Annotated in this window: 98 protein-coding genes, 6 tRNA genes, 1 other RNA gene and 1 riboswitch (1 of these 106 cut by a window edge); of the genes, 67 read left to right on the forward strand and 38 right to left on the reverse strand. The window is 64.5% G+C overall.

The window, feature by feature from the left end; translation table 11 throughout:
- Positions 1-388: 388 nt before the first annotated feature.
- Entirely contained in the window at positions 389-2,245 is a 1,857-nt protein-coding gene (locus BLW02_RS07205; RefSeq protein WP_092697691.1) for a glutamine--tRNA ligase/YqeY domain fusion protein, read from the reverse strand.
- Between the two features lie 173 nt (positions 2,246-2,418).
- On the opposite strand from BLW02_RS07205, the gene BLW02_RS07210 reads away from it, so the two are divergent.
- The 6 genes from BLW02_RS07210 to BLW02_RS07235 all read left to right on the forward strand — a co-directional run bounded on the left by BLW02_RS07210 (position 2,419) and on the right by BLW02_RS07235 (position 6,325).
- A complete protein-coding gene (locus BLW02_RS07210) occupies positions 2,419-2,784 on the forward strand; it encodes a hypothetical protein (RefSeq protein ID WP_092697692.1) in 366 nt (121 codons plus the stop codon).
- A gap of 104 nt (positions 2,785-2,888) precedes the next feature.
- Positions 2,889-3,338 carry a type II 3-dehydroquinate dehydratase gene (gene aroQ / locus BLW02_RS07215; RefSeq protein WP_092697693.1) on the forward strand — a complete coding sequence of 150 codons (450 nt, stop codon included), beginning with the start codon at positions 2,889-2,891 and terminating at the stop codon, positions 3,336-3,338.
- Between the two features lie 17 nt (positions 3,339-3,355).
- Positions 3,356-4,210: an alpha/beta fold hydrolase gene (locus BLW02_RS07220; RefSeq protein ID WP_092697694.1), complete on the forward strand. Its 855-nt coding sequence runs from the start codon at positions 3,356-3,358 to the stop codon at positions 4,208-4,210.
- 28 nt (positions 4,211-4,238) lie between these two features.
- A complete protein-coding gene (gene arfB, locus BLW02_RS07225; protein WP_092697780.1) occupies positions 4,239-4,646 on the forward strand; it encodes an alternative ribosome rescue aminoacyl-tRNA hydrolase ArfB in 408 nt (135 codons plus the stop codon).
- A gap of 119 nt (positions 4,647-4,765) precedes the next feature.
- A complete protein-coding gene (locus BLW02_RS07230) occupies positions 4,766-5,602 on the forward strand; it encodes a DODA-type extradiol aromatic ring-opening family dioxygenase (RefSeq protein WP_092697695.1) in 837 nt (278 codons plus the stop codon).
- A gap of 51 nt (positions 5,603-5,653) precedes the next feature.
- Positions 5,654-6,325, forward strand: coding sequence for an alpha/beta hydrolase (locus BLW02_RS07235; protein ID WP_092697781.1), 672 nt, complete (start codon positions 5,654-5,656; stop codon positions 6,323-6,325).
- Positions 6,326-6,417: 92 nt separating this feature from the next.
- On the opposite strand, the gene BLW02_RS07240 is transcribed toward BLW02_RS07235, so the two are convergent.
- The 5 genes from BLW02_RS07240 to BLW02_RS07260 all read right to left on the reverse strand — a co-directional run bounded on the left by BLW02_RS07240 (position 6,418) and on the right by BLW02_RS07260 (position 9,932).
- The gene (locus BLW02_RS07240) at positions 6,418-7,251 is read right to left on the reverse strand and encodes a M90 family metallopeptidase (protein WP_092697696.1); all 834 of its coding nucleotides are present in this window, start codon (positions 7,249-7,251) and stop codon (positions 6,418-6,420) included.
- A 42-nt stretch (positions 7,252-7,293) separates the two neighbouring features.
- Positions 7,294-8,079 (reverse strand): UDP-2,3-diacylglucosamine diphosphatase, encoded by a 786-nt coding sequence (locus BLW02_RS07245; protein ID WP_092697697.1) that lies wholly within the window; start codon positions 8,077-8,079, stop codon positions 7,294-7,296.
- Positions 8,080-8,094: 15 nt separating this feature from the next.
- Positions 8,095-8,622 carry a peptidylprolyl isomerase gene (locus BLW02_RS07250; protein WP_092697698.1) on the reverse strand — a complete coding sequence of 176 codons (528 nt, stop codon included), beginning with the start codon at positions 8,620-8,622 and terminating at the stop codon, positions 8,095-8,097.
- Between the two features lie 22 nt (positions 8,623-8,644).
- On the reverse strand, positions 8,645-9,229 hold the full coding sequence (locus BLW02_RS07255) for a peptidylprolyl isomerase (protein ID WP_092697699.1): 585 nt from the start codon (positions 9,227-9,229) through the stop codon (positions 8,645-8,647).
- Positions 9,230-9,368: 139 nt separating this feature from the next.
- A complete protein-coding gene (locus tag BLW02_RS07260; RefSeq protein WP_092697700.1) occupies positions 9,369-9,932 on the reverse strand; it encodes a tetratricopeptide repeat protein in 564 nt (187 codons plus the stop codon).
- Positions 9,933-10,147: 215 nt separating this feature from the next.
- Here BLW02_RS07260 and cysS point away from each other — a divergent pair, with 215 nt between their 5' ends.
- The 6 genes from cysS to BLW02_RS07290 all read left to right on the forward strand — a co-directional run bounded on the left by cysS (position 10,148) and on the right by BLW02_RS07290 (position 15,863).
- Positions 10,148-11,524, forward strand: a complete 1,377-nt coding sequence (gene cysS, locus BLW02_RS07265) for a cysteine--tRNA ligase (protein WP_092697701.1) — start codon at positions 10,148-10,150, stop codon at positions 11,522-11,524.
- A gap of 18 nt (positions 11,525-11,542) precedes the next feature.
- Positions 11,543-12,244, forward strand: coding sequence for a DNA-3-methyladenine glycosylase family protein (locus BLW02_RS07270; protein ID WP_369794845.1), 702 nt, complete (start codon positions 11,543-11,545; stop codon positions 12,242-12,244).
- 82 nt (positions 12,245-12,326) lie between these two features.
- A complete protein-coding gene (locus tag BLW02_RS07275; protein ID WP_092697702.1) occupies positions 12,327-13,304 on the forward strand; it encodes an acetyl-CoA carboxylase carboxyltransferase subunit alpha in 978 nt (325 codons plus the stop codon).
- A 135-nt stretch (positions 13,305-13,439) separates the two neighbouring features.
- Positions 13,440-14,378, forward strand: a complete 939-nt coding sequence (tilS, locus tag BLW02_RS07280) for a tRNA lysidine(34) synthetase TilS (protein WP_139285338.1) — start codon at positions 13,440-13,442, stop codon at positions 14,376-14,378.
- Between the two features lie 80 nt (positions 14,379-14,458).
- Positions 14,459-15,727, forward strand: coding sequence for an aspartate kinase (locus BLW02_RS07285; RefSeq protein WP_026435967.1), 1,269 nt, complete (start codon positions 14,459-14,461; stop codon positions 15,725-15,727).
- 43 nt (positions 15,728-15,770) lie between these two features.
- Positions 15,771-15,863 (forward strand) — tRNA-Ser (locus tag BLW02_RS07290).
- Between the two features lie 98 nt (positions 15,864-15,961).
- Here BLW02_RS07290 and BLW02_RS07295 read toward each other — a convergent pair.
- From BLW02_RS07295 to BLW02_RS07305, 3 genes are read right to left on the reverse strand one after another with little or no spacing between them, the layout of a single operon-like run.
- Positions 15,962-16,381 (reverse strand): RNA-binding S4 domain-containing protein, encoded by a 420-nt coding sequence (locus BLW02_RS07295; protein ID WP_092697704.1) that lies wholly within the window; start codon positions 16,379-16,381, stop codon positions 15,962-15,964.
- Positions 16,378-17,820, reverse strand: coding sequence for a sensor histidine kinase (locus BLW02_RS07300; RefSeq protein ID WP_092697705.1), 1,443 nt, complete (start codon positions 17,818-17,820; stop codon positions 16,378-16,380). The genes BLW02_RS07295 and BLW02_RS07300 overlap by 4 nt, the downstream gene beginning before the upstream one ends.
- A 14-nt stretch (positions 17,821-17,834) precedes the next feature.
- The gene (locus BLW02_RS07305; protein WP_092697782.1) at positions 17,835-18,512 is read right to left on the reverse strand and encodes a response regulator transcription factor; all 678 of its coding nucleotides are present in this window, start codon (positions 18,510-18,512) and stop codon (positions 17,835-17,837) included.
- A gap of 126 nt (positions 18,513-18,638) precedes the next feature.
- Between BLW02_RS07305 and BLW02_RS07310 the strand changes: the two genes are divergently transcribed.
- The 12 genes from BLW02_RS07310 to BLW02_RS07365 all read left to right on the forward strand — a co-directional run bounded on the left by BLW02_RS07310 (position 18,639) and on the right by BLW02_RS07365 (position 32,146).
- Complete coding sequence (locus BLW02_RS07310; RefSeq protein ID WP_092697706.1) at positions 18,639-19,598, forward strand: Bug family tripartite tricarboxylate transporter substrate binding protein; 960 nt, start codon at positions 18,639-18,641, stop codon at positions 19,596-19,598.
- 128 nt (positions 19,599-19,726) lie between these two features.
- Positions 19,727-20,290 (forward strand): tripartite tricarboxylate transporter TctB family protein, encoded by a 564-nt coding sequence (locus BLW02_RS07315; RefSeq protein ID WP_092697707.1) that lies wholly within the window; start codon positions 19,727-19,729, stop codon positions 20,288-20,290.
- On the forward strand, positions 20,290-21,810 hold the full coding sequence (locus BLW02_RS07320) for a tripartite tricarboxylate transporter permease (protein WP_092697708.1): 1,521 nt from the start codon (positions 20,290-20,292) through the stop codon (positions 21,808-21,810). Before BLW02_RS07315 ends, BLW02_RS07320 begins: the two co-directional genes overlap by 1 nt.
- 155 nt (positions 21,811-21,965) lie before the next feature.
- Positions 21,966-23,468 (forward strand): sigma-54 interaction domain-containing protein, encoded by a 1,503-nt coding sequence (locus BLW02_RS07325; protein ID WP_026435955.1) that lies wholly within the window; start codon positions 21,966-21,968, stop codon positions 23,466-23,468.
- A gap of 151 nt (positions 23,469-23,619) precedes the next feature.
- On the forward strand, positions 23,620-24,804 hold the full coding sequence (locus BLW02_RS07330) for a substrate-binding domain-containing protein (protein ID WP_092697709.1): 1,185 nt from the start codon (positions 23,620-23,622) through the stop codon (positions 24,802-24,804).
- Positions 24,805-24,923: 119 nt separating this feature from the next.
- A complete protein-coding gene (locus BLW02_RS07335) occupies positions 24,924-25,700 on the forward strand; it encodes an ABC transporter ATP-binding protein (RefSeq protein WP_092697710.1) in 777 nt (258 codons plus the stop codon).
- Positions 25,697-26,506: an ABC transporter ATP-binding protein gene (locus BLW02_RS07340; RefSeq protein ID WP_244273641.1), complete on the forward strand. Its 810-nt coding sequence runs from the start codon at positions 25,697-25,699 to the stop codon at positions 26,504-26,506. Before BLW02_RS07335 ends, BLW02_RS07340 begins: the two co-directional genes overlap by 4 nt.
- Positions 26,507-26,597: 91 nt before the next feature.
- The gene (locus BLW02_RS07345; protein WP_092697711.1) at positions 26,598-27,578 is read left to right on the forward strand and encodes a branched-chain amino acid ABC transporter permease; all 981 of its coding nucleotides are present in this window, start codon (positions 26,598-26,600) and stop codon (positions 27,576-27,578) included.
- Positions 27,579-27,593: 15 nt separating this feature from the next.
- Positions 27,594-28,661, forward strand: a complete 1,068-nt coding sequence (locus BLW02_RS07350; RefSeq protein ID WP_092697712.1) for a branched-chain amino acid ABC transporter permease — start codon at positions 27,594-27,596, stop codon at positions 28,659-28,661.
- 35 nt (positions 28,662-28,696) lie between these two features.
- Positions 28,697-30,886, forward strand: a complete 2,190-nt coding sequence (locus BLW02_RS07355) for a 3-hydroxybutyrate oligomer hydrolase family protein (protein ID WP_244273642.1) — start codon at positions 28,697-28,699, stop codon at positions 30,884-30,886.
- A 125-nt stretch (positions 30,887-31,011) separates the two neighbouring features.
- Entirely contained in the window at positions 31,012-31,245 is a 234-nt protein-coding gene (locus tag BLW02_RS07360; RefSeq protein ID WP_244273643.1) for a hypothetical protein, read from the forward strand.
- A gap of 37 nt (positions 31,246-31,282) precedes the next feature.
- Positions 31,283-32,146 (forward strand): alpha/beta fold hydrolase, encoded by an 864-nt coding sequence (locus tag BLW02_RS07365; protein WP_092697713.1) that lies wholly within the window; start codon positions 31,283-31,285, stop codon positions 32,144-32,146.
- 99 nt (positions 32,147-32,245) lie between these two features.
- Here the strand turns inward: BLW02_RS07365 and BLW02_RS07370 are convergent, their stop codons facing one another.
- From BLW02_RS07370 to BLW02_RS07380, 3 genes are all read right to left on the reverse strand, one after another.
- Entirely contained in the window at positions 32,246-34,711 is a 2,466-nt protein-coding gene (locus BLW02_RS07370; protein WP_092697714.1) for a Lon protease family protein, read from the reverse strand.
- An 86-nt stretch (positions 34,712-34,797) separates the two neighbouring features.
- Entirely contained in the window at positions 34,798-35,907 is a 1,110-nt protein-coding gene (gene hemH, locus BLW02_RS07375) for a ferrochelatase (RefSeq protein WP_092697715.1), read from the reverse strand.
- Between the two features lie 82 nt (positions 35,908-35,989).
- Positions 35,990-36,361, reverse strand: coding sequence for a TraR/DksA family transcriptional regulator (locus tag BLW02_RS07380; protein WP_092697716.1), 372 nt, complete (start codon positions 36,359-36,361; stop codon positions 35,990-35,992).
- A gap of 156 nt (positions 36,362-36,517) precedes the next feature.
- Between BLW02_RS07380 and BLW02_RS07385 the strand changes: the two genes are divergently transcribed.
- From BLW02_RS07385 to BLW02_RS07395, 3 genes are read left to right on the forward strand one after another with little or no spacing between them, the layout of a single operon-like run.
- Positions 36,518-37,273 (forward strand): HAD family hydrolase, encoded by a 756-nt coding sequence (locus BLW02_RS07385; RefSeq protein WP_092697717.1) that lies wholly within the window; start codon positions 36,518-36,520, stop codon positions 37,271-37,273.
- A 22-nt stretch (positions 37,274-37,295) separates the two neighbouring features.
- Positions 37,296-38,138 (forward strand): DUF2189 domain-containing protein, encoded by an 843-nt coding sequence (locus BLW02_RS07390; RefSeq protein WP_092697718.1) that lies wholly within the window; start codon positions 37,296-37,298, stop codon positions 38,136-38,138.
- Entirely contained in the window at positions 38,135-38,347 is a 213-nt protein-coding gene (locus tag BLW02_RS07395) for a DUF2788 domain-containing protein (protein WP_092697719.1), read from the forward strand. The genes BLW02_RS07390 and BLW02_RS07395 overlap by 4 nt, the downstream gene beginning before the upstream one ends.
- Positions 38,348-38,551: 204 nt before the next feature.
- Here the strand turns inward: BLW02_RS07395 and BLW02_RS07400 are convergent, their stop codons facing one another.
- The 5 genes from BLW02_RS07400 to hpnC form a co-directional block, all read right to left on the reverse strand.
- Positions 38,552-39,559 carry a Bug family tripartite tricarboxylate transporter substrate binding protein gene (locus BLW02_RS07400; RefSeq protein ID WP_092697720.1) on the reverse strand — a complete coding sequence of 336 codons (1,008 nt, stop codon included), beginning with the start codon at positions 39,557-39,559 and terminating at the stop codon, positions 38,552-38,554.
- Between the two features lie 140 nt (positions 39,560-39,699).
- Positions 39,700-41,025, reverse strand: a complete 1,326-nt coding sequence (gene hpnE, locus BLW02_RS07405; protein ID WP_092697721.1) for a hydroxysqualene dehydroxylase HpnE — start codon at positions 41,023-41,025, stop codon at positions 39,700-39,702.
- Positions 41,025-41,867 (reverse strand): presqualene diphosphate synthase HpnD, encoded by an 843-nt coding sequence (gene hpnD, locus BLW02_RS07410; RefSeq protein ID WP_092697722.1) that lies wholly within the window; start codon positions 41,865-41,867, stop codon positions 41,025-41,027. Before hpnD ends, hpnE begins: the two co-directional genes overlap by 1 nt.
- Before the next feature lie 128 nt (positions 41,868-41,995).
- On the reverse strand, positions 41,996-43,420 hold the full coding sequence (locus BLW02_RS07415) for an L-serine ammonia-lyase (RefSeq protein WP_092697723.1): 1,425 nt from the start codon (positions 43,418-43,420) through the stop codon (positions 41,996-41,998).
- Between the two features lie 217 nt (positions 43,421-43,637).
- Entirely contained in the window at positions 43,638-44,540 is a 903-nt protein-coding gene (gene hpnC / locus BLW02_RS07420; RefSeq protein WP_092697724.1) for a squalene synthase HpnC, read from the reverse strand.
- Between the two features lie 177 nt (positions 44,541-44,717).
- Here hpnC and BLW02_RS07425 point away from each other — a divergent pair, with 177 nt between their 5' ends.
- From BLW02_RS07425 to BLW02_RS07485, 13 genes are all read left to right on the forward strand, one after another.
- Positions 44,718-45,914, forward strand: a complete 1,197-nt coding sequence (locus tag BLW02_RS07425) for an efflux RND transporter periplasmic adaptor subunit (RefSeq protein WP_092697725.1) — start codon at positions 44,718-44,720, stop codon at positions 45,912-45,914.
- Positions 45,915-45,922: 8 nt separating this feature from the next.
- Entirely contained in the window at positions 45,923-49,096 is a 3,174-nt protein-coding gene (locus BLW02_RS07430) for an efflux RND transporter permease subunit (protein WP_092697726.1), read from the forward strand.
- Positions 49,097-49,197: 101 nt separating this feature from the next.
- Positions 49,198-49,284 (forward strand) — tRNA-Leu (locus BLW02_RS07435).
- A gap of 75 nt (positions 49,285-49,359) precedes the next feature.
- A complete protein-coding gene (gene tig, locus BLW02_RS07440) occupies positions 49,360-50,670 on the forward strand; it encodes a trigger factor (protein ID WP_092697727.1) in 1,311 nt (436 codons plus the stop codon).
- Positions 50,671-50,795: 125 nt separating this feature from the next.
- Positions 50,796-51,404 carry an ATP-dependent Clp endopeptidase proteolytic subunit ClpP gene (gene clpP, locus BLW02_RS07445; RefSeq protein ID WP_026435932.1) on the forward strand — a complete coding sequence of 203 codons (609 nt, stop codon included), beginning with the start codon at positions 50,796-50,798 and terminating at the stop codon, positions 51,402-51,404.
- Positions 51,405-51,503: 99 nt separating this feature from the next.
- Positions 51,504-52,769: an ATP-dependent Clp protease ATP-binding subunit ClpX gene (clpX, locus tag BLW02_RS07450; RefSeq protein WP_092697728.1), complete on the forward strand. Its 1,266-nt coding sequence runs from the start codon at positions 51,504-51,506 to the stop codon at positions 52,767-52,769.
- Between the two features lie 125 nt (positions 52,770-52,894).
- Positions 52,895-55,327 (forward strand): endopeptidase La, encoded by a 2,433-nt coding sequence (gene lon / locus BLW02_RS07455; protein ID WP_092697729.1) that lies wholly within the window; start codon positions 52,895-52,897, stop codon positions 55,325-55,327.
- An 87-nt stretch (positions 55,328-55,414) separates the two neighbouring features.
- Positions 55,415-55,490: transfer RNA gene (locus BLW02_RS07460), tRNA-Gly, on the forward strand.
- 58 nt (positions 55,491-55,548) lie between these two features.
- Positions 55,549-55,622 (forward strand) — tRNA-Cys (locus BLW02_RS07465).
- Between the two features lie 179 nt (positions 55,623-55,801).
- Positions 55,802-55,877 (forward strand) — tRNA-Gly (locus BLW02_RS07470).
- Positions 55,878-56,028: 151 nt separating this feature from the next.
- Positions 56,029-56,121: transfer RNA gene (locus tag BLW02_RS07475), tRNA-Leu, on the forward strand.
- A gap of 13 nt (positions 56,122-56,134) precedes the next feature.
- Entirely contained in the window at positions 56,135-56,770 is a 636-nt protein-coding gene (locus BLW02_RS07480) for a DUF6806 family protein (protein WP_092697730.1), read from the forward strand.
- 78 nt (positions 56,771-56,848) lie between these two features.
- Positions 56,849-57,367, forward strand: a complete 519-nt coding sequence (locus tag BLW02_RS07485) for a M48 family metallopeptidase (protein WP_092697731.1) — start codon at positions 56,849-56,851, stop codon at positions 57,365-57,367.
- Between the two features lie 62 nt (positions 57,368-57,429).
- Here BLW02_RS07485 and murI read toward each other — a convergent pair whose 3' ends face one another.
- Positions 57,430-58,290: a glutamate racemase gene (gene murI / locus BLW02_RS07490; protein WP_092697732.1), complete on the reverse strand. Its 861-nt coding sequence runs from the start codon at positions 58,288-58,290 to the stop codon at positions 57,430-57,432.
- 98 nt (positions 58,291-58,388) lie between these two features.
- Positions 58,389-59,957, reverse strand: coding sequence for a fumarate hydratase (locus tag BLW02_RS07495; protein WP_026435711.1), 1,569 nt, complete (start codon positions 59,955-59,957; stop codon positions 58,389-58,391).
- A 204-nt stretch (positions 59,958-60,161) separates the two neighbouring features.
- Between BLW02_RS07495 and fumC the strand changes: the two genes are divergently transcribed.
- A complete protein-coding gene (gene fumC / locus BLW02_RS07500) occupies positions 60,162-61,568 on the forward strand; it encodes a class II fumarate hydratase (protein ID WP_092697733.1) in 1,407 nt (468 codons plus the stop codon).
- 110 nt (positions 61,569-61,678) lie between these two features.
- On the opposite strand, the gene proX is transcribed toward fumC, so the two are convergent.
- The 4 genes from proX to BLW02_RS07520 form a co-directional block, all read right to left on the reverse strand.
- Positions 61,679-62,692: a glycine betaine/L-proline ABC transporter substrate-binding protein ProX gene (proX, locus tag BLW02_RS07505; protein WP_092697734.1), complete on the reverse strand. Its 1,014-nt coding sequence runs from the start codon at positions 62,690-62,692 to the stop codon at positions 61,679-61,681.
- 71 nt (positions 62,693-62,763) lie between these two features.
- Positions 62,764-64,035 carry a glycine betaine/L-proline ABC transporter permease ProW gene (gene proW, locus BLW02_RS07510; RefSeq protein WP_092697735.1) on the reverse strand — a complete coding sequence of 424 codons (1,272 nt, stop codon included), beginning with the start codon at positions 64,033-64,035 and terminating at the stop codon, positions 62,764-62,766.
- Entirely contained in the window at positions 64,032-65,288 is a 1,257-nt protein-coding gene (gene proV / locus BLW02_RS07515; RefSeq protein ID WP_092697736.1) for a glycine betaine/L-proline ABC transporter ATP-binding protein ProV, read from the reverse strand. The genes proW and proV overlap by 4 nt, the downstream gene beginning before the upstream one ends.
- Positions 65,289-65,871: 583 nt before the next feature.
- Positions 65,872-66,471, reverse strand: coding sequence for a TIGR00645 family protein (locus tag BLW02_RS07520; RefSeq protein WP_092697737.1), 600 nt, complete (start codon positions 66,469-66,471; stop codon positions 65,872-65,874).
- A gap of 142 nt (positions 66,472-66,613) precedes the next feature.
- Here BLW02_RS07520 and acs point away from each other — a divergent pair, with 142 nt between their 5' ends.
- Both acs and BLW02_RS07530 read left to right on the forward strand, forming a co-directional pair.
- Positions 66,614-68,608 carry an acetate--CoA ligase gene (gene acs, locus BLW02_RS07525; RefSeq protein ID WP_092697738.1) on the forward strand — a complete coding sequence of 665 codons (1,995 nt, stop codon included), beginning with the start codon at positions 66,614-66,616 and terminating at the stop codon, positions 68,606-68,608.
- 309 nt (positions 68,609-68,917) lie between these two features.
- Positions 68,918-69,385, forward strand: coding sequence for a Signal transduction histidine kinase (locus BLW02_RS07530; RefSeq protein WP_092697739.1), 468 nt, complete (start codon positions 68,918-68,920; stop codon positions 69,383-69,385).
- 140 nt (positions 69,386-69,525) lie between these two features.
- On the opposite strand, the gene BLW02_RS07535 is transcribed toward BLW02_RS07530, so the two are convergent.
- Positions 69,526-69,831, reverse strand: a complete 306-nt coding sequence (locus tag BLW02_RS07535; protein ID WP_092697740.1) for a c-type cytochrome — start codon at positions 69,829-69,831, stop codon at positions 69,526-69,528.
- A gap of 116 nt (positions 69,832-69,947) precedes the next feature.
- Between BLW02_RS07535 and BLW02_RS07540 the strand changes: the two genes are divergently transcribed.
- Entirely contained in the window at positions 69,948-70,190 is a 243-nt protein-coding gene (locus BLW02_RS07540) for a TIGR04438 family Trp-rich protein (protein ID WP_026435704.1), read from the forward strand.
- 76 nt (positions 70,191-70,266) lie between these two features.
- Here the strand turns inward: BLW02_RS07540 and BLW02_RS07545 are convergent, their stop codons facing one another.
- The 6 genes from BLW02_RS07545 to ilvD (BLW02_RS07570) all read right to left on the reverse strand — a co-directional run bounded on the left by BLW02_RS07545 (position 70,267) and on the right by ilvD (BLW02_RS07570) (position 80,122).
- On the reverse strand, positions 70,267-71,709 hold the full coding sequence (locus BLW02_RS07545) for an efflux transporter outer membrane subunit (protein WP_092697785.1): 1,443 nt from the start codon (positions 71,707-71,709) through the stop codon (positions 70,267-70,269).
- Positions 71,696-74,887 carry an efflux RND transporter permease subunit gene (locus BLW02_RS07550; RefSeq protein ID WP_092697741.1) on the reverse strand — a complete coding sequence of 1,064 codons (3,192 nt, stop codon included), beginning with the start codon at positions 74,885-74,887 and terminating at the stop codon, positions 71,696-71,698. The genes BLW02_RS07545 and BLW02_RS07550 overlap by 14 nt, the downstream gene beginning before the upstream one ends.
- Before the next feature lie 27 nt (positions 74,888-74,914).
- On the reverse strand, positions 74,915-76,147 hold the full coding sequence (locus tag BLW02_RS07555; RefSeq protein ID WP_092697742.1) for an efflux RND transporter periplasmic adaptor subunit: 1,233 nt from the start codon (positions 76,145-76,147) through the stop codon (positions 74,915-74,917).
- Positions 76,148-76,289: 142 nt separating this feature from the next.
- Positions 76,290-77,732 (reverse strand): sensor histidine kinase, encoded by a 1,443-nt coding sequence (locus tag BLW02_RS07560; RefSeq protein WP_139285336.1) that lies wholly within the window; start codon positions 77,730-77,732, stop codon positions 76,290-76,292.
- Positions 77,729-78,394, reverse strand: coding sequence for a response regulator transcription factor (locus BLW02_RS07565; RefSeq protein ID WP_092697744.1), 666 nt, complete (start codon positions 78,392-78,394; stop codon positions 77,729-77,731). Before BLW02_RS07565 ends, BLW02_RS07560 begins: the two co-directional genes overlap by 4 nt.
- A 21-nt stretch (positions 78,395-78,415) precedes the next feature.
- On the reverse strand, positions 78,416-80,122 hold the full coding sequence (ilvD, locus tag BLW02_RS07570; RefSeq protein WP_092697745.1) for a dihydroxy-acid dehydratase: 1,707 nt from the start codon (positions 80,120-80,122) through the stop codon (positions 78,416-78,418).
- 160 nt (positions 80,123-80,282) lie between these two features.
- Between ilvD (BLW02_RS07570) and ilvD (BLW02_RS07575) the strand changes: the two genes are divergently transcribed.
- The gene (gene ilvD, locus BLW02_RS07575; RefSeq protein WP_092697746.1) at positions 80,283-82,142 is read left to right on the forward strand and encodes a dihydroxy-acid dehydratase; all 1,860 of its coding nucleotides are present in this window, start codon (positions 80,283-80,285) and stop codon (positions 82,140-82,142) included.
- Between the two features lie 192 nt (positions 82,143-82,334).
- Here ilvD (BLW02_RS07575) and BLW02_RS07580 read toward each other — a convergent pair whose 3' ends face one another.
- Positions 82,335-82,772 carry a helix-turn-helix domain-containing protein gene (locus BLW02_RS07580; protein ID WP_092697747.1) on the reverse strand — a complete coding sequence of 146 codons (438 nt, stop codon included), beginning with the start codon at positions 82,770-82,772 and terminating at the stop codon, positions 82,335-82,337.
- A gap of 119 nt (positions 82,773-82,891) precedes the next feature.
- Here BLW02_RS07580 and BLW02_RS07585 point away from each other — a divergent pair, with 119 nt between their 5' ends.
- The 3 genes from BLW02_RS07585 to lgt all read left to right on the forward strand — a co-directional run bounded on the left by BLW02_RS07585 (position 82,892) and on the right by lgt (position 88,949).
- A complete protein-coding gene (locus BLW02_RS07585) occupies positions 82,892-85,027 on the forward strand; it encodes a site-specific DNA-methyltransferase (RefSeq protein ID WP_092697748.1) in 2,136 nt (711 codons plus the stop codon).
- Positions 85,024-87,981 (forward strand): DEAD/DEAH box helicase family protein, encoded by a 2,958-nt coding sequence (locus BLW02_RS07590; RefSeq protein ID WP_092697749.1) that lies wholly within the window; start codon positions 85,024-85,026, stop codon positions 87,979-87,981. Before BLW02_RS07585 ends, BLW02_RS07590 begins: the two co-directional genes overlap by 4 nt.
- A gap of 146 nt (positions 87,982-88,127) precedes the next feature.
- On the forward strand, positions 88,128-88,949 hold the full coding sequence (gene lgt, locus BLW02_RS07595) for a prolipoprotein diacylglyceryl transferase (RefSeq protein ID WP_092697750.1): 822 nt from the start codon (positions 88,128-88,130) through the stop codon (positions 88,947-88,949).
- A gap of 58 nt (positions 88,950-89,007) precedes the next feature.
- Here lgt and BLW02_RS07600 read toward each other — a convergent pair whose 3' ends face one another.
- Positions 89,008-89,805: a plasmid replication/partition related protein gene (locus BLW02_RS07600; protein ID WP_092697751.1), complete on the reverse strand. Its 798-nt coding sequence runs from the start codon at positions 89,803-89,805 to the stop codon at positions 89,008-89,010.
- A gap of 317 nt (positions 89,806-90,122) precedes the next feature.
- Here BLW02_RS07600 and BLW02_RS07605 point away from each other — a divergent pair, with 317 nt between their 5' ends.
- From BLW02_RS07605 to BLW02_RS07625, 5 genes are all read left to right on the forward strand, one after another.
- Positions 90,123-90,791: a GntR family transcriptional regulator gene (locus tag BLW02_RS07605; protein ID WP_092697786.1), complete on the forward strand. Its 669-nt coding sequence runs from the start codon at positions 90,123-90,125 to the stop codon at positions 90,789-90,791.
- Complete coding sequence (locus tag BLW02_RS07610; RefSeq protein ID WP_092697752.1) at positions 90,788-92,269, forward strand: malonyl-CoA decarboxylase; 1,482 nt, start codon at positions 90,788-90,790, stop codon at positions 92,267-92,269. The genes BLW02_RS07605 and BLW02_RS07610 overlap by 4 nt, the downstream gene beginning before the upstream one ends.
- 52 nt (positions 92,270-92,321) lie before the next feature.
- Positions 92,322-93,311, forward strand: a complete 990-nt coding sequence (locus BLW02_RS07615) for a Bug family tripartite tricarboxylate transporter substrate binding protein (protein WP_092697753.1) — start codon at positions 92,322-92,324, stop codon at positions 93,309-93,311.
- Positions 93,312-93,389: 78 nt separating this feature from the next.
- Positions 93,390-94,193, forward strand: coding sequence for an enoyl-CoA hydratase/isomerase family protein (locus BLW02_RS07620; protein ID WP_092697754.1), 804 nt, complete (start codon positions 93,390-93,392; stop codon positions 94,191-94,193).
- Positions 94,194-94,199: 6 nt separating this feature from the next.
- The gene (locus BLW02_RS07625) at positions 94,200-95,765 is read left to right on the forward strand and encodes a malonate--CoA ligase (RefSeq protein WP_092697755.1); all 1,566 of its coding nucleotides are present in this window, start codon (positions 94,200-94,202) and stop codon (positions 95,763-95,765) included.
- Positions 95,766-95,871: 106 nt separating this feature from the next.
- On the opposite strand, the gene BLW02_RS07630 is transcribed toward BLW02_RS07625, so the two are convergent.
- A complete protein-coding gene (locus BLW02_RS07630) occupies positions 95,872-96,315 on the reverse strand; it encodes a universal stress protein (RefSeq protein ID WP_092697756.1) in 444 nt (147 codons plus the stop codon).
- Between the two features lie 104 nt (positions 96,316-96,419).
- Here BLW02_RS07630 and BLW02_RS07635 point away from each other — a divergent pair, with 104 nt between their 5' ends.
- The 9 genes from BLW02_RS07635 (at position 96,420) to BLW02_RS07675 (ending at position 104,456) form a co-directional block, all read left to right on the forward strand.
- On the forward strand, positions 96,420-98,861 hold the full coding sequence (locus BLW02_RS07635; RefSeq protein ID WP_244273644.1) for a heavy metal translocating P-type ATPase: 2,442 nt from the start codon (positions 96,420-96,422) through the stop codon (positions 98,859-98,861).
- Entirely contained in the window at positions 98,861-98,998 is a 138-nt protein-coding gene (gene ccoS, locus BLW02_RS07640; RefSeq protein WP_026435694.1) for a cbb3-type cytochrome oxidase assembly protein CcoS, read from the forward strand. Before BLW02_RS07635 ends, ccoS begins: the two co-directional genes overlap by 1 nt.
- 64 nt (positions 98,999-99,062) lie before the next feature.
- Positions 99,063-100,502: a cytochrome-c oxidase, cbb3-type subunit I gene (gene ccoN / locus BLW02_RS07645; RefSeq protein WP_026435693.1), complete on the forward strand. Its 1,440-nt coding sequence runs from the start codon at positions 99,063-99,065 to the stop codon at positions 100,500-100,502.
- 18 nt (positions 100,503-100,520) lie between these two features.
- Positions 100,521-101,153, forward strand: coding sequence for a cytochrome-c oxidase, cbb3-type subunit II (ccoO, locus tag BLW02_RS07650; protein WP_092697758.1), 633 nt, complete (start codon positions 100,521-100,523; stop codon positions 101,151-101,153).
- Positions 101,154-101,165: 12 nt separating this feature from the next.
- Complete coding sequence (locus BLW02_RS07655; protein WP_026435691.1) at positions 101,166-101,303, forward strand: cbb3-type cytochrome oxidase subunit 3; 138 nt, start codon at positions 101,166-101,168, stop codon at positions 101,301-101,303.
- Positions 101,304-101,327: 24 nt separating this feature from the next.
- Positions 101,328-102,242: a cytochrome-c oxidase, cbb3-type subunit III gene (gene ccoP / locus BLW02_RS07660; RefSeq protein ID WP_092697759.1), complete on the forward strand. Its 915-nt coding sequence runs from the start codon at positions 101,328-101,330 to the stop codon at positions 102,240-102,242.
- Positions 102,243-102,312: 70 nt separating this feature from the next.
- Entirely contained in the window at positions 102,313-103,758 is a 1,446-nt protein-coding gene (ccoG, locus tag BLW02_RS07665) for a cytochrome c oxidase accessory protein CcoG (protein WP_092697760.1), read from the forward strand.
- A 74-nt stretch (positions 103,759-103,832) separates the two neighbouring features.
- Complete coding sequence (locus BLW02_RS07670) at positions 103,833-104,105, forward strand: FixH family protein (protein ID WP_092697761.1); 273 nt, start codon at positions 103,833-103,835, stop codon at positions 104,103-104,105.
- Positions 104,106-104,162: 57 nt separating this feature from the next.
- A complete protein-coding gene (locus BLW02_RS07675) occupies positions 104,163-104,456 on the forward strand; it encodes a hypothetical protein (RefSeq protein ID WP_092697762.1) in 294 nt (97 codons plus the stop codon).
- A 22-nt stretch (positions 104,457-104,478) separates the two neighbouring features.
- Here the strand turns inward: BLW02_RS07675 and fnr are convergent, their stop codons facing one another.
- Positions 104,479-105,201 (reverse strand): fumarate/nitrate reduction transcriptional regulator Fnr, encoded by a 723-nt coding sequence (gene fnr, locus BLW02_RS07680; protein ID WP_092697763.1) that lies wholly within the window; start codon positions 105,199-105,201, stop codon positions 104,479-104,481.
- 190 nt (positions 105,202-105,391) lie between these two features.
- Here fnr and hemN point away from each other — a divergent pair, with 190 nt between their 5' ends.
- The 4 genes from hemN to BLW02_RS07700 all read left to right on the forward strand — a co-directional run bounded on the left by hemN (position 105,392) and on the right by BLW02_RS07700 (position 110,360).
- Positions 105,392-106,768, forward strand: a complete 1,377-nt coding sequence (hemN, locus tag BLW02_RS07685; protein ID WP_092697764.1) for an oxygen-independent coproporphyrinogen III oxidase — start codon at positions 105,392-105,394, stop codon at positions 106,766-106,768.
- A 31-nt stretch (positions 106,769-106,799) separates the two neighbouring features.
- Entirely contained in the window at positions 106,800-107,528 is a 729-nt protein-coding gene (locus tag BLW02_RS07690) for a sulfite exporter TauE/SafE family protein (RefSeq protein ID WP_092697765.1), read from the forward strand.
- 160 nt (positions 107,529-107,688) lie between these two features.
- Entirely contained in the window at positions 107,689-107,931 is a 243-nt protein-coding gene (locus BLW02_RS20410) for a hypothetical protein (RefSeq protein ID WP_425285653.1), read from the forward strand.
- Positions 107,928-110,360 (forward strand): sensor domain-containing protein, encoded by a 2,433-nt coding sequence (locus BLW02_RS07700; protein ID WP_092697767.1) that lies wholly within the window; start codon positions 107,928-107,930, stop codon positions 110,358-110,360. Before BLW02_RS20410 ends, BLW02_RS07700 begins: the two co-directional genes overlap by 4 nt.
- 68 nt (positions 110,361-110,428) lie before the next feature.
- On the opposite strand, the gene BLW02_RS07705 is transcribed toward BLW02_RS07700, so the two are convergent.
- From BLW02_RS07705 to BLW02_RS07715, 4 genes are all read right to left on the reverse strand, one after another.
- The gene (locus BLW02_RS07705; protein ID WP_092697787.1) at positions 110,429-111,244 is read right to left on the reverse strand and encodes a sulfite exporter TauE/SafE family protein; all 816 of its coding nucleotides are present in this window, start codon (positions 111,242-111,244) and stop codon (positions 110,429-110,431) included.
- A gap of 74 nt (positions 111,245-111,318) precedes the next feature.
- Positions 111,319-111,498, reverse strand: a non-coding RNA gene (ssrS, locus tag BLW02_RS20415) — 6S RNA.
- 82 nt (positions 111,499-111,580) lie between these two features.
- Positions 111,581-111,940, reverse strand: a complete 360-nt coding sequence (locus tag BLW02_RS07710; RefSeq protein ID WP_092697768.1) for a cell division protein ZapA — start codon at positions 111,938-111,940, stop codon at positions 111,581-111,583.
- Positions 111,937-112,158, reverse strand: a complete 222-nt coding sequence (locus BLW02_RS07715; protein ID WP_092697769.1) for a cell division protein ZapB — start codon at positions 112,156-112,158, stop codon at positions 111,937-111,939. The genes BLW02_RS07710 and BLW02_RS07715 overlap by 4 nt, the downstream gene beginning before the upstream one ends.
- A gap of 35 nt (positions 112,159-112,193) precedes the next feature.
- Positions 112,194-112,430, forward strand: a riboswitch (cobalamin riboswitch).
- A gap of 75 nt (positions 112,431-112,505) precedes the next feature.
- On the opposite strand from BLW02_RS07715, the gene BLW02_RS07720 reads away from it, so the two are divergent.
- Positions 112,506-113,455, forward strand: partial view of a TonB-dependent receptor domain-containing protein gene (locus BLW02_RS07720; protein WP_139285337.1) — the 5' portion only. 859 nt of this gene lie beyond the right edge of the window; the window shows 950 of its 1,809 coding nt (coding positions 1-950); its start codon is at positions 112,506-112,508; its stop codon lies off the right edge, out of view.

Consider the following 113,455-nt stretch of genomic DNA (forward strand, 5'->3'; position numbering starts at 1 on the left):
TCAGATCAAGGCTGCTTTGCTTCATGGCTTGGGAGGATGCCATGACTGGGCCGCTTCTATCCGACTGACTGCCAGGTTTTGCAGGATTTCCCTAGCTTTGTGGCACGTGTGCTGTATGAAAAAGCATTACTAAATTCAGCCATGAAACCCGCCGCCCTTCCTGTGTTGCGCGCCACACGGTTGCTGGATTAGGTCCGTGAGCAAATTCGTTCCGAACACTATAGCTTTGCGCACGGGGCTGGGCCACGCCATGGCGCCGTACATCGTCAGACGACGGCTTTGTGGCTATGCACTGACCGACTGCTCTGGGTCGCAAGCCGTCAACAGCCCAAAAGAAAAGGCCAGCAAACCTAGAGGTTTGCTGGCCTTTTCTCCATTCAGGGGTTAATCATTTCCCCCAAGAGTCCTTCAGCCCTACCGCCAGGTTAAACACCGGCTTCCCCGCCGCGTGGTCCACCCGGTCCGCCACGAAGTACCCATGCCGCTCAAACTGGAACTTGTCATCCGGTTTCGCATTGGCCAGTGACGGCTCCACGATGGCGGTCACTACCTTCAGGCTGTTCGGGTTCAGGCTTTCGATGAAGTCCTTGCCGCCCGCGTCGGGCTGGGCGTCGAGGAACAGGCGGTCATACATGCGCACTTCGGCGTTCACGCCGTCGGCCACGCCCACCCAGGTGATGGCGGCTTTGACCTTCACGCTGTCGGCGCCGGGGGTGCCGCTCTTGGTGCCCTCCACCACGGTGGCCAGCACTTCGGTGATGTTGCCTGCGGCATCCTTCGTGCAGCCGGTGCATTCGATGACGTAGCCGCCCTTCAGGCGCACAGTGTTGCCGGGCAGCATTTGACCGTCCGCCCCTGGCCGGGGCGGATAAAGGCGCTTGTAGCCCTTGGGGGGCACTTCTTCAAAGTCTTCGCGCTCAATCCACACTTCCTTGCCGATGGTGAAGTGGCGCACGGGGCTTTCTACGCCCTCGGGCGGGTGGGGCAGGGCGGGCAGGTTGCAAGGCTCCAGGTGGCCGGCGCCCATCACCTCGTCCCAGTTGGTCAGCACCAGCTTGACGGGGTTGAGCACGGCCATGCCACGGTGGGCCTTCAGCTCCAGGTCTTCGCGCAGGCAGCCTTCGAGGGTGCCGTAGTCGATCCAGCTGTCGGATTTGGTCACGCCGATGCGTTCGGCAAAGGTTTGCAGGGCGGCGGGCGTGTAGCCACGGCGGCGCAGGCCGACGATGGTGGGCATGCGGGGGTCGTCCCAGCCGCTGACCTTGTGGTCGTACACCAGCTGGGCCAGCTTGCGCTTGCTGGTGATGACGTAGGTGAGGTTCAGGCGCGCAAATTCGTACTGGCGGGGGGGCGGGGCGGTGAGCAGGCCACCTTCGGTTAAACGCTCCAGCAGCCAGTCGTAGAACGGGCGCTGGTCTTCAAACTCCAGCGTGCACAGGCTGTGGGTGATCTGCTCCAGCGCGTCCTCGATGGGGTGCGCGTAGGTGTACATGGGGTAGATGCACCAGGTGTCGCCCGTGTTGTGGTGCGTGGCCCGGCGGATGCGGTAGATGGCCGGGTCGCGCATGTTGATGTTGGGGCTGGCCATGTCGATCCTGGCGCGCAGCACCATGGAGCCATCCTCGTGCTTGCCGTCGCGCATCTCGCGAAAGATGCGCAGATTTTCCGCAGGGGTGCGGCTGCGGAAGGGGCTGTCCACGCCGGGTTTGCCGAAGTCGCCGCGGTTCACGCGCATCTGCTCGGCGGTCTGTTCGTCCACATAGGCGTGGCCAGCTTCGATCAGGGTTTCGGCCGCGCGGTACATGAAGTCGAAGTAGTCGCTGGCCTGGTAGGGCTTGTCGTTGCCGGGCTGGCTCCAGTCAAAACCCAGCCATTTCACGGCGTCGATGATGCTGTTGACGTATTCGGTGTCTTCTTTTTCGGGGTTGGTGTCGTCAAAGCGCAGATGGCACACACCGCCGTAGTCGCGTGCCAGGCCAAAGTTGATGCAGATGCTCTTGGCGTGGCCCACGTGCAGGTAGCCGTTGGGCTCGGGCGGGAACCGGGTGCGGATCTTGGCGGGGTCGGGCTGGCCGGCCGCGTGGTGGGCGGCATCGCCGGGGCTGCCGGCCCAGCGGCGGGTGGCGTAGATGCCTTTGTCGAGGTCGCTCTCGATGATCTGGCGCAAAAAGTTGCTGGGGCGGGCGGCTTCGGTGGCGGCGGTGCTGGTTGCGGGCGTGGTGTTGGCAGGGGTGGGGGTGCTCATGCGGCCATTTTAGGGGGCGGCTTGTGGCTGCGATGCGCGGGCGCAGATGGGGGGTGTACGTCCAGAAACAATATCGGGCGCGTTTCATGACATCCTTTGGGGGGTGTGGTGCGTTGTGTACCTGTGAGGCCTGTCCAATGGGTTGGTGGCCTCTGCTTCCCAAGGAGATTTCCATGACGAAAACCCGTTCTATCTATGCCATGGCCGCTGCTGCCGGTGTGGCGCTGGCCCTGCTTGCGGGCGCCGGCACCGCCCAGGCGCGCGACGTGTATTGGTCGGTGGGCGTGAATTCGCCAGGCGTGGCGTTGGGCGTCAGCAATGGCGGCTATCCCGTTTACGTGGCCCCCGCGCCGGTGTATGTGGCGCCGCAGCCCATTTATTACCAGCCACCGCCTCCGGTCTATTACGCACCGCCGCGGCCCGTGTATTACGCTCCCTCGACCTACTATGCACAGCCACCGGGCTTTTACTACCGTGATCGCGGACACCGCCATGGGCACCGCGGCCGTGGTGATTGGGGCGACCGCTGGGATCGATGATGCGGCTTCGGCGGTGCGGTCACTGCTGACGGTGACCACCTGGTCGGGCACCGCATAATCCGGCGTCTGGCCTGCCGGTTTGGCAGGCGGACCGCCCGGAGTGCATGCCTGTGAAAACCGTTTTTGTCCTGAATGGCCCCAACCTGAACTTGCTGGGCACGCGCGAACCTGCCGTGTATGGCGCCCAGACGCTGGCCGATGTAGAGCAACTGTGCGCCGCCGCCTGCGCCCGCCACGGGTTTGCGCTGCGCTTTCACCAAAGCAACCACGAGGGCGCGCTGGTGGACTGGATCCACGAGGCGGGCCGCCTGCACGCCGCGGGCGAACTGGCGGGCGTGGTGCTCAATGCTGGCGCCTACACCCACACCAGCGTGGCGCTGCTCGATGCCATCAAGGGCACGGGCGTTGCACTGATCGAGCTGCACATCAGCAACGTGCACGCCCGCGAGAGCTTCCGCCACCACTCCTATATTGCCGCTGCCGCCAAGGCGGTGATGTGCGGCTTTGGCGTCAAGGGCTATGGCCTGGCCATTGACGGCCTGGCCGGGCTGTGAGGGAGCAGGTTTTTCGCATGACCGATTTGTATCTTCCCTCCGAGGTGCAGCGCCTGGCTGCGCAAGCCGAGCGCCACACCACACCCTGCGGCGAGGGCGACATTCTCTGGCATGTCTGGGGCGAAGCCCGCCCGAATGCGCGCCCGCTGGTGCTGCTGCATGGCGGCAGCGGCAGCTGGACGCATTGGGTGCGCAACATCGATGCCCTGGTGGCCGCCGGGCGCCAGCTATGGGTACCCGATCTGCCCGGTTTCGGTGAATCCGCCGCGCCGCTGTCGGGTGGCGATGCCGATGCGCTGGTGGCGCCGTTGCGCGCGGGGCTGCACGCTTTGCTGGGCAACGCACCCTGTGATCTGGTGGGGTTCTCGTTTGGCGGTTTGACGGCTGGCCTGCTGCTGGCGGCCCACCCCGAACTGGCCGAACGGCTGGTGCTGGTGGGGGCGCCGGCCATGGGCGTGGTGCCCCACCGGCAGTTCGAGCTGAAGGCCTGGCGCCACCTGACCGAACTGGACGAACAGCTGGCCATCCACCGCTACAACCTGGCCGCGCTGATGCTGCATGACACGCGCCTCATCGACGGCCTGGCCCTGCAGACCCATGTGGCCAACGTGCTGCGCGACCGCATGCCCCGCCGCCGCCTGGCGCACACCGACATCCTGGCGCGCTCGCTGCCCCAGGTGGCTTGCCCGGTGCATGCCATTTATGGCGAGTACGATGCGCTGTACAAAAGCTGGATTCACCAGCTTGAAGACGCCTTTGCCGCGGCTGCCCCCGATTTTCGGGGCATGCACCTGGTGCCCAATGCCGGCCACTGGGTTCAGTTCGAGCAGCCTGAGGCGTTTGATGCGGCGCTGCTGGCGGCGCTGGCCTGAAAGCCTGCGCGATGCCGCAGGGTGTTCCATGAGCGCCGCCCTGCTGCAGGTGGCCGAAGCCGAGGTGGAATTCTCGGCCATGCGCGCCCAGGGCGCCGGCGGCCAGAACGTCAACAAGGTTTCGAGCGCAGTGCACCTGCGCTTTGCCGTGGGCGCGTCCTCGCTGCCGGTAGGCGTGAAAGAGCGCCTGCTGGCCCTGCGCGATAGCCGCATCACGCAGGACGGTGTGGTCGTCATCAAGGCCCAGCAATACCGTAGCCAGGAGCAAAACCGGGCCGACGCGCTGGCGCGGTTGAACGCGCTGGTGCAATCGGTGGCGCAACCACCCCGCACGCGCCGCGCCACCAAGCCCACCTATGGCTCCAGGCAGCGGCGCCTGGAATCCAAAACCCAGCGTGGTGAGACCAAGGCATTGCGCGGGAAGGTGCGGGACTGAGAGCCTGAACAGTGTGGCCGTGCTATTGGTAAGGTTTTTGGAACGATATGTCTGATGGCAGAGGAATTGAATCGCTGCTTATTAGCTACTACATTCTGGGTATTCACTGAAAGACTGCCATGTCCACTTCTGCCCCTGTCTCCAGCCACGTTCACAACCCCGCCCTCGTTCCGTCTCTCTATGTTTCGCATGGCGCGCCCCTGTTTGCGCTGGATGCGGGCGAAACCGGCCCTGCGCTCACCCGCTGGGGGCAGGAGTTGCGTGCGCAGTTTCCGGCCTTGCGCGGGGTGGTCGTCATGTCGCCGCACTGGATGGCCCGCACCCCGCAGGTCATGACGGGCCCGCAGCCCGCCACCTGGCACGACTTTGGCGGCTTTCCGCCCGCGCTGTACCAGTTGCAATACCCCGCGCCCGGTGCACCCGCGCTGGCGCAAGAGGTGCTGGCCCTGCTGCAGGCGGCCGGTGTGCCTGCCCAGGGCGATGCACAGCGCCCGTTTGACCACGGTGCCTGGGTGCCGCTGATGCACCTGTTTCCCGAGGCCGACCTGCCGGTGGTGCAGGTGGCGCTGCCCGTTGGCGCAGGCCCTGCCGAGGTCTATGCCATGGGCGCGGCACTGCGCGGCCTGCGCAGCCAGGGCGTGCTGGTGCTGGGTTCGGGCAGCATGACGCACAACCTGGGCGAATTTTTTGGTGGGGCGCGCGAGCCTGCGCCTTATGTGATCGAGTTCAGCCGCTGGGTCGAATCGGCCCTGGAGCGGGGCGATCTCAAGGCCTTGCTCAACTACCGCAGCCTGGCGCCGCACGCCGAGCGCGCCCATCCCACGGATGACCATTTCTTGCCGCTGTTCTTTGCACTGGGTGCCGCAGGCGACGATTTGCACGCAAACTACCTCAGCCGCGAGGTGATGTACAGCATGCTGGCGATGGATGCCTTTGCGCTGCAGCCCGCGGTATGACCGTGCCCATCCACCCCGTTTTTTAACCAAAATCACCTCTGGCAATTGACCATGCTTGATCTACCGCTCACTTTTTTGCAGCGTCCTGCCGCTGCGGGCATTCCCAAACCCTGGCTGCTGGTGCTGATGCATGGCGTGGGCAGCAACGAGCAGGATCTTTTCAGCCTGGCTTCGCAGCTTCCCGAGCGCTTTCATGTGCTGAGCCTGCGCGCACCCCACCGCATGGGGCCGGGCTCGCACGCCTGGTTTGATTTCTCGGTGGAGCCCAGTGGCGCCCGCAGCATCAACGAGGCGCAGGAGGCCCACAGCCGTGCCCTGGTGGCGCAGACCATCGAGGCGGCCTCGGCCCAGCTGGGTATTGCACCTGAGCGCGTGGTGGTGGGGGGCTTCAGCCAGGGCGGCATCATGGCCTTGTCGCTGCTGCTGACACGGCCCGAACTGCTGCATGCCGCCATGGTCTGGCACAGCCGCCTGCTGGCCGAGGTGGTGCCGCTGCAGGCCTCGCACGAGGCATTGCACGGCAAGAAGCTGTGGCTGAGCCACGGCACGCACGACAACGTGATTCCGCTCGCCAATGCCCAGGCCATTGCGCACCACATGGCAACGCTGCCCGTGTCGGTGACCTACCGCGAGTTTCCGGGTACGCACGAGATCCGCCCGTCCGAGCTGGCCGCCACGGTGGCGTGGCTGGAGTCACTCTCGACCACGCCCGTGCCCTATTGAGGTATTCGGGTTGCTATCTAACTGATAGCTATTGGCGCTTGCTGGCAAGGCAATGGATCGTTATTTCTTGTGAATCACCAGGTCGGGCCGGGCTATTCCGGCAATGACAGCCCCGGCCGGAAGAACGCATCGAGCACTGGCATCAGCACCGGGAATTCCTGCGCAAACTGCGCCCGGTTCACAAAATACGCCTCGCACGCCACAGCAAAAAACTCGGCCGGTGCCGTGGCGCCATAGGCATCGAGCCAGGGTTGGGTGGCGCCAAAGCGCTCGGCCATGATCACGCGCTCGCGAAAATCCGCATAGACTGGCTCCCATGCTGCCCACCAGGCCTCGTGGGCAGCACGGCCCGTGCGGGTGCCCATGAAGCCTGCCGGCAGGGGTGGGCAGCCGTTGGGGGTACCGCTGCGCATGTCGAGCTTGTGCACGAACTCGTGCACCACCACGTTGGTGCCGCGCGCGGTGTTGTGGCTGGCATCGGCCACATGCTGCCAGCTGAGCATGATGGGGCCGCGCTCCATGGCCTCGCCCAGCAGCACCTCGGTGTGCTCGTGCACTACGCCGGCTTCGTCCATCGTCTGGCGGCGCGCCACGGCTTCGCCCGGGTGCACCACAATGCCCACGAAGTCGTCGTACCAGCCCAGGGCTGCGGCGGCATCGCCCCAGTGCAGCAGTGGCAGGCAGGCCTGCGCGGCGATGTCGATGGCCATGGCATCGGTCACCACCAGACCATGGGCGCCATGGAACTGCTTGTGGTGCAAAAAGAGGGCGCTGAGCGCGCGCAACTTGGCCTGGTCGTGCAGCGGCAGGGCCGCCAGAAACGGGTAGCGCAGCAGGGTTTGCAGCCACAGCGCGGCCGAGATGTCAGGCACGGGCGCCACGGTGGCGCGAACGCGGCTCCAGAGCCGGTCAAGAAAGGGGGGCATGGTGATCGGGCGGCAGGAGGTCGAGTCCCGCGCAATTCAGGATCACTCGCACCTGGGGGCCAAAGCCACGCGTTCCAGGCCCGCGTTAGACAAACGCAGTGTTTCCAGGCGCGGGGGTTGTGCGGCGGCGTCCCAGTCGCTCAGCACCACCCGCTGCAGGCCCGGTGCCAGGGCGTGGTTCGCCGGCTTGTGGGTGTGGCCGTGGATCAGGGTGTGCGCCTGGGCGGCTGTGAGCCAGTCGATGGCGGCGGGGCCGTCCACATCGGCGTAGATGGCGCCCGATCGCTTGTGCGCCTCGCTCTCCTGGCGGATGCTGCGTGCCTGCGCCCGGCGCGTGGCCAGGGGCTGGGTCAGAAATTGCGCTTGCCACTGGGCACTGCGCGCCTGCACGCGAAAGCGCTGGTAATCCACATCGTCCAGGCACAGCAGGTCGCCATGGCTGAGCACGAAGCGCTGGTTGTCGAAAACCAGCACGGTGGGATCAGCCAGGCCGGTGATGCCGCAATGCGCAAGAAACGCCGGCCCCGCCAGAAAGTCGCGGTTGCCGTGCATGAAGTACACGGGCAGGCGCTGCGCTGCGGCCTGCAGGGCCGCGCAGCCCTGGGCCTCGAAGCTGCCGGGCTCCAGGATGGCATCGTCGCCCACCCACACCTCGAACAGGTCGCCCAGGATGAAGAGGGCGTCGGCTGGCGTGGTCTGCAGGTAGTGCCGCCAGGCGGCCACCGTGGCGGGCTCGCTGGCCTGCAGGTGCAGGTCGGAAATGAAATCGACCGTGCGCCAGTGCGAGGGAGCGGCAAGCTCCTCGAACCGGGGCACGGTCGGGGTCACGGGCAGGGCCTGGGCTTAAAGCGCAACCGCCTTGTCGATCACCACAGCGTCAAAAGGCACGTCGTCGTGGAAGCCCTTGCGCGTGGTGCGGACGGCCTTGATGGCGTCCACGACGTCCTGGCCCTTCACGACCTTGCCGAACACGGCGTAGCCCCAGCCCTGGGGGGTAGGAGAGCTGTGGTTCAGGAAGGCGTTGTCCACCGTATTGATGAAGAACTGTGCCGTGGCCGAGTGCGGGTCGCCCGTGCGCGCCATGGCCACGGTGTACTTGTCGTTCTTCAGGCCGTTCTTGGCTTCGTTCTCGATCGGGGCCTGGGTTTCCTTTTGCTTCATGTCGGCCGTCATGCCGCCGCCCTGGACCATGAAGTTCTTGATCACGCGGTGGAACACGGTGCCGTTGTAGAAGCCGCTGTTGACGTAGTTCAGGAAGTTCTCGGCCGACTTGGGGGCCTTCGCGGCGTCCAGTTCGATGGTGATCACGCCTTGGGTGGCGGTTTCGGCCACGTTGATGGTGACGTGGAGTTCAACTTGTGGATTGCTCATTGCAGTGCTTTCTTCAAAAAAATCACTTCACCACGGTGGCGGAGTGGATGGTGACGGGGGTGATGGGCACGTTCTGGTGGCCGCCCTTGTTGCCGGTGGCCACGGCCTTGATCTTGTCCACCACGGCCGTGCCTTCGACCACCTTGCCGAACACGGCATAGCCGTGGCCGTCAGGCTGGGGGGCGTTGAGCATGGCGTTGGCCTTCACGTTGATGAAGAACTGCGCGGTGGCCGAGTTGGGGTTGGCCGTGCGGGCCATGGCGATGGTATAGGTGTCGTTCTTGAGACCATTGGCCGCTTCGAGCGGGATGGGAGCCTTGGTGGGCTTTTGCACCATGTCGGCCGTGAAGCCGCCGCCCTGGATCATGAAGCCGTCGATGACGCGGTGGAATACCGTGCCGTCGTAGTGCTTGTCGTTCACATACGCCAGGAAGTTCTCGACCGTCTTGGGCGCTTTGGCGGGATCGAGCTGCAGCACGATGTCGCCCATGGAGGTGGCCAGTTTGACCTTGGGAGCGTCTTGTGCCTGCACCGGGCTTGCTATTGAAAACACAGCCGATAACGCAATGCCAGTGAGCGCAATGGTCGTTTTTCTTTTGGAAATCATGCAGAACTCCTTGAGTGAATCAGAACCGCAGAGCATTGGGACCTGGTCGCTGCAGCGATGAAAATATGGCGCTGAAGCTACCACCGGCCCGCCAGCGGGGCCGGCCGCATGGCTACAAACCCCTGCCCGCGAACGGTTGTCAGGGGCGTGAAGCCGCGGGCTTGGCCGCAGCGCGGGCAGCGGCGGGCTGGAACAGCTCGCGCAGCTGGGCCTGCTTCAATTTGACGGTGGGGTTGTTGGCCTCCATCTGCTGCGCCTTGGCATAGGCCTGGTAGGCCAGCCGGGCGTAGATGTCGCCCAGGTTCTCGTGCGCCGCCGCGTAGGAGGGGTTGTTGCGCACCGCCATCTCCAGCGCCGTGCGGGCCTTGTCCAGCTGGTTCTGGCTGGCGTAGATCACCGCCAGGTTGTTGTAGGGCTCGGGCAGCTCGGGGTATTCCTGAATGAGCTGGGTGAAGGTGGTGATGGCCGCATCGGTCTGGCCGAGGTCGGTCTGCGCCACGCCGCGCAGAAAGCGCAGCTGCGGATCGCGCGGGGCGGCCGTCAGGCGCTGGTCTGCCTTGCCCAGGGCTTCGGCGGCCTTGCCGCTCTTGAGCAACTGGGTGATCTCGGCGTAGTCGCTGGCATGGGCCATGCCAGCGCCCAGCCATGCGGTCAGGGCCAGCAGGCGCAAAAGTCGGGAAAGGGTGCTGCGGACTTGCTTCATGGAGGGAGGGAGGAGATGGGCACCGTCCGGTGCCGGGCGGGGCTTATACTTCGGCGGATTGTAGCTGAGGGGGTTGCCAGGGCGGTACGCTGTTGCCGCTGGTGATTTTGCCGGGCGCCCAGGGCTGGGCGCATCCCCTTGCGGGGCCCGTACCTTTCGCTACCGGGTGAACCGGCTTCACCCGTCTTCCATCCAGTTCCCGTTACAGAAACCCCATGAGCTTGCGCATCTACAACACGCTGTCGCGTGCATTGGAGGATTTTTCCCCGCTCGAACCCGGCCATGTGCGCATGTATGTGTGCGGCATGACCATCTACGACCTGTGCCATATCGGCCACGCCCGCATGATGATGGCGTTCGATGTGGTGCAGCGCTGGCTGAAAAGCAGCGGCTACCGCGTCACCTACGTACGCAACATCACCGACATCGACGACAAGATCATCCGGCGCGCGCTGGAGCGGGGCATCACCATCCGCCAGCTCACCGACGAGATGATCGTCGCCATGCACCAGGACATCGGCGCTCTGGGCATCGAGCCGCCGGCGCTGGAGCCGCGCGCCACCGAATATGTGCCCCAGATGCTGTCGCTGATCGGCCAGCTCGAAGGCAAGGGCCTGGCCTACCGTGCCACCAATGGCGACGTGAACTACGCGGTGCGCAAGTTTGCGGGCTACGGCAAGCTCTCGGGCAAGTCGCTCGACGAATTGCGTGCGGGCGAGCGCGTGGCCGTGCCGGATGGCAAGGAAGATCCGCTCGATTTCGTGCTCTGGAAATCCGCCAAGGAGGGCGAACCGCCCGAGGCCAAGTGGGACAGCTCCTTCGGCACGGGCCGCCCTGGCTGGCACATCGAATGCTCGGCCATGAGCTGCGCCACGCTGGGCGAGACTTTCGACATCCATGGTGGCGGGGCCGACCTGCAGTTCCCGCACCATGAGAACGAAATCGCCCAGAGCGAAGGCGCCACCGGCAAGCCGCTGGCCAGGTTCTGGGTGCACAACGGCTTCGTGCGCGTGGACAACGAGAAGATGAGTAAGTCGCTGGGCAACTTCTTCACCATCCGCGATGTGCTCCAGAGCTACGACGCCGAAACGGTGCGCTTTTTCATCGTGCGTGCCCACTACCGCAGTGCGCTCAACTACAGCGACGCCCACCTCGACGACGCGCGCCAGTCCCTCAAGCGGCTGTACACGGCGCTGAGCCTGGTAGCCCCGGCCCAGGTTTCCATCGACTGGAACGAGCCCCATGCCGCACGTTTCAAGGCGGCCATGGACGAAGACTTCGGCACACCCGAGGCGATTGCCGTATTGTTCGACCTGGCCAGCGAGGTCAACAAGACCCGTTCGCCCGAACTGGCAGGATTGCTCAAGGCGCTGGCAGGCTGCCTGGGGTTGCTGCAAGGCGATCCGCAGGCCTTCCTGCAGGCTGGGGCGGGCTATGACGAGGCCGCCATCCAGGCGCAGATCGCCGCCCGTGCTGCCGCCAAGGCGGGCAAGGATTTTGCGGAGGCTGATCGCATCCGCAACGCCCTGCTGGCCCAGGGCATCGTGCTCAAGGATTCGGCCGCTGGAACGACCTGGGAAGCCGCACAGTGATTTTTTTGAATATGAAATATGCCCCCAGGGCATACGGGGCGAGCAGTGGTAGCTTCTAAAAATGTAGCGACCGAGGTGCTCGCTTCGTCTGGCCCGGCGTTGGCCACGCCCGATTACTGGGCCGAGGCCTGCAAGCACCTGATGAAGAAGGACCGGGTGATGAAGCGCCTGATCCCCCAGTTTGGCGACGCGGCCCTGCAGACACGGGGTGATGCGTTCACCACGCTGGCGCGTTCTATCGTGGGGCAACAGATTTCGGTGAAGGCGGCGCAAACCGTGTGGGAGCGTTTTGCCGCACTGCCGCGCAGCATGAAGCCCGGCCATGTGCTCAAGCTCAAGATCGACGACATGCGGGCCGCCGGCCTGTCGGCCCGCAAGGTCGACTATCTGGTGGACCTGGCCCTGCACTTCGAGGGCGGCAAGCTGCATGTCAAGGACTGGGCGGCCATGGACGACGAGGCCATCATCGCCGAGCTGGTGGCCATCCGTGGCATCGGCCGCTGGACGGCCGAGATGTTTCTGATCTTTTATCTGATGCGGCCCAATGTTCTGCCATTGGACGACGTGGGCTTGATCAACGGCATCAGCCAGAACTATTTTTCGGGTGATCCCGTCAGCCGCAGCGATGCCCGCGAGGTGGCCGAGGCCTGGAAGCCATGGTGCAGCGTGGCGACTTGGTATATTTGGCGATCGCTCGACCCGTTGCCCGTGGCCTACTGAGGCCCGTTTCATCAGTCATGAACCGGTTGCAACATGGGCCTCGCACCAGAGGCACCCAGGGCGCGACCCAAGGAGAAATACGTTGGCGAAAAAGACCTTTCTGGATTTCGAGCAACCGATTGCCGAACTCGAATCCAAAATCGAAGAACTGCGCTACGTGCAGACGGAAAGCGCGGTCGATATCTCGGAAGAAATTGACCAGCTCAGCAAGAAGAGCCAGCAGCTCACCAAGGACATCTACAGCGAGCTGAGCCCCTGGCAGATCACCAAGATCGCCCGCCACCCCGAGCGCCCCTACACGCTCGATTACGTGCGCGACATCTTCACCGACTTCGTCGAGCTGCACGGTGACCGCCACTACGCGGACGACCTGTCCATCGTGGGCGGCCTGGCGCGCTTCAATGGCCACGCCTGCATGGTGCTGGGCCACCAGAAAGGGCGCGACACCAAGGAGCGCGCCATGCGCAACTTCGGCATGAGCAAGCCCGAGGGCTACCGCAAGGCCCTGCGCCTCATGAAGACGGCCGAGAAGTTCAAGCTGCCCGTGTTCACGTTTGTCGACACGCCCGGCGCCTACCCCGGCATCGATGCCGAGGAGCGCGGCCAGTCCGAGGCCATCGGCCGCAACATCTTCGAGATGGCGCAGCTTGAAGTGCCCATCATCACCACCATCATCGGCGAAGGCGGCTCCGGCGGCGCGCTCGCCATCAGCGTGGCTGACCAGGTGGTGATGCTGCAATACGCTATCTATTCCGTGATCAGTCCCGAGGGCTGCGCGTCCATCCTCTGGAAGACCAGCGAGAAGGCCCAGGAAGCGGCCGACGCCCTGGGCATCACCGCGCACCGCCTCAAGGCGCTGGGCCTGGTGGACAAGATCGTGAGCGAGCCCGTGGGCGGCGCCCACCGCGATCCCAAGCAGATGGCGGCTTTCCTCAAGCGTGCGCTGGGCGATGCCTTCCGCCAGGTGGCCGATCTCAAGACCAAGGATCTGCTCGACCGCCGTTATGACCGGCTGCAAAGCTATGGCCGTTTCACCGACACCAAGGCCGACAGCCGCTGACCCCGTGGTGGTGACGGCGACCGCCTTCACCTTGCACCCGTGCCATGGCCCCGCAAGGGGCCTTTGCATTGATGCGGACGCTTTTGCGTCACGGGCGCAGAAGGGCGCGCAGTGACGCTGCCATTTGACACCGCCATGGCGGCCTTTTCGCCCGCATTGCCATTGGCCGTGGGGCTGAGTGGTGGCGCCGATTCGACGGCGCTGCTGCTCGCCTGTGCGCAGAAATGGCCGGGGCAGGTGCAGGCCATTCATGTGCACCACGGCCTGCAGGCCGCGGCCGATGATTTCGAACAGCATTGCCGCGCATTGTGCAGGCGCCTGCAGGTTCCGCTGACCGTGCAGCGCATCGACGCACGCCACGCATCGGGCGAAAGCCCCGAAGATGCTGCGCGCCGGGCAAGATACAAGGCTTTTGAGGCTGTGGCGCTCGCCAGTAATGCGCAAAATGCCATTCATTCAATAGCATTGGCCCAGCATGCGGATGACCAGGTCGAGACGCTGCTGCTGGCTTTGTCGCGCGGCGCCGGCGTGGCGGGGCTGGCCGCCATGCCCGCTGACTGGGAGCGGGGCGGCGTTCGCTGGCACCGGCCCCTGCTGCGCGTGGCGGGGGTGCAGGTGCGTGACTGGTTGCGTGCGCAGGGGCAGGATTGGGTGGAAGACCCCACCAACACCGACGAGCGCTTCACGCGCAACCGCATCCGGGCGCAGCTGCTGCCCGCTCTGGATGCGGCTTTTCCGGCCTTTCGCGACACGTTTGCGCGCTCTGCGTCCCATGCCGCCCAGGCCGCCGAGTTGCTGGACGAGCTGGCGCAGCAGGACCTGGCCCTCACGGGATCGCCCCCGGAGATTCGGCTATTGCAGGGGCTCAGCCGTGCGCGCCAGGCCAATGTCCTGCGCCACTGGCTGCGCGTGGCGCATGCCACCACCCCCTCCGCCGCGCAGCTGGGGGAGCTGCTGGACCAGCTGGCGGCCTGCACCACGCGCGGCCACCGCATTCACATCAAGGTGGGGCGGGGGTTCGTGGTGCGCTCGGGGCCACGCCTCGATTGGTACAATCCCGAGGTTTTGGTCTAACAACGGCACGAAAAACGGCGGCGCACCAAAACAGTGTTTAACCCGCGCTGCGGCTCCAGTTTCGTCACCCCCAATATCCCATGGCATTGATCGTTCACAAATACGGCGGCACCTCGATGGGCTCCCCGGAGCGCATTCGCAACGTTGCCAAGCGCGTGGCCAAATGGGCGCGGGCCGGCCACCAGATGGTGGTGGTTCCCAGCGCCATGAGCGGCGAAACCAACCGCCTGCTCGCCCTGGCCAAAGAGCTGGCTCCCCCACGCGCCACCCCTGCGTACCACCGCGAACTCGACATGCTGGCGGCCACCGGCGAGCAGGCTTCGTCTGCATTGCTGGCCATTGCGCTGCAGGCCGAAGGCATGGGCTCGGTCAGCTATGCCGGATGGCAAGTCCCCATCCGCACCGACAGCAGCTACACCAAGGCGCGCATCGAATCCATTGACGACCAGCGCGTGCGCGCCGATCTGAACAATGGCAAGGTCGTCATCGTGACCGGTTTCCAGGGCATCGACGACGAAGGCAACATCACCACGCTGGGCCGTGGCGGCTCGGACACCTCGGCGGTGGCCGTGGCGGCCGCCATGAAGGCCGACGAGTGCCTGATCTACACCGATGTGGACGGCGTCTACACCACCGACCCGCGCGTGGTACCCGAGGCACGCCGCCTGCAAACGGTGAGCTTCGAGGAAATGCTGGAAATGGCCAGCCTGGGCTCCAAGGTGCTGCAAATCCGCTCGGTCGAATTCGCGGGCAAATACAAGGTGCCCATGCGCGTGCTCTCCAGCTTCACGCCCTGGGACATCGACATCAACGAAGAAGCCAAGTCCGGCACGCTGATCACTTTTGAGGAAGACGAAAAAATGGAACAAGCCGTCGTATCCGGCATCGCTTTCAACCGCGATGAAGCCAAGATTTCGGTGCTGGGCGTGCCCGACAAGCCAGGCATTGCCTACCAGATCCTGGGCGCCGTGGCTGACGCCAATATCGAAGTGGACGTGATCATCCAGAACGTCAGCAAGGACGGCAAGACCGACTTCAGCTTCACCGTCAACCGCAACGACTACGCCCGCACGGTCGAACTGCTCAAGGAAAAAGTGCTACCCGAACTCGGCGCACAGGAAGTGGTCGGCGACACCAAGATCTGCAAGGTGAGCATTGTCGGTATCGGCATGCGCAGCCACGTAGGTGTGGCCAGCAAGATGTTCCGCACCCTGAGCGAAGAGGGCATCAACATCCAGATGATTTCCACCTCCGAGATCAAGACCTCGGTGGTCATCGATGAGAAATACATGGAACTGGCCGTGCGCACCCTGCACAAGGCCTTCGAACTCGACCAGCCAGCCGCCTGAAACCGCCAGAAATGCCTCGGAAATGAGGCATAATAGCGGGATTGGAAACGTGACCGAGTGGCCGAAGGTGCTCCCCTGCTAAGGGAGTATGGGGTGTAGAGCCTCATCGAGGGTTCGAATCCCTCCGTTTCCGCCAAGCAACAAAGCCCTGCATGTCAGGGCTTTTTTTTTCATCCGGTGTGTGAGGTGGTCATCGGCCCACGCGGCGCTTGCAGAGGCAGCGCTCAGGTGGCGTCATTCATCGATGGATGCGCTCCAGCGGTCGCCCCAGTCCTGGGCGCGGTCAATGTTGCGCCGGTCCCTTTTGGTCGGGCGGCCTTCCTGCAGTGTTGCGGCGGGTTCGGGGGCCAGCCGGCGCTGTTCGGCGGCTTTTTCACGGGCGGCGATGCTGTCGGCGGTTTCCTCATACAGGCGTTGTGCGATGGGGGCGGGGCCGCGTGCGCCACTCAAGCCTCGTACGAGCACCGTGCGTGCGACCGGGCCCTGGCGCAAGGCCACGGTGTCGCCGCAGCGCAGGTCGCGGGCGGCCTTGGCGGGCTGGCCGTTTACGGTGACGCGGCCTTTGCCGATTTCTTCGGTGGCCAGGCTGCGGGTTTTGTAGAACCGCGCACACCACAGCCATTTGTCCAGTCGCATCGTTTCGGGGGCATTCATGGAGAGGATTGTGACGCGGTGGTTGTCGGTAAGGTAGCGGCGGGCGGGGGCAGCGGCAGGTGCACGACGGCATCCAGCCCCGCCACAAGACCCGATTCCATGCGGTTGGTCAGCGCAATGCTGCCGCCCAGCGCCTGCACGATCTCGTGGCAGATGGCCAGACCCAGGCCGCTGCCGGTGCGCACGTCGCCCGCCGAGAAGGGCTGGAAAAGGCGGGCGGCCAGTTCATCGTCGATGCCGCTGCCATGGTCGCTTATGCAGAGCACCGCCTGGTGATCGGTGCAGCGCAGTTCCACCGCCAGCTCGCTGCCTTGCGGGGCATGGCGAATGGCGTTGTGCAGCAGATTGCGGGCCAGCTCGCGCAGCATCCATTCGTGGGCAAATACCGTTGCCGGCTCGGTATGGATGCCAAAGTCGAGGTCGCGCTGCGCGATCAGGGGTGACAGATCCAGCGCCACCGCGCGCAGGAGGTCATCGAACCGGGTCGGCGGTGGTGTGCTTTGCTGGCGCAACTGTTCGACCTTGGCGAGGGCGAGCATCTGGTTGGCCAGTTGCGTGGCGCGGTCCACGGTGTCGCTGATTTCCCGCAGGGCCTGGTGCGGGGGTACATCGCCGTGCAGTGCGGACTGCACCTGTGTCTTGAGCACGGCCAGCGGTGTGCGCAGCTGGTGCGAGGTGTCGCGCACAAACCGTTTCTGGTGGCGCAGCAGATGCTGCAGCCGTTGCATGACCTGGTTGGTGCTGTCGATCAGGGGTTGCAGTTCTCGGGGTGCCGAGCTGGCTGCAATCGGACTGAGGTCGCCATCGGGCCGCGCTTGCAATTGCTGGCTGAGCTGGCGCACCGGGCGGGTGGCCCGCTGCACGACGATGACCACGGTGAGCGCGATCACGGCAATCAGCAGCGCTTGCCGGGCCAGCGTGTTCCACAGGATCTGCAGCGCCAGGGTTTCGCGCACTTCCAGTGTCTCTGCCACCTGGATGACCGCCATCCCGCGGCCGCTGGCACTGGCCACGGGTTGCAGCAGCACGGCCACGCGCACGCGGTCGCCGCGGAATTGGTCGTCATAAAAGTCCACCAGCGCCGCATACGGAGGGCGATCCGGAATGCGCCCCTGCCATGCTGGAAGTTCGGCAAACCCCGAGACCATTGCTCCCTGCAGGGTGGAGATGCGGTAGAACATGTGGCTTTGGTTGTCGGCCTCGAAGGCCTCCAGGGCCGCATAGGGCACGATGGCGCGCAATTGCGCCGCGTCGTCGTAGCCCGACACATCCAGCTGTTCGCTGATGGTCTTGGCCGATGCCAGCAAGGTGCGGTCGTAGGCCGTGTTCAGGGATGTCAGTGTCTGCCGGTACAGGCTGAGCGTGTTGAAGCCGATGAACGCCACCACGGGCAGCAGGATGCCCAGCAGCAACCGCCTGCGCAGCGACGGCGCACGCAAGGCAGCCGTCCTTGTCACGTATCGGCCCTGAGCAGATAGCCCAGCCCGCGCAGCGTCATGAGGGTCAGGCCCGTGTCGGCCAGTTTCTTGCGCAGTCGGTACACCACTACCTCGATGGCCTCGTACTGCACGTCCAGCTGCCCGGGGAACACCAGTTCATAAAGGCGTTCCTTGGTGACGGCATGGCCCGGCTGTGCCAGCAGGGCATGCATCAGCGCCAGTTCGCGGGGTGTGAGCTCCATGACGGAGCCGTTGCGGTACAGCGCGCCGCTGTCCTTGTCGTAGCGTATGGCACCGATCTGCACGAAATGGCCCGCAGAAGGCGCGGCGTCCGTGCTGCGCCGCAGCAGGGCGCGCAGCCTGGCCTCCAGCTCGTCCAGATCGAAGGGTTTGGGCAGGTAGTCGTCGGCGCCGGCGTTCAGGCCCAGCACCCGGTCACCCACGGTGCCGCGTGCGGTCAGGATCAGCACCGGCGTGCGCAGCCCGCGCGCGCGGGCCTGCTGCAGCACCTGCAGGCCATCCAGGCCGGGCAGGGTGAGATCGAGTACCACCGCATCGGGTGGCCGTGCCACCCACTGGTTGAGTGCCGCAGCGCCGTCGCCCGCGGCAGTGACCTCCATGCCCCGGCGTGTCAATGCGCGCTGCAGCGTGATCTGCATGGTGGGGTCGTCTTCAACGAGAAGCAATTGCATGCGCGGCACCATAGCACCGACCACACGCGGTTGCGGCATTGGTGTTTTCCCTGAGTGTGCGGACAGCCGTTTGACAGGCTGCGCGCGCATCATCGGGCGGTTCGCCAACCCTACAAGGAGACATCGATGCGTCGCGACACCTTTCTCAAATCCCTGGCTGCGCTGGCCGCTGCCGGAGCCTTGCCCCTGTCGGCCCATGCCGCCAGCGCCGTCAAGATGATGCTGCCTGCCAACCCGGGCGGTGGCTGGGACTCCACCGGGCGCGCCCTGGGCAAGGCATTGCTGGAATCGGGGGCGGCATCGTCGGTCACCTATGACAACAAGGGCGGCGCCGCAGGCGCCATTGGCCTGGCGCAGTTCGTCAACTCCAGCAAGGGCGACCCGAACGCGCTGATGGTGATGGGCGCCGTGATGCTGGGCGGCATCATCACCGGCAAGCCGCCGGTGAGCCTGTCGCAGGCCACGCCCATTGCGCGCCTGACCAGTGAATACAACGTGTTCGTGTTGCCCGCCAATTCGCCTTACAAGAGCATGGCCGAGGTGATCGCCCAGCTCAAGAAAGACCCCGGCAGTGTGAAGTGGGGTGGCGGCTCGCGCGGTTCCACCGAGCACATCGCTGCCGCGATGATTGCGCGTGAGGTGGGTGTGGACCCGGCCCGGATCAACTACGTGGCCTTCCGGGGGGGCGGCGAGGCAATCGCGGCCATCCTGGGCGGCAACGTGACGATTGGCGGTGGCGGCTACAGCGAAATGGCCGAGTACATCGCCACCAAGAAGATGACGCCCATTGCCGTGACCTCGGGCCAGCGCCTGAAGAACTCGACCGTGCCCACCCTCAAGGAGCAGGGCATCAACGTCGAGATCGGCAACTGGCGCGGCGTGTATGCCGCCCCCGGCATCACGGCCGAACAGCGCAAGGCGCTGACGGAGATGGTGGCCAAGGCCGTCAAGAGCAAGAGCTGGGCCGAATCGCTGGAAAAGAACGATTGGACCCCGGCCTGGATGGCGGGCGATGAGTTCGCGAACTTTGTGGACAACGAGTTCGCCAGTCTGCGCGCCACCATGGTCAAGGCCGGAATGGTCTGAGCACTGCCCCGGTACCGTGCACCGCCGCCGCCGGCGGCGGTGCACGGTTTTTTGCGCGTGCCCATTGCGGTGCGCGCCGTGATGCGCGTACCTTGGACCGGTGTTCGAGGACTTGAGAAAACCCAAGCATGTCTGATCCGACAACTCCCCTTTCTTCTGATCCGGGTGCAATCCCCGGCATTGCCAGCAACCTGCCTGCCGTGCGCATGCAGACCGTGGTCGGCGCCGGCGTGCTGCTGACTGCCCTTGCACTGGCGCTGGGCGCCCTGGATATTCCATCCAACGCGGGCTATGGCGGCGTGGGCCCCAACTTTTTGCCGTGGCTGGTGGCGGCCGTACTGGGGCTGTGCGGCTGCGTCCTGCTGTGGGAGGCCCGCACCGGCGGGTTCCACGCCATGGAGGAGCCTAACGGCGCCGCGCGTGCGGACAAGCCGGCATGGGTGTGGGTTTCGACCGGTCTGCTGCTGAACGCTGCCCTCATCACCACGGTGGGCTTCATTCTGAGCTGCACGCTGTGCTATGTGCTCGCCGTGCAGGGGCTGCGCCGGGCTGCGGGGCAAAACGCAGGCACCGCGCGCACCTGGGCGGTGGACGGGTTGACGGGTGTGCTGATCTCGGCGCCCGTCTATTGGACATTCACGCAGTTCCTGGCCATCAACCTGCCAGGGCTCACGCAAACCGGGTGGTTGTGATGGAAATCTTTGATGCACTGATGGCGGGCTTTGCCACCGCCGCCACGCCCGCCAACCTGCTGTGGGCCCTGGTGGGCTGCGCCTTGGGCACCGCCGTCGGCGTGCTGCCCGGCATCGGCCCCGCGGTGGCGGTGGCGATGCTGCTGCCGATCACGGCCAAGGTCGAGGTCACGGCCTCGATGATCTTCTTTGCCGGCATCTATTACGGCGCGATGTATGGCGGCTCCACCACCTCCATCCTGCTGAACACGCCGGGCGAGACCGCCAGCATGGTCACGGCGATGGAAGGCAACAAGATGGCCAAGAGTGGCCGGGCCGGGGCGGCGCTGGCCACATCGGCCATCGGTTCGTTCGTGGCGGGCACCGTTGCCACCGTGGTCGTGACCCTGTTCGCGCCCTATGTGGCCGACTTCGCCGTCAAGCTGGGTCCGCCCGAATACTTCATGCTCATGGTGCTGGCCTTCACCACCGTGAGCGCGGTGCTGGGCAAGAGCACGGTGCGTGGCATGACGGCGTTGTTCGTCGGGCTGGCGGCTGGCTGCATCGGCATGGACCAGATCTCGGGCGCGGCGCGCTACACCGGTGGCAAGTCCGAACTGCTGGACGGCATCGACATCGTGCTCGTTGCCGTGGGCCTGTTCGCGGTGGCCGAGGTGCTGTATGCAGCGATGTACGAGGGCCGCGTGGTCGAGTCGCGCAACACCATGAGCCGCGTGCACATGACCAGGCGCGACTGGAAACGGTCCATTCCGGCCTGGCTGCGCGGCACGCTGATTGGCACGCCGTTTGGCTGCATCCCGGCCGGCGGCACCGAGATCCCGACCTTTCTGAGCTACGCCACCGAAAAGAAGCTGGCCAAGGGCGGCGACAAGGCCGAGTTCGGCACCGCGGGCGCCATCGAGGGCGTGGCTGGTCCCGAGGCCGCCAACAATGCCACCGTGACGGCGGCCATGATTCCGCTGCTGACGCTGGGCATCCCCACCTCCAACACCACGGCGGTGCTGCTGGGCGCGTTCCAGAACTACGGCATCAACCCTGGCCCGCAGCTGTTCACCACCTCGGCCACGCTGGTGTGGGCGCTGATCGCGTCGCTGTACATCGGCAACGTGATGCTGCTGGTGCTCAACCTGCCCATGGTGGGCCTGTGGGTCAAGCTGCTGAAGATCCCCAAGCCGCAGCTGTATGCCGGCATCCTGATCTTTGCCACGGTGGGAGCCTACGGCATGCGCCAGAGCACCTTCGATCTGTTCCTGCTGTATGGCATCGGCATGCTCGGGGTGCTGATGCGGCGTTTTGACTTCCCTACGGCACCTGTCGTGGTGGGCATGATCCTCGGGCCATTGGCCGAGGCGCAGATGCGCAATGCGGTGTCGATTGGCGAGGGCAGCTGGCTGATCTTCGTGCAGCGTCCGATGTCGCTCACGCTGCTCATCATCGTGCTGGCGGTGCTGGTGCTGCCGCGTCTTTTCAAGCACCTGGCGCAGCGCAAGCTGGCGCGGCTGCGGCAGCTGGACGACTGACCGGCAGTCCATCCCCAGCCACTGAAACGCCTGGCCCTGCCAGGCGTTTTGCCTTGTGCAGAACGCTCGCGAACAAGCGATGCTGCTGGGGAAGGATTCTTTCTGCGGACCACCGATCGATGCATTACCCGTGATGCGCCGGGTACCATTGGCCCATGCCATTGCACTCCGAAGCCTCGCCCCTGCCGCTGGATGCCCAGGGCATTCTGGAACTGGCGGCGCGCTCCATGTTCCAGCTGTTCTCCAGCGTCAGCCAGGGCATGTTCCTGGTGGATTGCAGCGGGCGCATTGTGTGGGTGAATGAGGGTTACCAGCGCTTTCTTCCCGACCTGGGCTTTTCGTCGGTGGACCAGTTCGTGGGCCGCACCGTGGAGGAGGTGATCCCCAACACGCAGATGCGCAGCGTGCTCGAAACCGGCCAGCCGGTGCTGATCGACCTGCTCACCAACAAGGCGGGCACTTTTGTGGTCAGCCGCATTCCCTTGCGCGACGAAGCCGAGCGCGTGATTGGAGCCATCGGCATCGTGCTGTTCGACCACCCCGAGACCACGCTGCAACCCCTGATCGGAAAATTTGCCCTGTTGCAGCGCGATCTCGATGACGCGCGGCGCGAGCTGGCCAGCCAGCGCAGCCGCTCGCTGGCCGTGTCGGGCGACGGTGAGCGGCGCGCCAAATACACCTTTGCCAGTTTCATCGGGTCGAGCCCCGCGGCGGCCGAGGTCAAGCGCCAGGCGCGCCGGGCCGCGCAGTCGTCCAGCCCCGTGCTGCTGCTGGGTGAAACCGGCACTGGCAAGGAACTGCTGGCCCATGCCATCCATGCGGCGTCGAGCCGCGCCAGCGGCCCGTTTGTCAGCGTCAACATCGCCGCCGTGCCCGACACGCTGCTCGAGGCCGAGTTCTTCGGCGTCGCGCCCGGTGCCTACACCGGCGCCGACCGCAAGGGGCGCGATGGCAAGTTCAAGCTGGCCGACGGCGGCACGCTGTTCCTCGATGAAATCGGCGACATGCCCCAGAGCCTGCAGGCCAAGCTGCTGCGTGCGCTGCAGGAGGGCGAGATAGAGCCGCTGGGCTCGAACAAGCTGGTGCCGTTCAATGTGCGCGTGGTGGCTGCCACTTCGCGTGATCTGGGCGCCCTGGTGCGCGACAGCCGTTTTCGCGAAGACCTTTTTTACCGGCTGCATGTGCTGCCGGTGCGCGTGCCACCGCTGCGCGAGCGGCGCGGCGACATCCCCGCGCTGGTGGAGGTGCTGGGCGAAGACCTGGCGCTGCGCAACGGCACGGTGCCGCCCGAGTTGCAGCCCGACGCCATGGCATTGCTGGCGGGCCAGCCCTGGCGCGGCAATATCCGCGAGCTGCGCAATGTGCTGGAGCAGGCCGCCATGCGCAGCGATTCGCAGTCCATCGATGCCTACCAGCTCGAAAGCATCCTGCGCGAAGCAGGGGTGGAACCGGCCGCCCCCGTGCCGGCTGCCGTGGCCGACCCCGGGGCATTGGGCGACGAACATTGCCTGCGCCCGCTGGCCGAACAGGTGGCCGAGCTGGAGCGGCGCGCCATTGCCGCGGCGCTCAAGGCCCATGGCGGCAACAAGCAGGCCACGGCCAGGCAGCTGGGTATTTCGCGGGCCACGCTCTATGCACGTCTGGAAAACCCTGAATAAAAAACAGCCATATGTCTGAATTTCAGGCATGTACTGCGTCTGAAATTCAGACGTTTTCATTGCGTTTGCATCATTTGTTCCTATAAATCAACGCCTTGATGGTTGGCACGAACTGTGCAGTGTGCAGGCAAACCCAAAGGAGACAGTCCCCATGCAACGACGCACCCTGGTCGCGCTGGCCGCCTTGGCCGCCACCCTTTCGGCTCCGGTTTTCAGCCAGTCGGGCGAGATCCGTATCGCCCATGTCTACAGCAAGACGGGCCCGCTCGAAGCCTATGGCAAGCAGACGCAGACCGGCCTGCTGATGGGGCTGAACTACGCCACCGGCGGCAGCATGGCCATCAATGGCAAGAAGATCGTGGTGATCGAGAAGGACGACCAGGGCAAGCCCGACCTGGGCAAGAGCCTGCTGGCATCGGCCTATTCGGATGACAAGGCCGACATCGCCGTGGGGCCCACGTCCTCCGGTGTGGCGCTGGCGCTGCTGCCCGTGGCCGAGGAATACAAGAAAATCCTGCTGGTCGAGCCCGCCGTGGCCGATGCCATCACCGGCGACAAGTGGAACAAGTACATCTTTCGCACCGGCCGCAACAGCAGCCAGGACGCCATCTCGAACGCCGTGGCCATCGACAAGCCGGGCGTGACCATTGCCACGCTGGCGCAGGACTATGCCTTCGGCCGCGACGGTGTGAAAGCCTTCAAGGACGCCATCAAGAATGCCAAGCTGGTGCACGAGGAATACCTGCCCACCAGCACCACCGATTTCACCGCCGGCGCCCAGCGCCTGATCGACAAGCTCAAGGACCAGCCCGGCCGCAAGATCATCTGGATCCTCTGGGCCGGCGCGGGCAACCCATTCAAGATTGCCGACCTGGACTTGAAGCGCTACGGCATCGAGATCGCCACGGGTGGCAACATCCTGCCGGCCATGGCCAGCTTCAAGAACTTCCCCGGCATGGAAGGCGCCACCTACTATTACTTCGGTATCCCCAAGAACCCGGTGAACGAGGCCCTGGTGGCCGCGCACTACAAGGAGTTCAAGACACCGCCAGACTTCTTCACTGCGGGCGGCTTCAGCTCGGCCATGGCACTGGTCACGGCGCTCAAGGTCACAGGTGGTGACACCAACACCAACAAGCTCATCAAGACCATGGAAGGCATGAGTTTTGACACGCCCAAGGGCAAGATGACCTTCCGCAAGGAAGACCACCAGGCGCTGCAGAGCATGTACCACTTCAAGATCAAGGTGGACCCGGTCTTCGCCTGGGGCGTGCCCGAGCTGGTGCGCGAAATCAAGCCCGATGAGATGCAGGTTCCGATCCGGAACAAGCGCTGACGACCAGGGCCCGTCGCGCACCGGCGGGCCTGTTACTCCTGTTTTGATAGCTTGAAGCGCTTTGTCATCAAGCGCCTTGGCTGATTTTTCTTTAAATTTTTGTGGAGTCTCGACCTTCGATGTTGGCGACCCATGACCTGACCATCCGCTTCGGTGGCCATGTGGCGGTGAATGCCGTGACCTGCGCGTTCGAGCCGGGCACGCTCACCGCCATCGTGGGCCCCAACGGGGCAGGCAAGACCACCTACTTCAACCTGATCTCGGGGCAGCTCCGGGCCACCAGCGGCCGGGTGACGCTGGGCGGGCAGGTTCTGTCGGGCCTGTCGCCTTCGGCTCGCACGCGTGCGGGGCTGGGCCGGGCGTTCCAGCTCACCAACCTGTTTCCGGGGCTGAGCGTGCTGGAAAACGTGCGCCTGGCCGTGCAGGCCACGCAGGCCGGCAGCCACCGCCGGGGCCTGAACCTCTGGAGCATCTGGAGCGACCACCGCCAGCTCACCGCGCGGGCTGAAGCCATCCTGCAGTCCGTGGCGATGCTGGAGCGGCGCGACACCCCTGTGGCCAGCCTGCCGCACGGCGACCAGCGCAAGCTCGAAGTGGCGCTGCTGATGGCACTGGAGCCGCAGGTCTACATGTTCGACGAGCCCACGGCCGGCATGGGCCACGACGAGGCGCCCGTGATCCTGAACCTGATCCGCGCGCTGAAAAAAGACAAGACCAAGACCATCCTGCTGGTGGAGCACAAGATGGACGTGGTGCGCGAGCTGGCCGACCGCATCATCGTGCTGACGAACGGCACGCTGGTGGCCGACGGCCCGCCCGCCGAGGTGATTGCCTCGCCGGTGGTGCAGGAGGCGTACCTGGGCGTGGCAAAAGACGCAGACAGGGAGGCCGCATGAGCATGGTTCTGATGACTGCCACCGGGCTGTCCGTTGGGGCCAGTTCCCCCCTGGTGGGGCGTGAAGCACGCGCAGCGGCCAGCGCAGGGGCCTTGCTTGAATTGAAAGGCGTGCATACGCACATTGGGGCTTATCACATCCTGCATGGCGTGGATCTGATCGTGCCCCGGGGCCAGCTCACCATGCTGCTGGGCCGCAATGGTGCGGGCAAGACCACCACGCTGCGCACCATCATGGGCCTGTGGCAGGCCTCGCAGGGCCAGATCGCTTTTGACGGGCGCGACATCACGCGCATGCACACGCCGCAGATCGCGCACCTGAACATCGCCTATGTGCCCGAAAACATGGGCATATTCGCCGACCTCACGGTCAAGGAGAACATGCTGCTGGCCGCGCGCAAGGCCGGCAACGCCGCGCAGATGGACCAGGCGCGCCTGCAGTGGATCTTCCGGCTGTTCCCGGCCGTGGAGAAGTTCTGGAACCACCCGGCAGGCAAGCTCAGCGGCGGACAAAAGCAGATGGTGGCCGTGGCGCGCGCCATGGCCGAGCCGCGCGACCTGCTGATCATCGACGAGCCCAGCAAGGGGCTGGCACCGGCCATCATCCACAACATGATCGAGGCCTTCGATCAGCTCAAGCAAAGCGGCGTGACCCTTTTGCTGGTCGAGCAGAACATCCACTTTGCCCAACGCCTGGGCGACACCGTGGCCGTGATGGACAACGGCCGGGTGGTGCACGCGGGCAGCATGGCCGCGCTGGCCGAGGATGAGGCGCTGCAGCGCAAGCTGCTGGGGTTGTCGCTATGAATTGCATGTCAAAACAACCTGCAGCGCTTGATGGTAAAGCGCTATCAGCCGGCCAAAAAGTAGCATCGGATATGTCCAGGGGAGACCGCGCATGAACAGGCCGCTGGACTGGAAGCCGCTGGTGCTGGTGCCGCTGCTGGCCCTGCTGGTGCTGCCCTTCATCGGCTCGCCCAGCACCTGGCTCACGCTCACCGTGGCGGGGCTGGCCATGGGCATGATCATCTTCATCATTGCCTCGGGCCTCACGCTGGTGTTCGGCCTGATGGACGTGCTGAACTTCGGCCATGGCGTGTTCATTGCGTTGGGCGCCTTCGTGGCCACCGGCGTGCTGGGCGCCATGGGCAACTGGACGGGCTCGGCCGAACTCTGGCGCAACCTCGCGGCGGTGCTGCCGGCCATGCTGGTGGCCATGGCGGTGGCCGGCGCCGTGGGCCTGGCGTTCGAGCGCTTCATCGTGCGGCCGGTGTACGGCCAGCACCTCAAGCAGATCCTCATCACCATGGGCGGCATGATCATTGGTGAAGAGCTGATCAAGGTCATCTGGGGCCCCGCGCAGATCCCGCTGCCGTTGCCCCAGGGCATGCGCGGCAGCTGGCTGCTGGGCGATGCCGCCGTCGAAAAATACCGCGTGGTGGCCGTGCTGGTGGGGCTGATGGTGTTTGCGCTGCTGGCCTGGACGCTGTCGCGCACCAAGGTCGGCCTGCTGATCCGTGCGGGCGTGCAGGACCGCGAGATGGTCGAGGCGCTGGGTTACCGCATCCGCCGCTTGTTCGTGGGCGTGTTCGTGGCGGGCTCGGCGCTGGCCGGCCTGGGCGGTGTGATGTGGGGGCTGTACCAGCAAAGCGTGGTGCCGCAGATGGGTGCGCAGGTCAATGTGCTGATCTTCATCGTGATCATCATCGGCGGCCTGGGCAGCACGGGTGGCGCGCTGATTGGCGCGCTGCTGGTGGGACTCATGGCGAACTACACCGGCTTCCTGGTACCCAAGGTGGCGCTGTTTTCCAACATCGCGCTGATGGTGGTCATCCTGCTGTGGCGCCCACAGGGTGTTTACCCCGTCGCCAACCGTTGAAGAGGAACACCACACATGCTGAACCGACTTCTCTCCGGCGACTACCCGCGCAGCCAGCTGCTCGCGGTCATGCTTGTGGCCATTTTTCTGGGGCTGGCGTTTGCGCCCTTCCTGTTTCCGGGCGTCAAGGCGCTCAATGTCGCCGCCAAGGTGCTGGTCTTCGTGGTGCTGGCGGCCAGCTTCGACCTGCTGCTGGGCTACACCGGCATCGTGAGCTTTGCCCACACCATGTTCTTTGGCATCGGGGCCTACGGCATCGCTGTGGCCAACACGCGTTTGGGGCCCACCTGGACGGCGCTGGGCGTGGGCATGGGCGGCGCGCTGCTGCTGTCGCTGCTGCTGTCCTTGGCCGTGGGGCTCTTTTCGCTGCGCGTGCGGGCCATCTTTTTCGCCATGATCACGCTGGCCGTGGCCGCTGCGTTCCAGACGCTGGCCTCGCAGCTCTCGGACATCACGGGCGGTGAGGACGGGCTCACGTTCAAGGTGCCCGAGATCCTTTCGCCGAGCTTCGAGCCGTTCGAGGAACCCTTCCTGGGAGTCACCATCGACGGGCGCCTGATTTGCTATTACCTGCTTTTCGTGGCCGCCGTGGCCCTGGTGCTGGCGCTGCTGCGCATCGTCAACTCACCCTTCGGCCGCGTGCTGCAGGCCATCCGCGAAAACGAGTTCCGTGCCGAGGCCATCGGCTACCGCGTGGTGGTGTACCGCACCACATCGAGTGTGCTGTCGGCTCTGTTTGCCACCCTGGCCGGTGCCATGCTGGCGCTCTGGCTGCGCTACAACGGGCCCGATACCTCGCTCAGCTTCGAGATCATGATGGATTGCCTGCTCATCGTGGTGATCGGCGGCATGGGCACCATCTACGGCTCGGTCATCGGTGCCGTGCTGTTCGTGGCGGCGCAAAGCTACCTGCAGGACCTGCTGCGCTTGGGGCACGAAGCCACCACCAGCCTGCCGTGGCTGTCTGCCTTGCTCTCGCCCGACCGCTGGCTGCTGTGGCTGGGCGTGCTGTTTGTTTTGTCCGTTTACTACTTCCCCACCGGTGTGGTGGGGCGCCTGCGATCCCTGCGCGCCCAGGCCTGAGCGCGCTTTTCTGTGGCAGTAAAAAAGGAGACAACATGAAAGTGCATCTGCAGGACAAACGCGCCCTGAAAGTGGCCATGACCGCGTTGGCGGGGGCCGTTCTGGCCGCGTGCGGTGGCGGGTCTTCGGCCCCGACCAACCAACTTCCCACCGGCGTGACGCAGGTCAGTGCCACGGTCTATCCAGCGACCACGGTGGGCACGGGCGCCACCGCCGCCACCCAGGACCTGCTGACCGGCGGCATCGGCAAGACCGGCCTGGGCGGGGCCGCACCGGCCTATGCCGATTCCGCCAATCCCACGGCGGCCGAGCTGCGCCGCAACGCGCTGTATTCCAACTATCGCGGCATCCTCGACCCCTCGGTAGGTGGTGGCTACGGCACGCTGTACGGCCCCAACGTCACTGCGGCCGGTGCCGTCACCACCAGTGAAGGCCTGATTCCGGGCCGCGAATACGTGGCTGTGCTCGACGATGGCTCGGGCCGCAAGCGCACGGTGATTGCCGTGCAGGTGCCCGACAGCTTCAACCAGGCCAGCCCCTGCGTGGTGCTGGGCGCATCGTCGGGCTCGCGCGGGGTGTATGGCGCCATTGGAACGGCCGGTGAATGGGGCCTCAAGAAGGGTTGTGCCGTGGCGTTGACCGATGCTGGCAAGGGCGTGGGCCTGTACGACATGATGGATGACACCGTGCACAAGATCGATGGCACGCGCGCCACCCGCACGGCGGCCGGCACCCTCAATTTCTTTGCCGCCAATATCACCGATGCGGCCCGGGCCGCCTACAACGCCCTGTTCCCGAACCGGCTGGCCCTCAAGCAGGTGCACTCGCAGCAGAATCCGGAAAAAGACTGGGGCAACGACACGCTGGCGGCGGGCCGCTATGCGATGTTTGTGCTGAACGATCGCTATGGCACGGTTGCCAACCCGGTGCCGTTCACGCCCGAAAACACGATCGTGATCGCCGGCTCGGCATCCAACGGCGGTGCAGCCTCGCTGGGCGCGGCCGAAAAAGACAGCGGTGGGCTGATCGACGGTGTGGTGGCCTCCGAGCCCGTGACCGAAATGCCCACCGCCAGCGGCTACGGCATCCAGTTCGGCGGTGCGGCCGTCACGGGCTACGGCAAGACGCTGGCCGATTACACGACCTACGGCAACATCTACCAGCCCTGCGCAGCGCTGGCGGCCGGTGCGGCCATGGCTGAAACCTCGATCTTCAATTACATCCAGCTGGTGAGCATGACAGCCCGGGCCACGGCACGCTGCGATGGCCTGGCGGCCAAGGGGCTGGTCAGTGGCGCCGACACGGCGGCCCGTTCGCTGGATGCGCTCAACAAGCTGCGCGCCTTTGGCTGGACGCCCGACAACGACCAGATGCACAACGCCCACTATGCATTGGGCAACGGCCCCATCCTGTCGGCCATGTACCCGGTGAGCTATGGGCGTTTCCCGGTCGAGGCCAATGTCTGCAATACCAGCTTTGCGGCTGTGAATGCCGCTACGGGCGTGCCGGTTGCGGTGGCACCTGCGGCGTTGGCACAGAGCTTTGCCACGGCCAATGGCACCGCCAACGGCACACCGGCCACCGTGGTCTACAACGACTCGGTGGGCGGTGCCAAGGCCTGGCAATTCGCCATTTCGCCCTCGACCGGCGTGGCTGACTTCGGCCTGGATAACGCCCTGTGCCAGCGCGCGCTGGTCACGGGCACCGATCCGGTCAGCGGCACGGCGCTCACGGCCACCACCATGCCCACCAAGGCGCAGAGCGACGCCGTGCGCGCCGGCATCGCCGAGGTGGTGCTCAACGGCAACCTGCGCGGCAAGCCCACCATCATCGTCAGCGGCCGCAGCGACGCCCTGGTGCCGGTCAACAACAACGCGCGTGCCTATGCCGCCTACAACAAGGTGGTGGAAGGTGCCGACAGCAAGCTGCGCTACATCGAGGTGACGAACGGCCAGCATTTCGACGCCTTCCTGCCGTTTTCCGGGTTTGATACGCGCTTCGTGCCGCTGCACCCTTACTTCAACCAGGCCATGGACGCGATGTATGCGCACCTGAAATCGGGCACCGCCTTGCCCGCCAGCCAGGTGGTGCGTACCACGCCACGCGGTGGCAATCCCGGTGCAGCGCCGGCCATCACGGCCAGCAATGTGCCGCCCTTTGTGGCGGCGCCCGTGGTGGCGAATCAGATCGGGTTTGCCGGTACATCGCTGAGCGTGCCCAACTGAGCGCCTGCGAGGCCATCCGCCATGCCCCTGGAGCGTGAACGCATTTTCACGACCCGCTCGGGGCATGGCGGGTTCTTGCCCCTGGCCGAACATGCAACTACTTTCGCAGCGAAATCCGAAGCATCGTGACCCTGATCGCCATCCACAAACCGGCTGCAGCCTTCATCCAGCGCTACCGCGAACAAGGCGGCGGCGCGCAGCTGTACAACAGCTCGGTGGTGGCTCCCACCGAGCTGGTTCAGCGTGCCGGCCAGCAGAATGCGCCGGGCCCGGGCATCCGCCATTCGCCCACCAACCGGGTGGGGTCGCGCTGTGTCGGGGCCACGGTGATCGGCATCCACGGCTGTCTGATGCTGTAGGCGCGGGGCCCCGCTGTTTTTCTCCAGGCTGACCACCATGCTGTTCTCTTCGCGCTACCTGCGTTGTGCCGGTTACGAAATCCACGCCACCGAATGGGGAGCCCCCGATGCACCCGCCGTGATCGCATGGCATGGCCTGGCGCGCACGGGGCGTGACATGGATGAACTGGCGCGGCACCTGGCGCCGCGCTACCGGGTGATCTGCCCCGACACCATCGGCCGGGGTCTGAGCCAGTGGGCGCGCGCGCCGCAGGACGAATACCGCCTGTCGTTCTATGCCCGCATCGCCGCAGACCTGTTCGACCAGCTGGGCATCCGCCAGGCGCACTGGATCGGCACCTCCATGGGCGGCGCCATTGGCACGGTGTGCGCGTCGGGCCTGTTCGAGCCGCAGCTCAAGGGCCGCATCACCCGCCTGCTGCTCAACGACAACGCACCGCGCCTGGCCGATGCGGCGCTGGAGCGCATCAAGGCCTACGCAGGCCAGCCGCCCGCGTTTGACACCGTGATGGAGCTGGAGTCATTTTTCCGGCAGGTGTACCAACCCTATGGCTGGCTCAGCGATGCGCAATGGCGGCGGCTGACCGAAAGCAGCACGCGCCGCCTGCCCGATGGCCGCGTGACGCCGCACTACGACCCGGCCATGGTGCAGCAGTTCACGCACCACGCCAACGACTACCTGATCTGGGAGCACTACGATGCGCTCGACATTCCGGTGTTGTGCCTGCGTGGTGCCGATTCGGACCTGGTGCTTCCCGAGACCACCGCCGAGATGCTCACGCGTGGCCCGGGGGCCAGGGGCCTGGTGCGCGTGGTGGAGGTGCCCGGCTGCGGGCATGCGCCGGCGCTGAACGTGCCGGCGCACTTCGCCCTGGTGGACGGGTTCTTGTCGGGCGCCTGAATTCACGAACCTCAGGGTCTGTGCTGCCGGCAGGCTCCGGCGGGTGGGCGGTTTTGACAGGCAGGCCCTGGCCCGCTCTTGTGCCAGCGCAGCGGTGGCTCAGTGGCCCTGCCCGGGCATGGCGCCGCGCATGACCCGACCCCGCCTGGTATGCCCTGCGCTCTGGCAGGCACGCCGGAAGGCGCGCAGGGTTTGCTCGGCCCGGCTGAGCACCGTGCCCTCGACATCGGCGGCCCGTTCTGGCAATACGCCCGGCACCATGCCCGAAGCCTCGCCTGTCAGCAGCGCAATCCCTTCGCTCACATGGCCCACGGTATGGACATGGAACAGGCCGCGCTCCACCGCCTCCACAATGGCGCGGCTCAGCATCAGGTGGCGCAGGTTGCGGGCGGGGATCAGCACGCCCTGGGTGCCATCGAGCCCGGCCGCTGCGCAGGCGTGGAACCAGCCCTCGATCTTTTCGTTGATGCCGCCCACGGGCAGCACTTCGCCGTGCTGGTTGAGGGCGCCGGTCACGGCAATGCCCTGGCGCAGCGGCAGGCCCGACAGGCTGGACAGCAGCGCATACAGCTCGGCGCACGAGGCCGAGTCGCCCTCTACGCCGCTGTATTCCTGCTCGAAAACGATGGACGCGTTGAGCGCCAGCGGCGCCACATGGCTGAACAGGGCGGTCAGGTAGCTGTGCAGGATCAGCACGCCCTTGTCGTGGATGGGGCCCGACATATCGACTTCGCGTTCGATGTTGAGCAGGCCCTCGTGCCCGGCAAAAGTGCGTGCCGTGATGCGCACGGGGAATCCAAAGCGGTAGTCGCCCAGATCGACCTGCGTCATGGCGTTGACCTGGCCCACCACGGTGCCGTGCAGCGTGATCAGGCGCTCGCCCTCGGCGATGGACTCGTGCAGCTGCTCTTCGGGGTAGTTGTGGCGCAGGGCGTGGGCCTGCAGCGCGGCGTCCACATCGGGCGCCTGCACCAGCGTGCCGCCGCGCGAGCGGCACAGCGCGGCACTCTCGATCACCAGCGCTTCGGTGTTGGCAAACAGCGCGCTCTGGCGGCTCTGGTCGTCGGCCTCGCGGTGGGTCTGTTCCAGCAGGCGCGCCACGGCATCGGGGGCAAAGTGGGGCAGGCCGCGCTTTTGGCAGCTGTGGGCCACAAAGATGGCCGTGGCGTGGCGCGTGGCGGGGCTGGCGGCAAAGCGCTCGGCAAAGTCCACCTTCACGCGAAACCGGCGCGCAGTGTCGGGGTCGGCCTCCTGCAGGGCGTAGTACTCCTCGACCGAGCCGATCAGCACGATCTTCACATCCACGTCCACCGCTTCGGGCTGCAGCGCAATCGGCGCCGTGGGGCCGTGCGCTGCGGCGCTGCCCTCGTCGATCTGCAGGCGGCTGCAGCGCAGAAACCGGCGCAGCCGCGGCCACAGGCCTTCGTCTTCCACCAGGTCGCGCAGGTGCAGCACGATGAAGCCGCCATGGGCCTTGAGCAAGCTGCCAGCGCGAATGCTCGAAAAATCGGCGTGCGGCGGGTCGGTGTCGGTCTGCAGGTCGATGGCGCCAAACAGGCTGCGCATCTGGGGGTTGTCCTCCACGATCACGGGTGCGCCGTCGCGGCCGTCGTTATCGACCGCCAGGTTCACCTGGCAGCGGGCCAGCAGCTCGGCCAGATGTGCCTTGCGCTCGTCCTCGGCATCGTCGTCGGCATCGCCGGCTTCGAACAGTGCCAGCCGCGCCAGCACTTCGCGTGTCACCTGGTCGAGCCACTGGCCCAGCTTGGCGGTGTCCTTGATCTGTTTTTTGAGGCCCTGGCGGATGTCCTGCACCGCATGTTCGAGCAACGGCTCGATGGCCTGGCGGCGCAAGGTGGCCAGGGCCTCGTCGCGGGCGCGTTCCAGCGGGCGCATGGTGTCCAGGAAGCGGGCAATCTCGGCGCGCAAGGCCTGTTCGGCGGCATCGATTTCGGCGCGGCGCTCGCGTGGCAGGGCCAGGGCCTCGTTTTCGGTCAGCGGGTGGCCCTTGTCGCCCGTGAGGGTGAAGACCAGCTGGCCCCCTTCGCGCGACAGCCGGAAGTGGCGGGCCTCGGCGAAAGCGTCAAGCGTGGCAAAGGCGCTGGCTTCTTGCTTTTGCCAGACTTTGTGGATGGTTTCGGCCTCGGCCTTGCAATCGGGGCTGGCCAGGCGCTTGGGGATGTCGGTCTGCAGCATCCTGGCCATCTCCAGCAGGGCCACGCGCAACTGGCGCCCCTGGCCAGCGGGCAGGCGCAGGGCGCGGGGGCGCTCGGGCGCGTCGAAATTGTGCAGGTAGCACAGGTCGGGTGGCACGGCACGCCGGGCTGCCGCGGCCTGCGTGGCCTGGCGCAGCAGCGAAGTGCGCCCGCTGCCCGCCTCACCCAGCACGAACAGGTGATAGTCGGGCTGCTGCAGGCCCAAGCCAAACTGGGTGGCGGCCTGGGCGCGCTCCTGCCCGATCCAGGGCAGGGGCAGGTCCTGCAGCTCGGCGGTGCTGGCAAAGCCCAGCGATTCGGGTGCGATGGTCAGCCGCAGCTGATGGGGTTCAAGGGCAATGGCGGGCATGGGAGATGGCGGTGGCGCCGTGGATATTGGACTCCAATAGTCTCTGGCGCTTGATGGATAGGTGCTGGTAGCTATGAAAATAATAGTCAGTGCGCCACAGGGCAAACCCCCGCAGGTGCACCGCCTGCCAGCGCCTTGGCGCGCGCATCGGCCAGCGCAGCGGCATCGGGCACGCTGGTGGGCCAGCCGGCCAGGTGCTGCTGGGCCACCTGGCTCAGCGCGGTGATCCAGTGGGTGCTGTCGTTCAGGCAGGGGATGTAGTGAAACTCCTGGCCGCCGTGGTGCAAAAAGGCCTCGCGCACTTCCATGTTGATTTCTTCCAGTGTTTCCAGGCAGTCGCTGGTGAAGCCGGGGCACACCACATCCACGCGCCGGGTGCCCGCCTTGCCCAGCGCCTCGACGGTGGGCTGGGTGTAGGGCGTGAGCCACTTGGCCTTGCCAAAGCGCGACTGGAAGGTGATCTGGTAGTGGTCCTTGCGCAGGCCCAGGCGTTCGGCCAGCAGGCGGCCGGTCTTGAGGCTTTCGCAGTGGTAGGGGTCGCCCAGGTGCAGCGTGCGCTCGGGCACGCCATGAAAGCTCATCACCAGCTGGTCGGGCTGGCCGTGGTGTTTCCAGTGGGTTTCGATGGTGCGGGCCAGGGCGTCGATGTAGCCGGGGTGGTCGTGGTAGCGGTTCACAAAGCGCAGCTCGGGCACGCTGCGCGTGCGGGCGGCCCAGCTGTACACGGCGTCGAACACGCTGGCGGTGGTGGTACCCGAGTATTGCGGGTACAGCGGCAGGATCAGGATGCGGGTGGCGCCCTCGGCCTTGAGGGCATCGAGCTGGCTGGCGATGGAGGGGCTGCCGTAGCGCATGGCATGGCGCACCAGCACGCTGTGCCCGGCCTGGCCCAGCCAGCCGCGCAACAGCGTGGCCTGCTTGGCGGTCCATACCGCCAGGGGCGAGCCCTCGGGGGTCCAGATGCTGGCATATTTGGCGGCAGACTTGGCCGGGCGCGTGCGCAGGATGATGCCGTGCAGGATGGGCCACCAGGCCAGCTTGGGGATTTCGACCACGCGCTGGTCACCCAGGAAATCGGCCAGATAGCGCCGCACGGCAGGGGCCGTAGGCTCGTCGGGGGTTCCCAGGTTGCACAGCAGCACGGCGGTGCGTTCGGCCTGGCCGTGGTGAAAGGGTGGTTCGGTTTGAAAAGGCATGCGGCATTTTCACGCAAGGCAGGGCCGGTGCGCCGGCATGGGCTTTGGCCGCAGGCCCGGTTGCGGCCCCGGCGCTGCAGGTTCAGGCGTGCGTCTTGGCGTGGCCCTTGCCCTGTTCCCAGCGCGACTTGCAGGCCACGCAGTGTTGCGTCTGAGGCTCGATCTTGAGGCGCTCGAACGGGATGGCGCAGCCGCATTCGGCGCACAGTCCATAGCTGCCGTCTTCCATGGCCTCCAGGGCGTGGTCGATGCGCTTGACGTCAGCGGCGTCGATGTTGGTGAGCGCCTGGTCCACCTCTCGCACCACATTGCCTTGCTCGATGCCATCCTGGTCGGCGGCGGGCGGCGCGAGGTTCTCGCGGTTTTGCTGCATCTGGGACTCAAGGCTGCGGCGCGCCGCCAGCAGCAGGGCCTTGAGTTCTTCGCGTTGGGCGGCGGTCAGTGTTGTGTTCATGGTTTTCTCCGTTGGGGTTGATCTGTGCGTTCAGGTGCTGGCAGCGGCGCCTGCTTCTATTATGGGCAGAGCGCCAGGGCAAAAAATCTCTTGCACCCTCGCCGGTCCACTCTCGGTGGCTGCGTGGGGTATTCTCTGGCCGGAATTTCCAGGGCAATGCCCGTAACCCCCGCTTTCCCTGCATCGACTGTGCCCGCTTGCTCCCTTGACATCTCCCGCATCCGTGCCGTTACCCTCGACCTGGACGACACCCTGTGGCCCATCTGGCCCACCATCACCCGGGCCGAAGCGGTCTTGCTGCAATGGCTGACCGTGCATGCCCCCGCCACCGCGGCGTTGTATTCCGACACCGCGGCGCTGCGGGCCATCCGCAACCAGATGGGGAGCCTGCGCCCCGACCTGCGGCACGACCTGGGTGCCTTGCGCCGCGAATCCATCCGCCTGGCCCTCACCCAGGCCGGGGATGAAGCGGCACTGGCCGAGCCCGCGTTCGAGGTGTTCTTTGCCGAGCGCCAGCGGGTGGAGCTGTTTGACGATGCACACACCACGCTGGCGTTTCTTGCCGGACGCTACCCGGTGGTGGCCGTGTCCAATGGCAACGCGGATGTGCACCGCGTGGGCATCGGGCATTACTTCCAAGCCAGCATCAGCGCACACGAATTTGGTGTGCCCAAGCCCGACCCGCGCATCTTTCACGCCGCCGCCAGCACCCTGGGAGTCGAACCCCACGAGGTGCTGCATGTGGGGGACGATGCCACGCTCGATGCGCTGGCGGCCATCACCGCCGGCATGCAGGCCGTATGGCTGAACCCGGTGCGCAAGGACTGGCCCCACGACACACCGCCCCATGCCACCGTGGCCAGCCTCACCGAGCTGTGCCGTCTGCTGGACGACCCGGCGACACCCCGTTAAACCGCTTTTGCCGGAAGAACCGATGCGCTTTACCCCGCCCCCCTTGCCCGTCGTCCGTACCATCGGGCTGATGCAACCGCTGGCCTGGCTGGCCCTGGGCTGGCGCGACATGGCGCGTGCCGGCTGGATCAGCTTTGCCCACGGCCTGGCCATCACGCTGCTGGGCGCCGCCATCATGGCCGTGGCCTACAACCGTTTCTGGCTGCTGGCGGGCGCGCTGTCGGGCTTTCTGGTGGTGGCGCCGGTGCTGGCCACCAGCCTGTATGCCCTGAGCCGTGCGCTGGAGCAGCGCGAGAGCGCCAACACCGCCGTGGTGCTGAAAACCTGGCTCAACTGGCAGAACAGCCATGTCAACAAGTGGGGCAATGATTATTGGTGCATGGTGCAGTTCGGCGTGCTGCTGGCGCTGGCCGCCACCGGCTGGGTGGTGACCTCGGCGGCCCTGATCACCCTGCTGGCGCCCGTGCCCATCGAGACGCCGCGAGACTTTCTGCTGCATGTGGTGCTGGCCCGCGAGGGCTGGCTGTTCGAGCTGTGGCTGGCGCTGGGCAGCCTGATGGCCGCGCCCATCTTTTTGTCCAGCGTGGTGGCCATGCCCTTGCTGCTGGACCGGCGCGCCAGCCTTCGCCAGGCCATCCTGACGAGCTGGCAGGCGGTGCTGGCCAACCCGGTGCCGATGGCGCTGTGGGCTGCGCTGATTCTGGGTTTCACGCTGCTGGGGCTGGGTTCGTTGCTGCTGGGGATGGTTGCCGTCATGCCCATGCTGGGCCATGCCAGCTGGCATGCCTACCGCGACCTGGTGGATGCCTCCAGCCTGCCGCCGCGCGATTCGTACAAGGGTCCTGCCCAGGGGGGGCGCTCGTGATTTTTGGATTTACCGAAGCGCAGATTTCGAGCTTCTTCCTCACCTACGGGGTAGGGGCTTTCATCCTGTACATGATTTTCATCATCGGGCAACTGGCCTGGGCTTCCAAGGCCGGCCGGTTTGGCACCTTTGTGCTGTTCCTGGGGCTGGGCGTGGGCTTCCTGGGGTTCCTGGCCAAGGTGGTCATCCAGTGGTGGCTGGAGAAATAACGCGACCCCCCGGCCGGCCAGTGGCCCGGGGCGATCATTAACGCGACTCCCGCAGCAGGCCCAGGCCCGGGCCCCCGCTGCGGGACCTGGTGCGCCCATCATACGGTTTTGAATTCAATCGGATAACTGGGCGGGAAGCCGCAGACAGTGCTGTAGCACGGCAAGGCGAACTAACGACGTTATACGTTTGAAGGCAAAGCCGTATCAGTCGGGCTTGACCTTGGCGCGCAGCAGCACCTTCTTCCAGCGCGCCTGCTCGGCTGCGATGAACTGGGCAAACTGCGCGGGCGTGCCGCCAATGGCTTCGGCCGCATCGGCATTGAGGCGCCTGAGCGATTCCGGTGCCTTGACGGCCTTCATGGTTTCGGCGGCGAGCTTGTCGATGTGCTCCTGCGGGAGGCTGGCGGGGGCCAGCATGCCGTACCACTGCGTCATCTCGAAACCGGGAAAGCCTTGTTCGGCCACGGTGGGCACATCGGGCAGCTGCGGCAGGCGCTGGGCCGAACCGGTGGCGATGCAGCGCACCTTGCCCGACTTGACGAACGGCAGCATGGCGGCGGCGCCCACGGCAGCAGCGTCCAGCCGGCCCGACAGCAGGTCGGTCATCATGGGGCCGGTGCCGCGGTAGGGCACATGCAGCATGAACATGTCGGCCGTCATCTTGAGGTATTCAAACGCCAGGTGCCCCGCGCTGCCGTTGCCCGCCGAGCCGTAGCTGAGCTTGGCCGGGTTCTTCTTGGCATAGGCGATGAATTCCTTGAGGTTCTTCGCCGGCACATCGGGGTGCACCACGTACAGGCTGGGCACCTTGGCCAGCAGGCTCACGGGCTTGAAGTCCTTGTTGGCGTCGTAGGGCAGCTTGTCGAAGATGAAGGGGTTCACCGCCAGCGTGCCGATGTGGCCCAGGATCAGCGTGTGCTGGTCTTCGGCGCGCGCCACTTCCTGCATGGCGATGTTGCCCGCTGCGCCCGGCTTGTTGTCCACGAACACGCTCTGGCCCAGCGTCTTGGAGAGCTCGGCGGCGGTGGAGCGGGCCACGATTTCCGAGCTGCCGCCTGGTGCAAAGGGCACCACGAAGCGCACTGATTTGCTCGGCCAGGGGGTCTGGCTCCACGAAGTCGCGGGCAGCAGACCACCCAGGGCCATCGCGCTGCTGGCGGTCAGCAGCTGGCGGCGGGTGGGGCACAAGGCGGAAGAGGGGTGGGGCGGCATGGTGCAGTCTCCTTGGCAGGAATTACAGTCAAAAATGGGCTGCGGCCATGGTGCACCGCCACGCTGTCGAACGGCTGTCAAACTGCGGTCGGTGGGCTAGGGAGTTTCCCGGGGGCGGTCGCAGAGGCCTTTGCGTTTCCTCAGGCCAGGGCTGCCGCTGCCGTGCCACTCAGCACCGCGCCTTCCAGCGTGGCCGGGTAGGGGCCTTCGATGTAGTCGCCGCAGGCGCACAGGCCGTCCGCCAGTGCCGGCGCGGGCCGCTGCAGGCCGGGCGTGCAGGCAAAGGTGGCGCGTTTTTCAATCACCGTCTGGACGATGCCCAGGCCCTGCAGCCCCAGCTGTTCGCGCGTCTGCTGCAGCACCGCGCGCTCCAGGGTGGCGCGGTCGCCCGCGCTGGCACTGACCACAAAGGCCAGCAAACCCGCCGGGCCGCCCAGCTGGCCCCGGTCGAACACGAACTGCGCGGGCCGGCCCGCGCCAGGGCGCAGCGCCAGCATGGGCCGGCTGAGCAAGTGGCCATGCGATGGCGCCGGCGCCTGGGCGTAGACGGTGGAGATGGCCGTGAAGCGCAGCGCCTGTGCGCTGTCGGCCCAGGCGTGCAGGGCGGCTGCCTCGGGGCCTGGCAACGTGCTTTGTGCCGTCAGCGCCAGGCGGGCCGCCTCGGTGCTGGTGATGGCCAGCACCACGGCTTCAAACGGCAGGCCGTCCACCCGCCAGCCTGCGGCGCCGTGGGGGCCACCCGCAGGGCTGCGTGCCAGGCGCTGCACCCGGTGGCCGGTGTGCAGCGCGCCACCCTGGGCCTGCAGCCAACGCCCGGCCGCTTCAGGAAACAGGGCGCCCAGGTCGGTGCGCGGCAGCAGCAGGTTGGAGCCGCCCCGGCCGCTGAACAGGCTGTCCTGCAGCACGCGCAAAAACACCTGGCCGCTGGCTTCGTGCGACAGGGTGTTGAGGGCCGACACGCACAGCGGATCGATGAACTCGGCCATCAGGCGCGGCGTGAGCCCGGCGCACAGCTGGGCTACCGAAACCTCGGGCGCGCAGCAAAAGCCGCGCCGCTGCCAGTCCGAGGCCGTGCGCAGCAGCGCCAGCTTGTCGCGCCAGCCCCAGCCCCGGGCAGTGGCGATGCCCGCCAGGGCATCCAGCGGCGGCGGCAGATCGGGCAACTGCAGTCCCTGGCCATCGGGGAACTGCAGCGTGAGCGGCAGGCGCAGCAGCGCAGCGTCGGGGTCCACCCCCACCAGCCGCATCAGGCGCAGGCTGGTCGCATAGGCGCCGATCAGGATATGCTGGCCGTTGTCCAGCGTGGCCGCGGTGCCATCGGGCAAGCTGGCGGGCACGGCGCGCGCACGGCCGCCCACGGTGCGCGCCGCTTCAAAAACGGTGACCTGCCGGCCCGCCTGCGTGTGCGCAATGGCGGCGGCCATGCCGGCCCAGCCGGCACCGATCACGGCAACCCGTGCCGCCATCAGGACATGCGCCCGAGCGCCTGCACCTTCCACGCCAGCCAGAACTTGCGCAGCGGCGTCAGACGGATGCGCTGGTGCAGCACCTGAAAGTTCTCGTGTTCGATCTCGCGCAGCAGCGTGCGGTAGATGCTGGCCATCATCAGGCCGGGCTTCTGGGCGCGGCGGTCGGCGTCGGGCAGCAGGGCAAAGGCCTCTTCGTACAGGCGGTGCGCGCGCTCGGCCTGAAAGCGCATCAGGGCGGTGAAGCGGTCGGAATACTGGCGCTTCAAGATCTCGTGCGCCTTCACGTCAAACTGCTGCAGTTCGCTTACCGGCAGGTAGATACGGCCCAGCATGGCGTCCTCGCCCACGTCGCGGATGATGTTGGTGAGCTGAAACGCCAGGCCCAGCCGGTGGGCGTATTCGGTGGTGCGCGGGTCGGTCTGGCCAAAGATGCGCGCCGCCACCTCGCCCACCACGCCCGCCACCAGGTGGCAATAGCCCGAAAGGCCGGCAAAGTCGAGGTAGCGCGTCTGCTCCAGGTCCATCTGGCAGCCGTCGATCACCGCCTGCAGGTGGCGCTGCTCGATGCCGTAGTCCAACGTGTGCGGCATCAGCGCCTGCATCACCGGGTGGGTGGGCTGGCCGGCAAAAGCCTTGGCCACCTCGGCCTGCCACCAGGCCAGCTTGGTGCGGGCCACGCCGGGGTCGGTCACTTCATCGACCACATCGTCCACCTCGCGGCAAAACGCATAAAACGCCGTGATGGCCGCGCGGCGCGGCGCGGGCAGGAAGAGAAAGGCGTAATAAAAGCTGCTGCCCGAGGCCACGGCCTTTTGCTGAACGTACTGCTGCGGTGTCATGGGGCCGGATTGTCCCATGCCGAACAGCGTCTGCCGGGGTGGTGAGGTTTGAAGTATTTTTGGCCGCTGGCGATTGCTGAATAAGCGCTGGCAGCTATTGATTTGAGAGTGACTGGTTTGGTAGCGCTTCAGCACTCCACCACGTTCACCGCCAGCCCGCCGCGCGAGGTTTCCTTGTATTTGACCTTCATGTCGGCGCCGGTCTGCATCATGGTTTTGATGACCTTGTCGAGCGAAACCACATGCTGGCCGTCCCCGCGCAGGGCCATGCGGGCGGCGTTGATGGCCTTGATGGCGCCCATGGCGTTGCGTTCGATGCAGGGGATCTGCACCAGGCCGCCCACGGGGTCGCAGGTCATGCCCAGGTTGTGCTCCATGCCGATCTCGGCGGCGTTCTCGATCTGCTCAGGGCTACCGCCCATCACGGCTGCCAGCGCGCCGGCGGCCATGGAGCAGGCCACGCCCACCTCGCCCTGGCAGCCGACTTCGGCGCCCGAGAGCGAGGCGTTCTCTTTGTAGATGATGCCGATGGCGCCGGCGGTGAGCAAAAAGTTGGCGATGCCGTCTTCGTTGGCCTTGCCGGCGCCCAGCAGAAAGTTGACGTAGTAGTGCAGCACGGCGGGGATGACGCCGGCCGCGCCGTTGGTGGGGGCGGTGACCACGCGGCCGCCGGCGGCGTTTTCCTCGTTGACGGCCATGGCGTACAGGTTGACCCAGTCGAGCATGGCGAGCGGGTCGCGCAGGGCGGCCTCGGGGTGGCTGCTCAGGCTTTTGTGCAGTTCGGCGGCGCGGCGGCGCACATGCAGGGGGCCGGGCAGGTTGCCGGTGCTGCCGCAGCCGCGCTGCACGGCGCTGGCCATGGTCTGCCAGATGGCCAGGAGCTGGCGGCGCACTGCGGCGGCACTGCGCCAGTGCTCTTCGTTGGCGGCCATGAGCTGGGCGGGGGTGAGGCCGGTGGCCTGGCACTGGGCCAGAAGCTCGGCACCGGTGCGGAACGGGTAGGGCAGGCCACGGCCGTGGCCGGCTGTGTCGGCATCGGCGCCGGCGGCAAGGTTGAGCACGCGCTCGCCGGTGGCATCGATCACGAAGCCGCCACCCACCGAGTAGTACTCGCGCACCGCGATCTCTTCGCCCTGCGCGTTGAAGGCGTGAAAGCACATGCCGTTGGGGTGCAGCGGCAGGCTTTTGCGGCGAAACAGCAGGTGCTCTTTTTCGATGAAGGGCACGGTGTGCGTGCCCAGCAGCGCCAGCGTGCCGCTGCTGCGGATCTGCGCAATGGCGGGCGCGATCAGCTCGGGGTCGATGCGGTCGGGTTCGTGCCCGGCCAGGCCCAGCAGCACGGCGCGGTCGGTGCCATGGCCCACGCCGGTGGCCGAGAGCGAGCCGAACAGTTCCACCGCGACGCCGTGCACCGCCGCCAGGCCCACGCTGGCCTGCAGGTGGCAGGCGAATTGCCGCGCGGCAATCATGGGCCCCACGGTGTGCGAGCTCGATGGGCCGATGCCGATCTTGAAGAGGTCGAAAACGCTGACGGAGAGGGGAGAGGTGGTCATGGTGGCGAGGCTAATCGGACGGCAGGGCTGCAGCATGCGCGCAATCCCTGCCCACGATGCGCCGCCCGCGCTGCAACCATGGCGACTGGCAGGTTGATTGCTGCATATTTAATAGCTACTAGCGCTTGTTGGATAAGCCATTGCGGCTGTTTTTGCTTCAATCCTTTTGACCGAGGCCCACCCCGTGTCAGATCGCCTTGCCGCCCATGAATCTTTCTTACATTGCCAGCGCGCGGCCCAGCATCAGGCCCCAGTCCCAGGCGTGGAGCCTGGGGCGCGTGTGCAGGCTGCCGCCTTGCAGGGCATCGACCTTGTCGAGGATGCGCAGGCCGCCTTGCACCACCAGGCGCAGCTCCCAGCCCGCGCGGCCGGGCAGGCGGTGGACCAGGGGGGCGCCGCTTTGCATGCTGGTGCGGGCCCAGCGGGCGCAGTCGGCAATCAGGCGCGCGTTGTCGGGGGTGCTGCGCAGCGCCAGCAGGTCGGCAGGGCCGGCGCCGTGGCGGGCGCAGTCGGCGTGGGGCAGGTAGTGGCGGCCGCGGGGAATGTCCACGCTCAGGTCTTGCCAGAAGTTGATGAGCTGCAGGGCGGTGCAGATGGCGTCGCTTTCTTGGAGGGCCTGTGCGCCGGTCACGCCATACAGGTGCAGCAGCAGGCGGCCGACGGGGTTGGCGGAGCGGCGGCAATAGTCGAGCAGCTCGGCGCGGTCGGCGTAGCCCTGGGCGTCGCGGGTTTTTTCCACGTCCTGGATGAAGGCGCTGAGCAGGTCGTCGAGCAGCGGCACCGGCAGCTGGTGCTGGCGCAACACGGCCTGCAGCGGGCCAAACACGGCGGCCCAGGGCGCCGCAGGGGGCTGGCCTGCGGCCACGCGGGCCAGTTCGGCCCGGTAGGCGGCCAGGTCGGCCAGGCGCTGGGCGGGCGTGGCGTCGCCTTCGTCGGCCATGTCGTCCGCCGTGCGGGCAAAGGCGTAGATGGCGGCAATGGGCTGGCGCAGGTGGGGCGGGCACAGCAGCGAGGCCACCGGGAAGTTCTCGTAGTGCGTGACGGGCGCGGCCACCACCGGCGCGGTCGGCTGTGGTGCTGCGGCAGCATCAGGGTCAGGAGAGTGCGGGCGTTGATTCACAGGCGGGATTGTCGCTTGACATTGCCAGGGCGTCCCTCTAGATTACTAACCGGTCAGTCAGTAAAATTTCGCGGTTTGGTTGCCTTGTCCCGCTGAAAACATGGGAGCACATGGGGCGGCGCTTTGATCGTCGTCACATGGGTGCGGGGCACCTGCCGTTCTTACCCCGGATGTCCCATGCGCACACCCTTCACCCGGCGGCCTTCGCTGCGGTATCTGTTTCTTGTTGTCTCTGCCGCCTCGCTGGCGGCCTGTTCCCGGCCGGCACCGCCCGAGGAGCCCGTGCGCGCGGTCAAGCTGCTCACGGTGGGCGTGGGGGCGCTGCAGTCCAGCCTGGAATATGCGGGCGAAGTGCGCGCGCGCGTGGAATCGCGCCTGGGCTTTCGGGTGGCGGGCAAGATCGTGCAGCGCCAGGCCGAACTGGGCCAGCGGGTGAAAGCCGGGCAGGTGCTGGCGCAACTCGATCCGCGCGATTACCAGTTGGCGGCAGATGCCGCGCGTGCACAACTGGCAGCGGCGACCACGCAGCGTGATCTGGCGGCGGCCGACTTCAGGCGCTACCAGGCCTTGAAGGAACAGAACTTCATCAGCGGCGCCGAGCTGGAGCGCCGCGAGGCCACCCTCAAGGCCGCGCAGGCCACGCTGGACCAGGCGCGCGCGCAGCTGTCTTCGCAAGGCAATCAGACCGGGTACACCACGCTGGTGGCCGATGTGTCGGGCGTGGTCACGGGCATCGAGGCCGAGCCGGGCCAGGTGGTGGCAGCGGGCACGCCCGTGGTGCGCATTGCACAGGACGGCCCGCGCGATGTGGTGTTTGCCGTGCCCGAAGACAAGGTGGCGCACATCGCGCGCGGCCAGGACGTGGCGGTGCGTGGCTGGTCGGGCGGCGCGCCGCTGACGGGCCGCGTGCGCGAGGTGGCGGCCAGCGCCGATGCGGCCACGCGCACCTACCAGGTCAAGGTGGCGCTGGAAGGCGGCGATGTGCCGGCCCTGGGCGCCACGGTGTATGTCACGCCCAAGGCCTTGAGCCACGCGGGCGTTGCGGCCATCAAGCTGCCCACCAGCGCGCTGCGCCAGGAGGGGCAGGCCACGGCGGTGTGGGTGTATGACCCCGCCACCAGCACGGTGCGGTCGCAGGTGGTGCAGATTGCCACGGCCGATGGCAATGACGCCGTGGTGGCGTCGGGCCTTGCGCCGGGCATGCAGGTGGTGGCCACGGGGGTGCATGTGCTCTCGTCGGGGCAGAAGGTCATGGTTTATCGGCCGAAAGTGGTTGTTGCGCCTGTGCCTAAAGCGCAAACAGCTACGCAATCAATAGCGATTCCTCCGGTGCCTGCTGCCTCTGCGGCGGCTGCGGCCTCTTCCGCAAAGTAAGGCAGGCCATGACCCAACGACAACCCAAAGAGGGGTTCAACCTCTCCAAATGGGCGCTCGACCACCCGGCGCTCACCCGCTACCTCATGGTGGTGCTGATGCTGCTGGGCTTTGCAGCCTATTTCCAGCTGGGGCAGGATGAAGACCCGCCCTTTACCTTCCGGGCCATGGTGGTGCGCACCTACTGGCCGGGCGCCACGGCGCAGCAGGTGGCCGAGCAGGTGACCGACAAGATCGAGCGCACGCTGCAGGAGGTGCCCTATGCCGACAAGATCCGCAGCTATTCCAAGCCCGGTGAGTCGCAGATCATCTTTCAGATCAAGGACTCGTCCAAGGCCAGCGAGGTGGCCAACGTCTGGTACACCGTGCGCAAGAAGGTGGGCGACATGCGCTACACCCTGCCGGGGGGCATCCAGGGGCCTTTCTTCAACGATGATTTTGGCGATGTGTATGGCGTGATCTATGCGCTCGAATCCGAAGGCTTCAGCTATGCCGAACTGAAAACCTTTGCCGACGATGCGCGCCAGCAGCTGCTGCGCGTGCCCGATGTGGCCAAGGTCGAGCTGTTTGGCGTGCAGGACGAAAAGCTGTTCATCGAGATCTCGCAAAAGCGCCTGGCCCAACTGGGCCTGGACATGAGCCAGGTGCTGGCCCAGCTGGGGCAGCAAAACGCGGTGGAGAGTGCCGGCGCCTTCCAGACCCCCCAGGACCAGGTGCAGGTGCGGGTGGGCGGGCAGTTCAATGCCATTGAAGACCTGCGCGCCATGCCGATCCGGGGGCCGTCGGGTGCGCAGCTGCGCCTGTCGGACATTGCCGAAGTTCACCGCGGCTATGTGGACCCGGCCACCGTGAAGGTGCGCCACCAGGGGCAGGAGGTGATCGCGCTGGGCGTTTCCATGGCCAAGGGCGGGGACATCATTGCGCTGGGCAAGGCACTGCACGCAGCCACCGACCGCATTGGTGCCAGGCTGCCAGCGGGGGTGAAGCTGGTCAACGTGCAGGACCAGCCCAAGGCGGTGGCCAGCTCCGTGAATGAGTTCGTCAAGGTGCTGATCGAGGCCGTGGTCATCGTGCTGGTGGTGAGCTTCGTCAGTCTGGGGCTGCACAAGCGCCCCGGCAACCAGCCGCTGTGGAAACGCTGGTACATCGACCCGCGCCCCGGCCTGGTGGTGGGCATCACCATCCCCATGGTGCTGGCTGTGACTTTCCTGGCCATGTGGTACTGGAATATCGGCTTGCACAAGATTTCGCTGGGTTCGCTCATCATTGCGCTCGGTCTGCTGGTGGACGACGCCATCATTGCGGTCGAGATGATGGTGCTCAAGCTCGAAGAGGGCTACGACAAGGTGCGCGCCGCCACATTTGCCTATGAGCTCACCGCCATGCCCATGCTCACGGGTACGCTGATCACGGCGGCCGGGTTTTTGCCCATCGGCATCGCCAAATCCATGACCGGCGAATACACGTTTGCCATCTTTGCCGTCACGGTGATTGCGCTGGTGCTCAGCTGGATCGTGTCGGTGTACTTTGTGCCCTACCTGGGCACGCTGCTGCTCAAGGTGCCGCCCCATGTGCTCGCGGCGCAGGCCAGCCAGGGCATTGCCGACGATCCGCACGAGGTGTTCGACAGCCCGTTCTACACCGCCTTCCGTCGGCTGGTGCATTGGTGCGTGGAGCACCGCTGGCTGACCATCGGTGCCACGGTGCTGACCTTTGCGCTGGGCATTGCGGGCATGGGCAAGGTGCAGCAGCAGTTCTTCCCGGATTCGAGCCGCCCCGAGATCCTGGTGGACATCTGGTTCCCCGAAGGCACCTCTTTCGCGGGCAACGAAGAAGTCACCAAGCGCGTGGAGCAGCGCCTGCTCTCCGAGCCGGGCGTCAGCACCGTGAGCGCCTGGGTGGGGTCGGGCGTGCCGCGGTTCTACCTGCCGCTGGACCAGGTGTTCCCGCAGACCAACGTGTCGCAGTTCATCGTGCTGTCGCAGGATCTGAAGGTGCGCGAATCCCTGCGGGTGGCGCTGCCTGAATTGCTGGCGAAAGAATTTCCGGAGGTGCGTGGCCGCGTCAAGCTGCTGCCCAACGGGCCACCGGTGCCATACCCCGTGCAGTTCCGCGTGGTGGGGCCCGATCCGCTGGTCCTGCGCGAGCGGGCGGACGAGGTGAAGGCGCAGCTGCGCCAGAACCCCAACATGCGTGGCGTGAACGACAACTGGAACGAGTCCGTGAAGGTGCTGCGCCTGGAAGTGGACCAGGCCAAGGCGCGTGCACTGGGCGTGACCAGCCAGTCCATCGCCCAGGCGTCTAAGACCATCCTGTCGGGCATGCAGGTGGGCCAGTTCCGCGAGGGCGACAAGCTCATCGACATCGTGCTGCGCCAGCCGCTCGAAGAGCGCAACGCCATCACCGACATCGCCAACGCCTATCTGCCCACGGCCTCGGGCAAGTCGATTCCGCTCACGCAGATCGCCAAGCCCGTGTTCACCTGGGAACCTGGCGTGATGTGGCGCGAGAACCGCGACTACGCCATCACCGTGCAGGGCGATGTGACCGAAGGCCTGCAAGGTGCCACCGTGACGGCGGCGCTGCTGCCGTCCCTCAAGGAGATGGAGGCGAAGTGGCGCACCGCAGGGCAAGCGGGCTATCGCATCGAGGTGGCGGGCGCCGTGGAGGAGAGCTCCAAAGGCTCGGCGTCGATTGCGGCGGGCATTCCTATCATGCTGTTCATCACCTTCACCCTGCTCATGCTGCAGCTGCACAGCTTCAGCCGCGCGATGCTGGTGTTCCTGACCGGGCCGCTGGGGCTGGCGGGCGTGGCGGCAGCGCTGCTGCTGCTCAATCGTCCGTTCGGCTTCGTGGCGCTGCTGGGTGTGATCGCGCTCATGGGCATGATCCAGCGCAACTCGGTGATCCTGATCGACCAGATCGAACAGGACCGCGCCCGGGGCGTGCCCGCCTGGGACGCCATCGTGGAGTCGGCGGTGCGGCGCTTGCGCCCCATCGTGCTCACGGCCGCTGCCGCCGTGCTGGCCATGATTCCGCTGTCGCGCAGCGTGTTCTGGGGGCCGATGGCCGTGGCCATCATGGGCGGGCTCGTCGTTGCCACGGTGCTGACATTGCTGGCCCTGCCAGCCATGTATGCCGCCTGGTTCCGGGTGCGGCGCCCGGTTCCCGAGCTGGCATGAGCGCCGGGATTCAAAGCGCCTGCCGCATCAGGGTAAAATAGAAGGTTGACCGATTTCACACAGGCGGCAGCCCAACTTGCCGCCTGTTTGTTTGTAGAACCGCGCGGGTGGCGAAATTGGTAGACGCACCAGGTTTAGGTCCTGACGCCAGCAATGGTGTGGGGGTTCGAGTCCCCCCCCGCGCACCACCCATGTGAGACTTTGCGGAACACGGCGCCGCTGCGCTGCAGCCAGCACGATCCACATTCATACGAGGAAGAGCGATGTCCGTTACTGTTGAAACCCTTGAGAAGCTCGAGCGCAAGATCACGCTGAGCGTGCCCCTGACCACCATCCAGACCGAAGTCGATTCCCGTCTGAAGCGCTTGGCCCGCACCGTGAAAATGGACGGTTTCCGTCCTGGCAAGGTGCCCATGAACGTCGTCACCCAGCGCTACGGCTACTCGGTGCAGTACGAAGTGCTGAACGACAAGGTGGGCGAGGCCTTTGCCGTGGCCGCCAACGAGGCCAAGCTGCGCGTGGCCGGCCAGCCGCGCATCACCGAAAAGGAAGGCGCCCCCGAAGGCCAGGTCACGTTCGACGCCATCTTCGAAGTGTTCCCCGAAGTCAAGATCGGTGAGCTGGCGGATGCGGAAGTGGAAAAGCTGTCCGCCGAAGTGACCGATGCCGCCATCGACAAGACCATCGACATCCTGCGCAAGCAGCGTCGCAGCTTTGCCCAGCGCGCCATCGACGCTGCGGCACAAGACGGCGACCGCGTGACCGTGGACTTCGAAGGCAAGATCGATGGCGAGCCCTTTGATGGCGGCAAGGCCGAAGACTTCCAGTTCCTGGTGGGTGAAGGCCAGATGCTCAAGGAATTCGAAGACGCCGTGCGTGGCATGAAGTCGGGCGAAAGCAAGACCTTCCCCCTGGCATTCCCCGCCGACTACCACGGCAAGGATGTTGCCGGTAAAACCGCCGACTTCCTGGTCACCATCAAGAAGATCGAAGCCGCCCACCTGCCCGAAGTGAACGATGCCCTGGCCAAGTCGCTGGGCATTGCCGATGGCTCGGTGGAAGGCCTGCGCGCCGACATCAAGAAGAACCTGGAGCGCGAAGTCAAGTTCCGCCTGCTGGCCCGCAACAAGGCAGCCGTGATGGACGCCCTGGTCGCCAAGGCCGAACTCGACCTGCCCAACGCCAGTGTGCAGGCTGAAATCGCCCGTCTGCTGGAAGGTGCCCGTGCCGAGCTCAAGCAGCGCGGCATCAAGGACGCCGATAAGGCGGAAATCCCGGAAGACGTGTTCCGCCCCCAGGCTGAGCGCCGCGTGCGTCTGGGCCTGGTGGTGGCCGAACTGGTGCGCGCCAACGAACTGCACGCCAAGCCCGAGCAGCTCAAGGCCCATATCGACGAGCTGGCTGCCAGCTACGAGAAGCCTGAAGACGTGGTGCGCTGGTACTTTGGCGACCGCCAGCGCCTGGCCGAAGTCGAGGCGGTGGTCATCGAGAACAATGTGACCGATTTCGTTCTGGGCAAGGCCAAGGTCGTTGACAAGGCGGTGTCGTTCGACGAACTGATGGGCCAGGGCTGAGGCCGGGCCATCGGGAGCGCGTTCCTTGCGGATGATCTCGCGGTAGCCACCCATCAGGGGCTTGTGCTTTTGTGCACAAGCCCCAATTCATTTCTGGATACAGTATCTGCTTGACTGGAGAAACAATGAGCGCACTGGAAACACAAGGCTTGGGCATGGTCCCCATGGTTATCGAGCAGTCGGGCCGCGGTGAGCGGTCCTACGACATCTATTCGCGCCTGCTGAAGGAGCGCGTCATTTTCCTGGTGGGCGAGGTCAATGACCAGACGGCCAATCTGGTGGTGGCGCAGTTGCTGTTTCTGGAAAGCGAAAACCCTGAAAAGGATATTTCTTTCTATATCAACTCCCCTGGTGGCAGCGTGACGGCTGGCATGTCGATCTACGACACCATGCAGTTCATCAAGCCGGATGTTTCCACGCTGTGCGTGGGCTTCGCCGCCAGCATGGGCGCATTCCTGCTGGCCGCCGGTGCCAAGGGCAAGCGCTTTTCGCTGCCCAACTCCAAGGTCATGATCCATCAGGTGCTGGGCGGCGCACGCGGCCAGGCTACCGACATCGAGATCCATGCGCGCGACATCCTGCGTACCAAGGACCAGATGAACCGCATCCTGGCCGAGCGCACGGGCCAGTCGCTGGAAAAGGTCAAGGCAGACACCGAGCGCGACTACTTCCTCACGGCCGACGAAGCCAAGGACTACGGCATCATCGACCAGGTGATTCACAAGCGCTCCTGAGTCGGCCCCTGGTGGCCGCGCGGCGTTTTCCCACAGGGAAGACGCCGTTTTTTATTTGGTTATCATCCCGACAACTTTCCGAAACAAGGCATTGCCCCCATGGCCGAGAAAAAAGGCTCTTCCAGCGAAAAAACCCTTTACTGCTCTTTCTGCGGCAAAAGCCAGCATGAAGTGAAGAAGCTGATCGCCGGCCCGTCGGTCTTTATCTGCGACGAGTGCATTGACCTGTGCAACGAGATCATCCGCGATGAGCTTCCAGCCGGTGATCTGGCGCGTGAAGGCCGCAGTGATCTGCCCACGCCGGTGGAAATCAAGAAGAATCTTGATAACTATGTCATTGGCCAGGACCAGGCCAAACGCACGCTGGCGGTGGCGGTCTACAACCACTACAAGCGTCTGCGCCACAAGGACAAGGCCCACAAGGATGATGTGGAACTGGCCAAGAGCAATATCTTGCTGATCGGTCCCACGGGTTCGGGCAAGACACTGCTGGCGCAAACCCTGGCGCGCATGCTGGACGTGCCCTTCGTCATGGCCGACGCCACCACGCTGACCGAGGCAGGTTATGTGGGCGAGGACGTCGAGAACATCGTTCAGAAGCTGTTGCAAAGCTGCAACTACGAAGTCGAGCGGGCCCAGCGTGGCATTGTCTATATCGACGAAATCGACAAGATATCGCGCAAGTCGGACAATCCCAGCATCACGCGCGACGTGTCGGGTGAGGGTGTGCAGCAGGCGCTGCTCAAGCTCATCGAAGGCACCATGGCCAGCGTCCCGCCCCAGGGTGGGCGCAAGCATCCGAACCAGGATTTCCTGCAGATCGACACGACCAACATCCTGTTCATCTGCGGCGGCGCGTTCGCAGGGCTGGAAAAGGTCATCGAAAACCGCACCGAAGCCTCGGGCATCGGCTTCGGAGCATCGGTCAAGAGCAAGAAACAGCGCTCGCTGTCCGAGGTGTTCACCGAGATCGAGCCCGAAGATCTGATCAAGTTTGGCCTGATTCCCGAACTGGTGGGGCGCATGCCCGTCGTAACGGCACTGGCCGAACTGAGCGAAGACGCGCTGGTGCAGATACTGACCGAACCCAAGAATGCGCTGGTCAAGCAGTACAGCAAGCTGCTGGCCATGGAGGGTGTGGATCTGGAGATTCGTCCCGCTGCCTTGAAGGCCATTGCCCGCAAGGCGCTCGCCCGCAAGACAGGGGCCCGCGGCCTGCGCTCCATCCTGGAACAGGCGCTGATCGGGACCATGTTCGACCTGCCCAACACCAGCAACGTCGAGAAAGTGGTGTTGGACGAATCCACCATCGAAGAAAACAAGCCCCCTTTGCTGGTGTACCGCGAGGCCGCCAAGAAGGCTTGAGAAGCCCGGAGCGGGCGCCATGCTGCGACCCCCGAATCATCAACCCTTGCAACAGCGCGGCCGCGCGCAAGGGTTGAAAATCCCCACATGTGGACCATATTCCACAGAGCACTTTGAGGATTTCCATGTCCGGACATAACCCCCTGCCAGCCACCCCCATTGATCTGCCGCTGTTGCCGCTGCGCGACGTGGTGGTGTTCCCCCACATGGTCATCCCGCTGTTCGTGGGACGCTCCAAAAGCATCAAGGCGCTGGAGCTGGCCATGGAGTCCGACCGCCGCATCATGCTCGTGGCCCAGAAGGCCGCGGCCAAGGATGAACCCTCGGTCGAAGACATGTTTGATGTGGGTTGCGTGTCCACCATCCTGCAGATGCTCAAGCTGCCCGACGGCACCGTCAAGGTGCTCGTAGAGGGCCAGCAGCGTGCCCTGGTGACATCCATTGCGGATGCCGAGACGCACTTCACGGCCACCGTGGCACCTGTCGAGCAGGACCAGGAAAAGCACAAATCCAGTGAAATCGAGGCGCTTCGCCGTGCCGTGATGCAGCAGTTTGACCAATACGTCAAGCTCAACAAGAAGATTCCACCCGAGATACTGACCTCGATCTCCAGCATCGATGATCCTGGCCGCTTGGCCGATACCATCGCCGCGCATCTGCCCCTGAAACTGGAAAACAAGCAGGTGGTGCTGGATCTTTCCGACGTCAAGGCACGCCTCGAGAACCTGTTCGAGCAGCTGGACCGTGAAGTGGACATCCTGAATGTCGACAAGAAGATCCGTGGGCGCGTGAAGCGCCAGATGGAAAAGAACCAGCGCGACTTCTATTTGAACGAGCAGGTCAAGGCCATTCAGAAGGAGCTCGGTGAAGGGGAAGAGGGCGCCGACGTAGAAGAGATTGAAAAGAAGATCAAGCTGGCCAAGATGCCGGCAGAGGCCCGCAAGAAAGCAGAGGCCGAGTTCAAGAAGCTCAAGCTGATGTCGCCCATGTCGGCCGAAGCCACGGTGGTGCGCAGCTATATCGATGTGCTCACGGGCCTGCCCTGGAGCAAGAAGAGCAAGATCAAGCACGACCTCGGCAATGCCGAAGCCGTGCTCAATGAAGACCATTTCGGTCTCGACAAGGTCAAGGATCGCATCCTTGAATACCTTGCGGTGCAGCAGCGTGTGGACAAGGTCAAGGCGCCCATCCTGTGCCTGGTGGGGCCACCGGGCGTGGGCAAGACCTCGCTGGGGCAGTCGATTGCCAAAGCCACCGGGCGCAAGTATGTGCGCATGGCGCTGGGCGGCATGCGCGATGAGGCGGAAATCCGCGGGCATCGCCGCACCTACATCGGAGCCATGCCCGGCAAGGTGTTGCAGAGCCTGGGCAAGGTGGGGGTGCGCAATCCGCTGTTCCTGCTGGATGAAATCGACAAGCTGGGCACTGATTTTCGAGGTGACCCGTCGAGCGCACTGCTGGAGGTGCTGGATCCCGAACAGAATCACACCTTTGGCGACCACTATGTGGAGGTCGATTTCGACCTGAGCGATGTCATGTTCGTGGCGACATCCAACTCCATGAACATTCCGCCCGCCTTGCTTGATCGCATGGAGGTGATTCGACTGTCGGGTTACACCGAAGACGAAAAAACCAGCATTGCCATGAAGTACCTGCTGCCCAAGCAGCTCAAGAACAATGGGGTCAAGGCTGAAGAACTCCTCATCACCGAAGCCGCCGTGCGCGACATGGTGCGCTACTACACCCGCGAGGCCGGGGTGCGCTCGCTGGAGCGTGAACTCTCCAAGATCTGCCGCAAGGTGGTGAAGGGGCTGCAGTTGAAGAAGCTGACCCCGCAGGTGGTGGTGAATGAGGACAATCTTCCCGACTTTCTGGGTGTGCGCAAGTACACCTATGGCCGTGCGGAGCAGCAGAACCAGGTCGGACAGGTGGTCGGGCTGGCATGGACGGAGGTGGGGGGCGATCTGCTCACCATCGAGGCGGCCACCATGCCGGGCAAGGGCGTCATCACCCGCACGGGTTCGCTGGGCGACGTGATGAAGGAATCCGTCGAGGCCGCCCGCACGGTGGTGCGCAGCCGTGCACGCATGCTGGGCATCAAGGATGAAGCCTTCGAAAAGCGCGACATCCATATCCACGTGCCCGATGGCGCGACGCCCAAGGATGGCCCCAGCGCAGGTGCCGCCATGACCACTGCGTTCGTCTCGGCGCTCACGGGAATTCCGGTGCGCGGCGATGTGGCCATGACGGGGGAAATCACCCTGCGCGGCGAGGTCACGGCAATTGGCGGGCTCAAGGAGAAATTGCTGGCTGCCTTGCGCGGCGGCATCAAGACCGTGCTGATTCCTGAAGAGAATGTCAAAGACCTGCAGGAGATCCCTGATAACGTGAAAAGCGGGCTCGAGATCGTGCCGGTCAAGTGGATCGACAAGGTGCTGGAAGTGGCGTTGGAGCGCAAACCTGTCGCCTTGAGCGAAGAAGAAGCGGCCGTGGTGGTGGCGTCGGCAGCAGAAAAATCAGCCGGAGGCGTGGCCAACGCCGATCCATTGAAACATTGATGCAAAAAATGCTGGCGCACCCCGAAAATTGCGCTACAATTCATTCCATCGCAGCAAACGTTGTACAATGTGAGGCTTCGGTAAAATGCGGGAATAGCTCAGTTGGTAGAGCGCAACCTTGCCAAGGTTGAGGTCGAGAGTTCGAGACTCTTTTCCCGCTCCAATTTCCACAAAAAGGGAAGCAGATGCTTCCCTTTTTTGTCAGGGAAGCGCGATTTTCTGGCGCGGTAGCAAAGCGGTTATGCCCCGGATTGCAAATCCGGTTAGTCCGGTTCGACTCCGGACCGCGCCTCCAGAACACCATTGGTTCAGACCAGTGCATCAAGGTCCTTAGGGGCCTTTTTTGTCGGTTCGGTGGAATCAGAGAAGTGTTTTTGAAAATTTCTCCGAGTTCGCTGAAGAGGCAGAAAATGGCGCTATAATTTGAGACTTGCTGATGCACACTGAAGGTGACTGAAGAGTGCAAAAGTAAATGCGGGAATAGCTCAGTTGGTAGAGCGCAACCTTGCCAAGGTTGAGGTCGAGAGTTCGAGACTCTTTTCCCGCTCCAGATATGCAAGGGAAGCTTCGGCTTCCCTTTTTTCTTGGTGGTGGCGATATGTCGGCGGTGCTGGCATGGCCCTCACTGGATACGACAGGGGCATTGCGTGTCCGCGCGCCCCGGGTTACGCTGCGATGCAGGTGTGCGTTGGGCAGCCGGCGCCCCGATGGTGAAATTGGTAGACACTGCGGACTTAAAATCCGCCGCTTTCCTGAAAAGGGGCGTGCCGGTTCGACCCCGGCTCGGGGCACCACTACGATTCAATCATGTCAAGTTACAACGCTCCCTTTGAAATTCATGTCCACGGACAGGTCCAGCTGCGTGCCGACGCGAGCTTCGAGCAGCTCCAGGATGCGCTCAAACCCCTTTGGAAATATGCCGGAGCCCGCTCGCTGGCCGATGGTGCGGCGAGCGCCTACGAAGAAGAGCCCGGCATCAAGTTCGACCCGCAAGAGCACATGCTGCAGATGTGCTGGACGGTGCGTGGCGATGAAGATTTCCGCCAGTCGCTCGATGAGATGTGCATGAGCCTCAACGAGCTGGCCGAACTGGGCGCCGCCATCGAGGTGACGTTCTACGATGCCGATTTCGACGAAGACGAGGAAGACGACGGCACCGAGTCGCGTGACGATTTCGTGATGCTGTTCGTCGGCCCCACGCCGGCGGCCATCATGCAGGTGCAGCGTGACCTGCTGGTGCAGGATGTCGTGAACATGATGGAGCGCCACTTTGACGGCGCCGAGCTCGGTGGTGTGGTGGCCGAGATCGACAAGCTGTTCACACAGCGCTTCGATGCCCTGGTCAATTCACTCGAAATCGGCAAGCCTCCGCGCGGGTCGGGCGGGCCAGGTGGCTCGGGCGGCGGCCACGGTGGCGGGCGCCGGCCACGCCACCTGCACTGAAAACGCAGATTCAGCGGCTGCGGCGGGCCAGAGGCCTTGCCCTGCGCGCTGTGCAGAGCAGTCCCTGCCGGTGATTCCATGACAACCGATCTGCCCTACCTGCGCAGCTACGCCCCATCGCTGCAAGACCAGGCCCGGCATGTGCTGGGCCTGGGGCAGCTGGGCGCGGTGCTGCTGCGCAAATATCCCCAGCCCCACGCGGTGCGCAGCGACAAGGCCTTGTACGACTACGCCACGGAGCTCAAGTCACGCTACCTGCGCAACGCAGGCACGGTGAACAAGGTGGTTTTTGACAGCAAGATCCATGTCGTGCGCCATGCGCTGGGGTTGCATACCTCGGTGTCACGCGTGCAGGGCAACCGCCTGGCGGCCAAGCATGAGATCCGCATTGCGGCGATGTTCAAGCAGGTTCCGGACGAGTTCCTGCGCATGATCGTGGTGCACGAGCTGGCCCATCTGCGCGAAAAGGACCACGACAAGGCGTTCTACCAGCTGTGCGAGCACATGGAGCCGCAATACCACCAGTACGAGTTGGATGTGCGCCTGTACCTCACGCACCTGGAGCATGCGGGCGAGCGCTTGTGGGCGGCGCAATAGCGATCAATTCAATCGCCTCTGGCGCTCCATTCATCGGCGCTACAGCCTGATTGGATCGGCATTCAGGGGATGGCAACGGTGCCACAGCAGTCGGGCGGCAACTGCAGCCAGCGCGCGGCCGCCGCCTGCAATGGTGCGAGGGCACCCGTGGTGAGCAACCGGATGGGGGTGGGTATCTGGGCGGCCGCATCCTCCGGCGCCAGCAGCGCATCCTTGTGCAGCAGGCGCCGTGTCTGCCGGGCCACCGGCTCGCCGGTTTCGATCAGCCGCACCTGCGGGCCCACCAATGCGCGCAGATCGTCCACCACAAACACATAGTGCGTACAGCCCAGCACCAGCGTGTCAATCTCGCCCGGTTCAGTGCCAAACTGGCCCATGGCACTGATGTAGCGTGCGCACAGCGCTCTGGTTTCTGTTGCGGACGGGTCGGTGGCCAGGGGCAGCGCCGTGCTGTGCTCGATGGCGCGGGCCAGGCCATCGCAGGGCTGGACCACGAACTCGGCCTGCCCGGCCAGCGAAGCCAGCAGCCTGGAAAATTTGCCACTGCTCAGCGTGCTCCGCGTGCCGATGACGCCGATGCGCCCGGTTTGGCTCAGCGCGACTGCCGGCTTGAGGGCGGGCTCCAGGCCCACCAGCGGCAGGTCGGGCTGGCTGCTGCGCACTTCATGGATGGCGGCGGCCGTGGCCGTGTTGCAGGCCACCACCAGGGCCTTGATGTGGTGCTGCTCGCGCAGGTAGCGCGTGATGGCATGGGTGCGGGCGCATACAAAAGCGTCGCCACGTGCGTCGCCGTAGGGCGCATTGCCGCTGTCGGCCAGATAGACAAAGCGCTCGTGGGGCAATTCGGCCTGCAGTGCCTGCAGCACGCTCAGGCCCCCGATGCCACTGTCGAAAACGCCAATGGGTTGCGCGGCAAGGTTCATGGTGTCAGGGCGAACAAGAAAAGGCGGCATGGCGGCGGGCACCCGCAGTGCGCGGGTGGCCCCTGTGGGCTACAGGCTCGCCGCCATGCCTGGCGGCATCAGGCGGCCGCGACTTCAATGCCCTTGAATTCACCCGTGGCGATGCGCTTTTGCCACTCGGCCGGGCCGGTGATGTGCGCGCTGGTGCCACCCGAATCCACGGCCACGGTGACGGGCATGTCCACCACGTCGAATTCGTAGATGGCTTCCATGCCCAGGTCTTCAAAGCCCACCACCTTGGCGGTCTTGATGGCTTTTGACACAAGGTAGGCGGCGCCGCCCACGGCCATCAGGTAGGCACTCTTGTGGTTCTTGATGGACTCGATGGCCACGGGGCCGCGCTCGGCCTTGCCGATCATGGCGATGAGGCCCGTCTGTTCCAGCATCATGTCGGTGAACTTGTCCATGCGCGTGGCGGTGGTCGGGCCGGCGGGGCCCACGGCCTCGTCACGCACGGGATCGACCGGGCCCACGTAATAGATCACGCGGTTGGTGAAGTCCACGGGCAGCTTCTCGCCCTTGGCCAGCATGTCCTGGATGCGCTTGTGCGCGGCATCGCGGCCGGTGAGCATCTTGCCATTGAGCAGCAGGGTGTCGCCGGGCTTCCAGCTGGCCACTTCTTCCTTGGTGAGCGTGTCGAGGTTGACCTTCTTGCTCTTGTTGTAGTCGGGCGTCCAGTCGACGTTGGGCCACAGGTCCAGGCTCGGGGGCGTGAGGTAGACGGGGCCCGAGCCATCCATCACGAAATGTGCGTGGCGCGTGGCGGCGCAGTTGGGGATCATGGCAATCGGCTTGCTGGCCGCGTGCGTGGGGTACATCTTGATCTTGACGTCGAGCACCGTGGTCAGGCCGCCCAGGCCCTGCGCGCCAATGCCCAGGGCGTTGACCTTCTCGAACAGCTCCAGGCGCAGGGCCTCAACCTTGTCGAGCGCGGGGCCGCCGGTCTTGGCGGCTTCGGCCTTGGCCTGCAGCTCGTACATGTCCAGGTCGTCCATCAGGCTTTCCTTGGCCATGAGCACGGCCTTCTCGGCCGTGCCACCGATGCCGATGCCCAGCATGCCGGGCGGACACCAGCCGGCGCCCATGGTGGGCACGGTTTTCAGCACCCAGTCGACCACGCTGTCGCTGGGGTTGAGCATGTACATCTTGGACTTGTTTTCCGAGCCGCCGCCCTTGGCCGCCACGGTGATGTCCACGGTGTTGCCGGGCACGATCTCGGTGAAGATCACGGCGGGGGTGTTGTCCTTGGTGTTCTTGCGGTCGAACTGCGGGTCGGCCACCACGCTGGCGCGCAGGGTGTTGTCGGGGTGGTTGTAGCCACGGCGCACGCCTTCGTTGATGGCGTCGTCCAGGCTGCCGGTGAAGCCTTCCCAGCGCACGTCCATGCCCACCTTCAGGAAGACGTTGACGATGCCGGTGTCCTGGCAGATGGGGCGCTGGCCGGTGGCGCTCATCTTGCTGTTGGTCAGGATCTGGGCAATGGCGTCCTTGGCGGCGGGGCTTTGTTCGCGCTCGTAGGCGCGGGCCAGGTGCGCGATGTAGTCGGTGGGGTGGTAGTAGCTGATGTACTGCAGCGCGGCGGCGATGGACTCGATCAGGTCGGCTTGGCGAATGGAGGTCGTGGTCATGGCAGGTGGGGTCCGTGGGAAAAATCGCGAACCCGAATTATCCCCCTGCGGGCTTGCGCGGCGCTGTCAGGGGTTGATGGAGGCTCCCGTGGGCGGAGGCGGTGGCCCAGGGGGGTGGCGCAAAGCCGGGTGAGGTGGGTATGCTGCGCCCTGGTGGCTCGACCCTTTCTTCATTCGCTCGCAGAGCGGCAAGGCACAAGCGTGATGACATCCCGACCTGACGCAACCGCAGTCCGCACCGAAAAAGACAGCTTCGGTCCCATCGACGTGCCCGCCCAGCGCCTATGGGGCGCGCAGACCCAGCGCTCGCTGCAGCACTTTGACATCTCGGGCGAGCGCATGGCGCCGGAGCTGATCCGCGCCCTGGCCCAGGTCAAGCGCGCCAGCGCCTATGTGAACAATGCCCTGGGCCTGCTCGATACCGCCAAGACCACGGCCATCGTGGCGGCGGCCGACGAAGTGATTGCCGGCGGCCACCTGCAGGAGTTTCCGCTGGTGGTGTGGCAGACCGGATCGGGTACCCAGACCAACATGAACATGAACGAGGTGCTGGCCAACCGCGCCAGCGAGTTGCTGGGTGGCCCGCGCGGCGAGGCGCGGCTGGTGCACCCCAACGACGAGGTGAACAAGAGCCAGTCGAGCAACGACGTGTTTCCCACGGCCATGCACCTGGCCGCCGTGGATGCGCTGGTGCACCGGCTGCTGCCCGCCCTGCAGCAGCTGCGCGCCACGCTGGCGGCCAAGGCGGCAGCCTTTGACGGCATCGTCAAGATTGGCCGCACCCACCTGCAGGACGCCACGCCGCTCACCCTGGGCCAGGAGATCTCGGGCTGGGTGGCGCAGCTGCAGCACGGCGAGCAGCATGTGCGCGCCGCATTACCGCATTTGTGCGAGCTGGCCCTGGGCGGCACCGCCGTGGGCACCGGGCTCAATGCGCCTGCCGGCTATGCCGTGGCCGTGGCCCGCGAACTGGCCGACCTGACCGGGCTGTCCCTGGTCACCGCGCCCAACAAGTTCGAGGCCCTGGCCAGCTGCGATGCGCTGGTGCATGGCCACGGTGCGCTCAAGACCCTGGCCGCCAGCCTGATGAAGATTGCCAACGATGTGCGCTGGCTGGCCAGCGGCCCGCGCAGCGGGCTGGGCGAGATCACCATCCCCGAGAACGAGCCCGGCTCGTCCATCATGCCGGGCAAGGTCAACCCCACGCAGTGCGAGGCGCTGACCATGCTGTGCGCCCAGGTCATGGGCAACGACGTGGCCATCAACTTTGGGGGCGCGTCGGGCAACTTCGAGCTGAATGTGTTTCGCCCCCTGGTGATCCACAACTTTCTGCAGAGCGTGCGCCTGCTGGCCGACGGCATGGCCAGCTTCGACCACCATTGCGCCCAGGGCATCGAGCCCCACCGCGCGCGCATGGCCGAACTGGTGGAGCGTTCGCTGATGCTGGTGACGGCCCTGAACACGCACATCGGCTACGACAAGGCCGCGCAGATCGCCAAGAAAGCCCATACCGAAGGCAGCAGCCTGCGCGACGCGGCGATTGCCTCGGGCCATGTCACGGCCGAGCAGTTTGACGCCTGGGTAGTGCCCGAGGACATGGTGGGCCGATAGCTGAGAATACCCAGGACACGGCGTGCCGCTGGGTATGGAGCAATATAAAAAATAGCTCAATGCGCTTGTGGATAAAGCGCTGCAGTCTGGTCTGGCTGAACTTTTGCACGCTACTTCGCCGCCGCAAGCGCCTGCGCGATCCAGCCGTCAAAAGTCTTCTGGTGTGCCTTGATCCAGCCATCGGTGTGGCGCGCCACATCGCTGGCCTTGTTTTCGCCCCGGCCCATGCGCAGGTTCTGGGCGTTGATGTCCGCCACCGGCAGCTGCATCACCTCAAACAGCCGGGCTGCGGCCGGGTTCTGCTCGGCAAAGGCCTTGTTGGCCACGATGTGCTGTTGGTTCACCTTGAAGCCATAGTTTTTGCCGTTGGGCAGGCGTGTGTCCTCGCCTGCCGCAGCGGGGGTGTCGGGCACTTCCAGCCAGACCACATCGGTGCCAGGGCGCAGCACGGCGCTGACCCAGTAGGGCATCCAGGTGTAGTAAAGGATGGGCTGGCCCTGCTTGAAACGGGCGATGGTGTCGGCGATCAGCGCGGCGTAGCTGCCTTGCTTGTGGCTGATGGAGCCGCCCAGCTGGTAGGCCTTGAGGTGGCGTTCGATGGCCAGCTCGCAGCCCCAGCCGGGATTGCAGCCGGTCAGGTCGGCCTTGCCGTCGCCGTCGGTGTCGAACAACTGGGCGAGCTTGGGGTCCTTGAGCTGGGTGATGTGGGTGATCTGGTACCGCTCGGCGGTCTTCCTGTCGATCAGGTAGCCCTGGGCGGCGTTGTCGGAGTACACGCCCTTGCGGTAGAGCTTGGCATCGCCGCCGCTGTTTTGGTAGAAGTCCGCGTGCAGCAGGTTCCAGTGGGTGGCCATGAAGGTGGCGTCGCCACTGGCGATGGCCAGGTGCTCGGTGGCGGGCTCCAGGTCTTTCATGGGCTGGACGTCATAGCCCAGTTTTTCGAGGGCGCGCGCGACCAGCAGGGTCTGGAAGGCCTCTTCGGCGAGCGAGCTCTTGAGGGGCTGCACGCGCACGCCCTTGCCGGGCAGATTCTGTGCATGGGCGGCGCCTACCAGGCCGATGGCCAGCAGGCTGGTGGCGAGGGCGGTCCTGGCGGCGTGGGCGAAAAGTGTGTGGCTGGTCATGGTTGCGGACTCCTTGAATGGGGATCGGAACAATCGGCGGATGGACTTGGCGGGCCAGGCACGGCCGCCTTCTAGCGGCGCGCTGGTGCCAGCCGGGCCGTGGCCTCGGGCGGCGCCGACGTTGCGGGCGCGCTGGTTGCTGTGGTGGTGGGGGCGGTGGCGCGGCGCAGCAGGCGCCAGGCCATGCCGGCGGGGCCGGTCTGCCACCAATGGCGCACGCCCCGGCGCGGCTGGCCCATGGCCTGGGTGATGCGGTCCAGCATGACGGCCAGCAGCACAATGCCCAGGCCGCCCACGGTGGCCAGGCCCATGTCCAGGCGGCCAATGCCGCGCAGCACCATCTGGCCCAGCCCGCCCACGGCGATCATCGAGGCGATCACCACCATCGACAGCGACAGCATCAGCGCCTGGTTGATGCCCGCCATGATGGACGGCAGCGCCAGCGGCAGCTGCACCTTGACCAGCATTTGCCAGGGCGATGCACCGTAGGCCCGCGCGGCCTCGATGAGGTCGGGGCGCACCTGGCGCAGCCCCAGGTTGGTCAGCCGCACCAGCGGCGGCAGCGCGAACACGATGGTCACGATCACGCCCGGCACGTTGCCAATGCCAAACAGCATCACCACCGGCACCAGGTACACAAAGGCCGGCGTGGTCTGCATGGCATCCAGAAACGGGCGCATCCAGCGCTGGGCGCGGTCGCTTGCCGCGAGCACAATGCCCAGCGGCAGACCGATCACGATGCAGAACGCCAGCGAGGTCAATACCAGCGAGAGCGTGACCATGGCATCGGACCAGATGCCCAGCAAGGCCACCAATAGCAGCGCGGCCACGGTGCCCAGGGCGATGGCGCGGCCCGCGAACTGCCACGCCAGCAGTCCCATCAACGCCACCATGGCCAGCGTGGGCACGCTGGTGAGCAGACCTTCCACCCAGGTCAGCGTGCCGTCAATCGGCGCGCGCACGGTCTGGAAGAACGGGCGGAAGTTCTGCACCACCCAGCCCAGACCTTCGTTGATCCACGCCTGCACGGGCAGGGAGCCGTCCCACAGTGGCCCCGCCTGCCAGGCGTCGGTTGCGGCATCGCTGCCGGCCGATGGGATGGTTGTTGCTTGCGCCGGGGCATCCAGCCAGCTGCTGTCGGCTGCGGTGGCGGTGTCCGCCGGGGCGGCGCCCCAGGGGTTGGTGCTGTCGGCGGGGGGGGCCAGGGCAGGCGCATCCAGTGCTGCCGCAGGCTGGTCCCACGGGGTGACGGCCGGACTGGATTCACTGGCCGTCGCCCACGGATCGGTGTCGGCCGGCGGTGGCAGCGCAGAGGTCTCGGGTGTGGACAGTGCATCGTTCATGCGAGGCTCCTTTCTGGTGCAAGGATTGCCACGGGGGGTGGCGAGGGCGGAACCGGCGGGGTGTCGCGGTCCAGAAACTTCAGCAGGGTGGTTTTGCTGACGGCGCCCTGAAAGTGGCCTTGGGGCCCCACCACCGGCAGGGCGCAGGGCGCCTGTGCCACCTGGCCGAACAGGTCGGCCACGGCCGCGTCGGCGGCAATGGGCTCCACGTTGGGCAGAAAGGCATGCTGCAAGCCCAGCGGCCCCACATGGCCGTCCAGCGCGGTGCGCAGCGAGTCGGCCGACACGGTGCCCAGGTAGCGCTGCGTGGGGCTGATCACGTAGGCGAAGTCGCCGTCCTGTTCTTCCAGCTGCTTGAGCGCGGCGCGCGAGCCCCGGTCGCTGTGCTCGGACACCACGGTGAAGCGCTGGCGCGCAATATCGCCCGCCTTGAACACGGCGGCGGCATCCACGCCGCGCACGAAGCTGCGCACGTAGTCGTTGGCGGGGTTGCGCAAAATATCGTCGGGCGTGCCCACCTGCACCACCTGGCCGTCTTTCATGATGGCGATGCGGTCGCCGATGCGCATGGCCTCGTCCAGGTCGTGCGAGATGAAGACGATGGTGCGCCGCTTGACCTGCTGCAGGCGCAGCAGCTCGCTTTGCATCTCGGTGCGGATGATGGGGTCCAGCGCCGAGAAGGCCTCGTCCATGAGCAGGATGGAGGGATCGGACGCCAGCGCGCGCGCCAGGCCCACGCGCTGCTGCATGCCGCCCGAAAGCTCGTCGGGGTAGCTCGCGCCCCAGCTGGCCAGGCCTACCTGTTCCAGTGCCAGCGCGGCCTGCGCCTGGCGTTCGGCCCGGCCCACGCCCGCCAGTTCCAGGCCGAGGGCAGTGTTGTCGAGCACGTTCATGTGCGGCATCAGCGCGAACGACTGGAACACCATGCTGATGTCCTTGCGCCGCAGTGCGCGCAGTTGCCGGCTTGTCAGGCGGCTGATGTCGGTACCGTCCACCAGAATGCGGCCGGCACTGGGTTCGATCAGCAGATTGAGCAGGCGCACCAGGGTGGATTTGCCCGAACCCGACAAACCCATGACCACGAAGATTTCACCGGCTTCGATGGTGAAAGTGGCGTCGAACACGCCGATCGAGTGGCCGGTGCGCTCCAGAATCTCCTGCTTGCTGCAGCCCTGGCGAACCAGTTCCAGTGCCTTGTGCGGCGCTTCGCCGAAGATTTTGAATACATGGTCGATGGTGATTTTTTTTGCCACGCTGGTGGATCTCCCTCGTTGAACGGATGGAACACAGCCCTGTCGCCATGGGCGAGCAGGTTCGGAGCCCAAGCGAAACCCTGATGCGGCGGCCGACCCCGGCTGCGATCAGCAGGGGAGGGCAGGAAAAGGAAGAACCCTGGCAAAGCCAGGTCGGCCCGAATGGCACGCAAGGCGGTGCGCAAGGGCCTGAGGGTGTTCCGCGGGAGCCGGGACAGGGCTCATGGACCACGGCTGCCACCGGGCACAGGCACGGCGGCAGGGCATCAGGGGCGAAACTTCGGCGGGCTGGAGTGACCGCAAGGGCCACGCCAGCGAGACATTCATCCCGGGTTCGGGTGAATTACCTGCGTTGCAGGTGGTTAATCAGCCTTGAAGTATATGAATTTGGTGTTTTTGAGTCAAAACACCGGTTATTTTCAATGTGATAATCGCGAGCGCGGGCACAAACCGATGAGCGCCCCCGCATGCCCCGGGATATCGGTCGGCCCTTTCCGTTATAGGTGTCCTGGTGCTATTAAAAAAATAGCTGCCAGCGCTTTATCTATAGACGCTGGCAGCCGATTGCATTCAAGGCCAGAATTTAATGCCTGTCGTGGCTGCTGTTGAGCAGCTTGTCGGTGTAGGCAATGGCCAGTGCGCTGGCCAGGAAGACCACATGGATGATGGTCTGCCACATCAGCACCTTCACGTCGTAATTGGCGGCGTTGATGAAGGTCTTGAGCAGGTGGATGGAGCTGATGCCGATGATCGACAGACCCAGTTTCACCTTCAGCACCGAGGCATTCACATGTCCCAGCCATTCGGGCTGATCGGGGTGGTCGTCCAGGCCCAGCCGGCTCACAAAGGTTTCATAGCCGCCCACGATCACCATGATGAGCAGGTTGGAGATCATCACCACGTCGATCAGCGCCAGCACGACGAGCATGATCACGGTTTCGTTCAGTGCGGTGATCTGCACCTCGGGCTTGTAGCCGATGCTGGTGATCAGCGCCTGCAGCGCCGTCTGGCTGCCGAACACGGCCTCGACCAGGTGCCACAGTTCCAGCAGGAAATGCCATACGTACACGGCCTGCGCCGCAATCAGCCCGAGGTAAAGCGGCAACTGCAGCCAGCGGCTGGCAAAGATCAGCGCGGGCAGCGGACGCAGGGGAGACGGGGCTTTGGGCGTGGGCGTGGACATGAAGGCCTGTGCAGGAAATGAAATGAGGCCAGATTTTAGGTGGTGCACGGGTGCACAGGCTGTAAGCTGAAGTCCGTCAGTGGCTTGTAAGTGGGGTGGCAGACAGTACCGCCCAGTTCCATCAGACCCAGGAGACAACACCATGAGTTCGCCCAATTCCTCGATCGAGTCCGTGCTGGTTGAAAACCGCGTTTTCCCGCCCTCGGACGCGATTGCCAAGGCCGCCCGCATTTCGGGCATGGCGGGTTACGAAGCGCTGTGCGCCGAGGCCGAGAAGGATTTCGAGGGCTTCTGGGCCCGCCTGGCGCGCGAGAACCTGCAATGGACCAAACCCTTCACCCGCACCCTGGATGAGTCGAACGCGCCGTTCTTCCAGTGGTTTGCCGACGGTGAACTCAACGCGTCGGCCAATTGCCTGGACCGCCACATCGGTACCCCCACCGAGAACAAGACGGCCATCATTTTCGAAGCCGACGACGGCGCAGTGACCCGCATCACCTACAAGGAACTGCTGGCCCGCGTGAGCCAGTTTGCCAACGCCCTCAAGGCCCATGGCGTGGGCAAGGGCGACCGGGTGCTGATCTACATGCCCATGACCATCGAGGGCGTCATCGCCATGCAGGCCTGCGCGCGCATCGGCGCCACGCACAGTGTGGTGTTTGGCGGCTTCAGTGCCAAGGCGGTGCACGAGCGCGTGATTGACGCCGGCGCCGTGGCCATCGTCACGGCCAACTACCAGATGCGTGGCGGCAAGGAACTGCCCCTGAAGGCCATCATCGACGAAGCCCTGGCCACCGGCGGCTGCGACACGCTGCGCCATGTGTTCGTGTACGAGCGCACTCCCACGGTGTGCAACATGGTCGAGGGGCGCGACAAGACCTTTGCCCAGGCACTGGCCGGCCAGAGCACCGAGTGCCCACCCGTGGCCGTGGGCGCAGAGCATCCGCTGTTCATCCTCTACACCTCGGGCTCCACCGGCAAACCCAAGGGCGTGCAGCACAGCACGGGCGGCTACCTGCTGTGGGCCAAGCTCACCATGGACTGGACGTTCGACCTGCGCCCCGACGATATCTTCTGGTGCACGGCCGACATCGGCTGGATCACCGGCCACACCTACGTCACCTATGGCCCGCTGGCTGCGGGCGCCACGCAGATCATCTTTGAAGGCATTCCCACCTTCCCGAACGCCGGGCGTTTCTGGCAGATGATCGAACGCCACAAGTGCTCCATTTTCTACACCGCCCCCACGGCCATCCGCTCGCTCATCAAGGCGGCCGAGGGCGACGCGGCGGTGCACCCCGCGCGCTCCGACCTGTCGAGCCTGCGCATCCTGGGCAGCGTGGGCGAACCCATCAACCCCGAAGCCTGGATGTGGTACTACAAACACGTGGGCGGCGAGCGTTGCCCCATCGTGGACACCTTCTGGCAGACCGAAACCGGTGGGCATGTCATCACGCCGCTGCCCGGCGCCACGCCCCTGGTGCCCGGCAGCTGCACGCTGCCACTGCCCGGCATCACCGCCGCCATCGTGGACGAAACGGGCAACGATGTGGCCAATGGCGCGGGCGGCATCCTGGTCATCAAGCGACCCTGGCCCAGCATGATCCGCACGATCTGGAACGATCCCGAGCGCTTCAAGAAGAGCTACTTCCCCGAAGAGCTCAAGGGCTATTACCTGGCTGGCGATGGCGCCGTGCGCAGCGCCGACCGCGGCTACTTCCGCATCACGGGCCGCATCGACGATGTGCTCAACGTGTCGGGCCACCGCATGGGCACGATGGAAATCGAATCGGCCCTGGTGGCCAAGACCGACCTGGTGGCCGAAGCCGCCGTGGTGGGGCGCCCCGACGACGTGACCGGCGAGGCCATCTGTGCCTTCGTGGTGCTCAAGCGCTCGCGCCCGACCGGCGAAGAGGCCAAGCAGATTGCCAACGAGCTGCGCAACTGGGTGGCCAAGGAGATTGGCCCGATTGCCAAGCCCAAGGACATCCGTTTTGGCGACAACCTGCCCAAGACCCGCAGCGGCAAGATCATGCGCCGCCTGTTGCGAAGCATCGCCAAGGGCGAAGCCATTACCCAGGACACCTCAACGCTGGAGAATCCGGCAATTCTGGATCAATTGGCCCAGACCAATTGATCCAGAAGGCGCCGCAAGGCGCCGGCGCGTAGCGCTTGCCGGATTCGGGGTCACTCATATCGCGCAGCGATGTGATGCGACCACAAAATCCTCGCCGTTCGGTCGCTGCGCATCATCGAAGCGGCTGACCCATTGATCCAGAAGGCGCCGGCACGCGGCGCTTCAGCAAACCCCTCCAGTCCTGCGACGACAGCACATTGCCGGTCGCTTCGAGGTTTCCGGCGCGGGTGGTGCAGCCATGAGGTACAACACGGCATCTGCTCCCCCGCGATCCCGGCTGGGGCGGCACTTGTCCCAAGGAGTACCCCCATGCAAATGCGATCGACCATCCTGCTTTTTATCGTGCTGGCCATCGCTGCCCTGGCCGCCCTGAATTGGGGGCTGCTGGCAGCTTCCACGCAGGTGTCATTGGGGTTGATGACCTTTGAGGCCCCTTTGGGCTTGCTCATGCTGGGCCTCACCACCCTGCTGGGCGTGTTCGGTGTGGCCTACGTGCTTTCCCTGCAGGGCTCGGTGCTGATGGAAGCGCGTCGCCACTCCAAGGAGATGCAGGCCCAGCGCGAACTGGCCGACAAGGCCGAAGCGTCGCGTTTCACCGAGCTGCGCAGCTTCCTGGAGGCACAGCATTTGAAATCCCATGCGGATATGCTGGCACGCCTGGACGGCCTGGAGTCGCATTTGATGGCAAGGGCCGAAGAATCCGACAACACCACGGCTGCCTGCGTGGGCCAGCTGGAACATCAACTGCGGGGGCGTCCCGGCACCAGCGTTGTCTGACATGGTGCGCGACGCGCGTTGTGCGCCGCAAAAACGTGGCGATGGGTGCGTGTGCTACCCAAAACAATGGCCGCGCTTTCCATGGAAAGGCGCGGCCAGAGGATGCAAAGCGTTCGGCTTCGCAGCGGGAATGGGTCGAATTACTTCTGCGTCAGAACCCAGGCGGCCAGCTTCTTGGCGTCTGCTTCATTGACCTGGGTATTGGCAGGCATGGGAACCGGACCCCACACGCCAGAGCCACCCTTGATGATCTTGGCTGCCAGCTTGTCCGCAGCGTCCTTCTGGCCGGCGTACTTGGCGGCCACGTCCTTGTAGGAAGGGCCAACCATCTTCTTGTCAACAGCGTGGCAGGCCATGCAGTTCTTCGAGGTGGCCAGTGCCAGATCGGCCATTGCGGGAGCTGCCACCGACAGTGTCATGGCAAGAGTGATCAGGGTACGCTTCATGGTGGGGTTTCCTCTGGTTGAGTTACAGTGCTTTCAACGAAATTGTAGTGATTCGGGTTGACATTTCCATGCCTTTTGTCAATTCATTCATCGGATTTGTGTTTTTGGAGTTCATCATGTACCTGTTAGGCCTGGGGCTCTTCCTGGCGTTGTTGAAGTACCTCGAAATCGGGCCGGTGGCCGCGTGGTCGTGGTGGTGGGTGCTGTCACCGTTTGCCATCACAGCCCTGTGGTGGGCCTGGGCTGACGCCACGGGTTACACGAAACGCAAGGCCATGGAGAAGATGGACCAGCGCAAGCAAGACCGCATCAACAAGCACAAGGAAGCGCTGGGGATCCAGCCGCGCAAGCCGCGCTGACGCTACCGGTCGCAGCTAAAACGCCCGGGGACAAGGGGGGGCCGCGGGCGTTTTTCGTTTGAGCGGCTGTTGAGGCTCAATCCACCATGCTATCGGCCAACACACCGCCTCCGAGGGCTTGGTAGAGCGCCACGGCGTCGCCCAGCAGGGTGCCGCGTGCCGCGACATGCGCGGCACGCGCCTGCAGCCAGGACTGCTCGGCTGCCAGTGCGGCGGGCTGGGCGCTATAGCCGTGGCGCAGTTGGGACTGGGTGAGATCCCTCGTGGTCAGGCTGACCGTCTCGCTTTCCTCGGCCATGCGCAACGCCCGCGCATCCGTATCGAGTGCATAGAGCGTGTTGGCCACGTCCTGGAAGGCCGAGAGCACGGCGCCGCGGTATTTGGCGGCAGCCGCATCGAGTCCGGCTTCGGCCGCGCGTTGGTGCGCCTGTAGCGAGCCCCCAGCGAAAAGCGGCTGCAGCAGGTTGGCGCCGAGCCCCCAGGTGGTGTTGCCGGCCGCGAACATGCGGTCGAAGCTCGTGGCTCCGCCACCAAGGGCCGCCGTAATGGACAGTTGCGGCAGCCGCGCCGCCTGGGCTATGCCGATGGCGGCGCTTGCCTGCTGCACGTCGGTCTCGGCGGCACGCACGTCGGGTCGCTGCTCCACGAGCGCAGAGGCCACTGTCTGGGGCAGCTCGGGCAGCGTGAACGCCGAAAGGTGGGGCACCATGGGCGCCGCGTCGGGCGTGCGGCCAGCGAGCGTGGCCAGCAGGTTGCGTGTCTGCTCCAACTGCTTGCGCAGTGGCGGCAGGGCCTGTTGAAGCTGGACCAGCAGCGTCTGCTGTGTGGCCACGTCGAGCCCGCTCGCGTAGCCGTTGCGCTGCTGCAGCCGCATGTGCCGCAGCTGTTCCTGGGCGGCCAAGATGGCCTGCTCGATGAGTGCGCTCTGCTCGGCGAACATCGCAGCCTGGAGCATCCCGCCCGTCACATTGCTCGCAAGTGTGAGCCGCGCGGCCTGCAGCTGCAGCCGCTGGCTTTCCTCGGCCGCTTGCAGGCCTTCGACCTGGCGGCGGTTGCTGCCGAAGATGTCGGGTGTGTAGCTTACGCTCAGCTGCGCCGTGTGGTAGGTGTAGAGGGTGTCGCCGCTGTTGAGCGGGGGCGACAGCGACTGGCCCACGTTCTGGCGCGTGCGGCTATAGCTGGCCTGCACTGTGGGGTAGAAGAAGCCGCGTTGGGCGATGGTGTTCTGGCGCACTGCGCGCAGGGTGGCCTGCGCTGCCTCGATGGTGGGACTGTGATCCAGGGCCTCTTGCACCAGGTCATCGAGTTCGCGCGAGCCGAAGGCTTTCCACCACTGGCGTTGCACGGGCCCCGCCGTGCCGGCCGTGGCCAGGGGTTCGCGGGTGAGCGTATGGGGCGCGGGCACAGAGGGCCGCACATAGTCGGGGCCCACGGCGCAGCCCGTGGTGGCCAGGGCCGACAGGCCCAGCAGGCCAATGAACAGGCGCCTGTCCGGCGATTTCAGATTACGCGTGCGCACGATTGCCTCCCAGACCTTCACGCTTCTTGGCGAATTTCACCCGACGTAGAACTGCCAAGCGCAGTGCCGGCACCACGAGCAGCAGGAACAGCGGGCCGATCAACATCCCGCCCACCACCACGGTGGCCAGGGGGCGCTGCACTTCGCTGCCGATGCTGTGCGACATGGCTGCGGGCAGCAGGCCGATGCAGGCCGACAGCGCCGTCATCAGCAGCGGTCGCATCCGGCTGCGGTAGGCCTCCTCCATGGCTTGGAGGTGGTTGTAGCCGCGCGCGCGCAGGTCCCTGAAGTAGCCGAGGATCAGGATTCCGTCCATGACCGACACGCCCAGCAGCGAGATGAAGCCGATCACGGCTGAGATGCTCAGCACCTGTCCCGTGAGGTACAGCGCCAGGATGCCGCCGAACACCGTGAACGGCACGGATGCGAGCGTCAGCAGGCAGTAGATGAAGTTGTTGAACAGCGCATAGAGCAGCGCGAGCACCAGGATCACCGCCACGGGGATGGCGATCATCATGCGCGCCTTGGCCTGCTGCAACGCCTCGAATTCGCCCGCGAAGATGATTCGGTAGCCTTGGGGAAGGCTGACTTCGTGCGCCACGCGGCGCTGGACTTCAGAGACGGTGCTGCCCAGGTCGCGGTCGCGCGCGCTGAACTTGATGGGGATGTAGCGCTCGTTGCTTTCGCGGTAGATGTAGGTCGCACCGGTGTCGAGGGAGATCGTGGCCACGTCCGACAGCGGGATGTACGAGGTATTGCCCCCCGCCGTGGTGTAGCCCACGCGCAGAGCGCGCACTGCTTCGGGCGTGGCGCGGTCGCCCTGCGTGAAGCGCACCGTGAGGCCGAAGCGCCGGTCGCCTTCGAGCACCGTAGTGGCCTCGACGCCGGCGAGCGCGGCCTGGATCGCGTTGGCCACGTCTCCCGTGTTGAGCCCGTAGCGCGCGGCGCGTGCGCGGTCGATCTGGATGTTCATGTTGGGCTGGCCCAGGATGTGGAACACCCCGAGATCGGCCACGCCGTCGATGTGCGTCATCACCTCATAGACCTGCGCGGCCAGTTTCTCCAGCGTGGCGAGATCGGGCCCGATGATCTTCACCGAGTTCGCGCCCTTCACGCCCGAGAGGCCCTCCTGCACGTTGTCCTGGATGTACTGCGAGAAGTTGAAGGTCACGCCGGGGAACTCGGCCTCGAAACGCGCCTGCAGCTCGCGTACCAGTCGTTCCTTGGTCATGCCGGGGCGCCACTTCTCGAAGGGCTGCAATGGCGCGAACAGCTCCACGTTGTTGAAGCCCGATGCATCGCTGCCGTCGTCGGGCCGGCCATGCTGCGAGACCACGGTGATGATCTCCGGGTACTCCTTGATCATCTGCCGCATGCGGTTGGCCTTGTCGCGGCCCGCCTCCAGCGAGATCGTGGGCGGCATGGAAGCGCGGATCCACAGGTTGCCTTCTTCCAGTGCGGGCAGGAACTCGCTGCCCAGGCGGCTGGCCATGAAGCCGCCGGCCACGAGCGCCAGCAGGCCGATGACGAGCGTGGCCCGCGTGTGGTTGAGCACCCAGTGCAAGGCGGGGCGGTAGGCGTTCTGGATTGCGTGGACGATGAAGGTCTCCTTCTCCTCCACCTTCGCCGGCAGCAGGTAGCTGGCCAGCACGGGTGTGATGGTGAAGGTGGCGATCAGCGCTCCCGCGAGTGCGTAGCCGTAGGTGCGCGCCATGGGGCCAAAGATTTGGCCTTCCACCCCCTGCATTGCAAACAGCGGCGTGAATGCGGCGATCGTGATGAAGGTCGAGAACAGCACCGAGCTGTCTACTTGCGTGCCGCTCAGGTAGATCATGCGCAGTCGCGAGGTCCAGCCGTTGCTGGGCTGGGTGCGCGGGCCGTCCGGCCCCTGCGCCATGGCGCGTAGCAGCGAAGCGCGTATGGGCACGGGCCGCTGGAAGTTGCGGAACACGTTCTCGACCAGGATCACCGCCGCATCGACGATGATGCCGAAGTCCACCGCCCCGAGCGAGAGCAGGTTGGCCGACTCCCCTGTAAGCACCAGCATCATGATGCTGAAGAACAGTGCAAACGGGATGTTCACGCTCACGATCACCGCGCTGCGCAGGTCGCCAAGAAACACCCACTGGATGAAGAACACCAGCAGACAGCCGAAGATGAGGTTGTGCAGCACTGTGTGCGTGGTCACGCCCACGAGCACCGCGCGGTCATAGTAGGGCTCTAGTTTCACGCCCTCGGGCAGGGAGCCGTCTGCGTTGATCTTCTCCACGGCCGCCTTCACGCGCGCGATCACGTCGCTGGTGTGCAGCGTGCGATTCATGATGACGACACCCGTGACCACGTCGTTCTGCAGGTCTCGGCCGGCCTCGCCCAGGCGCGGCACCGTGCCGGGGGTGATGCGTGCCACGTCCTTGACCTGCGTGGGAAGGCCGTTCTTCTGGCCCACCACGATGTTGGCGATGTCGTTGATGTCGCGCACCAGCCCCAGGCCCCGGATGTTGACCGACTGGTCGCCCACGCTGATCGCGCGTCCCCCCACGTTGAGGTTGGCGTTGCCGATGGCCTGGATGAGGCTTTGCAACGTGACGCCATGGGCCTCGAGCTGCTTGGGGTCGGCCTCGACGTGGTATTCCTTGGTTGTCCCACCCCAGGTCACTACCTGCACCACGCCGGGAACGGTGAGCAGCCGGCGCTGGATCACCCAGTCCTGCAGCGTGCGCAGATCGGTGAGGCTGTAGGTCGAGGGGCCCTTGACCTGGTAGCGCAGGATTTCACCGACCAGGCTCGATGCCTGGATCTGCGGCTGCACGCCATTGGGCAGGTTCACGTTGGCCTGCAGGTTGTTAGCGATCTGTGTCAGCGCGAAATAGTAGTCCGTGCCGTACTTGAACGTCACGCGCACGAACGACAGGCCATAGAACGAGGTGGTGCGGATGTTCTCGACATCGGGCGTGGTTGCCAGACCCACCTCCATGGGGCGCGTGTAGTAACGCTCCATTTCCTCGGCCGACATGCCGGGAGCCTGGGCCGTGATCTCGAGGATGACCGGAGCGGGGTTGGGGTAGGCCTCGACATTGAGCTTGGAAAAGGCGAGCAGGCCCAGGCCAAGAAAGGCCAGCAGGGCGAGCACAACGATGGGCCTTCGCGAGAGGACGAAGGCCAGCAGGGGACGAAACACGGGTATCTCCTTGGTTCAGAGAGGCGCTTATTGCGCTTCGGTTTCGTAGAGGCTGGAGAGGAACAACGCGTTGTGGCGCGCGATGCGCTCGCTGCCGACCAGCCCCTCGGTAATCTGTACCAGACCGCTCGTGGTCTGGCCGCGCGTGACCTTGCGGCGCGTGAAGCGCGGGCCGCGCTCGTCACTGCCTTCCGCGATCCAGACCACGTCAGCGCCATTGCCCTCGCGCACCACGGCCTCGGCCGGTACGGCGACCGAGCTTTGCGGCGCAGCGACAGTGAACTGGAAGTCGGCCGTCATCTGCGGACGCAGCTCGCGCCGCGGGTCGGCCACTTCGGCGCGCACCACGAAGCGGCGGCTGTCGGCATCGATGCTGTCGCCTACGTAGGAAACCTTGCCCGCGAACACCTTGTCCGGCCAGGCCTGTACGCGCACCTGCACCGGCTGGCCCACGCGGTAGTAGCTGAATTCCGACTCGGGCACATTGGCCACCATCCACAGTGTGCGCAGGTCCGATACCGTCACTGGCGCGGGGTCGCTGCCGGGCTGCACCAGCAGGCCGGGTTGGGCGGCGCGTGCTGTGACGCGGCCGGCGATGGGACTCTTCACCGCCACTTCTTTGTCCACCTGCCGTTCGCGCTCGATGCGCGCGATGTCCGCATCGGCCAGGTCGAACAGGCGCAGGCCCTGTCGCGCCGCGTCGTAGGCGGCTTGGGCCGATTGCTGGTCGGTCTGCGCCTGCTGGAGTTCCTTTTGCGGGATGCTGTTTTCCTGGGCCAGTGCACTGGCGCGGCGCAGGGTCTCGTTGGCCGAGCGCAGCGTGGCGGCGGAAGAGATCAGCGTGGACGCGGCCTGTGCCCTCTCGGGCACCGCGACCGTATAGAGCGTCTGGCCTGCCTTCACATCGTCGCCGGCCTTGACCAGCATCTGCGCGATACGGCCTTGCTGGGCTGAATGCACGCGTGTGGTGCGGTCCTGGTTGAAGTCTATGATGCCGATGGTGCGGCGCAGGTTTTCAAACTGGTGCTCTTGCGAGGTGCCCACGTCGAGGGCTGCGGCCTGGTCAGGGGCCACTCGCACGACGTCGGTCTGCACCTTGCCGGCTATGGACACGGGCTGGGTGTCTGCGTCGGCCTTGGCGTTGTGCGTGCCAACGGCCCAGATGCCACCGGCCACGGCAGTGAAGACGGCAGCTAACGCCACCCAGAGGAGGGCGCGTGGGCGAAGCGGCGCCGATGAAGATTGTTGTGTAGCAGCCATATGACCACGTTCCTTAGAAATTGCACGCACCGGTACCACTTCCGGATACCTTGTCACGGTGCTGAGCAGTCTAGGCAACCCAAGCTTTACGTTGGCTTTACGTAGGGAAATATGTGCCGTGTTGCCGTTGCGGCAACAGGCGCTAGTGGAGCGCGGAGCGCGGCAGATCGATGTCGAAGCAGGTGCCGGTACCGCCCGGCCCGACGCGCACGCTGAACTTGCCGCTCATGCGCTCGACCACACGCTGCGCGATCGACAGGCCCAGGCCCGAGCCTTCGGGTTGGCCGTGTTCGCCACGCCAGAAAGGCAGCAGCATCTGGGCGCGCGTAGGCGCATCGAGAGCCGGCCCGTCGTCGATCACGCGGATGTGGACGCTGCTTTCCTGAGCCACCACGTCCACGGCAACATGTGGTCCGCCGTAGCGCAGTGCGTTGTCGATGAGGTTGGAGATCACCTCGCCCAGCAGCGTGGGCGAGCCGTCCACGCTGCAGTCGCCAGACGACGGGGTCTGCCTGGGCGCCGCCAGCGCCTTACCTGCGGCCGTAGCCGGGCCCTGCCAGCGCTGCGTGACCTGAAGGGCCACGCTGGTGGCGTCGAACACCTGGTTTTCGACCTGCGTCTCTTCTTCGGCCCGCGCGTAGGCCAGCAACTGGCGCACCATGCGCGCGCCGCGCGTGGCCACCTCGTCGAGCTGCGCCAGCACCTCGATGTCCATGGGCTGCATAGGGTCCGCGCGCTGGATACGCCGCATATCGTCCACGAGCAAGCGGATGCCTGCCATGGGCGTCTGCAGTTGGTGCGCCGCATCGGCGACGAAACGGCGTTGCTCGTCGATCGAGGCCTTGAGCCGCTGAAGCAGCGCGTTGGTGTGTTGCACCAGCTCTCGCAGCTCCTCGGGCACTTCTTCCACGCTCAAAGGCGACAAGTCGTTTTCGCCATGCTGCACCACGAGGGCGCTGATGTGCCGCGTGGTGGCCAGTCCGTGGCGGATGCCGTAGTAGAGCAGCGGAATGATCACGAACCCGGCCAGACCCGCGGGCAGAAAGATGGCCAGCGCGATCTCGTTCGTGACCTGCTGGCGCTTGGCTTTGGACTCCGCCACCACCACCCAGGCGGACTCGTCGCCTGAGGTGGGCTGCATGCGCAACGCCACGGCGCGCAGCATCAGGCCGCCCTCGGCCGCGTGGTTGAAGAACAGCGGTGTGTCGGGCGGCGGGGGCGTTTCGGAGGAGGGCAGGGGCAGCACGAGGTCACCCACCAGCTTGCGGCCCGCTGCGGTGCGCACCGTGTAGTGGCTGCGCGAGAGCGAGTCGAACACCAGCGAGTCGGCCGTCTCACGGCTTGCGACGAACTGTACTTCGCCGTTTTCCCAGCGTAGCTGCGCTGCGAGCGCGCGTGCATCGTCGGCGAGCAGGCGGTCGAAAGACTGGTCGGTGGTACGCCCAGCGAACTGGTAGGCCGCACCCGTGGCCACGATGGCCGAGGCCACCCAAAGGCCCACGAGCGGCATCAGTAGCTGGCGCCACAGGCTCGCGCGCAGCCAGCGCGGGGAGGGCGAGGCGCCGGATTTTGCTGTTGTGCTCACCGCACCTCCAACGCGTAGCCTACGCCGCGCAGGGTGACGATATTGACCCCCGCGCCAGCGAGCTTGCGCCGCAGCTTGAGCACGTAGATTTCCACGGCGTTGGCGCTGAAGTTCGATTCCCAGCTAGACATGGTCGAGATGATGCGACTCTTGGGCACGGCCGTGCTGGGCGAGGCCATGAGCAGTTCCACGAGCGCCGCCTCGCGCGGACTCAACGGCAGCCGCTCGTCGCCATTGCGCAGCTCGCGTGTGTCGGTGTTGAAACTGAGGGCGCCGGCCACGAGCAGGTTGCTGCTGCTGCCCCGGCGGCGGCGCGCGATGGCACGCAACCGCGCTACGAGCTCCTCGGGTTCGAAAGGCTTGGCCAGATAGTCGTCGGCCCCATCGTTGAGTCCCCGCAACCGGCTTTGCAGGCCATCGCTCGCGGTGAGAATGACGACAGCCAGGTCCTTGCCTTGGGTGCGCCAGTTGCGTAACACCTCGAAGCCTCCACGGCGCGGCAGTCCGAGATCGAGCACGGCCGCGTCGTAGTGCTCGGTTGCGGTGGCCGTGAGCGCGAATTCGCCATCTGTCACGGCATCGACCTGCCAGCCCTCGGCCTGCAGCATACGGCTGAGCCCCAGGCGCAGGGCAGGGTCATCCTCGACGACGAGTACACGCATCAGCCCCGGTCCTTTGCTGTCTCAGAAGTGGTCCAGCACCGCACCCTTGCTGGCGCTTGATGCATTGAAAGCGAACTTGGCTAGCACACCGCGCGTGTAGCGCGGAGCAGGAGCTTTACAGGCGGCGCGGCGCTTGGCGATTTCTGTTTCACTCACGTTCAGCTCCAGCAGCAGCTGGCGTGCATCGATGGTGATGCTGTCGCCTTCGTTGACGAAAGCGATTGTGCCACCCGCAGCGGCCTCGGGCGCCACGTGGCCCACGACCATGCCCCAGGTGCCGCCGGAAAAGCGGCCGTCGGTGATCAGGCCCACGCTCTCGCCCAGGCCGGCGCCGATCAGTGCGCCGGTGGGGGCCAGCATTTCAGGCATGCCGGGGCCGCCTTTGGGACCCAGGTAGCGCAGCACCATCACGTCGCCGGGCTGAATTTTGCCGTCCAGTATGGCCTGCAGGGCCGACTGCTCGTCGTTGAACACGCGGGCCGGGCCGGTGATCACAGGGTTCTTCAGGCCGGTGATCTTGGCCACGGCGCCCTCGGGGCTGAGGTTGCCCTTGAGGATGGCCAGGTGGCCTTGCGCGTACATGGGGTTGCTGACAGGGCGGATCACGTCCTGGTCGGCTCGCGGCTGATCGGGCACGTCCTTGAGCACTTCGGCAATGGTCTTGCCCTCGATGGTGATGCAGTCGCCGTGCAGCAGGCCGGCGTTGAGCAGCACTTTCATCACCTGCGGGATGCCGCCGGCGCGGTGCAGGTCCACGGCCAGGTATTTGCCACTGGGCTTGAGGTCGCACAGCACGGGGGTTTTCACACGCACACGCTCAAAGTCGTCGATGGTCCATTCCACGCCGGCCGCGTGCGCAATGGCCAGAAAGTGCAGCACCGCGTTGGTCGATCCACCGACGGCCATAATGACAGCCACGGCGTTCTCGATGGACTTCCTGGTCACGATGTCGCGCGGCTTGATGTCCTTCTTGATGGCCTCGATCAGCACCTTGGCCGATTCCTTGGCCGAGTTCATCTTCTCGTCGTGCGGGTTGGCCATGGTGGACGAGTAGGGCAGGCTGATGCCCAGGGCCTCGAACGCGCTGCTCATGGTGTTGGCCGTGTACATGCCGCCGCACGAGCCAGTGCCGGGGATGGCGCGCTTTTCGATTTCCTTCAGGTCGAAGTCGCTGAGCTTGCCCGCAGCGTTCTCGCCCACGGCCTCGAACACGCTCACGATGTTCAGGTCGTGGCCCTGGTAGTGGCCGGGCAGGATGGTTCCGCCATACACATAGATGGCGGGCACGTTGGCGCGCAGCATGCCCATCAGGCCGCCGGGCATGTTCTTGTCGCAGCCGCCCACCACCAGCACGCCGTCCATCCACTGGCCGCCCACGCAGGTTTCGATGCAGTCGCTGATGACTTCGCGGCTCACCAGGCTGTACTTCATGCCTTCGGTGCCCATGGCCATGCCGTCACTGATGGTAGGCGTGCCGAACACCTGGGCGTTGCCACCAGCTTCCTCGATGCCCTGGATGGCGGCATCGGCCAGTCGTTGCAGACCGCTGTTGCACGGCGTGATGGTGCTGTGGCCGTTGGCCACGCCCACCATGGGTTTCGAAAAATCGCTTTCTTCGTAGCCCATGGCGTAGAACATGGATCGGTTCGGCGCACGCGATTTGCCTTGCGTGATGTTGGCGCTGCGGCGGTTGATGGGTTGGATGGGAATGGTTTTTTGGGCTGTCATGGGTCGTCTCACGGTGGGATGGGTAGGAAGTGGGCTGGGCCAGTTTGAACCCGTCAGGGGTGGGGTTGAGGCCGCCGTGTCCATCACCCCACAGACTGGTCGGAGATAATTGCCCGGACACTGCCCCCCGACTCCGAGTAACCCTTTACCCCACATCACGATGCCTGTTTACCGCTCCAAAACCTCCACCGCCGGCCGCAACATGGCGGGCGCCCGTTCGCTCTGGCGTGCCACTGGCATGAAGGACGACGATTTTCAAAAACCCATCATCGCGGTGGTCAACTCGTTTACGCAGTTCGTGCCCGGCCATGTGCACCTCAAGGATCTGGGCCAGCTGGTGGCGCGCGAGATCGAAGCCGCTGGCGGCGTCGCCAAGGAGTTCAACACCATCGCGGTCGATGACGGCATCGCCATGGGCCACGACGGCATGCTGTATTCGCTGCCCAGCCGCGACATCATTGCCGACTCGGTCGAATACATGGTCAACGCGCACTGCGCCGACGCCATGGTGTGCATCTCCAACTGCGACAAGATCACCCCCGGCATGCTGATGGCCGCCATGCGGCTCAATATCCCCGTGGTGTTTGTCTCGGGCGGCCCCATGGAGGCCGGCAAGGTCAACAAGACCGACCCTACCACCCACGCCGTCACCTTCAAGAAGCTGGACCTGATCGATGCCATGGTGATGGCGGCCGACGACAAGGTGTCCGACGCCGACGTGGCCGAGATCGAGCGCTCTGCCTGCCCCACCTGCGGTTCGTGCTCTGGCATGTTCACTGCCAACTCGATGAACTGCCTGACCGAGGCACTGGGCCTGTCACTGCCCGGCAACGGCACGGTGGTGGCCACGCACGCCGACCGCGAACAGCTCTTCAAGCGCGCCGGCCGGCTGGCGGTAGAGCTGTGCAAACGCTATTACGAGCAGGACGACAGCAGTGTGCTGCCCCGCTCCATGGGTTTCAAGGCGTTTGAAAACGCCATGACGCTGGACATCGCCATGGGCGGCTCCACCAACACCATCCTGCACATTCTGGCCATCGCGCAAGAAGCCGAAATCGACTTCACCATGGCCGATATCGACCGCCTGTCGCGGTCCGTGCCGCAACTGTGCAAGGTGGCGCCCAACACCGACAAGTACCACATCGAAGACGTGCACCGCGCGGGCGGCATCATGGCCATCCTGGGCGAGCTCGACCGTGCCGGCAAGTTGCACACCGACACGCCCACAGTGCACGCCAAAACCATGAAGGACGCGCTGGACGAGTGGGACATCGCCCGCAATCCGTCGGATGCGGTCAAGACCTTCTACATGGCCGGCCCTGGCGGCATTCCCACCCAGGTGGCGTTCAGCCAGGCCGCGCGCTGGCCCAGCCTGGACCTGGACCGTAAGGGCGGCTGCATCCGCGCCAACGAACACGCGTTCTCGCAAGAGGGTGGCCTGGCCGTGCTGACCGGCAACATCGCCCTCGACGGCTGCGTGGTCAAGACCGCCGGCGTGGATGCCTCCATCCTGGTGTTCGAAGGCCCCGCCCATGTGGTCGAGTCGCAAGACGAAGCCGTGGCCAACATCCTGGCCGACCAAGTCAAGGCGGGCGACGTGGTCATCGTGCGCTACGAAGGCCCCAAGGGCGGCCCCGGCATGCAGGAAATGCTCTACCCCACCAGCTACATCAAGTCCAAGGGCCTGGGCAAGGCCTGCGCGCTGCTGACCGACGGGCGTTTTTCGGGCGGTACCTCGGGCCTGTCGATCGGCCATTGCTCGCCCGAGGCCGCCGCCGGTGGCGCCATTGGCCTGGTGAAGAACGGTGATCGCATCCGTATCGACATCCCCAACCGCACGATCAACGTGCTGGTGTCCGACGACGAGCTGGCCCGCCGCCGCGCAGAGCAGGACAAGCTGGGCTGGAAGCCCGCCCTGCCGCGCCCCCGCAAGGTGTCCGCCGCCCTCAAGGCCTACGCCAAGCTGGTGATGTCGGCCGACAAGGGCGCCGTGCGCGATCTGTCGCTGCTGGACGACTGACCATCGGCGTGAAGGTGGGGCGATGCCCCGCCCACAAAAAAGCCGCATCCCGAGGGTGCGGCTTTTTTTGTGGATTTTTGCTTTTATTTCGAGAGCATGTTCTGCATGCTGGTCGAGTGCAAAGGCTGGGTTTTTATGGGGAAACAGTGCGCTTGCTGCACAAGCATTGGTGCCAGTGCCAACTATTTTTGACTAGACCAACGGCCGCTCGTCCATGGAGGTGTTTTGTGGCGCGTCTCCTCCTCGGTGCACCTTTGCAAAAGTCAGGATGACCTCACGGATCAACTTGCGCTGAGGGGCAGGCAGCTGAAGGAAAGCATCGAAGGTTTCGCGCTCCAGATAACCCACGCCTTCCTCCCACCGCTGGCGGCGCTCTTGCACCGAGTCACGCACCGCCTTCCCAAAGCGCAGCACCTCGGGCTCGATCTTGAGCACTTCGGCCAAGGTGATGAGCTTGTCCTGCGCTGGAATGGACTCACCCCGCAACCAGCGCGACACCGCCTGAAAGGTGACGGACCGCCCCCAGTAGTGGCCGTTGAACAGTTGGAGCAACACCGCAGGGCGAGGCTCCAGACCCGCAGCCCGCATGGCGGCCTGCAAACGCGCGGCGAATTCCAGCTTTTGATCCATGCTGGAACCCTAAATTTCAGTTCAATTTGCATTGAACTTTGTGTTGTACGATTGATTGAATTATTCATTCAACTATCGATTGAATCGGCTGCCGCCGGGCATCGCCGCGCGCAACACCCATGCCCAAATCCCTGCTTGAACAACTTCCCGACATCGTGGCCCAAGGCCGCAAAGAAGCCGAAAAAATCCTGGAGAGCATCGAAAACCGCCACCGCGTGAGCCTGCAAACCCGCGAGGTGGTGCTGCCCGCCAAGGACAGCGCCGCCACCGACTGGATCACCGCCCAGGCCCGCGCCGACCGGCGCGAGGTATTTGCGCCGGGGCAAGGCAGCTTGCTGGAAAGGGCGCAGCCCGCGCTGGGCGCAGCCCGGGCCGAGGCACCCTGGGCCAACCGCCTGATCTATGGCGACAACCTGCTGGCCATGGCCGCGCTGCTGGCGGGTGATGACACCACGCCCAGCCTGCGCGGCAAGGTGGATTTGATCTACATCGACCCGCCCTTTGACAGCAAGGCCGACTACCGCACCAAGGTCACGCTACCCGGCCTGGAACTGGAGCAACGGCCCACGGTGATCGAGCAGTTTGCCTACTCCGACACCTGGAGCGATGGCACAGCGTCGTACCTCGCCATGATCACGCCGCGTCTGGTTCTGATGCGGGAACTGCTGGCGGATACGGGCTCCATCTATGTGCACCTGGATTGGCATGTGGGGCATTACGTGAAGTTGGTGTTGGATGATGTGTTTGGGAGAGACAACTTCCGCAATGAAATAGTTTGGCAAAAATCCGGCGCGCACAACGACGCGAATAGGTTTGGCAACATCACAGAATCGATCTATTTTTTCAGCAAGGGTGCCAAATTTCATTTCACTACTCTCCATGTTCCATTCGATGAAGATTACATAGAAGAGCGCTACATCAAAGAAGAAGGCACAGGTCGCCTCTTCTACCCAAATACTTTCACCGGCAAGGGAGATGGGCCAGCCAGAATTTTCCGCGGCGTTTCATTGAAGCCCCCCAAGGGAAGACACTGGGCGCAAACACAAGAAAACATTGATCGGCTTGAACAAGATGGTCTGTTCTATTACACCAAGAACGGGACACCATATTACAAAAGCTATCTTGATGAAGACCCAGGCAAGCCAATACAGAATCTCTGGACAGATGCGAGATTGACAAAAAGTGGCGCAGAGAGGTTGGACTACGACACACAAAAGCCAGAGAAACTACTGGATCGGATCATTCGCTCATCCTGCCCAAGTGGCGGTATCGTAGCGGACTTTAACGGCGGCTCAGGAACTACTGCGGCGGCTGCAGAAAAACTGGGCCGCCGCTGGATCACCACCGACCTGGGCAAACCCGCCTGCATGATCATGCGCAAACGCCTGATCGACCTGGAGGCCAAACCCTTTCTGTATCAAGCGATTGGCGACTACCAAGTGGAGGCAGCCAAGGCCACGCTGGGCCGCGACTTCCGCATGGGCGACTTGTCGCACATCGTGCTCTCGCTCTACGGCGCCCTGCCCCTGCCTGCGGATGTGAACCCGCAGCGCAACTTGGGGCAGATTGCGGGTGTGGAACTGGGCGGCAAGCGGGGCAGCAAGACGCTGGTGCTGGCCGATTCGCCCAACAAGCTCACCGGCATGGCCACGCTCAAAAAAGCCATTGCCCAACGCGACAACCTGCTGGGCGGCTGGGACCGCGTGGTGGTGCTGGGCTGGAACTTTGAGCCCAGCATTGGCGACACCATCACCGCGCTGAACGACTCGCGCCTGGAGGTGCTGGTGATCCCGCCCGACCTGATGGACCGACTCAAGAAAAAAGGCGGCATTGACAAGCTGCGCGGCCAAGTTCGCTTTTCCAGCTTGCAGTACCTGACGATTCACCCCATCACGCGCAAGACGGAGGGCGACACCGACACGCTGACGGTGCAACTCAAAAACTATGTGCTGCTCTCGCCCGAGGCCATCAACCTGGACGATGCCAACCGCATAAAGCTGCAGCAGATTGCCAACGCCGAGCCCTTGGCCCTGATCGAATACTGGGCGGTGGACCCGGACTACGATGGCAAGGTGTTCCGTTCGGTATGGCAAGACTACCGGGGCAATACGGCCAACGATGCCGACGCGCTGCGTGTGGTGACTACAGCCACCGTCACGGCACCCATCAAGGCAGGCCCACGCAAGGTGTGCGTGCGGGTGGTGGATGTGTTTGGCTTTGAGGCCGAGGTGGTGACGACGGTGGGTGCCGCATGAGTACCAAGGCCGATGACCAACTGGCCCTGGCCGCAGGCCTGACTGCCAAGACCCAGCAACTGTGCCTGGGCCTGGAATCTGGCGCGGCGGACATTCTGGAGCTGGTGACGCCCACCACCGCCGAGTTGCTGCTGTGGTGGTTTGGTGAAGACATGGTGCTCGCCCGGCAGGGCCTGAACTTCCATGCCGGGCAGAAGCAGGCCATCTTGAATGCCATTGTGGCCCATGAGGTGCTGGGCCAAGAACGCGAGAACTGGACCTTGCTGGACCTGTACCAGGCCTGCGCGCCCGATGCGCTGCTGACCGGTCACCGCATGAACGAGGTGGCATCCAGCAAGCACGCCCACCCCAAATACTGCTTCAAGATGGCCACAGGTACCGGCAAGACCTGGGTGATGCAGGCCTTGATGGTGTGGCAGTTGCTGAACAAGACGGCGGCCTTGGCCGAAGGCCTCGATGATGCGCGCTTTACCCGGCAGTTCATGGTGGTGGCGCCAGGGCTGATCGTGTACGAGCGGCTGCTCGATGCGTTTTGCGGCAAGCTGGTGGCAGGCGGCACGGGGCGTGACTTCAGCAGCTCGGACGTGTCCAAGTTTGCCGACCTGTTTGTGCCCGAGGTGTACCGCGATGCGGTGTTTGCCTTTGTGCGTGGCAATGTGTGCAGCAAGGCCGAGATTGGCCTCAAAGCCACCGGCAACGGGATGATTGCCATCACCAACTGGCATCTGCTGGCCGAAGGCGAGATGCTGGATGACGCGGTGGAGGATGTGGAGGCCTTGGGCGCGCCGCTGGACCCACATCTGGTGGTGGGTGCGGTGCTGCCACTCACACCGGGCCGCGCCACGGGCAACAGCCTGGAGGTGCTGGACCGCCGCTATGCGCGCGGCAATGTGCTGGAGTTTCTGGCGGGCCTGCCAGAGCTGATGGTGTTCAACGACGAGGCGCACCACATCCACGAGTTCAAGCGCGAAGGCGAAACCACCGAGGTGGAATGGCAGAAAAGCCTGAGCCGCATTGCCGCCACCAAGGGGCGGCGCTTTGTGCAGGTGGACTTTTCGGCCACGCCGTACAACGACGTGGGTAGCGGCAAGAACAAGCGCAAGCTGTACTTCCCGCACATCGTGGTGGACTTTGACCTGAAGAGCGCCATGCGTGCGGGGCTGGTGAAGTCGCTGGTGCTGGACCGGCGCAAGGAGATTGGCGCGCTGCCCCTGGAGTTCAAAGCCGAGCGGGACGAGTCGGGCAACCCCACTTTGAGCGAAGGCCAGCGCGTGATGCTGCGCGCGGGCTTGAAAAAGCTGCGCAAGCTCGAAGCGGACTTTGCCAAGATTGACCCGTACCGCCACCCCAAGATGCTGGTGGTGTGCGAGGACACCACGGTGTCGCCTCTGGTGGCTGCGTTTTTGCAAGACCAGGAAGGGCTGAACGAGGAGGAGGTGATGACCATCGACTCCGGCAAGAAGGCCGAGCTGGGCGAGAAGGACTGGGCGCCCGTGCGTGAGCGCTTGTTCAGTGTGGACAGCCACGCCGCGCCGCGCGTGATCGTCAGCGTGCTGATGCTGCGCGAGGGCTTTGACGTGAACAACATCTGCGTCATCGTGCCGTTGCGCTCCAGCCAGGCGCAGATTCTGCTGGAGCAGACCATTGGTCGGGGCTTGCGCCTGATGTGGCGCGATGATGAATACACCGACCTCAAGCGCGAGAACCGCGAGCGCATCAACGCAGGCCAGGAGCCGGGCAGCCTGGTCGACGTGCTTTCCATCGTGGAGCACCCGGCGTTTCAGTCCTTCTACGACGACTTGCTGAAGGAGGGGCTGGCGGGTACCACGGGGGACGACACCGATGACACCTCCAGCACGGGTGATGTGATGGCGGCGGAGCTGCGCGAGGGATTCAAGGCGTTTGACTTTGGCATTCCCTTCATCCTGCAAGAGGCGGACGAAGTGCGTGCCCATGATGGATTGGACGTATCGACACTGCCAGCCTTCAGCGCGATGAGCGTGGAACAACTGACCGGCTTGCTGGGCAAGGGCGACACCTTCATCTCGCAAGACCTGCAAAGCGCCACCCTGTTTGGCGACTACCGGGTGGACGGCGCGGTGATGAATGTAGGCGGTTACAACGAATACCTGTCGCGCCTGACACGGCGTATCAGCCAGGCGCTGAGTGAGCCCATGCCCAAGGGTAACAAGATTGCCACGCACCTGGCCAAACCGTATCTGCAAGTGAATACGGCGGAGCTGACGGCCTGGCTGGACGACTATATCTGGACGGTATTGTTTGGTGGCACTTTCAACCCGCTGGATGGTGAGAACTGGCGTGTGTTGCTGCTGCAACCGGTGGTGGACCACATCACCAAGGTGTTTGCAGTGGCCTTGCTGGAGTCAGAGCAAAAACACACCACTGGGCAAACCGAAGTGCACTTGCGCATGCTGAGCGAGGTGCCCAAGCTGATGCTGCGCGAAAGTCATTCGGTGGAGGTGGGCAAGTGCATCTACACCCGGCTGGGCTGGCCTGCGCGCAACGGGGGGCTGGAGCGGGCGTTCATTCACTGGGCGCAGGCCGATACGCAAGTGCAGGCCTTCTGCAAGATCAGCGAGAACCGGCATACGTTTGCTCGACTGCGCTATGTGAAGGAAGATGGCTTGCCCGCCTTCTATTCACCCGACTTTCTGGTGCGCACGGCAGATGCGGTGTACTTGGCAGAGACCAAGGCGCAACAGCAAACTGCGCACCCCAATGTGCAGCGCAAGCTCAAGGCGGCACTGGCCTGGTGCGAGCGTATCAACGCCCTTACACCGGAACAGCGCGGCGGCCCGCCATGGCACTACGTGTTGCTGGCGGAAGACGTGGTCTATGAATGGCAGGCCAAAGGCGCACGGTTGGCCGAGCTGCTGGACTATGCGCGCTTGCGGCCTTTGGCGCACGTGTCGCTGCAGGCAAGTCTGATTTGAATCGAAGCAATGATTTTCTGAGGTCGATGATCTACGCTGTGGCGCTGCCCATTGTCGGCTTTTTGCATATGTAGGTCGATCAGAGGTGCACGCTTGGTGCGCCGCCTGCCAGGGCCATCCCCGACGCGGGCACAATACCCGGCACCATGCTGACCTACCCCCACATTGATCCCGTCGCCCTGCAGATCGGCCCATTGGCCGTTCACTGGTACGGCCTGACTTATCTTGCCGCTTTTGGCCTGTTCATGCTGCTGGGCATCCGCCGCCTGCGCCATGAACCCTTTGCCTCCATCACCGGGCCGGGCGCCTGGTCGCGCCGGGATGTCGAGGACATTCTTTTTCTGGGTGTGGTCGGCGTGGTGGTGGGCGGGCGGCTGGGCTACTGCCTGTTCTACAAGCCGGGTTACTACCTCAGCCATCCGCTGGAGATCTTTGCCGTGTGGCAGGGCGGCATGAGCTTTCATGGCGGGCTGCTGGGCGTGATCGTGGCCATGCTGTGGTTTGCCCATTCGCGCAAGCGTCCCTGGCTGCAGGTGGCCGATTTCGTGGCGCCCTGCGTGCCCACGGGGCTGGCGGCCGGGCGGGTGGGCAATTTCATCAATGGCGAGCTGTGGGGGCGTTTTGCCAGCCCCGACCTGCCCTGGGGCATGGTGTTTGCGCACAGCGGCTCGATGCAGCCGCGCCACCCGTCGCAGGTGTACCAATTCCTGATGGAGGGCCTGCTGCTGTTCGTGCTGCTGTGGTTGTATGCGCGGCGTGAACACCGCCAGGGTCAGGTGGCGGCGGCATTTCTGGTGGGTTACGGCGTGTTCCGCTTCATTGCCGAGTATTTCCGCGAACCCGATGCCTTCCTGGGCATCCTGTCGCTGGGCATGAGCATGGGCCAGTGGCTGTGCCTGCCCATGATCGTGGGCGGTGTTGCGCTCTGGCTGTGGGCAGAACGCCAGCCCGTAGTGGCTCGAAAATAACGATGCAATTCGCCTTCAGCGCTTTATGTATAAGCACTGGAAGCTATTGAAAGCATAGTTACAGCCGTGCGCTGAGTTCAGCCACCTGCTGGCGCAGGGCGGCGTTTTCGGCCGTCAGCTCGGCCACGCGTTGTTGCAGTGCGACCACGATGTCGGGCGCTGCATCACTGGCTTGCTCCATTGTTTCCTCGCGCGGCGGCTTGCGCCTTGCGTCGCGCACGCGCTTGGCCGCCTGCTTGAGCTCGTCCTTGCCGGCAATCGCTGCCGCCACCTGCTCCTCGGCGGGCAGGCTGGCCACGGCGGCGGCGGCATTGAGCGAGATCGTGCCGGACTTGACCGCAGCCACCAGTTCGGGGGCTGCCTGCTTGCGGATTTTTTCGATCATCACGACCTGGCTGCTGCTCAAGCGCGCCGCCCGGGCAATGGCTTCGCGGCTGTTCAGGGGCTCGGGTGCCGGTTCCGGGGAGGTCGCCGCTGCATCGTGCCCGGCGGGTGCTGGTGCGGGGTCGGCCGCTGCCAGGGCGGCGGCGCGCCGTTCGGCCACGATCTCGCGTTTGCGCAGGGCCAGCACGCCGCGCTGGAAGTCCGACACGCTGCGCCGGCCCAGGTGCTGGTCGATCATCCACAGATGCACGTCTTCCATCGACTGAAAGCGCGTGTTCTGCACCGTCTGGAAGGGCAGGCCATGCTTTTGGCAGATGCCGTAGCGGTTGTGTCCGTCCACCAGCACATCGCCCCACAGCACGAGGGCGTCGCGGCAGCCCTCGGTCAGCAGGCTGCGCTCCAGGGATTCGTGTTCCTCGGGGGTCAGCGGATCGATATAGGCTTTGAGGTCCGGGTTGATGACGATGTTCATGGGGCGCAACAAGGGGAGCAGGGCAGGGGCGGCATTGTAGGTGCAGGATGTGCAGTGCCGGCCGCACTGGGTGGCTTGGGCCTGGTGTAGCGGCAGGCAATGTTGCGTTGCCGCGTCGACCGACGGTTTTCAGGGGGATTGCTGGTAAGCCCTGATGGACTTATGGTGCGTCATTTCCAATAATTATCAGAAATTACATTCAATGCGTTCGTTTGAGATCACATTGAATCCGATTGAACGACGATCAACCCCAGGGTGCCTGGCGCGGTGTATTTCACCCGCAGGTTTCCTGGCCCGCCCAGGAGCCTTTGTTCGCCATGCGCACCGTTCCCAACTCTTTGCACGACGAAGCCGCAACGCGGCTGCGCGAGCAGATCTTTGCGGGTTCGTTGCCACCGGGCAGTTTTCTGGATGAGGCGGCCCTGTGCGAGCGGCTGGCCATTTCGCGCACCCCGCTGCGCGAGGCGCTCAAGGTGCTGGTGGCCGAAGGGCTGCTGCGCCACGAGCCGCGCCGAGGCTGCTTTGTGGCCGAGGTCACCGAACAGGATCTGGACGAGATTTTTCCCGTGATTGCCCTGCTGGAGGGCCGCGCTGCGCATGAAGCCACCTGCCGCGCGGGCGCTGCCGATGTGGCCGCGCTGCAGGTGCTGCACCTGCGCCTGCAGCTGTGCGCGGACGAGGGGCGCATCACCGACTACTACGGGGTCAATCACGCCATCCATGAGGCCTTCATCACGCTGGCCGACAACCGCTGGCTGGCCCAGGTAATTGGCGATCTGCGCAAGATCCTGCGCCTGGCGCGGTTGCAGCAATTGCATGCGCCGGGGCGCCTGCAGCAGAGCCTGGCCGAGCACCTGGCGGTGTTTGAGGCCCTGAAACGCCGCGACAGCGATGCCGCCGAAGCGGCCATGCGCACCCATTTGCTGCACCAGCGCGAGGCGCTGCGTGACGTGGCCCGCCATCACCACTCCAGGTTGAACCCATGACCAACACCACTGAATGGATCACCCGCAGCGTTTCGCGCCTGCGCTCCGTCGCACCCGCCCCCGATAAAGCGCCCAAGGCCGCCAAGGCGGCCATCGACAAACACGCTACCGATGGTGCCGCCAAGGCCCCGGCGCCGCGCTCCACGCACGAGCGCCTGCAGGCCACGCTGCGCCGTGGCAACGAGTCGCTGTCGCCACGCGCCTTGCGCCGCCTGCTGGCCGATCTGCAGGAAGTGGTGGCGCCGCAGGTGAGCGAGCTGGAGGGCGGACGCCGTGCCCAGGCCGTGGCGGCGTGGTACAGCCAGGCCGAGCCCGAAGAACGCCGCGACATGTGGCTGCTGCTGTGCGAGCAGTTCGCGCCCGACGCCACGCGCTTCCAGTCGGCGCGCCAGCGCTACGAGGCCGCCGCCGGCACGGCGGATGAAGGGCAGGCCGAAATCAGCCTGCGCCGGGCGCTGGTGTCGCCGCGCACGCGGTTGATGCAGCGCTTTGCGGTGTTCCCTGAGGGCATGCGCTTTCTGGTGGACCTGCGCGCCGAGCTGCTGCCCCAGCTCAAATCCGACAAGCGCCTGGTGGCGCTCGACGCTGATCTGGAGCACCTGTTCTCCACCTGGTTCGACGTGGCTTTTCTGGAACTGCGGCGCCTGTCGTGGGATTCCCCGGCGTCGCTGATCGAAAAGCTCATCAAGTACGAGGCCGTGCACGACATCCGCAGCTGGGCCGACCTGAAAAACCGGCTCGACAGCGACCGGCGCTGCTACGGCTTCTTTCACCCCCGCCTGCCCAATGAGCCGCTGATCTTTGTGGAGGTGGCGCTGGTGGACCGCATCTCGTCCAGCATCACCCCACTGCTGGACGAGGCGGCGGCCCCCGCCGACCTGGCCAAGGCCACCACCGCCATCTTCTATTCGATCAGCAACACGCAGCCGGGGCTGCGCGGTGTGAGCTTTGGCGATTCACTCATCAAGCATGTGGTGGAAACGCTCGCGGCCGAATTTCCGCGCCTGCGCACCTTTGCCACGCTGTCGCCGATTCCTGGTTTTCGGGCCTGGCTGGGCAAGAATGCGGGCGCCATGCTGCAGCGCCTGGACGATAAGCGGCGCGCCGAACTGGGCCGGGCCGTGGGGGCCGAGCTGCCCGAGGCCGCGCACCTGCTCGCAGCAGCCGACAAGGCGCTGGAGCTGGATGCGCGCTCGCCCGTGCGCCAGATGCTGCTGGAATGCGCCGCGTACTATCTGGGCCGCGCGCTGCACGAAGGCAAGCCCGTGGATGCGGTGGCGCGCTTTCACCTGGGCAATGGTGCGCGGGTGGAGCGCCTCAACTGGGCCGGTGATCCCTCTGCCAAGGGCGTGAAACAATCGTATGGCTTGATGGTGAACTACCTGTACGACCTCAAGCGCATCGACAAGCACCGCAGCCTGCTGGCGCAAGGAAAGGTGCCTATGTCGGGAGACATCGACAGCCTGTGCCGCGCGTGAGGGGCGTCCGGGCTTTATTTTTTCCATTTCTACAACGACGACAGGAGACAAGATGAAAGAACACAGCATGCAACGCCGCACAGTGCTGGTGGGCGCCGCCGCAGGACTCGCGTTGGTGTCTGGCGGTGGCTGGGCGCAGGGCGCATGGCCCTCCAAGCCTGTGACGCTGGTGGTGCCGTTTCCCGCCGGTGGAGGCACGGACGCCTTCGCGCGGCCGCTGTCGGCGCAGTTCTCGAAAATCACTGGCAAGACGCTGGTGATCGACAACCGCGGCGGGGCCGGTGGCACCGTGGGCGCCAGCTATGCAGCCAAGGGCGCGCCCGATGGCTATACGCTGTTCATGGGGGCAGTGCACCATGCCATTGCGCCGTCGATGTATCCGCGTCTCGATTACGACCTGGAGAAAGACTTCATTCCCCTGGCTTTGTTGGCCAATGTGCCGCAGGTGCTGGTGGTCAACCCCAAGGCCGTGCCGGTCAGCAACTTCAAGCAGTTTCTGGAGCACGTCAAGCGCAACCCCGCCAAGCTCAACTATGGCTCGGCAGGGGCCGGCACTTCGCACCACCTGGCCGGTGAGCTGTTCAAGCAGCAGACCGGCACCTTCATCACGCACATTCCCTACCGCGGCGCGGGCCCCGCGCTGCAGGACCTGATCGCGGGCAATGTGGACATGATGTTCGACGGCCTGGGTTCATCGGCCACGCACATCAAGAGCGGCCGCATCAAGGCGCTGATGGTGTCGGGCAGCAAGCGCAACCCGGCGTTTCCCGATGTGCCCTGCGCCGCCGAGCTGGGCCTGCCCGACTACACCGTGACCACCTGGTACGGCCTGTGGGCACCCAAGGGCACACCGGCCGATGTGCAGGCGCGCATCATCGAAGACATCCGCCGCATCGGCACGGCCGACGAGATCAAGACCATCTGGGCCAGCAACGGCGCAGATTACGGCGGCATGACGCAGCCGCAGTTTGCGAGCTTCGTCGGCGCCGAGGTGAAGCGTTGGGCGCAGGTGGTCAAGGCTGCTGGCGCCAAATTGGATTAACCCCCTATGGCGCTGGTTTGCGGGCATGCCTGTTTCACCAACGGCGTGCTGCGCTCAACTTGAAAGGTCATCAACAATATGTCGGGTGAAGTGGTGATGGATGTCGGCGAGCGTGGCGTGGTGCATGTCACGCTGCGCCACACCGGCCGGCTCAATGCAATGTCGCGTGCCATGTGGCGCCAGTTGCGCTCTGTTTTTGAGGGCATCCAGCGCAATCCGCAAGCGCGCTGCGTGCTCATAGCGGGTGCCGACGGTGCTTTTTGTGCTGGCGGCGACATTTCCGAGTACCCGGCCTTCCGCTTCGATGCCGCCGCGCTGCGCGACTTCCACGAAAACGATGTCTGGGGCGGCCTGCAGGCCATGCTCCAGTGCGATGTGCCCATCGTGGCGCACATTGCCGGCGCCTGCATGGGCGCGGGCGTGGAGATTGCCAGCTGCTGCGATATCCGCATTGCCGGCAGCAGCGCGCGTTTTGGTGCGCCCATTGCCCGGCTGGGTTTTCCCATGGCGCCGCGCGAAGCGCAGCTGGTGGCGGGCGCGGTGGGTGACGTCACCGCGCGCCAGATGCTGCTGGAGGCCGCCACTTTTTCTGCGGCCGAGATGCTGGCGCGCGGATTTCTGAGCCGCGTGACCGAACCCGGCCTGCTGGCCGCCGATGCACTGGGCACGGCCTGCCGGGTGGCCGCGCTGGCGCCTGGCGCAGCACGCCTGAACAAGCAGACTTTTCGGGCACTCAAAGTGCCTGTGGCGACCAATGGAAAATCGCCTGATGCTATTGAAATAATAGTGAATGACACACCCGACCCCTATGCCTATGCCGACAGTGCCGAGCACCGTGAAGGCATTGCCGCCTTCCTGGCCAAACGTCCTCCTGTTTTCTGATTTGCCATGAAAAAAACGAACAGCAACTCCAATCTGTTTTGCGCCCTGCGCGCTGCTTTCCCCCGGGATCTGGACCAGATCGCCGTCGAGACCACCTCACCCCAGGGCGAGCCGCTGCACTACACCTGGCGTGACCTCGACCATGCCAGCGCGCGCATCGCCAATCTGCTGGCGTCGCTCAAGCTGCCCGAGGGCAGCCGCGTGGCGGTGCAGGTGGAAAAGTCGGTCGAAGCCATGCTGCTGTACCTTGCCACGCTGCGCGCAGGCTACGTCTTCCTGCCGCTCAACACGGCCTACCAGAGCGGCGAGATCGAATACTTCGTGGGCAATGCCGAACCCGCCGTGGTGGTCTGCACGCCGGGCAACTTTGGCTGGGTGTCCAAGATCGCCTTCAAGGCGGGCACGCAGCATGTGTTCACGCTGGGCGATGACCGCACCGGCAGCCTGCTGGAGCGGGCAGCACACCACAAGGACGAGCATGTCCCCGTGGCGCGCGATGCGGACGACCTCGCCGCCATCCTCTATACCAGCGGCACCACGGGCCGCAGCAAGGGCGCCATGCTGACGCACGGCAACCTGCTGTCGAATGCGCAGGTGCTCAAGGACTACTGGGGCTGGAAAACTGGTGACGTGCTGATCCACGCGCTGCCCATCTTCCACGTGCATGGCCTGTTCGTGGCCATCCACGGCGCATTGATCAACGGCAGCAAGATGATCTGGATGGCCAAGTTCGATCCCAAGGCCGTGCTGGCCGCCATGCCCCGTGCCACCGTGTTCATGGGCGTGCCCACGCTCTATGTGCGCCTGCTGGCCGAGCCGGGCCTGAACAAGGAGTCCGCGAAGAACATGCGCCTGTTCATCGCAGGCTCGGCCCCATTGCTGATCGAAACCTTCACCGAATGGCAGCAGCGCACCGGCCACACCATTCTGGAGCGCTACGGCATGAGCGAGACCATCATGCTCACCTCCAACCCCTATGCGGCCGATACACGTCACAAGGGACAGAGCGAGCGCCGTGGCGCCACGGTGGGCTTCCCGCTGCCTGGCGTGGGCCTGCGCGTGGTGGACGATGCCAACAAGCCGCTGCCCGTGGGCGAGATCGGCAACATCCAGGTCAAGGGCCCCAACGTGTTCAAGGGCTACTGGCGCATGCCCGAGAAAACAGCCGAGGAGTTCACCGCCGACGGATGGTTCAAGACCGGCGACGTGGGCAAGGTGGACGAGCGCGACTACGTGAGCATCGTTGGCCGCAGCAAGGACCTCATCATCAGCGGCGGCTACAACGTGTACCCCGCAGAGATCGAGGGCTTTATCAATGAGATGCCCGGCGTGGCCGAAAGCGCGCTGGTGGGCGTGCCTCACCCCGACTTCGGCGAGGTGGGCGTGGCCGTGGTGATCGCCAAGCCCGGCGCGCCACTCAGTCCCGAGGCCATCGTGGCTGCGCTCAAGTCACAGCTCGCCAACTTCAAGATTCCCAAGAAGTGTTTTGTGGTGCCCGAGCTGCCCCGCAACACCATGGGCAAGGTGCAAAAGAACCTGCTACGCGAACAGTACAAGGGCTTGTTTGCCTGAACGCCCAGCGGTTCGGTCATAAAAAACGGGGCCCTTGCGGCCCCGTTCTGCTTCTATTTTCGTAGCCATAGCGCTTTTCAGCAAAGCGCCAGAGGCCAATTTTTCCTTAACGCAGCACCAGCACCGGAATGTGCGAGTGCGTGAGCACATGCTGGGTTTCGCTGCCCAGCAACAGGCGCTTGATGCCCTTGCGGCCGTGCGAGGCCATCACGATCAGGTCGCACTTGTGCTTTTTGGCGGCCGAGATGACGGCTTCGGCCACCAGATCGGACTTGGCTACTACGGCCTTGACCGTGACGCCTTCAGCGCTGCCCTGGGCCTTCACCTTGTCCACCAGCGCCTGGGCGGCGTCGCCCCACTGCTGCTCGATGCGCTTCACGTCAACCATGTCCACCGGCATGCCACCTTCAAAATAGCTGCGCGGGTACCGTGGGACCACCTTTAGTGCTACAACCGTGGCGCCCGACAGGCCGGCCAGCGACAGGCCGGCCTCCACCGCCTTGTCGGAAAGTGCGGACCCATCAGTGGCCACCAGAATGCGTTTGTACATGCTTGACTCCTTGTAGTAGGGATTGGGAGAGCTTAGAGAGGATCATGTTTTTCGGCTTGATCCACGTCAATGTAAGTGTCATGCTTAGCCGATAGGCTCGCGCCATGTCCACGAACTCCTCTACTTTGCCAGATATGGCGTCCCATGTGCTGCTGGACGACCCGCAGGAGTGGGCGGCCTTCGGGCGGTTGCGTCGGCCTGCGGGCAGCGGGACGCAGGACGCGGTGGCCGGGCAGGCCGTGCATGGGGCGCTCGCCGAGGTTTCGCCCGATGCCGTGTGGGAGTCGAATGTGGTGCTGGAGGGCATGCACTGTGCGGCCTGCGCCCTCACCATCGAAGATGCATTGCGGTCCGTTCCGGGTGTGGAGCAGGTGGATGTGAGTGCCGCCACGCACCGTGCGCGCGTGGTGTGGCGGGCGAGCCGGGTCCTTCCTTCGCAGTGGATGGCCGCGGTGCAGAAGGCGGGCTACCGGGCCTTGCCGGCGATGGATTCCCATGCGCGCGCGCAGCGCCAGCGCGAGAACCGGCGTGCGCTGTGGCGCTGGCTGGTGGCGGGCTTTTGCATGATGCAGGTCATGATGTATGCGTGGCCCGCCTACGTGGCACAGCCGGGGGATCTGACGGGCGAGATGGAGCAGCTGCTGCGCTGGGCCTCGTGGGTGCTGACGCTGCCCGTGGTGTTCTTTGCCTGCGGTCCCTTTTTTACCAGTGCGCTGCGCGACATCCGCCTGCGCCGCGTCAGCATGGACCTGCCGGTGGCCTTGGGCATGGCCATCACTTTCGTGGTGAGCACGGCAGGCACGTTTGACCCCGCAGGAATCTTTGGCCGCGAGGTCTATTTCGACTCGCTGACCATGTTCGTCTTTTTCCTGCTGACCGGCCGATGGCTGGAGCTGCGCCTGCGGGACCGTACGGCCGGCGCGCTCGAAGCCGTCATGAACCGCCTGCCCGACAGCGTGGAGCGGCGCGGCGCCGATGGCGTTTTTGCACGCGTGGTCACGCGCAGGCTGGCCGTGGGGGACACCATTCGCGTGCTGACCGGCGAGGCCTTTCCTGCCGACGGCTGCATCACAAGCGGCAGCACACAGTCCGATGAAGCCTTGCTCACCGGTGAATCCACGCCCGTGGCGCGGCCCTTGGGCAGCCAGGTGACGGCGGGCAGCTACAACCTGCAGGCCCCGGTGGAGGTGCGGGTGGAGGGCGTTGGCGGGCAGACCCGGTTTGCCCAGATTCTGGCCCTGATGGAAAGCGCCTCGCTGCAAAAACCCCGGCTTGCGCAACTGGCAGACCGCATCGCACGGCCCTTCCTGCTGGCGGTTTTGCTGGCGGCGGGTCTGGCGGTGGCCTGGTGGTGGCCGTCAGACCCCGGCCATGCGCTGATGGTGGCCGTGGCGGTGCTCATCGTTACCTGCCCCTGCGCCCTGTCGCTGGCCACGCCGGTGGCCATGCTGACAGCGGCCGGCACGCTGGCCCGCCATGGCGTGCTGGTGCGCAACCTGCAGGGGCTGGAAGCCCTGGCCAGCGTGGACACCCTGGTGTTCGACAAGACCGGCACACTCACCCGGGACGGCATGGCCGTGCAGGCAGTCCGCTGCGCACCGGGCCTGGAGCGTGACGATGTGCTGGCGCTGGCGGCCACGCTGGCGCGGCAATCCATGCATCCGGCATCCCGCGCCATCGTGTCCGCGGCTTCTGGGGCCAGCGCGCGTTGGAACGCGGTGGACCTGCGCGAAGATGCGGGCCTGGGCCTGACGGCCGAAATACACGACGCACGAGGCACCGTGCCACCGCGCATGCTGCGGCTGGGTTCCGCCCGGCATGCAGGCGTGGCTGCGCAGAACGGCGGAGAGGCGCTGCAGGTGGTGCTCTCGGAGCAGGGGAGCGATGGCCAGTTCGCGGAGCTGGCACGTTTCGACATGATCGAAGATGTTCGGTCCGAGGCGGCTGATGTGGTGCGTGCCTTGCAGCAGGCGGGCGTTGCGGTGCAGATTTTGTCGGGCGACCGGCTCGGCGCGGTACAGCGGGTGGCCGCGCAGGCGGGCATCTCCCGGGCAAAGGGCGAATGCAGTCCCCAGGACAAGCTGGCTGCCTTGCAGGATCTGCAGGCACAGGGGCGCCAGGTGGCCATGGTGGGCGATGGCCTCAACGATGGCCCGGTTCTGGCGGGGGCAAACGTGTCGTTTGCCTTTGGCCGCTCGGTGCCGTTGGCCCAGGCGCGCGCTGATTTCGTGGTGCTGGGCGGCAGTTTGTCGCTGGTGCCGCAAACTGTGCTGCTGGCGCGCCGGACCCTGCGTGTGGTGAGGCAAAATCTGGGGTGGGCTGTGGGCTACAACGCGCTGTGTGTTCCCCTGGCGCTGGTTGGCTGGATGCCGGCCTGGCTGGCGGGGCTTGGCATGGCGCTCAGCTCTCTGCTGGTGGTGCTGAATGCCGCCCGTTTGTCGCGCGCCTTGCCCGGTGTGGAGGTGTCGGCGCTGAACCTGCCCGAACAGGCGAAAGCCACCGTCCGCATGACTTCTGCTTCCCCATCTTCTCTGGACCCGGCCTGATGGACATCCTGTATTTGCTGATCCCTTTGTCGGTCATTTTGGTGCTGATGATCCTTGCGGGCCTGTGGTGGGCGATCTACCAGGGCCAGTTCGAGAGCGTGGAGCAAGAGGGTGAGCGCATTTTTCGCAATGATTGACATGCGTCAATGTCGAATAACCCTACTTAAATAAAACTATTCCTGCATTAAAACGAGGTGCCCGATGGATTCTCCAAAAACAATGACTACGCACTACAGCGACACAGTTGTGCGTCAGTTTTCTATCATGGCCGTGGTATGGGGGGTGGTTGGCATGCTGGTAGGCGTATTCATCGCCGCACAGCTGGCGTGGCCAGAACTCAATTTCGGCATTCCCTGGTTGAGTTACGGGCGCCTGCGTCCGCTGCACACCAACGCAGTGATCTTTGCGTTTGGTGGTTGCGGGTTGTTTGCCACCAGCTATTACGTGGTGCAGCGCACCTGCCAGACGCGCCTGTTCGCGCCGGGCTTGGCGGCATTCACGTTCTGGGCCTGGCAACTGGTCATCGTGGCGGCGGCGATCAGCCTGCCACTGGGCTACACCCAGGGTAAGGAATATGCCGAGCTGGAATGGCCGATTGACATCCTGATTGCGGTGACCTGGGTGTCCTATGCCATCGTGTTCTTTGGCACGGTCGGCACGCGCAAGGTCAAGCACATCTATGTGGCTAACTGGTTCTTCGGTGCCTTCATCCTGGCCGTGGCCTTGCTGCACATCGTCAACAGCGCGGCCATTCCCGCTGGCTTCATGAAGAGCTACTCGGCCTACGCGGGCGTGCAGGATGCCATGGTGCAATGGTGGTACGGCCACAATGCCGTGGGCTTTTTCCTGACCACGGGTTTCCTGGGCATGATGTATTACTTCATTCCCAAGCAGGCGGGCCGTCCGGTGTACAGCTACCGCCTGTCCATCGTGCACTTCTGGGCGCTGATCTTCACCTACATGTGGGCCGGCCCTCACCATCTGCACTACACCGCGCTGCCCGACTGGACGCAGTCGGTGGGCATGGTGTTCTCGCTGATTCTGCTGGCTCCCAGCTGGGGCGGCATGATCAACGGCATCATGACCCTGTCGGGTGCCTGGCACAAGCTGCGTGACGACCCCATCCTGCGTTTCCTGATCGTGTCGCTGTCGTTCTACGGCATGTCCACGTTCGAAGGCCCGATGATGTCCATCAAGACCGTCAATGCCCTGAGCCACTACACCGACTGGACCGTTGGCCATGTGCACTCCGGCGCGCTGGGCTGGGTGGGCCTGATCACCATGGGCTCGCTCTACTACATGGTTCCCCGCCTGTTCGGCCGGGAAAAGATGCATTCGATCAAGGCAATCGAGCTGCACTTCTGGATGGCCACCATCGGCATCGTGCTGTACATCGCTGCCATGTGGATTGCCGGCGTGATGCAGGGCCTGATGTGGCGCGCCATCAACCCGGACGGCACCCTGACCTACACCTTCGTTGAAAGCGTGAAGGCGACCTATCCGTTCTATGTCATCCGCGTCGCCGGTGGCCTGCTGTACCTGGGCGGCATGATCGTCATGGCCTGGAATGTGTGGGCGACTGCCATTTCTGGTCGTTCTGTCAAGGTGGCCATTCCCGCCGTGAACGCTGCGCACGCCTGAGCCCGAAGGAGCCCATTCATGTCTGATAACAACCAAAATGCTTCTGGCGGCTTCTCCCACGAGAAGGTGGAAACCAGCAATTTCCTGATGATCGTGCTGATCCTGCTGGTGATCGCGATTGGTGGCCTGGTGGAAATCGTTCCCCTGTTCTTCCAGAAATCCACCACCGAGGCGGTGACCGGCGTGCAACCCTATTCGGCGCTGCAACTGATGGGGCGCGATGTATACATCCGCGAGGGCTGCTACAACTGCCACTCGCAGATGATCCGTCCGTTTCGCGCCGAAACCCTGCGTTATGGCCACTACTCCGTGGCCGGTGAGTTCGTGTATGACCATCCATTCCAGTGGGGCAGCAAGCGCACGGGCCCCGATCTGCATCGCGTGGGTGGCAAGTACAGCGACGAATGGCATCGCATTCACCTGAACAATCCGCGTGACGTGGTGCCCGAGTCCAACATGCCTGCGTATCCATGGCTGGAGAAAAATGCCATTGATCCAGCCGACGTGGCGCCGCGCATGAAGGCCTTGCGGACCGTGGGCGTGCCTTACTCCGACGAGCAGATCGCTGCGTCTGCCGCCGAGGTGAAGGGCAAGACCGAAATCGATGCCTTGGTGGCTTATCTGCAAGTCATGGGCCGCGCGCTCAAGTAAAGGAGATTCGCCATGGACATCACGACCATGCGCATCGTCGCCACATTGGCATCGATGGCCTGTTTTATTGGCATCTGGGTCTGGGCCTACAGGGGCCGCAACAAGTCCCGGTTTGATGAGGCAGCCCGGCTGCCCTTCGAGCAAGATTGACCTTCACCAGAACGAGAACACCCCATGAGTGACTTCACCAGCAATTTCTGGTCGGTCTTTGTGACCACGCTGACCTTGGTCGGCATCATCGCCTGCGGCATTCTGCTTTGGATGGCGGGCCGCAAGAAGGTTATGGCCACGGCCGAGAACACCACTGGCCACGTCTGGGACGAGGACCTGGTCGAAATGAACAACCCCCTGCCGCGCTGGTGGGTGTGGCTGTTCGTCATCACCATCATCTTCGGCCTGGGCTATCTGGCTGCCTATCCCGGTCTTGGCACCTTTACGGGCAAGCTGAACTGGACGCAAAAGGGTGAATACGAGGCTGAAATGGCCAAGGCCAAGACGGAAATCGAGCCGCTGTATGCGCGTTTTGCCTCCATGAAGCCTGAAGATGTGGCCGTGGATCCGCAGGCCCATGCCATCGGCGAGCGCTTGTTCATGAACAACTGCGCCCAGTGCCATGGTTCCGATGCCCGCGGCAGCAAGGGATTCCCCAACCTGGCAGATGCTGACTGGCTGCATGGCGGCACCCCCGAAAAGATCCGCGAAACGCTGGAGAAGGGGCGCATCGGCAATATGCCTCCCATGGCTGCCGCAGTGGGTTCACCGGAAGACGTGCGCAATCTGTCGCACTATGTGCTGAGCCTGTCGGGCAGCCCGCATGATTCGTTGCGGGCGTCGCTGGGCAAGACCAAGTTCGTGGCGTGCGCTGCCTGCCACGGCAACGATGGCAAGGGTAACCAGGCTTTGGGCGCCCCCAACCTCACGGACGACATCTGGTTGCATGGATGGGGCGAAGCGGCCATCACTGCCATGATCAACAATGGCAAGGTGAACCAGATGCCCGCGCAGGCTGACAAGCTGACCGAGGCGCAAATCGGGGTGCTGGCATCGTATGTGTGGGGCTTGTCCAACAAGCCTGCCGCAGCCCGATGAACTCGGGGTGGCTCCAGTTCCGACTGGGGCTGCTTTGAAGTGCTAGTTATCCGCTTCCATAGTCCGCACCATGAAATCATCCGACAAGACGCCGCGCAAGGTCATTCCCATCGCGGCGGCCACATCTGAGCCGTCGGCGGAGGGTGAACTTGTCTCCCTTTACGAGGCCCAGAAAAAAATTTACCCACGATCAATCAGTGGGTTCTTTGCGCGTTGGCGTTGGGTCATGGTGTTTCTCACGCAGCTCGTTTTCTATGGGTTGCCCTGGCTGGAGTGGGGCCAGCGCCAAATGGTGCTGTTTGACCTTGGTGCCCGTCGGTTCTATATTTTTGGGTTGGTCCTGTACCCACAGGATTTCATCTATCTCACGGGCTTGCTGATTATTTCAGCGCTCTCGCTGTTTCTGTTCACTGCGGTTGCGGGTCGTCTGTGGTGTGGCTTTGCCTGTCCACAGACGGTCTATACCGAGATATTCATGTGGATAGAGCACAAGATCGAAGGTGATCGCAGTGCACGTCTGCGCTTGGATGCCGGTCCCTGGACCTTTGAGAAGATTCGCAAGAAATTCTTGAAGCAGACGGTCTGGGTTGCTGTTTCCCTCTGGACGGGTTTCACTTTTGTCGGGTATTTCGTGCCGATTCGGGAACTGGGTCCCGAGTTGTTGGCGTTTGCTGGCACCTGGCAGATTTTCTGGGTGTTTTTCTACAGCTTGGCCACTTATGGCAACGCCGGCTTCCTTCGGGAGCAGGTTTGCAAATACATGTGCCCCTATGCGCGTTTTCAGAGCGCGATGTTCGATCGGGATACCCTCATCGTGACCTATGACGAAACCCGCGGCGAGCCGCGCGGGCCCAGGGTCAAGACGGTGGACTACAAGGCCAAGGGTCTGGGCGAATGCATCGACTGCACCTTGTGTGTGCAGGTGTGTCCCGTGGGCATCGACATCCGCAAGGGTTTGCAATATGAATGCATTGGCTGTGGTCTTTGCGTGGATGCCTGCAATACCGTGATGGACAAGATGCATTACCCCAGAGGCTTGATACGGTATTCAACCCAGAATGGTGTCCAGCGTCGCTGGAGCCAGTCGCAAATCCTGCGACATGTCCTGCGCCCTCGCGTGCTCATTTACACCGCGGTTCTGGTGGCTTTGTGTGTGGGCATGCTGGCCAGCCTGACCACGCGCACACCCCTGAAGGTGGACATCGTGCGTGACCGGGCCGCCTTGTCCCGCATTGTTGCGGGGGGCAAGCTTGAAAATGTCTATCGACTGCAAATCATGAATGCCACAGAGGCTGCGCAGCGCTACCGCATTACTGCGAGCGGGCTGGATGGCTTGGAAGTGGCTTCGGAGCAGGAGGTGGACATTGGTGCTGCAGAATCCCGTTGGGTAGCGGTGCGGTTGCAGATCCCGTATGGATCTGCGGCCCCTGGTTCCCATGCGATTCATTTCGATATATCTGCACTGGAAAGCGGCGGCAAAGTGACAGAGAAATCCATATTCCTGGTGCCACGCTGAGTCAATTGAGTGAAGGTCGCGCTGTGCGCTGCAGGGCGTCTTGTGGTCTATATGCTGATACCTGAGGAGTTTCCATGCCAAACAGCCCCGTTATTACTCCCGGACCCCAGCCATGGTGGAAGTTTGGGCATGTCTGGCTGGTGATTGCCGGACCGGTCATTGTGGTGATTGCCGGCTTCATTACGTTGTGGCTTGCCGTGAGTCGGCCGGACCCCGTCGTCGAGGAGGACTATTACCGCAAAGGGATTGAGATCAACCAGACGCTGGCACAGCCAGAGAAAAGCTTGGCCCCCGCGCTCAAGGGCCGCAACCATGCGGCGACACCTGCCGTGGATCAGCCTCGCTGAACCAGAGTTCCAGCTGGTCGCATACACACGCCCTCCGCAACCCCGAGGAAACACACGATGTGGACACAACGCCTGATGTGGATTGCATGGCCCGCTTTTCTGGTGGCCGGGATCCTGGAAATGCTGGTTTTCGCCATGGTGGATCCACAGGATCTTCATTGGTTTGGTCAGCCATTGACTCTGTCCCGCCAGGGGGTCTATACCCTTGCGTTCTTTGCGTTCTGGATCATTACCATGGTTGCCAGCGCGTTGACAACGCTGCTCTCCATGTCACCCTTTGAACTCAACCGCTGCCCCGTGCCTCCGGATGCTCGACCGGGCGATTGCCACAAGGCATCGTCGTGCCCGTGACGGTTGCATGCCTGAACAGCGATCAGTGACAAGCCTGCTGGTTGTTGACAATGCGCTTGAGTGCATCGGTGTCCAGAATGCGGACATGGCGCTGTTTGACTTCCACCGTGCCATCTTCCACAAACTTCGAGAACGTGCGGCTGACTGTCTCCAGCTTGAGCCCCAGGTAACTGCCGATTTCTTCCCGTGTCATTCGCAATACCAGTTCGGACTGCGAGAACCCACGGGCATGCAGGCGTTGCACCAGGTTGAGCAGGAACGCAGCCAGGCGCTCTTCTGCACGCATGCTGCCCAGCAAAAGCATCACGCCGTGTTCACGAACGATTTCCCGGCTCATGATCTTGTGAACGTGGTGTTGCAGCGCCGTGACTTCGCGCGATAGTTCTTCGATGCGATCAAAGGGCATGACACACACTTCGGCATCTTCGAGGGCGACTGCGTCACAGGTGTGATGATCGTTGACGATGCCATCGAGTCCAATGATTTCACCCGCCATCTGAAAGCCTGTGACCTGGTCGCGCCCATCTTCGGTAGCGACGCAGGTCTTGAAAAACCCGGTGCGAATGGCATAGAGAGAGGTGAACGACTCCCCATTGCGAAAGAGCGTACCTCCTCGCTTGATTTTTCGCCGCACTGCCACGATATCGTCAATGCGTTGCAACTGCTGCTCGTTCAGGCCTACGGGCATGCACAGTTCTCGCAGGTTACAGTTGGAGCAGGCGACTTTGATGGTTTGCGGGTTCATGGGCACTGGGACCTGGACAGGTCTGGGTAATTGGCTTGTATCTGCTGGGACTCCATTGTCCCGCGGTGCACGCGTGGCGGCTGACTTGAATCAAATTGTCCCTCCTGTGCCCATTCGCCTTCTTGATTAAGGTCAAGGACGTGGATCAAAGGGTACGGCACAGTATCGATGCACGCAAGGATATTTTCCCATGACCGCTGTTACCCCAGAACTTCTGCGCCGTTTTGACATACCAGGACCGCGCTATACCTCCTACCCCACGGCTGACCGGTTTGTGGAGGCTTTTGGGCAAGAGGACTATGTGTTGGCGCTGTCACAGCGCCGGCTTGGCGCTACGGCACTGCCGCTGTCGCTGTATGTCCACATTCCGTTTTGCGAATCGTTGTGCTACTACTGTGCCTGCAACAAGATCATCACCAAGCACCATGACCGTGCCGACGTGTATTTGCGCTACCTCAGCCGCGAGATTGATCTGCACACGGCCCACTGCGGCACCGGACAGGTGGTCAGCCAGTTGCACCTCGGGGGTGGCACGCCGACCTTTCTTTCGGATGACGGACTGCGCCAGCTCATGGCAACGCTGCGGCGCAGTTTCACCTTTGCGCCGGGTGGTGAGTATTCCATCGAGGTGGATCCTCGCACGGTCACTTCGGATCGGCTGGCGGTGCTGGCGGAACTGGGCTTCAATCGATTGAGCTTCGGGGTGCAGGATTTTGATGCCGAGGTTCAGAAGGCAGTGCACCGCATTCAGCCCGCAGAGCAGGTGTTTGCGCTGGTGGAAGCGTCTCGTGCGCTGGGCTTTGAGTCGGTCAATGTGGATTTGATTTACGGGCTGCCGCGCCAGACCCCCGAGTCGTTTGATCGCACGCTGGCACAGGTGGCCCAATTGCGCCCCGACCGAATCGCTTTGTATGCCTACGCCCATTTGCCTGATCGTTTCAAGCCGCAGCGGCGCATCATCTCGACAGAACTGCCTGCCGCATCCGCCAAGGTGACCATGCTTTCGCGTTCGCTGGACGCCTTCATTGATGCAGGTTACGTCTATGTAGGCATGGACCACTTTGCCTTGCCTACGGATGCGTTGGCTGTTGCCAAGCGGCAGGGGCGCCTGCACCGCAATTTTCAGGGCTACAGCACCCAGCCCGACTGCGATCTCATCGGCCTGGGCGTATCCGCGATCGGCCGGGTGGGCGCGACCTACAGCCAGAACGCCAAATCGCTGGAGGAGTACTACGACCATCTGGATCAGGGGCGGTTGCCCGTGGTGCGAGGGTTGGCGCTGAATCGCGATGACCTGGTGCGCAGGGCCGTCATCATGGCGCTGATGTGCCAGGGCGAGGTCTTGTTTGAGCCCATGGATCAAGCTTGGCTCATTGATTTTCGGAAGTATTTCGCGCCGGAACTGGAGCAGTTGGAGTCCATGGCCGAGCAGGGGCTCGTTGCATTGAGTGCCGAGGGCGTCAAGGTAACGCCCATGGGCTGGTTCTTTGTGCGCGGCATCGCCATGGTGTTTGACCGCTATTTGCAGGCTGACCGCAATCGGGCCCGGTTTTCGCGCATCATCTGATACCCATCATTCGAGCTGTGCCCCGGTCTTCATGCTTGCACCCCTTGCCGTAACGGCTTTGCTCATGGGGCTCGCTGGCGGGCCCCATTGCTTGGCCATGTGCTCCGCGCCTTGCAGTGCGATCATCGGCCAGGAGGCGGCGTGCTCGCAAGCGGGCAGCCCCGTCTCTCAGCCGGTTCAGTGGTTTCCCAAAGGTGGAACCTCTCGCCGGCTGTTCGCATTTCACTTCGGGCGCCTGGCGGGCTATGCCGGGGCGGGCGCCCTGGCCGCGCTGGCCATGGACAGCCTGGCATGGGTGACCCAGCAAACCATGGCCTTGAGTCCGGTATGGACCCTGATGCACGTGGCGGTCATGGCCTGGGGTTTGATGATGATGGTGCAGGCGCGACAGCCTGCTTGGGTAGAGCAGGCCGGGCGCACGGCCTGGCGCCGCGTGCAACCCCTTGTCCGCGCGCCGGGTGGGCTGCTGGTGGCGGGCGGGCTTTGGGCTCTCATGCCATGCGGATTGCTTTATTCGGCCCTGCTGGTGGCTGCGCTCAGCGGTAGCATGTTGCAGGGCGCTGTGACCATGGTGTTTTTTGGAGTGGGGAGTGGACTGTGGCTGGTGGCCGGACCCTGGCTGTGGGGGCGGCTGCGTTCACGCATCAACGCGGTGCGAGCCAGTTGGGGAACCCGGCTGGCGGGTGCGCTGCTGGTCGGGGTGGCGGGGTGGGCATTGTGGATGGATCTGGTTTACAAACCCTCTCTGTGGTGCAGATAACTTCAGCGGGAAGTGCCTTGGGTCACTCGGGCGGGTGGCGTCACGCCAGAATTTCATCGTTGGGATTGCGGGGCGCAATGGTCTGGACGGCGGCGATAATCCTTGTCACCAAGGGTGGTGCGCATGTCGCCATGTTTCTCCATGCATGCCGTGAAACTCCGTGAATTCTTCCCTCCTTATTGATACCGGTCAGCTTCGCATCGGCATGTATGTCCAGCCCGGCGTGGGCTGGATGCATCACGCATTCAACGACCGTTACGGCATCGTCGTGTCCGTCAATTCGACCAGACCGCTGAGGCCCGAGGTGTCGCGCGATGCGCTCGACTATCTGTCTCCACGCAAGCGGATCTGCGATTTCTTTGAGCGCGCTGCAGATCCTGGTCCTGACGAGGTGCACGCATGAACCCGCTACCACCGCAGTCTTGGCTGGATGGCCTGCAGGAAGCGGTGTGGCTCGTGGATGGCGGCAGCTTGTGCATCGTCCAGTCGAACAAGGCGGCGGAGCGACTGGTGGGCATGTCCGGTGAGGACATGGTCGGCAAGGCGGTGACAAGCCTGGCGGCAACACCCCAGGACTTTGCATTCTGGTCCGAGCCATTGGCCACTCTTGCGAAAGGCATTCACTCCCACACCAGCGTATGGCGGGCCGATGGTGTCCTGGTTCCGGTCGATCGGCGTGTGACCTGTGTACAGCACGACGGCGCTCCAGCGGTTTTGATGCTGACGATGCTGGACCGCAGTGCCCAGGAGGCTACCCAGCAGGAACTGGAGACCCTGCTGTCGGAATTGCGCTCCACCCTGGATTCCGCAGCCGATGGCATGCTGGTGTGTGGGCTTGACGGAGGCGTGCGCGCCTTCAACCAGCGGCTGGCGCACATCTGGAGCATCCCCCGCGAACTGCTGTTGCAGGGCAATGACACGGCGGTGCATGAGCACCTGGCCTCCCGGGTGGTGGATCGCAAGCACTACCAGGAACGTCTGAGTGCCATTGAGCGCGATCCGCTGCTGGAGAGCACCGACATCTTCCAGTTGTACGGCGGCATGACGGTGGAGCGTCGCGTTGTTCCGCAGCTTCACCAGGGCCACCCCGTGGGGCGTGTGTATTCCTTTCGGGATATCACCCGGCAGGCCGAAGCGCAGGCCAGCTTGCGCCTGGCGGCGCGGGTTTTCGATGCCAGCCTGGATGCCATTTTCATTGCAGACAGCAGGCACCATCTGATGCGCATGAACCCGGGCTGCGAGCGACTGCTGGGCCCTTGCGCAGCCGCGTCGGAGGGGGCCATGGCAGCGTCTCTGTTCGGCAGTGGTTCGGATGCCTCCTTCATGGAGCAGGTGCAGGCGGGTTGGGAAAGCGATGGTTTCTGGGAGGGTGAGCTCTGGCTGCCCCGTGACAATGGTGCTTACTGTGCCGTGCATCTGTCGTGGGTTGCCTTGCGCGATGACGATGGCCGGCTGATGCAGAGCATTGGTTTCATGCGAGACCTTACGCAGCAGCACGCGGCCAAAAAACGCATCGAGGAACTGGCGTACAGCGATGTCCTGACCGGTTTGCCCAATCGGCTGCTTCTTTCGCAGAGGGTGGAAACCGCTATCCAGGGCGCTCGCGCCAGCGATACGGGCTTTGCCATCCTTTTCCTGGACCTGGACCGGTTCAAGATCATCAACGACTCGCTCGGCCATCACTTCGGTGATCGCGTGTTGCAACTGGTCGCCGAGCGTCTGCAGGCTTGCCTGCGACAGACGGACATGCTGTGCCGGCTTGGTGGCGATGAGTTCGTGATTTACCTGCATGGCGCCGACGCTGTCGTGGCCGAAAGCGTGGTGCGCCGGATGCTGGATGACATGCTGAACCCCTTCTTGCTGGATGGCATGGGCTTTTCCATCCAGTGCAGCATTGGCATGGCGCTGTATCCGCAGGACGGCACCACCCTGGACGAACTCATCAAGCAGGCCGATACGGCCATGTACCGCGTCAAGGAGCGGGGGCGCGGCAGCTATGGCTTCTACCAACCGCAGATGAACGCCAACCTGCTGTCGCGCATGAAGCTGGAGCACGCCATGCGCCAGGCGCTGGGCGAGCAGCGGATGGCCGTGCACTATCAGCCCCGGGTGAACCTCGCTACCGGCCGGATCGTCGGCGCGGAAGCACTCATCCGATGGACCGACCCCGAGTTTGGCGTGGTATCTCCCACGCAGTTCGTGCCGCTGGCGGAGGAATCGGGCTATATCGTGACGCTGGGGGCGTGGGTCATGGAGCAGGCCGTGCGGGAGGCGGCGCAGTGGATGCGCGAGGGCATGCCCATTGTGGTGTCCGTCAATGTGTCTGCGCTGGAGTTTCGCCAGGCCGATTTCGTCAAGCGCCTGACGCGCCTGCTGGCTGTGCACCAGTTGCCGCCGACCTTGCTGGAGCTGGAACTGACCGAAACCATCCTGCTGCAGGACGCGCAGGAAATGGAACTGCGGTTGTTCTCCCTGGCCGCGCTGGGGGTGGGCCTGGCCATTGACGATTTCGGCACGGGCTACTCCAGCCTGGCCTATCTGAAGAAGCTGCCCATCGACAAGCTCAAGATCGACCAATCCTTCGTGCGGGGACTGCCGGAGGATGACGGCGACCGCGCCATTGTCAGCGCCATCGTCAGCATGGGGCATGCGCTGCATATCGAAGTGGTGGCCGAGGGCGTGGAAACCGTTGGACAGCGTGCCATGCTGCAGCAGCTGCAGTGCGGGCACTTTCAGGGATTCCTGTGCTCACCGGGCTTGCCAGGCGCCGAGTTCCGTCAATTGCTGTTCAACTCCAGCCACGGTCTGGCGCAGTTTGCACCGGTCAAATAACCGGGGTTCACCGGTGGTGTCAGCGGCGGGTGGCACGCTGACCTTGATTGCCTCGGAGGGGCGTCGTCTCAGAAAGCCGCCACGCCCTTCCAGAGCATGTAGGCCGCCAGCATCAGCAGCAGGCTGGCAAAAACCCGTTTGAGTTGTTTCACCGGCAGCTGGTGCGCCGCCCGCGCACCCAAGGGTGCGGTCAGCACACTGCAGGTGGCAATGACGGCCAGCGCAGGCAACCAGATGTACCCCAGCGAGCCCGATGGCAGGCCTGCCACAGACTGACCGCCCACCGCATACCCCACCACATTCGCCAGGGCAATGGGAAAACCCAGCGCGGCGCTCGTGGCAACGGCGTTGTGAATGGCCACGTTGCACCATGTCATGAACGGCACGCTGACAAAACCACCGCCCGCGCCCACCAGGCCAGACAGAAAACCAATCACCCCCCCGGCCGCCAGTTGTCCGCTGGTTCCCGGCATCTGCCGGGACGGCGCAGGCTTCTTGTCCCGAAACATCTGAAAGGCCGAGAAACTCACGAAAAGCCCAAAGAAGATCGCAAGAAACGCCCCCTTGAGCAACGCAAAAACGCCCAGGCTCGCCACCAGCCCGCCGATCACGATGCCTGGTGCCAGCCTGCGCACGATGTCCCAGCGCACGGCACCTCGCTTGTGGTGTGCGCGAACGCTGGAAACGGAGGTGAACATGATGGTGGCCATGGAGGTGGCAATGGCCATCTTGACCGCCAGGTCGGGGGGCACTTGCTGGTGACCCAGGATGTAGGTCATGAAAGGCACCAGCAGCATGCCGCCACCAATGCCGAGCAGGCCTGCCAGAAAACCGGTGCCCAGACCGAGGATTGCGAGTTCAACAACCAGAAGGGGTTCGAGCATCATGCCAAGAGGTCCGGGGGTACTGAATGTGCCGCATCTGCGCGGGGCGTTCCTGCGCCGACGGGAGAGAAAAGAGGGTGTCTGCAAGTGCCACCGGACCGGCATCCTGAACCGGGGGTTCAGGTGGGCGAGGGCAGCCAGGCGTTGGGTTCATCTGACGCGAGATGATCACGCTCACCGGGCGATGTACCAAGCCCGTGCTCAGTGAGCATTGGTTCAAGGAAATATAAAGCCCGGCAGCACCGCAGACGCCTCTATTGTAGGCGTTGGCTGCTCGGACTGCCGGCACTGCCCGATGCCAAGGTGGCAACAGGGGGCGTGCTGCACGCCCGTTCTTCAGAGCAGGCGCCCATCCTCGCCCAGGGCGTCGTCCAGGCGCTGCACGAGTGTCTGCAGCCGCAGGGCATCCGCGCTTGCGTTGACGGGCGGGCTGGCGGGCTCGCCGGGGTGGGGCACGGTGGTTGGATGGGTGGGCACCGCCGCCAGATCGGAGGCTTCCCGGTCGGCAATATCAAATGCCAGGTTCAGCGCCGCCAGCACGGCAATGCGTTCGCGTGCCCGCACCTTGCCGGCATCGCGGATGCGCGTCATGGCGGTGTCCACGCGCTCCACCGCTTCCAGCAATCGCGACTCGTGCCCCTCGGGGCAGGACAGCAGATAACTTTGCTGCAGTATCTGCACCTCGATTTGCTTCATTCGGCGTCCTTGGGAGGAGGGGATGGGGGCAGGCGTTCGAGCAATGCGTCCACCCGGGCGCGGGCGGCGCTCAGGCGCGATTTGAGGGAGTCGCGCTCCTGCGTGAGGGCCGACACTTGGCTTGCCAGCAGGGCATTGGTGCGTTGGAGTTCCGCGTGGCGCAAGAGCAGGCGTTCAACGCGGTCGGCAATTTGGTCGATGGTGGAGGGGGCGTCCATACAGCACACGATTGTAGAGGGCCGCACAGAAACCCCCTTAAAATCCTGCTGTTGGTGCTCGCGGTGTGGTTCACATACCGCAGTTCAACGGGAAGCAGGAGGAAAGGCCCAGCCGGGCTAATCCAACCTGCGCTGCCCCCGCAACGGTAAGCGGACGAATCGCCAGATTCCGCTTCCATCACTCAGCCACTGAGCGCCCTGAAACAGGTGCTTGGGAAGGCGATGGAAGTTGTTCCGCCAGCCCGGATACCGGCCAACGAGGTGGCGGCGCCTGCACGGGCGCTGCCGTGACGTCCATGCACTGGCGGGGAAGCCGGTGAGGACTTTTTGCCTGACTCTTTCATCCGATGAACTATTGCATCCGCCGCATGCGCCCTCTGGCGCTTCCCCTGGCTTTGGCCGCCGCATTCCCCGTCCACGCCCAAACTACCCTGTCCGAAACGGTGGTGACCGCCACCCGCGTCGAGTCGCGCGCCTCTGCCCTGCTCAGCGACGTCACGGTGATCGACCGTGAGACGATCGAGAACAACACGGGGCGCACTGTTCCGGAACTGCTGGCGCGCATGGCCGGCGTGCAGATGGCGGCCAACGGCGGCCTGGGCAAGAACTCCAGCGTGTTCATCCGCGGCACGGAAAGCCGCCATGTGCTGCTGCTGGTCGACGGTGTGCGCATGGGCTCGGCGACGACAGGCCAGGCCAGCTTCGACAACATTCCGCTCGAGATGATCGAGCGCATCGAGGTGCTCAAGGGGCCGGCGTCGGCGCTCTACGGCAGCGACGCGATCGGCGGGGTGATTCAGATCTTCACGCGCCAGGGGAGGGAGGGCATGCACCCCCATGCCAGCGTTACGCTGGGCAGCGAAGGACGGCGCGAGGCCACGGTCGGCCTGAGCGGCGGTCGCGGCGATATCTCCTACAGCCTCGGTGCCCAGACCCTGCGCGAGAAGGGCTTTTCCGCAACAAACCCGGCTGCAAGTTTCGGTAATTTCAACCCTGATCGCGACGGCTTCTCGCAGCAAAGCGTCAACGCCTCGCTGGCCTGGCGCTTCGCGCCGGACTGGAAGGCCGATGCGCGCCTGCTCTATGCCGACGGCAAGAACCATTACGACAGCGGTCCGAGCAGCTTTGACACCCATGCCGACGTGCAGTCGCGCGTCGGCGCGGTCGGCGTCGAAGGGCGCATCCTTGATGACTGGAAGACGCGCCTGAACTTTGCTTCGAGCGCCGACGATTCGACCAGTTTCGAGGGTCGCGCGCCCTCGCGCTTCAACACCACCCAGGACCAATGGGCCTGGAC

Source organism: Acidovorax soli (assembly GCF_900107605.1).
Taxonomy (GTDB): domain Bacteria; phylum Pseudomonadota; class Gammaproteobacteria; order Burkholderiales; family Burkholderiaceae_C; genus Acidovorax; species Acidovorax soli.

Bases quoted from the DNA above. Each gene is read 5' to 3' on its own strand.
- BLW02_RS07705 (WP_092697787.1), bottom strand. From the start codon at position 111,244: ATGCTCGAACCCCTTCTGGTTGTTGAACTCGCAATCCTCGGTCTGGGC.
- BLW02_RS07415 (WP_092697723.1), bottom strand. From the start codon at position 43,420: ATGACCACCTCTCCCCTCTCCGTCAGCGTTTTCGACCTCTTCAAGATC.
- BLW02_RS07675 (WP_092697762.1), top strand. From the start codon at position 104,163: ATGTGGACACAACGCCTGATGTGGATTGCATGGCCCGCTTTTCTGGTG.
- BLW02_RS07605 (WP_092697786.1), top strand. From the start codon at position 90,123: ATGCGCACCGTTCCCAACTCTTTGCACGACGAAGCCGCAACGCGGCTG.
- BLW02_RS07615 (WP_092697753.1), top strand. From the start codon at position 92,322: ATGAAAGAACACAGCATGCAACGCCGCACAGTGCTGGTGGGCGCCGCC.
- BLW02_RS07350 (WP_092697712.1), top strand. From the start codon at position 27,594: ATGCTGAACCGACTTCTCTCCGGCGACTACCCGCGCAGCCAGCTGCTC.
- clpX (WP_092697728.1), top strand. From the start codon at position 51,504: ATGGCCGAGAAAAAAGGCTCTTCCAGCGAAAAAACCCTTTACTGCTCT.
- acs (WP_092697738.1), top strand. From the start codon at position 66,614: ATGAGTTCGCCCAATTCCTCGATCGAGTCCGTGCTGGTTGAAAACCGC.
- hpnD (WP_092697722.1), bottom strand. From the start codon at position 41,867: ATGACACCGCAGCAGTACGTTCAGCAAAAGGCCGTGGCCTCGGGCAGC.
- hpnE (WP_092697721.1), bottom strand. From the start codon at position 41,025: ATGGCGGCACGGGTTGCCGTGATCGGTGCCGGCTGGGCCGGCATGGCC.
- BLW02_RS07630 (WP_092697756.1), bottom strand. From the start codon at position 96,315: ATGTACAAACGCATTCTGGTGGCCACTGATGGGTCCGCACTTTCCGAC.
- tig (WP_092697727.1), top strand. From the start codon at position 49,360: ATGTCCGTTACTGTTGAAACCCTTGAGAAGCTCGAGCGCAAGATCACG.
- proW (WP_092697735.1), bottom strand. From the start codon at position 64,035: ATGAACGATGCACTGTCCACACCCGAGACCTCTGCGCTGCCACCGCCG.
- BLW02_RS07425 (WP_092697725.1), top strand. From the start codon at position 44,718: ATGCGCACACCCTTCACCCGGCGGCCTTCGCTGCGGTATCTGTTTCTT.
- lon (WP_092697729.1), top strand. From the start codon at position 52,895: ATGTCCGGACATAACCCCCTGCCAGCCACCCCCATTGATCTGCCGCTG.
- BLW02_RS07335 (WP_092697710.1), top strand. From the start codon at position 24,924: ATGTTGGCGACCCATGACCTGACCATCCGCTTCGGTGGCCATGTGGCG.
- ccoO (WP_092697758.1), top strand. From the start codon at position 100,521: ATGTCTGATAACAACCAAAATGCTTCTGGCGGCTTCTCCCACGAGAAG.
- BLW02_RS07390 (WP_092697718.1), top strand. From the start codon at position 37,296: ATGCGCTTTACCCCGCCCCCCTTGCCCGTCGTCCGTACCATCGGGCTG.
- murI (WP_092697732.1), bottom strand. From the start codon at position 58,290: ATGAACCTTGCCGCGCAACCCATTGGCGTTTTCGACAGTGGCATCGGG.
- BLW02_RS07480 (WP_092697730.1), top strand. From the start codon at position 56,135: ATGTCAAGTTACAACGCTCCCTTTGAAATTCATGTCCACGGACAGGTC.
- BLW02_RS07610 (WP_092697752.1), top strand. From the start codon at position 90,788: ATGACCAACACCACTGAATGGATCACCCGCAGCGTTTCGCGCCTGCGC.
- BLW02_RS07250 (WP_092697698.1), bottom strand. From the start codon at position 8,622: ATGAGCAATCCACAAGTTGAACTCCACGTCACCATCAACGTGGCCGAA.
- BLW02_RS07655 (WP_026435691.1), top strand. From the start codon at position 101,166: ATGGACATCACGACCATGCGCATCGTCGCCACATTGGCATCGATGGCC.
- ilvD (WP_092697746.1), top strand. From the start codon at position 80,283: ATGCCTGTTTACCGCTCCAAAACCTCCACCGCCGGCCGCAACATGGCG.
- BLW02_RS07315 (WP_092697707.1), top strand. From the start codon at position 19,727: ATGTCTGATCCGACAACTCCCCTTTCTTCTGATCCGGGTGCAATCCCC.
- BLW02_RS07235 (WP_092697781.1), top strand. From the start codon at position 5,654: ATGCTTGATCTACCGCTCACTTTTTTGCAGCGTCCTGCCGCTGCGGGC.
- BLW02_RS07305 (WP_092697782.1), bottom strand. From the start codon at position 18,512: ATGCAATTGCTTCTCGTTGAAGACGACCCCACCATGCAGATCACGCTG.
- BLW02_RS07520 (WP_092697737.1), bottom strand. From the start codon at position 66,471: ATGTCCACGCCCACGCCCAAAGCCCCGTCTCCCCTGCGTCCGCTGCCC.
- BLW02_RS07370 (WP_092697714.1), bottom strand. From the start codon at position 34,711: ATGCCCGCCATTGCCCTTGAACCCCATCAGCTGCGGCTGACCATCGCA.
- proX (WP_092697734.1), bottom strand. From the start codon at position 62,692: ATGACCAGCCACACACTTTTCGCCCACGCCGCCAGGACCGCCCTCGCC.
- BLW02_RS07320 (WP_092697708.1), top strand. From the start codon at position 20,290: ATGGAAATCTTTGATGCACTGATGGCGGGCTTTGCCACCGCCGCCACG.
- BLW02_RS07230 (WP_092697695.1), top strand. From the start codon at position 4,766: ATGTCCACTTCTGCCCCTGTCTCCAGCCACGTTCACAACCCCGCCCTC.
- ccoS (WP_026435694.1), top strand. From the start codon at position 98,861: ATGGACATCCTGTATTTGCTGATCCCTTTGTCGGTCATTTTGGTGCTG.
- BLW02_RS07670 (WP_092697761.1), top strand. From the start codon at position 103,833: ATGCCAAACAGCCCCGTTATTACTCCCGGACCCCAGCCATGGTGGAAG.
- BLW02_RS07220 (WP_092697694.1), top strand. From the start codon at position 3,356: ATGACCGATTTGTATCTTCCCTCCGAGGTGCAGCGCCTGGCTGCGCAA.
- BLW02_RS07240 (WP_092697696.1), bottom strand. From the start codon at position 7,251: ATGCCCCCCTTTCTTGACCGGCTCTGGAGCCGCGTTCGCGCCACCGTG.
- ilvD (WP_092697745.1), bottom strand. From the start codon at position 80,122: ATGACAGCCCAAAAAACCATTCCCATCCAACCCATCAACCGCCGCAGC.
- BLW02_RS07295 (WP_092697704.1), bottom strand. From the start codon at position 16,381: ATGAATGCCCCCGAAACGATGCGACTGGACAAATGGCTGTGGTGTGCG.
- BLW02_RS07270 (WP_369794845.1), top strand. From the start codon at position 11,543: ATGCCCCCAGGGCATACGGGGCGAGCAGTGGTAGCTTCTAAAAATGTA.
- BLW02_RS07715 (WP_092697769.1), bottom strand. From the start codon at position 112,158: ATGGACGCCCCCTCCACCATCGACCAAATTGCCGACCGCGTTGAACGC.
- BLW02_RS07355 (WP_244273642.1), top strand. From the start codon at position 28,697: ATGAAAGTGCATCTGCAGGACAAACGCGCCCTGAAAGTGGCCATGACC.
- BLW02_RS07600 (WP_092697751.1), bottom strand. From the start codon at position 89,805: ATGAACATCGTCATCAACCCGGACCTCAAAGCCTATATCGATCCGCTG.
- BLW02_RS07330 (WP_092697709.1), top strand. From the start codon at position 23,620: ATGCAACGACGCACCCTGGTCGCGCTGGCCGCCTTGGCCGCCACCCTT.
- BLW02_RS07430 (WP_092697726.1), top strand. From the start codon at position 45,923: ATGACCCAACGACAACCCAAAGAGGGGTTCAACCTCTCCAAATGGGCG.
- BLW02_RS07385 (WP_092697717.1), top strand. From the start codon at position 36,518: ATGCCCGTAACCCCCGCTTTCCCTGCATCGACTGTGCCCGCTTGCTCC.
- BLW02_RS07365 (WP_092697713.1), top strand. From the start codon at position 31,283: ATGCTGTTCTCTTCGCGCTACCTGCGTTGTGCCGGTTACGAAATCCAC.
- arfB (WP_092697780.1), top strand. From the start codon at position 4,239: ATGAGCGCCGCCCTGCTGCAGGTGGCCGAAGCCGAGGTGGAATTCTCG.
- BLW02_RS07345 (WP_092697711.1), top strand. From the start codon at position 26,598: ATGAACAGGCCGCTGGACTGGAAGCCGCTGGTGCTGGTGCCGCTGCTG.
- BLW02_RS07540 (WP_026435704.1), top strand. From the start codon at position 69,948: ATGTACCTGTTAGGCCTGGGGCTCTTCCTGGCGTTGTTGAAGTACCTC.
- aroQ (WP_092697693.1), top strand. From the start codon at position 2,889: ATGCCTGTGAAAACCGTTTTTGTCCTGAATGGCCCCAACCTGAACTTG.
- BLW02_RS07530 (WP_092697739.1), top strand. From the start codon at position 68,918: ATGCAAATGCGATCGACCATCCTGCTTTTTATCGTGCTGGCCATCGCT.
- BLW02_RS07535 (WP_092697740.1), bottom strand. From the start codon at position 69,831: ATGAAGCGTACCCTGATCACTCTTGCCATGACACTGTCGGTGGCAGCT.
- BLW02_RS07555 (WP_092697742.1), bottom strand. From the start codon at position 76,147: ATGGCTGCTACACAACAATCTTCATCGGCGCCGCTTCGCCCACGCGCC.
- cysS (WP_092697701.1), top strand. From the start codon at position 10,148: ATGAGCTTGCGCATCTACAACACGCTGTCGCGTGCATTGGAGGATTTT.
- BLW02_RS07485 (WP_092697731.1), top strand. From the start codon at position 56,849: ATGACAACCGATCTGCCCTACCTGCGCAGCTACGCCCCATCGCTGCAA.
- BLW02_RS07400 (WP_092697720.1), bottom strand. From the start codon at position 39,559: ATGCCGCCCCACCCCTCTTCCGCCTTGTGCCCCACCCGCCGCCAGCTG.
- BLW02_RS07590 (WP_092697749.1), top strand. From the start codon at position 85,024: ATGAGTACCAAGGCCGATGACCAACTGGCCCTGGCCGCAGGCCTGACT.
- BLW02_RS07325 (WP_026435955.1), top strand. From the start codon at position 21,966: ATGCCATTGCACTCCGAAGCCTCGCCCCTGCCGCTGGATGCCCAGGGC.
- fumC (WP_092697733.1), top strand. From the start codon at position 60,162: ATGACATCCCGACCTGACGCAACCGCAGTCCGCACCGAAAAAGACAGC.
- BLW02_RS07310 (WP_092697706.1), top strand. From the start codon at position 18,639: ATGCGTCGCGACACCTTTCTCAAATCCCTGGCTGCGCTGGCCGCTGCC.
- ccoP (WP_092697759.1), top strand. From the start codon at position 101,328: ATGAGTGACTTCACCAGCAATTTCTGGTCGGTCTTTGTGACCACGCTG.
- hemH (WP_092697715.1), bottom strand. From the start codon at position 35,907: ATGCCTTTTCAAACCGAACCACCCTTTCACCACGGCCAGGCCGAACGC.
- BLW02_RS07620 (WP_092697754.1), top strand. From the start codon at position 93,390: ATGTCGGGTGAAGTGGTGATGGATGTCGGCGAGCGTGGCGTGGTGCAT.
- BLW02_RS07255 (WP_092697699.1), bottom strand. From the start codon at position 9,229: ATGATTTCCAAAAGAAAAACGACCATTGCGCTCACTGGCATTGCGTTA.
- BLW02_RS07625 (WP_092697755.1), top strand. From the start codon at position 94,200: ATGAAAAAAACGAACAGCAACTCCAATCTGTTTTGCGCCCTGCGCGCT.
- fnr (WP_092697763.1), bottom strand. From the start codon at position 105,201: ATGAACCCGCAAACCATCAAAGTCGCCTGCTCCAACTGTAACCTGCGA.
- BLW02_RS07285 (WP_026435967.1), top strand. From the start codon at position 14,459: ATGGCATTGATCGTTCACAAATACGGCGGCACCTCGATGGGCTCCCCG.
- BLW02_RS07340 (WP_244273641.1), top strand. From the start codon at position 25,697: ATGAGCATGGTTCTGATGACTGCCACCGGGCTGTCCGTTGGGGCCAGT.
- tilS (WP_139285338.1), top strand. From the start codon at position 13,440: ATGGCGGCCTTTTCGCCCGCATTGCCATTGGCCGTGGGGCTGAGTGGT.
- lgt (WP_092697750.1), top strand. From the start codon at position 88,128: ATGCTGACCTACCCCCACATTGATCCCGTCGCCCTGCAGATCGGCCCA.
- ccoG (WP_092697760.1), top strand. From the start codon at position 102,313: ATGAAATCATCCGACAAGACGCCGCGCAAGGTCATTCCCATCGCGGCG.
- BLW02_RS07710 (WP_092697768.1), bottom strand. From the start codon at position 111,940: ATGAAGCAAATCGAGGTGCAGATACTGCAGCAAAGTTATCTGCTGTCC.
- BLW02_RS07260 (WP_092697700.1), bottom strand. From the start codon at position 9,932: ATGAAGCAAGTCCGCAGCACCCTTTCCCGACTTTTGCGCCTGCTGGCC.
- BLW02_RS07210 (WP_092697692.1), top strand. From the start codon at position 2,419: ATGACGAAAACCCGTTCTATCTATGCCATGGCCGCTGCTGCCGGTGTG.
- ccoN (WP_026435693.1), top strand. From the start codon at position 99,063: ATGGATTCTCCAAAAACAATGACTACGCACTACAGCGACACAGTTGTG.
- BLW02_RS07580 (WP_092697747.1), bottom strand. From the start codon at position 82,772: ATGGATCAAAAGCTGGAATTCGCCGCGCGTTTGCAGGCCGCCATGCGG.
- BLW02_RS07700 (WP_092697767.1), top strand. From the start codon at position 107,928: ATGAACCCGCTACCACCGCAGTCTTGGCTGGATGGCCTGCAGGAAGCG.
- clpP (WP_026435932.1), top strand. From the start codon at position 50,796: ATGAGCGCACTGGAAACACAAGGCTTGGGCATGGTCCCCATGGTTATC.
- hemN (WP_092697764.1), top strand. From the start codon at position 105,392: ATGACCGCTGTTACCCCAGAACTTCTGCGCCGTTTTGACATACCAGGA.
- BLW02_RS07380 (WP_092697716.1), bottom strand. From the start codon at position 36,361: ATGAACACAACACTGACCGCCGCCCAACGCGAAGAACTCAAGGCCCTG.
- BLW02_RS07635 (WP_244273644.1), top strand. From the start codon at position 96,420: ATGTCCACGAACTCCTCTACTTTGCCAGATATGGCGTCCCATGTGCTG.
- BLW02_RS07690 (WP_092697765.1), top strand. From the start codon at position 106,800: ATGCTTGCACCCCTTGCCGTAACGGCTTTGCTCATGGGGCTCGCTGGC.
- BLW02_RS07565 (WP_092697744.1), bottom strand. From the start codon at position 78,394: ATGCGTGTACTCGTCGTCGAGGATGACCCTGCCCTGCGCCTGGGGCTC.
- BLW02_RS07205 (WP_092697691.1), bottom strand. From the start codon at position 2,245: ATGAGCACCCCCACCCCTGCCAACACCACGCCCGCAACCAGCACCGCC.
- BLW02_RS07585 (WP_092697748.1), top strand. From the start codon at position 82,892: ATGCCCAAATCCCTGCTTGAACAACTTCCCGACATCGTGGCCCAAGGC.
- BLW02_RS07495 (WP_026435711.1), bottom strand. From the start codon at position 59,957: ATGACCACGACCTCCATTCGCCAAGCCGACCTGATCGAGTCCATCGCC.